Below are 113,692 nucleotides of genomic sequence, written 5' to 3' on the forward strand. Positions count from 1 at the left end.
ATCACTTCATAAACCTGACTTACTTTAGTGTGAGACTCTTGATACTTTCGCTATCTGATCCGAGGATCAGCTCGCTTCCATCAAGCGCCCACACTTATCGGCTGTTAATTTTTAAAGAGCATTCTGCGAGGAACTTCGTGTTTCCCGGCAGCGCTGCGTTTTCAGCAGCAGAGAAGCGAAATTATGAACCATGTTTCGCAGCTCGTCAACAACTTTCTGAACGACTTCGTTGCGACTGCGGGGCTCAACTTCCTGTACCGCCAAGGCTCGCTACGACCGAACCCCAACAGCACCGCTTCCCTTCCTCCCGCGCCGCGTTTCCGTTAGCGCGAAAGAGGCGTGATTCTATGCATCCGCCCCTATCCGCGCAAGCCCTTTGTGAAGAAAGTTTGAAAAAGCCTCCGCGCGCACGGAGGCTTCTGGCTCGACGGACGATGTCGCGCTGCCGGCCCGCAGGCCGTCGGCAACCTTTCCCTCTATATATAGAGGCGCGTCATTTGCCGCCCACCGCAGCCCGCAGTTGCTCGATCGGCACCGCATCGGCCATCGCCGTGTAGCCCGCATCGCTCGGATGGATGCCGTCGCCGCTATCGTATCGGCGCTGCAGCACGCTCGGGCGCGCCGGATCGCGCAGCACAGCGTCGAAGTCCACCACGCCGTCGAACCCGCCTCCGCTCCGGATCCACCGGTTCACCTCGAGCCGGATCGCTTCGCGTCCGGCCGGCAACGCCGCCGGCGTCAGCGTCGCGCCGAATACCCTCACGCCCTGGCGATGCGCCGCGTCGATCAGCCGGCGATAGCCGTCGATCAGCGACGCGGCGGTCACCTGCGTATGCGGGTGATCGCAATCGAGCCCCGCGCGCGGCGGCATCGCCGCAAAGTTGATGTCGTTGATCCCGATCAGCACGATCACCGCCTTCACGCCCGAGCGCGACAGCGCGTCACGCTCGAACCGCGACGCCAGCGACGTGCCGTAACACGCGGAATCGCTGAGCAGCCGGTTCCCGCTGATGCCGAGATTCACGACGCCGATCGAATCGGCACTCGACGCCATCAGCCGGCGTGCGAGCGCGTCGGGCCAGCGACGGTTCCGGTTCACGCTGGAGCGCAACCCGTCGGTGATCGAATCGCCGATCGCGGCGACGCTGCCGCGTGCGGAGCCGGCTTCGACGGCAAGTTCCGTCACCCATGCATATTGAGTAAAGCGGGTGCGGAACACGTCGGCGCCCGGATTGCCCACGTGATCGCCCGGCGCGGACACATAGTTGAACTGGTTCGACACGCGATGCCAGACCGTCATCCGCTGGTTCGGCCCCATCTGGAGACTAATCGCATACGGCTGCGCGGCCGTCACGTCGATCGACACCGGATCGCTTTCGCGCGCCTGGCCCGGGGCGAGCGTCACCGACGCGCTGCCGCCGAACCGGACCGGCACCACCGCGCCGCCGGCGAGCGCGGCCCCTTCGCCGGCACGCGCGAGGCTCGCGGCCTCGACGACCAGCGGCGCGCGACCGTAGGCGTTGCTCACGCGAATCCGCGCGGCCCGCCCCGACACGGTCGGGTAGACGATCTGCCGCACGGTTCTCCCGGCCACGTCGGGTGCGCGATAGAGCGGCGGCGGTGCGGCGAGGTCAGGAATCGGCTGCAGCGCGGTCGCCCACGCGGCGACCCAACCCACCGGCGAGCCCGACGCCGCCGACGCCGCAAGCGGCGACACGAAAACGGCCGCGCCCAGCACGGCCGCGGCGACACTGCTTCGAAATGACATCGGCAAAATCCTCATCGGAAAGCGGGCATTGTGCCGCAGAAGACGCGAGACCCACGTGCGAGGCCACACGTGCGCGACCGGATCGCGCCCCGACGTCCCTCGTTTACCCGTGTCTCGCCGAAAATTCGCAACAAATTTATTAACCGACCGGTCGGTTGGTTTATACTTCGCACACATTCAACCGGACGAGAGCTTTCGCCATGTACACGCAATCCCTCGACATCCCCGGCAACGTCGCGCCGCTCGACGCCGCAGCCGAGTCGCCCGAACAGGCGCGGTTCGATGCGGTGATGGCCGCGGACGGCAAGATCGAACCGCAGGACTGGATGCCCGATGCATATCGCAAGACGCTGGTACGCCAGATCTCGCAGCACGCGCATTCGGAAGTCGTCGGCATGCTGCCGGAAGGCAACTGGATCTCGCGCGCGCCGAGCCTGAAGCGCAAGGCGATCCTGCTCGCGAAGGTGCAGGACGAAGCCGGCCACGGCCTCTACCTGTACAGCGCGGCCGAAACGCTCGGCGTATCGCGCGATTCGCTGATCGACGCGCTGCACGCCGGCAAGGCGAAATACTCGAGCATCTTCAACTACCCGACGCCGACCTGGGCCGACGTCGGCGTGATCGGCTGGCTCGTCGACGGCGCCGCGATCATGAACCAGATCCCGCTGTGCCGCTGCACGTACGGCCCGTATGCGCGCGCGATGATCCGCGTGTGCAAGGAAGAGTCGTTCCACCAGCGCCAGGGTTTCGACGCGCTGCTGTCGATGATGAAGGGCAGCGACGCGCAACGCGCGATGGTCCAGCAGGCCGTCGACCGCTGGTGGTGGCCGGTACTGATGATGTTCGGCCCGAGCGACGCCGATTCGGTCCACAGCAGCCAGTCCGCGAAATGGGGCATCAAGCGGATCTCGAACGACGACCTGCGCCAGAAATTCGTCGACGCGACAGTCGATCAGGCAAAGGTGCTCGGCGTGACGCTGCCCGACCCCGACCTGAAATGGAACGAGGCGCGCGGCCACTATGACTACGGCGCGATCGACTGGGACGAATTCTGGCGCGTCGTCAATGGCGACGGCCCGTGCAACAAGGAACGCCTCGCGACTCGCGTGAAAGCACACGAGGACGGCGCCTGGGTGCGCGAAGCCGCGCTCGCGCACGAAGCGAAGCGCCGCGCCCGCGCCGAACAGCACGCCGCCTGAGCGGCACCCCCGAATTCAGGAATCAGGAGAAAGCGATGAACAAGGAATGGCCGATCTGGGAAGTGTTCGTGCGCAGCAAGCAGGGCCTCGACCACAAGCACTGCGGCAGCCTGCACGCCGCCGACGCGACGATGGCGCTGCGCATGGCGCGCGACGTCTACACGCGGCGCCAGGAAGGCGTGAGCATCTGGGTGGTGCCGTCGTCGGCGATCACCGCATCGGACCCGAGCGAGAAGGCCGAACTGTTCGAACCGGCGGGCGACAAGATCTACCGTCACCCGACGTTCTACACGTTGCCCGACGAAGTCAACCACATGTAACGCCCGCGCCATGACGATCACGCCCGAACACCTCTCCTACGTGCTGCGCCTCGCGGACAACGCGCTGATCCTCGGTCAGCGCAACGCCGAATGGTGCGGCCATGGCCCGATCCTCGAGGAAGACATCGCGCTCACCAACATGAGCCTCGACCTCATCGGCCAGGCGCGCATGCTGTATACGCACGCGGCCGAGCTCGAGCGCCAGCTCACCGGCGCGGCGAAGACGGAAGACGATTACGCGTACTTCCGCACCGAGCGCGAGTTCGCGAACTTCACGCTCGCCGAACTGCCGCACTACGGGCCCGTCTCCGGCACCGCACACGCCGACAAGGACTACGCGGTGACGATCGTGCGCAACTTCCTGTACGCGGCGCTGATGCTGCACGTGTGGAGCGCGCTGGAAACGTCGACCGACACGCAGCTCGCCGCGATCGCCGCGAAATCGGTGAAGGAAACCCGCTATCACGTCCAGCATGCGCGCGAATGGCTCGTGCGCCTCGGCGACGGCACCGACGAATCGCACCGCCGCGCGCAGGCCGCGCTCGACTACCTGATGCCGTACACGCGCGAATGCTTCGCCGCCGATGCGATCGACGACGCGATCGTCGCCGCAGGCATCGGCCCGGCGCCGGCCGCGCTCGAGGCCGCGTGGCGCGCGGACGTGGACGACGCGCTCGCGGAGGCCACGCTCGCGCTGCCGGCACCGGTGAAGCACGTGACGACCGGCAAGCAGGGCGAGCATTCGGAACACATGGGCTACCTGCTCGCCGAAATGCAGAGCCTCGCGCGCCAGCACCCCGGCGCGAGCTGGTAACCGGCCCACGCCACGGAGCCCGCCGATGTCCGCCCAGACCACCGCCCCTACCGCCGCCGCGCACCGCGACGATCCGCTGCTCGCCCACGCGTGGGACGTGCTCGAAGCCGTGCCCGATCCGGAGATTCCGGTCGTGTCGATCCGCGAGCTCGGCATCCTGCGCGACGTCCGCCGCGCGGACGACGGCCAGCTCGAAGTCGTGATCACGCCGACCTACTCGGGCTGCCCGGCGATGTCGCAGATCGCCGAGGACATCGCCGCCGCGCTGCAGGCCGCCGATCTGCCGCCGCACCGGATCGAGACGGTGCTCGCCCCCGCGTGGACGACCGACTGGATCACGCAGGAAGCGCGCGACAAGCTGCGCGCGTACGGCATCGCGCCGCCGGTCGGCCAGTGCGGCAGCGCCGTGCCGCGGGAGAACGTCGTGCGCTTCGTGCCGCGGCCGGTCGCGGCGCCCACCTGCCCGCGCTGCGGCTCCGCGCGCACCGAACGTCTCGCGCAATTCGCGTCCACGGCCTGCAAGGCGCTGTATCGCTGCGTCGACTGCCGCGAACCCTTCGACTACTTCAAACCCTACTGAATATGGCGACCCCGCAATTTCACCCGCTGCGTATCCGCGACGTGCGGCCCGAGACCGCCGACGCCGTGACCGTCTCGTTCGACGTGCCGCCCGAGCTGCGCGACGCGTACCGCTTCACGCAGGGCCAGTTCGTCACGTTGAAGGCCCACATCGACGGCGAGGAGACGCGCCGCTCGTATTCGATCTGCGTCGGCACGACGGACTACGATCGCGACGGCGAACTGCGCATCGGCATCAAGCGCGTGCGCGGCGGCCGCTTCTCGAACTTCGCGTTCGACACGCTGAAGCCCGGCCACACGATCGACGTGATGACGCCGGACGGCCGCTTCTTCACGCACCTGAACGCCGACCATGGCAAGCAGTACGTCGCGTTTTCCGGCGGCTCGGGAATCACGCCGGTGCTCGCGATCGTGAAGACGACGCTCGAACTCGAGCCGCGCAGCACGTTCACGCTGATCTACGGCAACCGCAGCGTCGACGCGATCATGTTCGCGGAGGAGCTCGAGGACCTGAAGAACCGCTACATGAACCGCTTCGTCCTCTATCACGTGCTGTCGGACGACCTGCAGGACGTCGAGCTGTTCAACGGCGTGCTCGACCAGGCGAAATGCGCGGAATTCCTCGCGACGCTGACGCCGGCCGCCGCGATCGACGAGGCGTTCATCTGCGGCCCGGCGCCGATGATGGACGCGGCCGAAGCCGCGCTGAACGCGGCCGGCGTGCCGCAGGCGAAGGTGCACGTCGAGCGCTTCGGCACGCCGCTGCCGCAGGCCGGCGCACCGGTCGTCGAGATCACCGACCAGACGCCGGCCGCCGACCTCGAAATCGTGCTCGACGGCAAGAAGCGCAAGCTGCGTCTGCCGTACGAAGGCGTGAGCCTGCTCGACGTGGGCCTGCGCGCGGGCCTCGCGCTGCCGTACGCATGCAAGGGCGGCGTGTGCTGCACGTGCCGCGCGAAGGTAGTCGAAGGCGAAGTGCGGATGGAGAAGAACTACACGCTCGAGGCGCACGAAGTGAAGGACGGTTTCGTGCTCACGTGCCAGTGCCACCCGATCAGCGACAAGGTCGTCGTGAGCTTCGACGAGCGTTGAGCGGCGTCGCGTCGCGGCGCCTGACGGTTTCTCGCCGTCACACATCTCGCTTACACTAGGGGCCGCCGGCCGGCTGGACATCGCAACGTCCTCCCGGCCGGCGGTTTTCTTTTGTTGACGACAGGCCGATGAGTACCATTCATGTGATTCAGGGCGGCACCGCCGCCGCGTCGCTGCGCGAAGCCCTCGCGCAAGCCGGACGCGACGAGCGCGTCGTCGGTTTGCTCGACGATCTCGGCGTCGGGCCGCTGAAGGGCGCCGACGAGACGCCCGACACGCGCGCCACCTTCTGGCAGCACGTGCTCGGCGACCAGATCCCCGACTGGAACGCGGAAATCGAGGCCGAATTCGCGCGCCTCGACCAGCTCGCGACGGAGACCGGCCAGGTCGTCGTGTGGCACGCGCCGAGCGTCGGCGACAAGCTGCTGCTGCGCCGCGTCGCCTATCACCTGCGCAACGTGCCGCAGCGCCTGAACGAGGTGCGGCTGTCGGCCGCCGATCTCGACGCGGCACAGCGCGCGGCGCTGTCGCGTACCGACCAGGCCTGCGCGACCGGGATGTTCTCGCCCGCGGAACTAGCGCGCAAGCGGCCGGCGGCCGCGCCGGTCTCGGTCCTGCGCATCGGCCGCCTCGCGCTCGAATGGCAGGAAGCGAAACATCTGAACGCCGAACTGCGTTATTGGGTCAGCAACACGATCAAGAGCGGCCACTACGCCGATCTCGACGCGTTGATCGTCGCGCGCGCGGAAACCGACTGGCAGCCCGCGCGACACCTCGTTGGCAGCATCATGGCCGCCGCCGACCGCGGCGGGCTGTTCGTCAGCGACTCGCTCGCGTGGTGGCGCTGTCGCGAACTCGCGGCCGCCGGCCGGCTCGAGCTGCAGGACGACGCGCCCGACGCCCTCTCTTCCACGCAGGTGCGCGCCGCCGCGCACCGCTAATCTTCCGCATTCGACCATGGCCCGAACCCGAGCGCCCGACCACGAATCCCAGCGCGAGCAGATCCTCGACCTGGCCGCCGAGAAATTCGCGCAGACGAGCTACCCGAGTACGTCGATGTCCGATCTCGCGACCGCGAGCGGCACGTCGAAGGCGCGGCTCTATCACTATTACGAGAGCAAGGAAGCGATCCTGTTCGACCTGCTCGACCGCTACACGAAACGGCTGATGCTGATCATCGCCGAGGTCGAGGGCGCGAGCCAGCGGCGCGGCCTCAGCGAGCGCGACGCGTTCGCCGAACTCGTGCGCGCGTTCCTCGCCGAATACGAGACGTCGCACAGCCGCCACGTCGCGCTGCTCAACGACGTGAAGTATCTCGAGGACGCACAGCGTGAAATCGTGCTCGACCGCCAGCGCGACATCGTCGCGGCGTTTACGCGGCAGCTCGCGCGTGCGTACCCGGACCGCATCTCGAAGGAAAACCAGACCTCGGTGACGATGATGGTGTTCGGGATGATCAACTGGACCTTCACGTGGCTGAAGCCGGGCGGCCGCCTCGGCTACCGCGACTTCGCGGAACAGGTGATCGACCTCATCGAGCGCGGGCTGTCGACGGCGGCCTGATTGCCGCGCAGCAGCATGCGTTGCGCGACGGGCACAGCCGACCGCCCGCCGCGCATTTCATATGATGAATTTTAAATTCGCTTAAAATCAATAACTTAAAGAATGAACTAAGCGGTTTTAGAATTCCTCCTCAGCACAAATAACGTCAAATACGGGTTTTCCCCAACCTCGCTCGGGTAAAATGCTGTTGCATTGCACAACCCGCTTGTGCACCCACACTGAGGAACCCACGATGAACACGCAATTCAACGGCCGTGCCGCTGCTGTCGGCAAGGTCGCTACTGCGCCGGTTCTCGTCAGGGAACTGGCTTCCAAAGACCGTGAGCAGATGCTCACCCACTTTCTCTCGCTCGACGAAGAGGACCGCCTGCTGCGCTTCGGCCAGATGGTGCCCGATCACGTGATCGAGAACTATGTCCGCACGCTCGACTTCGGTCGCGATACGGTGTTCGGCGTGTTCGACCACGACCTCGAACTGATCGGCGTCGGCCACCTGGCCTACCTGCCGGCCGAGGGCGACACGCGCACGGCCGAATTCGGCGTGTCGGTGCTCGAAAGCGCGCGCGGCCGCGGCGTCGGCTCGAAACTGTTCGAGCGCGCGGCGATCCGCAGCCGCAACACGCACGTGACGATGCTGTACATGCACTGCCTGTCGCGTAACGCGACGATGATGCACATCGCGAAGAAGTCCGGGATGCGGATCGAGTACGCGTACGGCGAAGCCGATGCGTATCTGTCGCTGCCGCCGGCCGACCACTCGACGATCATCGCCGAGATGCTGCAGGAACAGGCCGCGGTGTTCGACTACGCGATGAAGCGCCAGGCGCGCCGCACGACGAAGTTCATCGAATCGCTGATGCCGGCCACACTGACGGCCTGACGTCGGCCAGCCGGGCCGCGCCTGCGGCGCGCCCGGCGCCCCCCTTCCCCGCCACGCTAGCGCACCGAACGAATCGGCAACGCCGTCGTTTCCTTGAAGCAATCGAGCGAGAAGCTCGTCTTCACGTCGATCACCGACGGGTGATGCAGCAGATGCTCCTGCACGAAGCGGGAGAAATGCGCCATGTCCTCGACCTGTACGCGCAGCAGGTAATCCATGTCGCCCGTCATCGCATGGCACGCGACCACTTCCGGCCAGGTCTGCACGGCCGCGCGGAACAGCTCCGCGTGGGTCGCGCCCGCGCGCGCCGACGTCTCGTCGGCCCGGACCGGCGCGAGGCCGCCGCGCTTTTCGAGCCGCACGCTCACGTAGGCGAGCAGGTCGAGCCCGAGCTTCTGCGGATTCAGCAGCGCGACGTAGCCGGTGATCACGCCGATTTCCTCGAGCCGCCGGATTCGCCGCAAGCACGGGCTCGGCGACAGGTTCACGCGCTCGGCGATCTCCTGGTTCGACAGGCGCCCGTTCTCCTGAAGAATCGCGAGAATGCGCCGGTCGATGGCATCCAATTCGGCTTGCGCCATCTTCTGCCCTCCACTGAGTGTTTTGAGACTGGAAATTGCGCCATCGTAGGCGCGGGCGATTAAGTTCGCAAGTTTCCGCTCGCGGCCGCCCGCTACACTCTGTCGCATGTCTCGGCTTGCCGCGCACGCTCGTGATGGGCGCGGCCGTCGACATCGAACCACGCCGGGCACGCGCACGCCGCCCCCGGCCGATCGCCCCGCACAGGAGACACGACATGCAGATCCCCACCTGGGACAACCCCGTCGGCACCGACGGCTTCGAATTTATCGAATACACGGCACCGGACCCGAAAGCACTCGGACAACTGTTCGAACGGATGGGTTTCACCGCGATCGCGCGCCACCGCCACAAGGACGTGACGGTGTACCGCCAGGGCGACATCAACTTCATCATCAACGCCGAACCCGATTCGTTCGCGCAACGCTTCGCGCGGCTGCACGGCCCGTCGATCTGCGCGATCGCGTTCCGCGTGCAGGACGCCGCGAAGGCGTACCGGCACGCGCTGGAACTCGGCGCATGGGGCTTCGACAACAAGACGGGCCCGATGGAGCTGAACATCCCGGCGATCAAGGGGATCGGCGATTCGCTGATCTACTTCGTCGACCGCTGGCGCGGCAAGAACGGCGCGCAGCCGGGCGCGATCGGCGACATCAGCATCTACGACGTCGACTTCGAGCCGATTCCCGGCGCGAACCCGAACCCGGTCGGCCACGGCCTCACCTACATCGACCACCTGACGCACAACGTGCATCGCGGCCGCATGCAGGAATGGGCCGAGTTCTACGAGCGCCTGTTCAACTTCCGCGAGGTGCGCTATTTCGACATCGAAGGCAAGGTGACGGGCGTGAAGTCGAAGGCGATGACGTCGCCGTGCGGCAAGATCCGCATCCCGATCAACGAGGAAGGCTCGGACACGGCCGGCCAGATCCAGGAATACCTCGACGCATATCACGGCGAAGGCATCCAGCACATCGCGCTCGGCGCGAGCGACATCTATCAGGCGGTCGACGGGCTGCGCAGCAAGGAAGTGAAGCTGCTCGACACGATCGACACGTATTACGAACTGGTCGACCGCCGCGTGCCGAACCACGGCGAATCGCTGGACGAACTGAAGAAGCGCAAGATCCTGATCGACGGCGCACGCGACGACCTGCTGCTGCAGATCTTCACCGAAAACCAGATCGGGCCGATCTTTTTCGAGATCATCCAGCGCAAGGGCAACCAGGGCTTCGGCGAAGGCAACTTCAAGGCGCTGTTCGAATCGATCGAGCTCGACCAGATCCGCCGCGGCGTCGTGCAGGACAAGGCCTGACGCCCCCGCCGCGCGGCGGCTCCGGACAACCGGGGGCGGCCGCGCGATCCGGCCGCACAAAGAAAAAGGGCGGGAATCCGAGGATTCCCGCCCTTTTTGCATGCCGGCGAGGCCCGCGGGCCGCGCGATCGCATCAACGCACGTTCGCCTTCGACGCGGCGGCGCGCTCGACCGACGGCTGCGCTGCGGCGTCCTGAGCGGGCACGATCTGCTGCATCTGTGCGCCGGCTGCCGCCAGCGCGCTCGCGCCTCGCGCGTGCACCGGGCCCGTCATCGAGAAAAACGCGGCGGACACGATCAGGAAACTCTGGATATGACGTGTGTTCATTGCACCTCCTGTAAAACTGCCGGCGCCTCCCCGACTGCGTCGGAACGAACCCACGCGGCCGGGCACCTCCGGCAGGCCGACAAGATTAACGGCATTTGCCCGCAGATCAACGCCGCTTTACATGCTTTTACATGATGTAACGCATGATCTCGCCCTGTTTCATGGTGCGTGGCGGCCCTTTCCCTCGCGTTGCGACCGATGGGCGGCGGGTTTGCCCCAGTGCTACCATCCCTTAAAACCGGCGAACATGCCGGCCACTGCGGACGCGTCCAAAAGATGCCGACGCAACCGAAGTTTTGGTGATCCCAGACCGGGTGGAGGAGACAGTTAATGAATGCCCCGCTAGACGCAGACCAACGCGCGTCGCTAGAAGCCGCGCTGAAGTCCGTCACGCTTGACGACAAATACACGCTGGAACGCGGCCGCGCGTACATGAGCGGCATCCAGGCCCTCGTGCGCCTGCCGATGCTCCAGCAGGAACGCGACCGCGCCGCCGGTCTCAATACGGCCGGTTTCATCTCCGGCTACCGCGGCTCGCCGCTGGGCGGCCTCGATCTGTCGCTGTGGAAAGCCAAGCAGCACCTGGCCGCCCACCAGATCGTGTTCCAGCCCGGCCTCAACGAAGATCTCGCCGCCACTGCGGTGTGGGGCTCCCAGCAAGTGAACCTGTACCCCGGCGCGAAGCACGACGGCGTGTTCGGCATGTGGTACGGCAAGGGCCCGGGCGTCGATCGCACCGGCGACGTGTTCAAGCACGCGAACTCTGCCGGCTCGTCGCAGCACGGCGGCGTGCTGGTGCTGGCCGGCGACGACCACGCGGCCAAATCGTCGACGCTCGCGCATCAGTCCGAGCACATCTTCAAGGCCTGCGGGCTGCCGGTGCTGTTCCCGTCCAACGTGCAGGAATATCTCGACTTCGGCCTGCATGGCTGGGCGATGAGCCGCTACTCGGGCCTGTGGGTCGCGCTCAAGTGCGTGACGGACGTCGTCGAATCGTCGGCGTCGGTCGACATCGACCCGCATCGCACCGAGATCGTGCTGCCGACCGACTTCATCCTGCCGGAAGGCGGGCTGAACATCCGCTGGCCCGACCCGCCGCTCGTGCAGGAAGCGCGGCTGCTCGACTACAAGTGGTACGCGGCGCTCGCCTACGTGCGCGCAAACAAGCTCGACCGGATCGAGATCGACTCCCCGCATGCGCGCTTCGGGATCATGACCGGCGGCAAGGCGTACCTCGACGTGCGCCAGGCGCTGACCGACCTCGGCCTCGACGACGAAACCTGCGCGCGGATCGGCATCCGGCTCTACAAGGTCGGCTGCGTGTGGCCGCTCGAAGCGCAGGGCGCGCAGGCGTTCGCGCGCGGCCTCGACGAAATCCTGGTCGTCGAGGAAAAGCGCCAGATCCTCGAATACGCGATCAAGGAAGAGCTGTACAACTGGCCCGACGCGCAGCGCCCGCGGGTGTTCGGCAAGTTCGACGAGAAGGACGGCGCCGGCGGCGAATGGTCGGTGCCGATGGGCAACTGGCTGCTGCCCGCGCACTACGAGCTGTCGCCCGCGATCATCGCGAAGGCGATCGCGACGCGGCTCGAGAAGTTCGAGTTGCCGTCCGACGTGCGCGCGCGCATCGCCGCGCGGCTCGCGGTGATCAACGCGAAGGAAATGGCGCTCGCGAAGCCGCACGTGCAGACCGAGCGCAAGCCGTGGTTCTGCTCGGGCTGCCCGCACAACACGTCGACCAACGTGCCGGAAGGCTCGCGCGCGATCGCCGGCATCGGCTGCCATTACATGACCGTGTGGATGGACCGCAGCACGAGCACCTTCAGCCAGATGGGCGGCGAAGGCGTGCCGTGGATCGGCCAGGCGCCGTTCACCGACGAGAAGCACGTGTTCGCGAACCTCGGCGACGGCACCTATTTCCATTCGGGCCTGCTCGCGGTGCGTGCGGCGATCTCGTCGAAGGCGAACATCACCTACAAGATCCTCTACAACGACGCGGTCGCGATGACGGGCGGCCAGCCGGTCGACGGCGTGCTGACGGTGCCGCAGATCACGCACCAGCTCGCGTCCGAAGGCGCGAAGAAGATCGTGATCGTCACCGACGAGCCGGAGAAGTACGACAGCCAGAAGGCGCTGCTCGCGCCGGGCGTGACGATCCACCATCGCGACCAGCTCGACGACGTGCAGCGCGCGCTGCGCGAGATCGAAGGCACGACGATCCTGATCTACGACCAGACCTGCGCGACCGAGAAGCGCCGCCGCCGCAAACGCGGTACATACCCGGACCCGGCGAAGCGCGTCGTGATCAACGACGCGGTGTGCGAAGGCTGCGGCGACTGCTCGGTGCAGTCGAACTGCCTGTCGGTCGAGCCGCTGGAAACCGAATTCGGCACGAAGCGCCAGATCAACCAGTCGAGCTGCAACAAGGACTTTTCTTGCGTGAAGGGGTTCTGCCCGAGCTTCGTCACGGTCGAGGGCGGCCAGTTGAAGAAGCCGAAGGCGGTGGCGGTCGACGGCGGTGCGCTGCCGCCGATTCCCGAACCGACGCTGCCGGCGATCGACCGCGCGTACGGCGTGCTCGTCACCGGCGTGGGCGGCACGGGCGTCGTCACGATCGGTGCGCTGCTCGGGATGGCCGCGCACCTCGAGAACAAGGGCGTGACCGTGCTCGACGTCACCGGCCTCGCGCAGAAAGGCGGCGCGGTGATGAGCCACGTGCAGATCTCGCACGCGCCGACCGACATCCATGCGACGCGGATCGCGATGGGCGAAGCCGATCTCGTGATCGGCTGCGATGCGATCGTCACGGCCGGCGACGAGTGCACGTCGCGGATGCGGCACGATACGACGCGCGTGGTCGTCAACAGCGCGCAGACGCCGACCGCCGAGTTCATCAAGAACCCGAACTGGGCGTTCCCCGGCGTGTCCGCAGAGAGCGACATCCGCGCGGCAGCCGGTGAAGCGGTCGACTTCATCGATGCGAACCGCTTCGCGGTCGCGCTGCTCGGCGACGCGATCTACACGAACCCGTTCGTGCTCGGCTACGCGTGGCAGAAGGGCTGGCTGCCGCTGACGCTCGCGTCGCTCGAACGCGCGATCGAGCTGAACGCGGTATCGGTCGACAAGAACCGCGCGGCGTTCGACTGGGGCCGCCGCGCCGCGCACGACCTGGCCAGCGTGAAGCAGGCCGCGGCCGGCGACGCCCGGCCCGCGCAAGGCGCGACGGTGATTTCGCTGCACACGAAGAAGGCGGTCGACGCGCTGATCGCGAAGCGCGTCGAATTCCTCACCGCGTACCAGAACGCCGCGTACGCGTCGCGTTATGCGGCATTCGTCGACAAGGTGCGCGCCGCGGAGCGCGCGCTCGCCGACGGCGACACGGTGCAGGAGCCGCTGACCGAAGCGGTCGCGCGCAACCTGTTCAAGCTGATGGCGTACAAGGACGAATACGAGGTCGCGCGGCTGCAGTCCGATCCCGCGTTCCTCGCGCGGCTGACCGCGCAGTTCGAAGGCGACTGGAAGCTGAAATTCCACCTCGCACCGCCGCTGTTCGCGAAGACGGACGCCCACGGCCATCTTGTGAAGAAGGCGTACGGCCCGTGGATGATGTCCGCGTTCCGGCTGCTCGCGAAGGCGAAGTTCCTGCGCGGCACGGGGCTCGACCCGTTCGGCCGCACCGCGGAGCGCCGCACCGAGCGCGCGCTGATCGGCGAATATGAAGCGCTGATCGGCGAGGTGCTGGGCAGGCTGAACGCGGCCAACCGGCCGCTCGCGCTCGAGCTTGCGGCGCTGCCGGACGGCATTCGCGGCTACGGCCACGTGAAGGAGAACAACCTGCGCGCGGTGCGGCAGAAGTGGGACACGCTGCTCGCGAAGTGGCGCTCGCCGGCAGGCGGCCAGTCGCATCAGCAGGTCGCGTAACGGCGCGCGCGGCGGGCGTTCGCGGTCCGGATGCCCGCCCCGCGCCGCCGTCGCCCTTAGGGTTCACGCGAAAAAAAACGCCACGGAACGCAGGTTCCGTGGCGTTTTTCATTGTGCCGCGCGTGACGCGCGGCACACGCGAGCGTGGACTTACTTCGTGTTCACGTTCGCGGCGGCAACGGCCGTCATGTTGATGATCCGGCGCACGGTCGCGGCCGGCGTCAGGATGTGGACCGGCTTGGCCGCGCCGAGCAGGAACGGGCCGACCGTCACGCCTTCGCCGCCGACCATCTTCAGCAGGTTGTACGCGATGTTCGCCGCTTCGACGTTCGGCATGATCAGCAGGTTCGCCTCGCCCGACAGCGTCGTGCCCGGGAACGCCTGCTTGCGGATCAGTTCCGACAGCGCCGCGTCGCCGTGCATTTCACCGTCGACTTCGAGGTTCGGCGCACGTTCGACGATCAGCTTGCGGGCCTCGGCCATCCGGCGCGACGACGCCGACGGCGCACTGCCGAAGTTCGAGTTCGACAGCAGCGCGGCCTTCGGTGTGATGCCGAAGCGCTCGATCTCGGCCGCGGCCTGGATCGTCATGTCGGCGAGCTGGTCGGCGCTCGGCAACTCGTTCACGTACGTGTCGCACACGAACAGGTTGCGGCCCGGCAGCATCAGCAGGTTCATCGCGGCGAAGTGCTCGGCGCCCTTCGCGCGGCCCAGCACCTGCTCGATGAACTTCAGGTGGCTGTGGAACGTATCGATCATCCCGCAGATCATTCCGTCCGCGTCGCCCAGGTGCACGAGCATCGCGCCGATCAGCGTGTTGAACTTGCGCATCGCGGCCTTCGCGACTTCCGGCGTCACGCCGTCGCGCGCGCCGATCTCCTGATACGCCTGCCAGTAGCGGTGGTAGCGCGCATCGTCTTCCGGATCGACGATTTCGAAATCGGTGCCGGCCTTCAGCTTCGAGCCGATCTTCGCGAGGCGCATGTCGACGACCGACGGACGGCCGATGATGATCGGCTTCGCGATCTTTTCCAGCAGCACGAACTGCGCAGCGCGCAGCACGCGCTCATCCTCGCCTTCGGCGAAAACGATGCGGGCCTCCTTCTGCTTCGCGGTCGCGAACACCGGACGCATCACCATGCCGGTGCGGTAGACGGTCGCGCCGAGCTGTTCGCGGTACGCGTCCATGTCCTGGATCGGGCGCGTGGCGACGCCCGAATCCATCGCGGCTTGCGCCACGGCCGGCGCGATCTTGATGATCAGGCGTGGGTCGAACGGCTTCGGAATCAGGTATTCCGGCCCGAACTCCAGCGAATGGCCTTCATACGCCTTCGCGACCTCCTCGCTCTGGTCGGTTTCCTGCGCCAGCTCGGCGATCGCGCGCACGCACGCGAGCTTCATTTCTTCCGTGATCGTCGTCGCGCCGACGTCGAGCGCGCCGCGGAAGATGAACGGAAAGCACAGCACGTTGTTGACCTGGTTCGGGTAGTCCGAACGGCCGGTCGCGACGATCGCGTCCGGGCGCACGGCCTTCGCGTCTTCCGGGCGGATTTCCGGTTCCGGGTTCGCGAGCGCCAGGATCAGCGGGCGCTCGCCCATCGTCTTGACCATGTCCTGCTTCAGCACGCCCGCGCTCGAGCAGCCGAGGAACACGTCGGCGCCGACGATCGCATCGGCGAGCGAGCGCGCGTCGGTGTTCGCCGCATAGCGCTGCTTCGACGGATCGAGGTTGCCGCGCCCTTCGTAGATCACGCCCTTCGAATCGGCGACGAGGATGTTCGTCTTCGTGAGGCCGAGGTTCACCAGCAGGTCCAGACACGCGATCGCGGCCGCGCCGGCGCCCGAACACACGAGCTTCACTTCCGACAGCTTCTTGCCGACGACCTTCAGGCCGTTCAGGATCGCGGCCGATGCGATGATCGCGGTGCCGTGCTGGTCGTCGTGGAAGACGGGGATCTTCATGCGCTCGCGCAGCTTCTGCTCGATGTAGAAGCACTCCGGCGCCTTGATGTCCTCGAGGTTGATGCCGCCGAGCGTCGGCTCGAGCATCGCGATCGCCTCGACGAGCTTGTCGGGGTCGGACTCCGAGAGTTCGATGTCGAACACGTCGATGCCCGCGAATTTCTTGAAGAGGCAGCCCTTGCCTTCCATCACCGGCTTCGCGGCGAGCGGGCCGATGTTGCCGAGGCCGAGCACGGCCGTGCCGTTCGTGATGACGCCGACGAGGTTGCCGCGCGACGTGTACTTCTGCGCGTCGAGCGGATCGGCGTGGATCGCCTCGCACGCGGCGGCGACGCCCGGCGAATACGCGAGCGACAGATCGAGCTGGTTCGACAGCGGCTTGGTCGGGGTGACCGAAATCTTGCCGGGTTTCGGGTTCAGGTGATAAGCGAGAGCGGCCTGCTTCAGTTGTTCGTCCATGATTGACCTGCGAGAGACATGCGAAATATTGACGACTCAGTACACAGCACCTTCGGCCGCGTCTGCCTGAATCGAGGGGATGGTCGACTGCGAGACGGCCCGCGACGCGCCGGATGGGCACGCCAACGAACCTTGGCGGGTGGCAAGAGGAAAGTACAAAGTACTGAACGATTTCTTAGGGTCGCCTAGTGTACACCCCCTAAATGACCTCCGTTGGTGCACCGCCGCATCCCCGGCGTCCGTGTCGGACTGGTCGTGCCCCGTTTGTTTCGCCGGTGGCGAGCGGCGCGGCGGCGCGCGCGAATTCCGCCGAAAACCGGCCTGAATCGGGTAAAATAGCGGGCTACGCGCGCAGCGATGCGATTGGTCCGCCAATCGCGCCCCGGCCTTTCGGGCAGGTTCCCCTTGCTGCGCCATCGGGCCCGCGCCCGCTCCTCGCTCATCACCCAAGGAATGCCCATGACAGGCTACGATCGTCAGTCGATCTCGGATACGACCGCCAAAATCCTGCTCGAAGTGCAGGCGGTGCACTTCAATGCCGAAAAACCGTTCATCTTCACGTCCGGCTGGGCAAGCCCCGTCTATATCGACTGCCGCAAGCTGATCTCGTATCCGCGCGTGCGCCGTGCGCTGATGGAAATGGCGGAAACGACGATCACGCGCGACATCGGCTTCGAGCAGATCGATGCGGTGGCGGGCGGCGAGACGGCCGGCATCCCGTTCGCGGCATGGATCGCGGACCGGATGATGGTGCCGATGCAGTACGTGCGCAAAAAGCCGAAGGGTTTCGGCCGCAACGCGCAGATCGAAGGCCATCTCGAGGAAGGCTCGCGCGTGCTGCTGGTGGAAGACCTGACGACCGACAGCCGCAGCAAGATCAACTTCGTCAACGCGCTGCGCACCGCGGGCGCGACGGTGAACCACTGCTTCGTGCTGTTCCACTACGACATCTTCAAGGAAAGCGTGTCGGTCCTGAAGGACATCGACGTCGACCTGCACGCGCTCGCCACGTGGTGGGACGTGCTGCGCGTCGCGAAGGCGTCGGGCTACTTCGAGACGAAGACGCTCGACGAAGTCGAGAAATTCCTGCACGCACCGGCCGAATGGTCGGCCGCGCACGGCGGCGCGACGGCCCCGAAGGAATGACGCCACGCCGGCGCACGCGCCGGCACACTGGCTGAAGAGCCGCCTGCTTCATCGCAGGCGGTTTTTTTTCGTCTGCCGACTAGCGCGCTGACCGATCGCGATCGCGGGCGCCGGTGTGCGTCGCTCATCGAACCCTAATGCTAGACTTGACCCATCGCCGCCCTCAGCGGCGCGGGCAACACACAACGCCAACAATGCCGGGCGCCGCGGCCCGGCCCACGTGACGGGAGAAGCGCCATATGCGTGTGGATCGCCGGATCACTCCGCCTGCGCCATCGGGCCGCCCGTCTGCGTTCCTCCTCCCCGCCCTCCTGTGCGCTGCCGTTTTCGCGGCGCTGCCCGCGCATGCGGAAGGCCCGTTCACCGTGACGAGCGACGACCTGACGCCCGGCGCCCGCGTGCGGGCCGCGAACGTGTTCGACCGCGGCGACTGCAAGGGCGCGAACCGCTCGCCGCAACTCGCGTGGCGCAACCCGCCGCCCGGCACGCGCGGCTACGCGGTCACGGTCTTCGATCCCGATGCGCCCGGGCATGGCTGGTGGCACTGGGCCGTCGCGGGCATTCCGGCGACCGTCACGAGCCTGCCGGCCGACGCGAGCGCATCCGGCTTCCTGCGCCGCATCGGCGCGAGCGAGGCACGCAACGACTACGGGATCGACGGCTACGGCGGCCCGTGCCCGCCGCCCGGCAAGCCGCATCGCTACGTGATCACCGTCTACGCGCTCAAAGGCACCGACCTGCGCATTTCGCAGGGTCGCCCCGCGCCGATGTTCGAGCACGAGATCGGCACGCTCGCGATCGGCACCGCGCAACTCACGGTCACTTACGGCCAGTAGCCGCACGGCGTCTCGCCTGGCAGTGGCGCCGCGATTGCAGACCGCCGCGAATTTCGGTGCGCCGCACGCGCACGTTGTCTCGTCATTTCGGCTTGCTAGACTCGTCGTCACCGGTCGCGGCATCCCCTGCCGCGCGACCGTCGCGCCGCCTGCCGGCGACGCGTGACGCGGCGAGCCGGCGGCCCGCCGTTCCCGTCCCTTTCCGGAGAACGCTTCATGTCGAACATCGTCATCGTCTATCACAGCGGCTACGGTCACACGCAGAAACTGGCCGAAGCCGTGCACGCCGGCGCGCAGGACGCCGGCGCGAACGTGCGCCTGATCGCCGTCGGCGACCTCGACGACGCAGGCTGGGCCGCGCTCGACGCGGCGGACGCGATCGTCTTCGGCGCGCCGACCTACATGGGCGGCCCGTCCGCGCAGTTCAAGCAATTCGCCGATGCCACGTCGAAAGCGTGGTTCACGCAGAAATGGAAGGACAAAATCGCCGCGGGCTTCACGAACTCCGCGACGATGAACGGCGACAAGTTCTCGACGATTCAATATTTCGTCACGCTGGCGATGCAGCATGGGATGGTGTGGGTCGGCACGAGCCTGATGCCGGCGAACTCGAAGGCGGCCACGCGCAACGACATCAACTATCTCGGCGGCTCGACGGGCCTGCTCGCGCAGTCGCCGGCCGATGCGACGCCCGACGAAGGGCCGCTGCCGGGCGACCTCGAGACCGGCAAGGCATTCGGCCGGCGCGTCGCCGAAGCGACCGCCCGCTGGGACGCCGGCGCCCGCTGAGCGCGCGCGTTCCCCGGCCCGCACACGTACCGGCGGGCGTCAAAGGGACACGAAGATGGACGCGAAGACGGCCCGCCGGCCGTCTTTTTTCGCCCCGCGCGCTGCAGTGCCGCCGGATGACGTCTTAAAATGGCGGTTTCAGGGCGCCGCGGCTCCCGTTTCATTCAGTGAGAGCGAAATGAGCACCAAAGTTTTTGTCGACGGCCAGGAAGGCACGACCGGCCTCAAGATCTTCGAATACCTGTCGGCACGCAGCGACATCGAGATCCTGCGCATCGAGGAAGCGAAGCGCAAGGACGTCGACGAGCGCCGCCGCCTGATCAACGCGTCGGACGTCACGTTCCTGTGCCTGCCGGACGTCGCGTCGCGCGAATCCGCGTCGCTCGTCGAGAACCCGAACACCACGCTGATCGACGCGAGCACCGCGTTCCGCACCAGCGCCGACTGGGCGTACGGCCTGCCCGAGCTGACCCGCGCGCAGCGCGAGAAGATTCGCACGTCGAAGCGCATCGCGGTGCCCGGCTGCCACGCGTCGGCGTTCGTGCTCGCGATGCGGCCGCTCGTCGATGCGGGCATCGTCGCGCCGACGTTCGCCGCGCACAGCTACTCGATCACCGGCTACAGCGGCGGCGGCAAGTCGATGATCGCCGAGTACGAAAGCGCCACGCCGGGCGGCAAGCTCGCGAGCCCGCGCCCGTACGCGCTCGGCCTCGCGCACAAGCACCTGCCGGAAATGGCCGCGCACACGGGCCTCGCGCACGCACCGATCTTCACGCCGATCGTCGGCCCGTTCCTGAAGGGCCTCGCGGTGACGACCTACTTCACGCCCGAGCAGCTCGCGAAGCGCGCGACGCCGCAGGACGTGCAGCGCGTGTTCGCCGAGTACTACGCGGACGAAGCGTTCGTGCGCGTCGCGCCGTTCGATGCGGACGCGAACCTCGACGGCGGCTTCTTCGACGTGCAGGCGAACAACGACACGAACCGCGTCGACCTGTTCGTGTTCGGCAACGCGGAGCGCTTCGTCACGGTCGCGCGCCTCGACAACCTCGGCAAGGGCGCGTCGGGCGCCGCGATCCAGTGCATGAACCTCAACATCGGCGCGGCCGAGGACGCGGGCCTCAAACGCTGATTCAACATCGCATGCGATGCAAAGCCGGCCGTTGGCCGGCTTTTTATTTACCCGTATCAGGCAATATATAAAAACACCGCGCCGCGCATTTACAAATATTTACAAGCTTTCCATTGCGCGATTACAAGTGGATTAATTCGCCCCTTCCTTATCCAGTCAATCCCGAATAGGGATAAACCGGATACCCGTTGATTTAAACGCAGCCGTTATACGCCAGAAGGTGCTGCGAGAGCGTGCCGGGCGTCGCGCATCCCCCACTCCGGCAGCTTTCGGTAGCCCGTTCCGCGTTTAAATTCTTACCGTTTGCCTTATTGGGCAAGCATTCAATTCGCAGATCCCGTTTCAATCGCCTTTTTTAGACGGGTTCATCAATTGACAGCAAAAACACAGGCAGCGACATTAGCTCGCACAATTAAACGATTGGAGACAGCGGCATGTCGCACACCTTATCGAAGGGGGTGGCAACGGCCTTTGCCATTGCCCCTTTCCTGGTTGCATGTGGTGGGGGGGACTCAGGCGGCGCGCTCGCGCCGATCAACGCGCCCCAATGTTCCGGCTCGAGCTGCGGCACGCAAGGGCAGCCGCCTTCGCAACCGATCAACGGCGCACTGTGCCCGGCCAACGCGGATATCGTGAAGAGCACGTATCTCGGCGGCGCGGGTAGCGGCGAGATCGTCAGCGTCAACATCGACGCGGTCGCGATGACGTACACGCTCAAGTGGCTCGAATCGCCGATTCCGCTGAAGACGGGCACCGTCACGCCGAGCCGCGTCGGCACGACGATCACCGGCAAGGTCATTCATCCGCCGACCGGCACGCTGCCGACCGCCGAGCAGACGCGCTGCGCGTTCGTCCTCACGCCGGGCACCGGCCCCGCGCCGGACGGCTCGACCTATTCGACGGCCGCCGACTTCAACCAGGCGAACCCGCCGATGCTGCTGGTCGGCATGGGCGTCGCGGGCGGCGGCATTCCGGGCGCGACGATCCAGTACGACGGGCTGACGATCATCCCGGGCGTCGTGCAGAACGTCGGCCAGGTGCCGAACCGTCACTTCGACTTCTATCCGTTCCTCGGCTTCGCAAACACGACGACCGATCTGTCAAAACTGCCGGGCACGTACAACGCGCTGCTCTACCACCTCGTGCCGTCGGGCAACTACGCGACGAAGGGCTCGACCTCGAGCGAGACGTTCGACGCGAACGGCGCGTGCACGTCGAGCGGATCGGGTGGCTGCCAGACGACCGGCGATCCGTGGAAAACGAGCGCGAACGGCGGCTACTTCGACAGCGCCAAGGCGCCGCAGACGCTGCCGCAGACGCAACTGCCGATCGTCGGCGCGACCGGCAAGTCGGCCACCGCGCACATGGTGATCGGCCAGCTCAACGGCGCGACGGTGCCGGTGATCGTGCGCACGGGCAACGTGAACCTCGGCACGCCGCCACTGCACCTCGATGCGCAGGTCGACGACGAATCGGGCATCGCGGTGCTCGGCGCGGCGACGGCGATCACGTCGGGCGCGATCGATGGCGGCTACGCGGGCGCGGACTCGAACTTCAAGTACACGGCCGCGCTGATCCGCGGCGGCAACGCGTCGTTCATCAACCCGTCCACGCAGGCCGAGGAAGACGGCTTCACGCTCGACTACGGCCAGACGACACCGGGCCTGCTGAACGCGAAAACCGCCCCGCCGAGCGGCGCGAGCTACCCGTCCGCATCGGGCGTGGTGATCGCGACGGGCGGGCTGTACGCGGCGCTGATCCAGGGCACGGTAAACGGCGGCGTCACGTCGACGTCGGCGAATTCGACGACGTCGTCGACCCCGTACTTCGGCGTGGGCGCGCAGATCAGCAAGTAGCGATCGGGGACGCGGCGGCCGGCCTGCCGCCGCGTGACGCAGGGAAGGCACGAAGGCGCCCGGCACGGCGCCAACAAGACGAGCACGACCAACAGAAGCGGCCGACAGGGAGCTGGCCGCCGCACAAGACAAATCTGGAGGAGCAACATGAAGCGCAACCTCATTCTGGCGGCGGCCTTTGCCGGCCCCCTTCTTTCCGCCTGCGGCGGCGGCAGCGACAACCCGCCGCCGCTCGTCGAAGAGCGGCTTTGCCCTACCACGCTCGACTACAACACCGTGTTTACGGGCGGCGCGGGCAGCGGCGAACTCGCGAAGGTCCAGCTCGACACGACCAAGATGACCTGGCAGGTCACCTATGTCGAATCGGCGGTGCCGCAAAAGACCGGCACCGTCACGCCGACCCGCGCGGGCACCGTCGACAGCGGCACGCTCACGCAGGAAACGCTGCTGCCGACCAACAAGCTGAACCAGTGCGCGTTCCGCCTGAACGGCGCGAGCCTCGATGCGTCGCGTCCGGCGCGCATCTTCGTCGGCTTCGGCGTCGCGGGCGGCACGATTCCCGGCAAGGAGATCCAGTTCGACGGCGTGCTCGGCCAGGCCGCGGTGCCCGACACGAAATTCCCGTACTACCCGTTCATCGGGTTCTCGTCGATCGAAACCGACATCACGAAGGTCGCGGGTACGTACAGCCACATCGGCTTCGGCGAAGTGCCGTCGCAGAAATTCGGGCCGGCGTCGATCGACGCGAAAGTGACGATCAACGCGGACGGCACGTGGACCAAGTGCGACACGACCGGCCAGTTCGCCGGCGGCGCGTGCACGCAGCAGGGCACGAACTTCGTGCAGTCGGCCGACGGCAGCGGCGCGTTCCAGTCGAACAACTACGCGAGCCAGCTGAAGCCGACGCTGTCGGCCACGCCGCAGGGCAAGGGCTTCATGGTCGTCGGCAAGCTGCGCAACCAGCTCGTGCCGATCCTCGTGCGCACGGGGGTCGCGAACCCGAACCCGACGCCGGACAGCAACGGCGTGCCGGGCCTGACCGCCGACGACGAATCGAGCATCTCGATCCTCGCGCCGCAGACGGCCGTCGCGGCCGGTTCGCAGAACGGCGAATACATCGGCGTCGACAGCCAGTTCGATTACCGGACCACCGCGCTGATCGACAAGCAGGCCACGCTGCTCGATCCGTTCCAGCCGTCGCAGGCGTCGCTCACGAGAGTGCTCGACCTGGACTACACGCAGAAGGTGCCGGGCACGGTCACGACGATCCATACGGGTTCGGGCAGCACGTCGCCGACCGGCAAGTTCATCTTCTCGGGCGGCGTGTTCGGTTTCCTCGACAACGCGGGATCGACGCCGTATTTCACGATCGGCGCATTCGTCCAGTAAGCGGAGGGGAAAGCCGTGATGAAGAAAACCCTTCTCTGCGCGGCGGCCGGCGCCGCCGCCGTGGCGCCGCTCGCCGCGCACGCGCAGAGCGCCGGCAGCAACGTCGTCACGCTGGGCTGGTTCCACATCATGCCGCAGCAGAGCAGCACGCCGATGACGACCAACGTCGCGCCGACGCCGATCAACACGCCGCTGCGGCTGCCGCCGTCGTTCACGTCGGCCGGCACCGGGCTGCACACGAGCGGCGCCGACACCGTCGGCCTGACGGTCAGCCACTTCCTGACCGACCATATCGCGGTCACGTCGGTGGCCGGCGTGCCGCCGGTGTTCAAGGTGTCGGGCCAGGGCACGATCAAGCCGCCGGGGCCGGCCGGCGCGCTCGGCACGCAGAACATCGGGCTGGCCTCGGTCAATCCGATCGTGAAGAGCGTGCGGCAGTGGAGCCCGGCGGTGATCCTGCAGTACTACTTCGGGCAGGCGACCGCGAAGTTCCGCCCGTTCCTCGGCCTCGGCGTGTCGTACAACTGGTTCAGCGACCTGCAGCTCAATACGAACTTCATCAAGCAGACGCAGGACAACCTCGGCGCGATCCTCGCGGCGGGCGCGGGCAAGCCGGGTACGACGTCGGTGGAGGCGAAGGCATCGTCGTCGTGGCAGCCGGTGTTCAACGCGGGCCTGCAGTACAACTTGACGGAACACTTCGGGCTGGTCGCGTCGGTGACCTACATCCCGCTGAAGACGACGTCGACGGTGACGATCAAGGCGGCGGACGGCTCGGTGCTCGCCGAGTCGAAATCGGACCTGAAGGCGGACCCGATCATCAGCTACGTCGGGATGACATACAAGTTCTGAGCGCGGCGGCCGTCGGCGAATGGAAATGGAGCGCTGCGACTCAATCGCAGGCAAAAAAAAGCCCGCCTGATCGGCGGGCTGAATCCATATCAGAGGAGACATGGAGGAGACAGGTGCAATCATATCGAATCGGTTTCCGCAATGCAACATTTCCGTAGAGAAAATAAGGATTTTCCCTCGAACGCGGCCTCTACTTCTCCGTCACGGCGCCTGACCCCTTTCCGCTCTCCCGCTCCAGCACCTCGCCCAGTGCGTCGCGCAGCAGCGCGACCGGCCGCATGAGGCGGCCCGGCAGCGTGCCGTGCACGATCCATACGTTGATCCGCGTTTCCAGCCCCGCCGTTTCCACCACCCTCAGCGCATCGCGATGCGCGCTGCGCGCCAGCGCGTTCGGCGGCGCGATGCCGATGCCGGCGCCGCGCGCGACGAGCGACAACTGCAGTTCCGAGCCGAATGCCTCGACCGCGACGTCGAACGGCAGCCCGGCCGCGCCGAGCGCGCGGCTCAGCGCCGAACGCATCCCACAGCCGTCCTGGCTCAGTACCCACGGAAAGCCCGACAGCGTGTCGAGCGACAGCGGGCCGTCCGGCAGCGGGAAATCGCGTGCGGCCACGAGCACCGTCGGCTGCGTGGCGAGCAGCGTCGCCGTCAATGCGTCCGGCAGCGCCGCGCTCGCGGGCACCATCACGGTCGCGACGTCGAGCGCACCGCGCTCGATGCCCTGCACCAGCGCGGGCGACCAGCCGGCCGTCACGCGCAGCGTGAGGCGCGGAAACGCGTCGCGCAGCCGGTCGATCGGCCGCTCCAGCGCGAGTTCGGACAGAAACGGCGGCACGCCGATGCGCAGCTCGCCCGACGGCTCGCTGTCCGGTGTGCCCGCCGCCATCAGTTCGTCGACCGCGCCGAGCACGTTGCGCGCGAGCGCGTAGACGTCGCGCCCGGCGGCGGTCGGCTTCAGCGGCTTGCTCTGCCGTTCGAGCAACGGCACGCCAAGCAGCGTTTCGAGGTTCTGCACGCGCCGCGTCAGGCCCGGCTGCGTCAGGTGGAGCTTCGCGGCCGCGGCGACCATCGACCCGCTGTCGACGACCGCGACGAACGCCTGGAGATCACGCGTATTCAAAACAAACTCGCATAATCATGTTAGACATATTTCAATTGTCGCATAAAGATCGGACACCTACGATGGGCGTTCCTTCGACTCCTCCTGGTTTGCAATGAACTGCCCTGCCAATCGTTGCTCCGCCCCCGTTTCTCCGACCGTCGCCGCGCCCGCGCCGCCCGCACTGAGCACCGGCATGACGCTGTTCTTCGCCGCGACGGTCGGCGTGATCGTGATGGACCTGTTCGCCGCGCAGCCGTTGACCGGCCCGATCAGCGCGGACCTGCACCTGCCGCCCGGCCTCGCGGGCCTCGTCGCGATGCTGCCGCAGCTCGGCTATGCGGCCGGGCTCGCGTTGCTCGTGCCGCTGGTCGACCTGCTCGAGAACCGCCGTTTGATCGTCGCGACGCTCGCCGTCTGCGCGGCCGCGCTCGCGCTGCCCGCCTTCACGCAGTCGGGCGCCGTGTTCCTGCTCGCGACGCTCGCGGCCGGCGCCGCGTCGAGCGTCATCCAGATGCTCGTGCCGATGGCCGCGTCGATGGCGCCCGACGCGCAGCGCGGCCGCGCGGTCGGCAACGTGATGAGCGGGCTGATGCTCGGGATCCTGCTGTCGCGGCCGCTCGCAAGCCTGATCGCGGGGTCGGCAGGCTGGCGTGCGTTCTATCTGCTCGCCGCGCTCGCGAACGCGGCGATCGCGGTCGTGCTCGCGCTGCGCCTGCCGGCGCGCACGCCGTCGATCACGGCCAGTTACCGCGCGTTGCTCGCGTCGATGGGACGGCTGCTTGCCGACGAACCGGTGCTGCGCCGGCATGCGCTGTTGGCCGCGCTCGCGATGGCCGCGTTCAGCGCGTTCTGGACCGCCGTCGGGCTGCGGCTCGCGCAGCCGCCGTTCGCGCTCGATCTGCACGGCATTGCGCTGTTCGCGTTCGCCGGCGCCAGCGGCGCGATCGTCACGCCGCTCGCCGGCCGCGCGGGCGACCGCGGCCACGGCCCGGCCGCGCAACGGCTCGCGCACGGCACGATGCTCGCGGCGCTCGTCGTGCTCGGCATCGCCGGCGCAGGCTGGTTCGGCTTCGATGCGCACGCGCATCGCGGCGTCGCGCTCGCGCTGCTGGCCGGCGGCGCGGCGCTGCTCGATGCGGGCGTGATCGTCGATCAGACGATTGGTCGCCGCGCGATCAACCTGCTGAACCCGGCCGCGCGCGGACGCCTGAACGGGCTGTTCGTCGGGCTGTTCTTCGTCGGCGGCGCGCTCGGCGCGGCGCTCGCGGGCAGCGCGTGGGCATGGGGCGGCTGGAGCGCGGTGTGTGGCGTCGGATTCGCGTTCGCCGGCGCGGCGACCGTGTTCGGGCTGGCGACCGGACGCGGGCCCGGCGCGGCGGCGCTGGATCGGCCGCGTGCGTGAGCACTCACCGGTGAAGCGGCGCCCAAAAGCCGAACGCCCCACCCTCTTGCGAGAGATGGGGCATTCGGTACGCCGGGGTCGGCCGGGAATCAGTGACGGACCAGCGCCATCATCGCGCCGAAGCCGACGAACAGCCCGCCCGTCAGCCGGTTGAACACCTTCGCGACGCTCTGGCTCTTCAGCGTGGCGCCGATGCGCGTGCCGAACGCCGCGTAGACGAGATACCAGCTCACCTCGATCACCGCAAACGTGACGACGAGGATGCCGAACTGCGGCAGCGTCGGCTCGGCCGCGTTGATGAACTGCGGCAGCAGCGCGGCCGCGAACAGGATCGCCTTCGGGTTGCTGCCCGCGACCAGGAAGCCGTTGCGGAACAGCGCGACGCGCGATGTCGAGGCCGCTTGCGACGACACCGCATCGACGTCGGCCGCCGGCGCGTCGTCCACGCGCGCGCGCCACGCCTTCACGCCGAGATAGATCAGATAGGCTGCGCCCGCGAAGCGCAACGCATCGAACGTCGCCGGCCATGCTTCGAGCACCGCGCCGAGCCCGGCCGCGGAGACCGCGAGCATCAGCACCAGCGCGCTCAGGCAGCCGGCCATCGTCGCGGACGAGCGCCGCAGCCCGTGGCGCGCGCCGTGCGTCATCACGAGCAGCATGTTCGGGCCCGGAATCGCCGACACGACGAACACCGTCGCCACGAAAAGCCACCACGTATGCAAGTTCATGACTGCCTCTGCCTGAAATGAATGTAGGGAAAACGGACTGTCGATTATGCCGTGCGCACCGCGCTTCTGTCGCGTGTCAGCGGCCCGCGCGGCGCAGCGCGGCCTCGCCGAGCACCGCGAAATCCTGGTCGCCGCCGCCGTGCGCGAGCGCATCGAGCAGGCTGTCGCGCACGACGCTCGCCACCGGCAGCGGCACCGACGTCGCGTCGCCGGCCTCCAGCGCGAGCCGGACGTCCTTCAGCCCGAGCCGCGCCTTGAAGCGCGCGGGCTCGTAGCGCCGCTCGGCGATCATCGCGCCGTAGCCTTCGTAGACGGGCCCCGGAAACACGCTGCTGGTGATCACGTCGAGGAAATCGCGCATCGCGACGCCGTGCGCGCCGAGCAGCGCGGACGCCTCGCCGAGCGTCTCGATCGCCGACGCGAGCGTGAAGTTCGCGGCGATCTTCGCGACGTTCGCGTGCTGCGGCAGCGAGCCGAAGCGCCAGGTCTTCTGGCCGATCGCGTCGAACAGCGGCTGCATGCGGTCGATCGCCTCGGCCGGGCCGCCGGCCATGATCGTCAGGCGCGCGGCGGCCGCGACGTCGGGCCGGCCCATCACCGGCGCGGCGACATAGTCGATGCCGCGCGACGCATGCGCGTGCGCGAGCGATTCGGCGAGCGCGACCGACACGGTCGCCATGTTCACGTGGATCAGCCCGCGCGGCGCCTGGGCCAGCAGCGCGTCGTCGAACACCGCGCGCGCGGCCGCATCGTCGCCGAGCATCGAGAACACGGCGTCGCCGCGAAACGCGTCGGCCGGCGTGTCGACGATCTGCGCGCCGAATGCCGCGAGCGGCTCGGCCCGCTCGCGCGACCGGTTCCAGACCCGCACCGTGTGGCCCGCCTTCAGCAGGTTCGTCGCGATCGCCTGCCCCATTTCGCCCAGCCCGATAAACCCGAGATCCATGTCTCGCTCCTTCGCTCCGTGAAGCCGCGAGTTAAACACAGATGCCGGCGCGCTGCAGCGCCTGCCGCCGGCCGGGCGCGGTGCGCATTCGGCGCCTGAAAAAACAAAACCCCGCATGCCGGAGCATGCGGGGTTGGCCGACCGATGACCGGCAACGCCGGCCGTGGCGGCGGAACCGCTTAGTTCTGCGTGCCTGCGTCGTTCGTGCCGGCGGCCGATGCGGCTGCAGCCTTCGCCTGGCCCTTCTTCGAGCCGTGGTGCTTCAGTTGGTGCTTCGGCTTGCTGTGATCCTTCTTGGCCGGTGCCGATGCGGCAGCCGACGTGTCGGCTGCCGGCGCGGACGCCTGTGCGAATGCCGAAACCGATGCGAGTGCGAATGCTGCGGCGATGATCGAAGCGAGCGTCTTCTTCATTGTTCTTCCTTTAGCGGAGAAAAAATCAAACGTACCGGTAAGTAAAGATGCGAGGCATTCGCACCGGAGCCCCAGGCCGCGAGGCCGGCTTTCGCCGTTCCGTCGCGACAAAACCTGACGCACTGGTTCCATAACGCACCGCATTCGCGGCAAGTTGACACGTTGCTTGCATCCTCGGGTTTCCCCGGGGGCGGGCGCGTCGGCCGGCGCCAGCGGGCCGGACGGGCCGCCGCCGCACGGCGCCGCAAACCGGCTCGCGCGGCGCCGGAGCGACGCTTATACTGGCGTCCATCCGTCCCTTTCCCCGGAAACCAGATCGCGGCCGGTCGCACGACCGCCGCCGTCTCGAGGCGCTCAAATTGCCCGATCACAATCTGGACAAACTGAAAATCGACCGGCGTCCGATCGCCCCGGTGCCGCGCCGGCGCCGCTGGGGGCGCTATGCGGTCGCCGCCGCGCTCGTCGTCGTCGCGATCGTCGCCGGCCTCGCGCTCACCGGCCGGCCGACCGTCGACACCACGTCCGTCACGTCCGCCTACCCGTACCAGAACGATACGCAGCTCAATGCGACCGGCTACGTCGTGCCGCAGCGCAAGGCCGCGGTCGCGTCGAAGGGCCAGGGGCGCGTCGAGTGGCTCGGCGTGCTCGAAGGCACGCGCGTGAAGCAGGACCAGATCATCGCGCGTCTCGAAAGCAACGACGTGCAAGCGTCGCTCGCCCAGGCGCGTGCGCAGGTGCAGGTGTCCCGTGCGAACCTCGGCGTCGCGCAGGCGGAACTCAAGGATGCGGAGATCGCGCTGCGCCGCACCGCCGCGCTCGCGCCGAAGGGCGCCGTGCCGGCCGCGCAGCTCGACACCGACACGGCGCGCGTGAACAAGGCGCGCGCGACGCTCAACAGCGACCAGGCCGCGATCGTGTCGGCCGAAGCGAACGCGCAGGCCGCGCAGGTGGCGGTCGACCAGACGGTGATCCGCGCGCCGTTCGACGGCATCGTGCTCGCGAAGCATGCGAACGTCGGCGACAACATCACGCCGTTCTCGTCCGCGTCGGACAGCAAGGGCGCGGTCGTGACGATCGCCGACATGGAGACGCTCGAGGTCGAGGCCGACGTCGCCGAATCGAACATCGCGAAGATCCGCGCCGAGCAGCCGTGCGAGATCCAGCTCGACGCGCTGCCCGACATGCGCTTCGCGGGCCGCGTGTCGCGCATCGTGCCGACCGTGGACCGCTCGAAGGCCACCGTGCTCGTGAAGGTGCGCTTCGTCGACCGCGACGAGCGCGTGCTGCCCGACATGAGCGCGAAGATCGCGTTCCTGTCGAAGCCGGCGACGGCGCAGGACCGGCAGCCGGTGACGGCCGTGCAGGCGAGCGCGGTCGTGGAGCGCGACGGCCGGCCGGTCGTGTTCGTCGTGAAGGACGACGCCGTGCATGCGGTGGCCGTGACGAAGGGCGCGCGGATCGGCGAACTCGTCGCGGTGCGCGGCGTGAAACCCGGCGACACGGTCGTGCTCGCGCCGGGCGCGAAACTGAAGGACGGCGCGAAAGTGACCGTCGCGAAGAAGTAGCGCGTGAACGACGCCCGGCCACCCCTCGTCGAGCTCAGCCACGTCGCGAAGTCGTACCGGCGCGGCAACCAGATCGTGCCCGTGCTGACCGACATCACGCTCGACATCGGCGAAGGCGACTTCGTCGCGCTGATGGGGCCGTCGGGCTCCGGCAAGAGCACGCTGCTGAACCTCGTGGCCGGCATCGACCGGCCCGACAGCGGCGAGCTGCGCGTCGGCGGCCTCGACATCTCGCAACTCGCCGAGGCGCAACTGGCCGAATGGCGCGCGGCGAACGTCGGCTTCATCTTCCAGTTCTACAACCTGATGCCCGTGCTCACCGCGTTCGAGAACGTCGAGCTGCCGCTGATGCTCACGCACCTGTCGCGCCGCGAGCGGCGCGAACGCGTCGAGCTCGTGCTCGACATGGTGAATCTCGGCGATCGCACGAGCCATTACCCGTCGGAGCTGTCGGGCGGCCAGCAGCAGCGCGTCGCGATCGCGCGCGCGCTGATCACCGATCCGGTGCTGATCGTCGCCGACGAGCCGACCGGCGACCTCGACCGCGCATCGGCCACCGACGTGCTCGCGATGCTGCAGCGGATGAACGCCGAGCTCGGCAAGACGATCATCATGGTGACGCACGACGCGCACGCGGCCGGCGCCGCGCGCTCGCTCGTCCATCTGGAAAAGGGGGAGCTGATCGATGGGCACGCGGCCTGATCGACGCGAGCGCGCGCGATGTACGTGCTGAAGCTGATCGCGCGCAACGCGCTGCGGCACCGGCTGCGCACGCTGCTGACCGTGCTCGGGCTCACGATCGCCGTGCTCGCGTTCGGGCTGCTGCACACCGTCGTCGATGCGTGGTACGCGGGCGCGGCGGCCGCGTCCAGCGGCCGGCTCGTCACGCGCAACGCGATCTCGCTGGTATTTCCGCTGCCGGTGAGCTACGAGAACCGGATCCGCGGCGTCGACGGCGTGACGGCCGTGGTCCGCTCGAACTGGTTCGGCGGCATCTACCGCGACCCGAAGAACTTCTTCGCGAGCTTCGCGGTGTCGGAGAACTATCTCGACCTGTATCCGGAATTCATCCTGCCGGCGCAGCAGCGCGCCGACTACGATCGCGACCGCCGCGGCTGCCTCGTCGGCCGCCAGCTCGCGACGCAGTTCGGCTTCAAGGTCGGCGACGTGATTCCGCTGAAAGGCACGATCTATCCGGGCACGTGGGACTTCGTCGTGCGCGGGATTCTCGACGGCCGCGACGACTCGACGATCACGCGTCAACTGGTGTTCCACTGGGATTACCTGAACGAGACGGTGCGCAAGCGCACGCCGAAGCAGGCCGACCAGGTCGGCGTGTTCGTGCTCGGCGTCGCGAACCCCGACGACGGCGCGTCGATCGCGCGCAACGTCGACGCGGTGTTCAAGAACTCGCTCGCCGAAACGCTGACCGAGACCGAGCAGGCGTTCCAGCTCGGCTTCGTCGCGATGTCGAACCAGATCATCGCGGCGATCCGCCTCGTGTCGTACGTGGTGATCCTGATCATCATGGCCGTGATGGCCAACGCGATGGCGATGAGCGCGCGCGAGCGCACGGCCGAATACGCGACGCTGAAGGCGCTCGGCTTCGGCCCCGGGTTCCTCGCGCTGATCGTGTTCGGCGAATCGGTCGTGATCGCGGTGGTCGGCGGCGGGCTCGGGATGCTCGCGACGCCGCCCGCCGCGAACCTGTTCAAGCAGGCGGCGGGCGGCATTTTCCCGGTATTCAAGGTGTCGACCGAGACGGTCGTGCTGCAGGCCGCGTGCTCGGTCGCGGTCGGCTTCGCTGCGGCAATCGTGCCGGCGTGGCAGGCGGCGCGCGTGCGCGTGGTCGAAGGCCTGCGGGCGATCGGATAGAGACGCGCATGGCGATCCCGCTCACCTACATCGCACGCAACCTGTGGACCCGGCGGCTCACCACCGCGTTGACCGCCGGTGGCATGGCGCTCGTGATCTTCGTGTTCGCGACGGTGCAGATGCTCGATGCGGGGCTCACGAAGACACTCGTATCGACCGGCGAACCCGACAACGCGGTGGTGATCCGCAAGGGCGCCGAGACCGAGATCCAGAGTTCGATCGACCATCAGCAGGCCAATGCGCTCGAGATGCATCCGGCCGTCGCGCTCGGCCCCGACGGCCGGCCGCTCGTGTCGAAGGAGGCCGTGGTGCTGATCTCGCTCGTGAAGACGTCGACCGGCAAGCCGTCGAACGTCGTGATCCGCGGCGTGTCGCCGGCGGGCCTCGCGCTGCGGCCGCACGTGACGCTCGTGGCCGGCCGCCCGTTCGCGCCGGGCTCGTCGGAGATCGTCGTCGGCAGCGCGATCGCGAAAGGCTTCAGCGGCACGCAGCTCGGCGATCGCCTGCACTTCGCGCAGCGCGACTGGACCATCGTCGGCATCTTGGACGCGGGCGGCAGCGGCTTCGATTCGGAGATCTGGGGCGACGTCGACCAGCTGATGCAGTCGTTCCGGCGCACCAGCTATTCGTCGATGGTGCTGCGCATCCCGAGCGCCGACGGCTTCGCGCGCTTCAAGGCCGACATCGACGTCGATCCGCGCCTGACCGACGAGGCGAAGCGCGAGCAGACCTTCTACGGCGACCAGTCGAAGGCGCTGTCGACGTTCATCAACATCCTCGGCATCACGCTGTCGACGATCTTCTCGATCGCCGCGATGATCGGCGCGATGATCACGATGTATGCGTCGGTCGCGAACCGCGTGGCCGAGATCGGCACGCTGCGCGCGCTCGGCTTCAAGCGCACCAACGTGCTCGCCGCGTTCCTGCTGGAGGCGCTGCTGCTCGGCTTCGTCGGCGGCGTCGCGGGGCTCGCGTGCGCGTCGCTGATGCAGTTCGCGTCGTTCTCGACGACCAATTTCCAGACCTTCTCGGACCTGTCGTTCCGCTTCGTGCTGACGCCCGCGATCGTCGTGAAGACGCTCGTGTTCTCGCTCGTGATGGGGCTCGTCGGCGGGTTCCTGCCGGCGATGCGCGCCGCACGACTGAAGATCGTCGACGCGCTGCGCGCGCAGTGACGCGCGGCGCCGACGCGCACGTTCAACGTTCGCGCGGCACCCACGCGCCGTGGAACCCGGCCGGCACGCGGCGCGGCAGGTGCACGGTCGCGACCGGCCCCGCGTCGATCGCGCGCGCATCGAGGATCACGACGTCGCTCGTGTCCGTCGCCGCGCGGTAGACCATTACCAGCAGCCAGCCGTCGTCCTCGTCCGCGCCGCCCGGGCGCGGCACGAACACCGGCTCGCCGTTCTGGTCGCCGGCCGGCACCGCGTAGTGCGTGGTCGTGCCGCGCGCGTGGTCGAAGCGCATCACGCCGCGCATTTCCGCGTTATTCGGCTGCTCGACCGCATATAGATAGCGGTAGCCGCGCCCGGTCCGGCTTTCGTTGATGCGCGGCAGCTCGATGCCGCCGTCGGCGAGCGGCCCTTCGTCGATCAGCCCGTTCGCGGTGTCGATCACGTACCGCCACAGCTCGCCGACCGGGTTGTCGGCGAAGCGGCCCGTGCGCGCGTCGAGCCGCAGGAACGACGGATAGCGCACCGCGTCGAGCACGATGCACGACGCGTCGCAGTCGTACGCGTTCACGACGTGCTGGATGAAGCACGGCTCGACGCCGAACCAGCGCACGTCGCCGCCGTGGCGCGGCAGCACGCCGATGCGCGCGGGCCGGTCGTCGTGCCAGCGCAGCGGCATCCGGTGGCCCTGCTTCAGCAGCGAGAAGTCGTAGCCGACGTTCAGGTCGAGCAGCAGGCTGCGGGTTTCGGTGATCGCGAGGTCGTGCATCATCGACGGCGCGCCCAGCTCGATCTCGAAATCGACGCGCGGCACGCCGAGCGCATCCGCGACGCCGTAGCGCAGCCACGGTGCGCGCCAGTCCGCGCGAAACAGGATCAGCTCGCCGGTTACCGGATCGACCTTCGGATGCGCGGTCATCGCGCCGTCGAAGCCCGCGTGCCGCGTCGGCACGCCGAACGAATCGAGCGCGGCGGTGATCGCGAGCGGCACGCCGCCCTCGGCCAGCGCGAGCAATTCGCCCGCATGCTGCAGCACGCTCACGTTCGGATTGGTGTCGGGCAGATGCGGCGCCTGCCCCGGTGCATGGACGGCGGCCCAGCGCCGCGTGCGCGCCCAGCGGTTCCGGTAGCCGGCCGCGCGGCCGTCGTCGAACGCGATCGCATGCAGCATCGCGGCCTCCGGCCACCACGACAGCATGTCGTTGCCGTCGAAGCGGCCGCCCGGCGGGTTCGGGCCGTTGCGCAGCAACGTGCCGTCGAGTTCGCGCGGAATGGCGCCCGTCACACGCAGGTCGACGACGTCGACTTCGTCGGCGACCGGCGCGATCGCGCCGCGGTTCAGGTCGAATACGGTCATCGCGTCGGCGCTCCGTCAGCAGTCGTCGGCGGCCGGCGGCAGATCGCCGCGCGCCAGCGCGAGCGCATGGTCGCGCACGTCGTCGGGCCAGCCGGCGATCAGTTCGGCCAGCCGCGCCGGATCGTTCGCATACAGCGCCCGCGCGGCTTCCTCGAAACCGGGCAGGTCGCCCGCCATCGCCGACATGAAGTGGTATGCGCGCGCCTGCGCGTCGCGCTGCCGGTCGGCCGCCGCATGCGTGCGTCGCGCGTCCTCGACGAGCTTGCGCAGCGCGACCGACGCACCGCCCGGCTGCGCGCCGAGCCATTCCCAGTGGCGCGGCAGCAGCGTAACCTCGCGCGACACCACGCCAAGCTTCGGCCGGCCGCGGCCGCGCTGTTCGCCCGCGACCGCGCCACCCGGCTCGCCGGCGCTGCCGGCTGCGTCGCCCGACGGCGCCGCATAGCGCGCCCGGATGTCGTCCGCCGTGCCGCGCAGGTCGAGGTCGATCGAGCGGCCGGTCGCGTCGTCGAAGATCAGGATCGTGCCGGGCGCCGCGTCGCCGGCCGCCTGCCGGACCGCGAGCGCGACCGTCGCAAGCGGGCCCGATGCGAGCCGCCGATGGCCGTCGAAGGCCGTGTACGAAGGAAGAAGCATGGAAGAGGTCATCGTGGTCGCCCGGGGGCTGGAATCGGAATGACGCTATTTTTATCCGGGTATTAATTGGATGTCAATATTATCCGGGTAAAAACATCGTCGACGGGTTCCATCCTGCCGGGAGAACCGGCGTGACCGATCAGGCCGCCCGCCCCGGCGTCGCGGCGCCGCGATGTCGAGCGTGCGCTGGGAGTACGTCGTCGAGCGACACGCGCCCGTCGAACGCCGACGACGGCAGCGGCATGGACGGGCGCGTACGCGAGACCGCTCGCGTCAGCTGATCGATTCAAATGCTGAATCGATCAAGTCAGCAATTGGCATGAAAGCGCAAATATCGACATGACAGAATGGCCCGGACGCTCTGCCTGCCTCGGCGTCCGGTGCCCGGCCTCCGCCGGCGGCATCACTACATTACGCGCGCACCCGACGCGCGTGCCGCTCGACGGCGCCTTCCGCCCTTCGGAGGAGACAAGTCATGAATCCGCTTCACGCATTGCCGGCGTCCGCGTCGGCAACGGCCCGGCGCACCCGCGTGCGCTGGCTGGTGCTGGCCGTGCTGTTCGCGGTCACGACGATCAACTACGCGGATCGCGCGGCGATCGCGATCGCGGGCCCCGCGCTGGCCCGCTCGCTGCACCTGAGCCACGTGCAGATGGGCTTCATCTTCTCGGCGTTCGGCTGGTCGTACGTGATCGCGCAATTGCCGGGCGGCTGGCTGCTCGACCGCTTCGGGTCGCGCATCGTCTACGCATTCAGCATCTTCTTCTGGTCGCTGTTCACGCTGCTGCAGGGCGGCATCGGCTTCTTCGGCGGCGCGGCCGCGTTCGCGCTGCTGTTCGGGCTGCGCTTCCTGGTCGGCGCAGCCGAGGCGCCGTCGTTCCCGGCCAACAGCCGGATCGTGTCCGCGTGGTTCCCGGCCGCCGAACGCGGCACCGCATCGGCGATCTTCAACGCCGCGCAGTACGCGGCGACCGTCGTGTTCGCGCCGCTGATGGGCTGGCTCGTGCACGCGTTCGGCTGGCAGTCGGTGTTCGCGGTGATGGGCGTGCTCGGCTTCGCGTTCGTGCTGGTGTGGAACCGCACGATGTACGACCCGAAGGCGCACCCGACCATCAACCGCGCGGAACTCGACTACCTCGCCGAAGGCGGCGCGCTCGTCAACATCGACCAGGCGACGGGCGCACGCGAAGGCGGCCCGTCGATGCGTCACGTGAAGGCGCTGCTGAGGAACCGGATGCTGGTCGGCGTGTACGTCGCACAGTACTGCATCAACGCGCTCACCTACTTCTTCATCACGTGGTTTCCCGTCTATCTGGTGCAGGCGCGCGGGATGTCGATCCTCAACGCGGGGCTCGTCGCGTCGATCCCGGCCGTGTGCGGGTTCCTCGGCGGGATTCTCGGCGGCGTCGTGTCCGATGCGCTGCTCAAGCAGGGCCGGTCGCTGTCGGTCGCGCGCAAGGTGCCGATCGTGTTCGGCATGCTGCTGTCGATGTCGATGATCGTCTGCAACTACACCGATTCGCATGTGCTCGTCGTGCTGTTCATGGCGCTGTCGTTCTTCGGCAAGGGGCTCGGCGCGCTCGGCTGGGCCGTCAACGCCGACACCGCGCCGCGCCAGATCGCCGGCCTGAGCGGCGCGCTGCTCAACACGTGCGGCAACCTTTCCAGCATCACGACGCCGATCGCGATCGGCTATATCGTCGACCGCAGCGGCTCGTTCAACGGCGCGCTCGTCTATGTCGTCGCGCATGCGCTCGTCGCCGTGATCTGCTACCTGTTCGTCGTCGGCGAGATCCGCCGCGTCGAGCTTCAATGAACGGCGCAGGCCGCGCCGGCGCGTCCGGCGGCCCGCACGCCAACGGAACCAGGAGCGAACCGATGTCCGAACCCAGCCGTGCCGGCACCCCGCGCGTCACGCGCATGCAGGTGATTCCCGTCGCCGGGCGCGACAGCATGCTGCTCAACCTGTGCGGCGCGCACGCACCGTACTTCACGCGCAACCTCGTGATCCTCGACGACAGCAGCGGACACACGGGCGTCGGCGAAGTACCGGGCGGCGAAGGCATCCGCCACGCGCTCGAGCGCATGACGGATCGCGTGGTCGGCCAGTCGATCGGGCGCTACCAGGCGACGCTCAATGCGGTGCGCGCGGCGCTGTCCGGTGGGGGTGCGGGTGCCGGCCGCACGATCCGCCATGAAGTGACGTCGGCCGGCGAGGCGGCGGTGCTGCAGCAGCCGCACGAGATCAACCTGCGGCTCGACAACGTGATCACCGCGATCGAAGCCGCGCTGCTCGACCTGCTCGGCCAGCACCTCGACGTGCCGGTCGCGGCGCTGCTCGGCGAAGGCCAGCAGCGCGATGCGGTGCCGATGCTCGCGTATTTGTTCTACATCGGCGACCGGCGCCGCACCGATCTGCCGTATCGCGACGAGGCCCATGCATCGGACGCCTGGTTCCGGTTGCGCAACGAAGCGGCGCTGACGCCGGCCGCGATCGCGCGGCAGGCCGAAGCCGCGGTCGAGCGCTACGGTTTCGCCGATTTCAAGCTGAAGGGCGGCGTGATGGCCGGCGTCGACGAGATGGAAGCGATCGCGGCAATTAAGGCGCGCTTTCCCGACGCGCGCACGACGCTCGACCCGAACGGCGCGTGGTCGCTCGACGAGGCCGTCGCGCTGTGCCGCGGGCAAGGCCACCTGCTCGCGTACGCGGAAGATCCGTGCGGGCCGGAAGGCGGCTATTCGGGCCGCGAGGTGATGGCCGAATTCCGCCGCGCGACGGGGATCCCGACCGCGACCAACATGATCGCGACCGACTGGCGGCAGATGGATCACGCGGTGCGGCTGCAGGCGGTCGACATCCCGCTCGCCGATCCGCATTTCTGGACGATGCAGGGCTCGGTGCGGCTCGCGCAGCTGTGCCGCGACTGGGGGCTCACGTGGGGCTCGCACTCGAACAACCATTTCGACGTGTCGCTCGCGATGTTCACGCATGCGGCGGCGGCCGCGCCCGGCACGATCACCGCGATCGACACGCACTGGATCTGGCAGGAAGGCGACGCGCGGCTCACGCGCGAACCGCTCGCGATCGTCGGCGGCCAGGTGGCCGTGCCAGAGCGGCCGGGGCTGGGGATCGAGCTGGATATGGCGCAGGTCGAGGCCGCGCATGCGTTGTACAACGCGGTGGGCGGTACGGCGCGCGACGATGCGGTGGCGATGCGTTATCTGGTGCCGGGGTGGACGTACGATCCGAAGCGGCCGAGTTTGGGGCGGGTTTAGGGGTAGTTTAGGGCGGGGTGACGGGGTGGCAGGCGGTGGCGGTTGCCAAACATGGAAAACGGTCGCATCCTGCCGACTGCCTTGATCGGCCCGTGCGGCGGACGGTCCGGGGCCCCCCGTCCATCCGCAACAGAACGCGCTCCATGACGTCATCCGATCCGACACCGCGACAGATCATCGTTTTCGTGCTGTATTCAGTGCTGTGCCTGCCCGCGAGCATCACCGTCGCCGGGTATGCCGCGACCCGGATCACGCAGAACGTATCGAATTTCGAAGGCGGTGCGGGCTATGCGGCGCTGTGGTGGATCGTCATTCTGACCTGCGCGTTCTGCGGGCTGTCGATCGTCGTCTGCGCGCTGCTGCGGAAGAGGACCGCCGTGCTCGCGGTCATGACGGTGGGATTCGCGGTGTTGTCGGTGCCGACGTTCAGATTGATCCACGAGTTGGCGACTTAGCGCGCCGACCACGGCCCTGCGGGAAAACAAAAAGGCCCGATCTCGCGATCGGGCCTTTCAAATTCCGTTGGTGGAGCGGAGGAGGATCGAACTCCCGACCTTCGCATTGCGAACGCGACGCTCTCCCAGCTGAGCTACCGCCCCAACAGTCGACCATCATACACACGCATTTCCGCGCTTGGCAATAGGGGTTACGTCACCCGCAGCGCATTACTTTGACGGCGCGCCGGCCAGCACCCATTCGACCACCGACCGGACGTCGGCGTCGCTCATGCGCGGATGCGCGGGCATCGGAATCGCGCCCCAGACGCCCGAACCGCCGTCCTTCACCTTCTTCGACAGCTTCGCGACGGCCTGCGGATCGGACTTGTAGCGTGCGGCGATATCCTTGAACGACGGGCCGACGAGCTTGCGGTCGAGCGCGTGGCAGCCCATGCACGCGTTGCTGCGCGCAACCTTCAGGCCGTCGCCGACGTCCGCGTGCGCGGCGCCCAGCGTGCCGGCCACGAGCGCCGCGGCCGCGACGCCCTGCACCATCCATCGTTTGATCTGCGTCATCTGCCTGCCCGTCATTGCGCCTTCGCCTTCGGATTGCCCGGATGCACGCTCGACGAATTCGAGATCGGCGCGGGCGGCTGCAGCGGCGCGGACTGCACCGACGCGTCGGGCACGGCGCCCACCGTCGCGCTGTCCGCCGGGGCGGCAGCCGCCTGCGCGCCGGATGCGCCGCTCGCGGGCGACGCGTCCTGCAGCGCCTGCGCGTCCTGCGGCTTCACGTACTGGAATACCTTCACGACCTTCTCGACGCCCGGCACCTGGCTCGCGGCTTCGGCGCCGCGATTGCCTTCATCGACCGTGACGAGCCCCATCAGATAAAGATTGCCGCGCTCGCTGACGACCTTGTAATAGTTCGCCGAGATGCCCTTCGTCGCGATCAGCTCCGATTTCACGCGCCCTTCGAGGTACGAGTCGTTCGCGCGCGACGACAGCGACGACGCCGGCCCGACCGACAGCTCGTTGACGATGCCGTTCACGTTGTTGATGCCGCGCACGATTTCCTCGGCGCGCTGCTTCGACGCATCGTTCGGCACTTCGCCCGTCAGCAGCACGCGGCGGTTGAACACCGTCACGTTCACGTGCGACTGGTCGGGCAGCCCGTTGTTGATCTGCGTGAGCGACTTGACCTGGATCTCGCGATCCTCCGTCTGCGCGCCGAGCGTGCGGCGATCGGTCGCGATCAGCGCGCCGCCGCCGGCCGCTGCGCCCACGACCCCGAGCACACAACCCTGCAGCGACACGGCGAGGCCCGCCGTCAGCGCGGCGAGCAGCGTGGTTCTGACGAGCGTCTGTTTGACGCGGCTTTGATTCATCGACGGCTCTCCTTCGTTCAATCCTCACCCAGCAGCATCGCGTCGATGCCGTCGCACAGGCAGTGGATGGTCAGCAGATGGACTTCGTGGATGCGCGCCGCGCGAACGGCGGGCACGCTGATCGGAATATCGGTATCGGACAGCGCGGCCGCGACCGTCTGGTCGTTGCCGCCCGTCAACGCGACGACGGTCATCTCGCGCTCGTGCGCCTCGTCGATCGCCGCGAGCACGCGCGGCGAAGCGCCGAGCGCGTCGAGCACCAGCAGGATGTCGCCCGTCTGGCCCAGCACGCGCACCTGCTGCGCGAACAACTGCTCGGCCGCCGCCGCGCCCGCGAGGCCGGCCTGCGATGCGTCGGTGGCCAGCGCGATCGCGGGCAGGCCCGGACGCTCGCGCTCGAAACCGCCGACGAGCGACGCGGCGAGGTACTGCGCGGCGGCGGCCGACGGGCCGTCACCGCACGCGACGATCTTGTTGCCGTTCGCCAGTGCGGCGAACATCGCATCGACCGCGGCTGCGATCGGCAGCGACAGCGCGTCGGCCGCTTCGGCGTGAAGCGCGGCGCTGTCGCGGAATTGTTGCTGAATACGTTCGACTGACATCGATTCCTGGTGAACTGGGCGCGCGGCACAACTCGCGCGACATCGTGGGTGCGGCGAGTTTACCGTACTCCGGCGCCCTCTCCGGCGGTCCGGCAAGAACTCTTTACATCTCGTCACAGCTCGCGGCTATGCATCGTCGGTACGAAATGCGTCGCGCAGCCACGCAAGCCGTCCGGCCTCGAACGCGACGACGTCGAAACGGCACGCGGCGCCGGCGCCGTGCCGCGACCAGAACTGCAACGCCGCCGCGACCAGACGCCGCCGCTTGCGCCAGCCGACGCTCGCGGCCGCGCCGCCGTGCCGGGTGCTGCGCCGCGCGCGCACTTCGACGAATACGAGCATGCCGTCTGGCTCGCGCATCACGAGATCGAGCTCGCCGCCGCGCATCGTCACGTTCGCGGCGACGAACCCGAGGCCACGACGCTCGAGAAACTGCCGCGCGCGCTGCTCGAACGCCGCGCCGACCGGTTTGGATCGCGCCGCGCCGGAAAAGTTGTCGCCCGAACGCGGCCGATCGCTGGCGCCCTCCGGCCGCGCCGGCGCCGCGTGGCACAATGCCGTCCTTGTTCCGCTCGTGCCGCGATTGCGTGCATTGCCTGCCATGACTGCCCTCCTCGAACTCGCGCATACGCAGCACTACCCGGACGCCGCGCTCTACGTGGTCGCCACGCCGATCGGCAATACGGCCGACATCACGCTGCGCGCGCTGCACGTGCTCGGCCTCGCCGACCGCATCGCGGCCGAAGACACCCGCAATACGGGCCAGCTGCTCGCCCGCTACGGGATCTCGAAACCGCTCGTCGCCGTGCACGAGCACAACGAACGCGAAGCCGCGCAGCGCGTGATCGAACTGCTGCGTGGCGGCGAACGCGTGGCCTACGTGTCGGACGCCGGCACGCCGGGCATCTCGGACCCCGGCGCGCGGCTCGTCGACGCCGTGCGCGCGGCCGGCTTCCCGGTGATTCCGCTGCCGGGCCCAAGCGCAGCCGTGACCGCGCTGAGCGTGGCCGGCGACTGGGCCGGCGCGTTCACGTTCGCGGGCTTCCTGCCGCCGAAGGCGAAACAGCGCGCGACCGCGCTGCAGGCGCTGGCGTCGCACCCGTACGCGCTGGTGTTCTACGAAGCGCCGCACCGGATCGCCGAAACCGTCGACGCGCTCGCCGACGCGTTCGGCCCCGCGCGCCGGCTGCTGATCGCGCGCGAGCTCACCAAGCTACACGAGCAACTGTTTCAGGGCACCCTGGCCGAAGGACAGAGCTGGCTCGCCGGCGATGCGAACCGGCAGCGCGGCGAGTTCGTGCTGGTCGTCGAAGGCGCGCCGGCGGCAAGCGGCGAAGCCGACGACACCGCGCACGACGCGCTGCTCAGGCTGCTGCTGGAAGAGGTGCCGGTGAAGAGCGCGGCCAAGCTCGCGGCCGCGCTGACGGGCGCATCGCGCAACACGCTGTATGCGCGTGCGCTCGTGCTGAAGGAAGGCGACGAAGGCTGACGCGCGACGCCGCCGCGCGGAAACACAAAGGGCTGCCGGAAGGCAGCCCTTTGCGCAGGAGCGGACGATCCGCCGGGTTGTTGCGTCGGGTTGTTGCGCCGCGTTACTTCGCCGAGATCGATGCGAACATTTCGTTGCGTGCATCGCGCGCTTCCTGCGGCGACAGCCCTTCGATCTTCACGCGGCCCGTGCCGGCGTGCACGAGGCCGATCACCTTGGCCGCCGCATACGACAGGTCGAGCACACGGCCGCGCTTGAACGGCCCGCGATCGTTGACCTTCACGACGACCCACTTGCCGGTCGATGCGTTCGTCACCTTGATGTACGACGACAGCGGCAGCGTGCGGTGCGCGGCGGTGAACGCGTTCATGTTGAAGCGTTCGCCGTTCGCGGTGCGGCGGCCGTGGAAATCCCGCCCGTACCACGATGCGCGGCCGCTCTGGCGGAAATCGGACACATCCTTGCCGTCGATCGGCTCGGCATCCGCCAGCGACGACTTCTTCGCGTCCTTGCTGTCGGCAGCCGGCATCGATGCCAGCGCGGAATCGAAATTGAGCGGCTGCTTGTCGTCGTCCGCCTTCGCGGCGGCGGCGGTCTTGTCGACCGCCTTCTTCTGGCTCACGCTGCCGGTGGTCTGGCTGGATGGCACCGCACAGCCCGTCAGCGCAAAAAACAATGCAATGGTTCCGAATCGGCTCGGAAAACGTAAATTCATCGACGTGTCGCCTTCTGGTTCGGGCCGCATCGATACAACGCTGCTTCACAACGCAGACATATGCGGCCCGGACGGCAAATGCGTGCACGCCCCGCTCGAATGCGAGCAGGCGGCTAGCATGGGCGCGGCGTTCGTCTTGGCCGCAACCGTCCTGATTAGCTTTCACGTCTGGCGCAACCTGTCCCCAACAGCCTGACCAGACCCCACATGCCGCCATCGAACATGGCTCCACGTTCGCGCGCGTCGCTACGACCAACGCACAGGAACGGCGGCACAGGCCTCATCCGGCGGCGCGGCAGCAGGGCCGCAGGCGGGCGCGCAGCACCCGGCCGGACAAGACGTGAGCACCGACTGCTCGGTGCTGGATACACCGCCGGACTCCCCGGCGGCTGATGCTTGACGGTGGATCGGACGCCTCGTTTAACGGGGCCGATACACCAGCGAATGGCGTGAAATTCACGCGCAATGGGGCGCATTATACATAAATCAAAACCTTGTCTCGAAAAGGCCCCCCGGCGGACCATTGATTCTCGCTATGGCTGTAACAATCGGCATGCTCCGGGAATGCCCTGATCCGCGTGCTGCGGCATGCATCGTACGCACGGCAGGCCACACGCGCGACCGGTACAATCGCTCCTTTTAGCCGCCGGTGCCCTCATGAAAGTCACGCTCATTCCGGTCACGCCGTTCCAGCAGAACTGCTCGCTGCTCGTCTGCGAGAAGACGGGCCGCGCCGCCGTCGTCGATCCGGGCGGCGATCTCGACCGGATCGAACAGGAAGTCGCGCGGCAGAACGTGCAGGTCGAGAAAGTGCTGCTCACGCACGGGCACATCGATCACTGCGCGGGCGCGAAGACGCTCGCGACGCGCTACGGCGTGCCGATCGAGGGGCCGCAGGAAGAAGAACGCTTCTGGATCGAGAAGCTGCCGACGCAGAGCGAGCGCTTCGGCTTTCCGGCCGCCGACGTGTTCGAGCCCGACCACTGGCTGAACGACGGCGACACCGTGCGGTTCGGCGACGAGACGCTCGAGGTCTATCACTGCCCGGGCCACACGCCCGGCCACGTCGTGTTCTTCAGCCGCGCGCATCGCGTCGCGATCGTCGGCGACGTGCTGTTCGCGGGCTCGATCGGCCGCACCGATTTCCCGCGCGGCAATCACGAGGATCTCGTGCGTTCGATCAAGGAAAAGCTGTGGCCGCTCGGCGACGACGTCACGTTCGTGCCCGGCCACGGCCCGGTGTCGACGTTCGGCGACGAGCGCCGCACGAACCCGTTCGTATCCGACAAGGTATTCGGATGAACCAGACCGCCATCCCGGAAATTTACGTCAGCACCGACGTCGAAGCCGACGGCCCGATTCCCGGCCCGCATTCGATGCTGAGCTTCGCGTCGGCCGCCTATACCGAGGACAAGCAACTGATCGCGACGTTCTCGGCGAACCTCGAGACGCTGCCCGGCGCCAGCGCTCACCCGGTGCAGGAAGCGTGGTGGAAGACCGAGCCCGAAGCCTGGGCCGCGTGCCGGCGCGATCTGCAGACGCCCGACGCGGCGCTGGTCGCGTACGTCGAATGGGTCGAGGCGCTGCCCGGCAAGCCGGTGTTCGTCGCGATGCCGGCCGGCTTCGATTTCACGTTCATGTTCTGGTACATGATGCGGTTCGCGGGGCGCTGCCCGTTCTCGTGGTCGGCGCTCGACATCAAGACGCTCGCGTTCGCGATGACGGGCCTGCCGTACCGCAAGGCGATCAAGCCGCGCTTTCCGAAGCACTGGTTCGACGACCATCCGCACACGCACGTCGCGCTCGACGACGCGATCGAGCAAGGCGCGCTGTTCTGCAACATGCTCGCCGACCTGCGCCGGCAGCAGGCCGCGCTCGCGGGCCTGGCCGTGTCGGATACCGATCGGTCGGAAAGCGCGGGGACGGGACAAAATCCCACGGATCCGCGAGCAAATTAGCGAATCTCGCTCAACGGCGCGTCGCCAGATTGCCTTTCGTTCCCCGGCGCTCTAACATTCAGCGTGTTGTAGCTGCCGCATGGAGGCGCAGGTGACGCTCGATTCCTTTTCGCAAAAAATCCTTCGCCTGTTGCAGCTCGACGCGCGCCGTTCCGTTCAGGAAATCTCCGACCAGGTCGGGCTGTCGAGCACGCCGTGCTGGCGCCGCATCAAGGACATGGAACAGTCGGGCGTGATCCAGCGCTACACGGCGCTGCTCGATCGCGAGAAGCTCGGCCTGCACGTCTGCGCGCTCGCGCACGTGCACCTGACGCGCCACAACGAAGGCGGCGTCGAGCAGTTCGAGCGCGAGATCGCGACCTGCCCGGAAGTCACCGAGTGCTACAGCACGACCGGCGAAGCCGATTACATCCTCAAGATCGTCGCGCCGGACATCAAGGCCTACGACGTGTTCCTGCACGAACGCATCTTCAAGATCCCGGCCGTGTCGCAGGTGCGCACGAGCGTCGTGCTGCGCGAAATCAAGTTCGACACGCAACTGCCGCTGTAACGCGCGGGCCTGCCCTGCGGCGGGCCGCGTTCGCCGTTGCCGGTGCCAGTGCCGGCCGCCGGTTGCCGGTCACGTCTGCCCGGTCAACGTGCGCGTGAAGCCGATCCGGCGTGCGCCGAACTCGCGCTTCAGCGTGTCGATGTCGAGCCGGGCGGCCAGCGCCGCATCGGTGTCGCGCGGATCGCCGTCGAGCGTCACGTCGACCTCGAGCCCCGTACTCAGGTAATGCAGGTTGATCGCCGCCGCATGCAGCCCGCGCTGCGCGAGCGCGGCCTCGAGCCGCGCCGCCAGTTCGCCGCGCGGCGGCAGCGCGAGCGCCGGACGGCGCGCCGCATCGTTCTCCGGGTCGACATGGATCAGCGCATCGAGCACGCGCGGGTCGGACAGCACGCGCGCCCGCGCGGTCTCGGCGATGTAATGCCCTTCCGAGACGGAGATCTTCGGATCGACGAGGATGTGCGCGTCCACGAGCGCGGCATCGCCCATCTTGCGCGTGCGCAGGTCGTGCACGTCGCGCACGCCGGGCGTCGCGACGAGCAGCGCGCGGATCTCGGCCGTGTCGGCCGTATCGAGCGCGCGGTCGGAGAGGTCCTGCAACGCGTCATAGCCGAACGTCCAGCCCATGCGCGCGACCATGAAGCCGACGATCGCCGCCGCGATCGGGTCGAGCAGCCGCACACCGGCCAGGCTGCCGACGATGCCGATCGCGACGACGAGCGACGACGCCGCATCCGAACGCGCATGCCATGCGTTGGCGACGAGCATCGCCGAGCGCACGCGCCGCGCTTCGCGCAGCATGTAGCGAAACAGCGCTTCCTTCGACACGAGTACCGTCAGCGCCACGATCAGCGCGGAAAAATGCACGGCCGGAATGTTTTCGAGATTAACGAGGCGGTCGCCGGCGCGCCAGAGCATGCCGATACCGACCGCGATCAGGATCGCGCCGAGAAACAGCGACGCGACCGTCTCGTAGCGGCTATGGCCGTAATTGTGGTCGGCATCCGGCGATGCGCCGCTATGCCGATTCGCAACCAGCACGACAAAATCCGAGATCAAATCGGAAATCGAATGCACACCGTCCGCAATCAATGCTTGCGAATGCGCAATCACGCCGATCGCGATCTGAAATGTCGCAAGTACGACATTGAGGACAATACTGACGAGCGTGCTCTTGCGCGCAACGGCGTGCTTATCTGCGCTCTGCGCGTCGCCGGAAAACGTGGACATGAAATATGAGATATCGGTGTGCGGTACGCAATTCTATCAAAGGCGCCCCGCAAGCCCGGCCAATATCCACAAATTTCTCATTTAAATCAATCGCTTATGCGAACGTGTCGCATTTTCATTCACCGGACATGCTTACAGCTTCATGACGACCCGGCTGGGCCGCCGGTGTCCGGAAAACAAAAAAGCCGCGCTCCTCGACGGACACGCGGCTCTTTCGAAGAGCGGGCAACCTAAACGAACGCTTAAATCGCAAACTGTTCGCGGTTCTTGCCGGCGATCCAGCGCGGCGGCTTGCCACGACCCGACCACGTCGCGCCCGTTTCCGGATCGCGATACTTGGCCGCCACGCCTGCGCGCGGACGACCGACCTTGCCGGCCTTCGCGCGGCTGAGGCCGAGTTCGGCGAGCGAAAAGCCGTAGTCGGCAATTTTCTGCTTCACGTCATTCAGCACTTCAGCGTATTCACGCGACTTCGCTTCTTCGATTTGCTTCTCCAGCTTCTCCCGCTGGGCCAGCAGGTCCTTGTAAGAAGACATAGTTTCCCTTTCTATCTATCTGACCAATGGCGCCGGTCTGAGCCAGCTCACCATTCATGAAATATATGTGCCTCGGATTTTTGAAGGCAGAGATTAGCACAAAAAAGATTTGATAGAAGCGAGATTCATGAAAATCCCGAGATCAATTGAAATTCGCACATGTCATTTTGACCGGCCGCGGCCTTTTCTCAAATTTTTACGCTCCTCCATAGAGATTAGGACATTAGCGATTGGCTATTAGGTCTTTCAACATACGCAATTACCCTGCATTGAAGAAAATCAAAGCTTTCATCGGACGAGAGTTTCGCGAAAACCAGATGACGCCGTTTGCTAAACGAACAAATCACTGACCCGTGACGTCACGTCACATCCTTTGCGCGGGCGATCAGCTGTTCGCGCAGCGCACCGATGTCGGCCGACGGCGCGTCGAACGGCGTGCGCACGCGGCGGCCATCGCATCGCCAGTCCGCGCCATGGCGATCGACGCCGAGCAGGTCAAGCCCGTCGCGGCGGGCGTCGCCCGCGTCGTATGCCGCCCACAGTGCCCGTTCGTCGTCGAACGCGAGCGGCGGCAGCGCATCGAGCTGCACGCCGTCGATCCAGCCCATCCGCCCGAACCCGACGATATGGCGCAACCGCTCGATCTCGAGCGCCCAGAACCCGAAATCGCCGAGCGCGAGATAGCGCGCGGCGCTCGGTTCGTAGCGCAGGTAACGCGCGGCGACGTGTGGATCGTCGCCGAGCGGCACGAACCGGCCCAGCAGCGTCGCACGCTCGGCACTCAACACATCGCCGGCGCTGGCGTCGACGACGAGGAAACCCGCGCGCGGATCGGCGGCGAGATTGCGCGTGTGCTCGGCCAGACCGCTCACCAGGATCACCGGCCGATGGCTTGCATCGGGTGCAAACGGCACGACCGTCGGATACGGGAAGCCCTCCGGTTCGCGCGCATGGGTGGCGAGCGTGCCGAACGTGCAGCGGTGCAGCAGATGCAGCGCGAAGGCGGGATCGATGTTCAAGGTGACTCCTGCGGTCGAAAGGCGGCGCGTCGGCCAGGGTTTCGATGTTACCCGCGGGCGCCGCACGCCGCGCATCGGCCGAACGGCCATCGCCCGGCAGGATCGTAAGCGGTTCGATAGAATCGGACAAATCCGATCGGCGCCGCGTGCGCCCGCGCATTTTCCTGACGAGCCTTCCCGTGTCCGAATCCCCTTCCTCCGAATCGCCGTCCCCGTTCGCCGCGCCGCCCGACGCGCATCGCGTGCTGCCGCTGCCGGCGCGCCAGCGCGCGCGCACGGCGTCGATGGCGCTGTTCTTCGTCGCCGGCATGATGTACGCGTCGTGGGGCGTGCACGTGCCGACCGTGCGCGACAAGTTCGCGCTGAGCCCCGGGCTGCTGTCGATCGCGCTGTTCGCGGTCGCCGGCGGGTCGATCGCCGCGATGCTGACCATCGCGCGCTGGATCGCGCGCGTCGGCTCGCGCACCGCGTGCGTCGCCGGCGGGCTCGTGATGTCCGCGTGCGCGGCGCTGATCCTCGTCGTGCCCGACTACTGGATGCTGCTCGTGGTGCTCGCGCTGTTCGGCTTCTCGATGGCGACACTCGACGTCGCGATGAACGCCGAGGCCAGCGCGGTCGAAATCGCGCTCGGCAAGCCGATCATGTCGTCGCTGCACGGGATGTTCAGCATCGGCGGGATGGCCGGCGCGGCGGCCGGCGGCGCGCTGCTGTCGGCCGGCATGGCGCCGGTCGCGCATCTCGCGCTCGCGGCGGCGGCGAGCGCCGCGGTGCTCGTGGCCGCGAGCCCGGCCGTGCTGCCGCACGTACCGCACCACGAACAGGTGCACGGCGGCGGCAACCGCTGGCGCTCGCCCGCGTTGTGGATGCTCGGCGGCATCGCGCTGGTTGCGCTGATCGCCGAAGGCGCGATGTACGACTGGGCGACCGTCTACATGCGCGACGTCGTCGCGGCGAGCCCCGCGCTCGCGAGCGCCGCGTACGCGGCGTTCTCCGGCGGGATGGCCATCGCGCGCTTCGCGGGCGACGCGGTGCGCGCCCGCTTCGGCGCGCCGCAGCTCGTGTTCGCGAGCGCGTCGCTCGCCTGTGCGGGGATGATCGGCGCGCTGCTGCTGCCGAATCCGGTCGCGGTGCTGACCGGTTTCACGCTGATGGGCCTCGGGCTGGCCAACATGATGCCGGTGTTGTTCGCGGCCGCCGCGCGCGTGAAGGGCATCCACGCGGCCGAAGGGCTCGCGCACGTGGCCGGGCTCGCGTATTTCGGACTGCTGTTCGGTCCGGTCGTGATCGGCGCGGTCGCGCAGGCCGCGAACCTGACGATCGGCCTGTCGGTCGTCGCACTGTGCGCGGCGCTCGTCGCGCTCGTCGCACCCAGGGTGCTCGCGCACCTGAAGATCTGACGGCGCGGCGGCGTAAGCCGGCCCAAAAAGAAAGCGCGCATGCGTTGCCGCATGCGCGCTTTCCCCCCTTCTGTCGGCCGCTGAAGCGTTACATCTTCACTTCGTCGAGCAGCGACTTCTTGCCGCTCTTGTAGTTGTACAGCGAAATCACGCCGTGCTGCAGGTCGCCCTTCGCGTCGAAGGTCGTCGTGCCGATCACGCCCGTGTACTTCGTCGCCGGCATCGCCGCGAGGATCTTCGCCGTGTCGGTCGAGTTCGCGCGCTTCATCGCGTCGGCGATGATGTACACGGCGTCATACGTGAACGGTGCGTAGATCTGGATCGGCTGGCCGAAGCGCTTCTCGTACTTCGCCTTGAACGCCGCGCCGCCCGGCATCTTCTCGAGCGAGGCACCGGCTTCCGAGCACACGATGTTGTCGGTCGCGTCGCCGGCCAGGTCGGCCAGCTTTTCCGTGCACACGCCGTCGCCCGCGAAGATCTTCGCGCGCAGGCCGAGCTGCTTCGCCTGTTTCGCGAACGGGCCGCCGGTGGCGTCCATGCCGCCGTACATGATCGCGTCCGGGTTTTCGCCCTTGATCTTCGTCAGAATCGCGCGGAAGTCGACCGCCTTGTCGTTCGTCGCGTCATGCGACATCACCTTCAGGCCGAGCGCCTTCGCCTTCTTCTCGAACTCGTTCGCGAGACCCTGGCCGTACGCGGTCGAATCGTCGACCACCGCCACGCTCTTGATGCCCTTCGAGTGCGCGTAGTTCGCCAGTGCCGGGCCCTGCTGCGCATCGGTCGCCACCACGCGGTACGTGGTCTTGAAGCCTTGCTGCGTGTAGGCCGGGTTGGTCGCCGACGGCGAGATCTGCACGATGCCCGCATCGCTGTAGATCTTCGAGGCCGGGATCGACGTGCCCGAGTTCAGGTGGCCGACCACCGCGACGACCTTGTCGTCGACGAGCTTCTGCGCAACCTGCGTCGCCTGCCGCGGGTCGGCGGCGTCATCCTGCGGGTCGAGTTGCAGCGTGATCTTCTGGCCGCCGATCGTGAGACCCTTCGCGTTGATCTCCTCGACTGCGAGACGCGCGCCGTTTTCGTTGTCCTTGCCCAGGTGTGCAATGCCGCCCGTCAACGGCGCGACGTGGCCGATCTTGACGACTTGATCGGCGGACGCGTTGCTTGCAGCTGCAGCGCACAGCATTGCCGCTGCGGTGATCGGCAACAGCTTTTGCATCTTGATATTCATGTAAGTCTCCAGTTCGGTCCCAAAAAACGCCATCGCCCGGTGCCCCGCTGCCATCCCCGTGTTTGCAATCACTGGACGATTCGCCGGTTGCATCCTTCATGCACTTGGCCTCAAGCACGTGAAAACCGCCGCTTTTAGCAGCCGCCCGCTCGTACTTGCGCGCAAGTGTAGGTGATCAAATTAATTTGTGGGACTTTTTTAGGATAGTGGTAACACTACCGATATGCGCGCTTTGGAAGGATGATTCGAATCGCGCTGCAAGCCCCGGCGGATAAGGGTTTCCGCTAATTTCGACGCACTGTCGAAAGGTCGTTTCAAGCGAGTCGCGCGGGCATTTCGATTCGGTATTTTGTGACCTGGATCATTGAATGAAACGCGCGTGACACCACGCGCGTTTCGTCGCCCCACATGAACGGCTCAAGCGGCCGAAACGGTGTTCAGGCAGCCGATGCGCGCCATTCCGCATCGAGCGCGGCGACCAGCTGCGACGTCGTCAGCGCATCGCCGCGCCGCCGCGCGAGCGGCGCGCCCTGGCCGGCCCACAGCGACAGGTAGTCGCCGTCGTTCGCGCGCGCGGCCGCCTGCCGCAGCGGCTGGGTCAGCGCGTTCTGCACCGGATACGGTGGGACGTCGGCCACGTGCTCGCCGAGCCGCGCCATCAGCGTGTTGCGCAGCCCGCGTGCGTGACGGCCGGTGATCGCACGGGTGACCTGCGTCGACGTATCGGCGCTCGCGAGCAGACGCGCCTTCCAGTCCGCGGCGATCGCGCTTTCCGCGCACGTGAGGAACGCGGTGCCGAGTTGCGCGGCCTGCGCGCCAAGCGCGAGCGCGGCCGCGATGCCGCGGCCGTCCATGATGCCGCCCGCGGCCAGCACCGGCAGGCCCGTCGCGTCGACGAGCTGCGGGACGAGCGCGAGCGTGCCGATCAGCGCGTCGTCGGCGGCACCGATGAAGGTGCCGCGGTGGCCGCCCGCCTCGGCGCCCTGCGCGGAGATCGCGTCGGCGCCGGCCGCCTGCCACGCGAGCCCTTCGGCCACGTGCGTCGCGGTGCCGATCACATAGGTGCCGGCGGCTTTCAGGCGTGCGACGTCGGCTGCGTCGAGCACGCCGAACGTGAAGCTCGCGACCGGCACGCGCAGCGCGACGAGCGCATCGAGCTGCGCGCGGAAATCGGGCGCGTAGCGCGCGGGCGCCGTGCCCGGCGGCAGGCCGAGCGTGGCGTTCAGCGGGTCGATCGCCGCCAGCGCGCGCGCGACGGTCGCCGCGTCGGGCGCAGCTTCATCGGGCAACACGAACAGGTTGATCGCGAACGGGCGATCGGTCGCCGCGCGGATCGCGGCGACTTCGGCGTCGATCCGTTCGGGCGCGAGCGCGCCGGCGCCGAGGCTGCCGAGCGCACCGGCATTCGATGCGGCGGCGACCATCGCGGTCGTGGTCGCGCCGACCATCGGCGCCTGCACGAGCGGCAGACGCAGGCCGAAGCGTGCGGAAAAGGGCGTGGAAAACGAGCGGGCAGACATGGCGAATCCTTCGATGACGGTGCGCGAAAGCGCTTTGTAAAGGCCGGTACATCGACTCTATCGAAGCGGCGCGGCGCCGAAAAATGAATAATCGAGATCGAAACGATCGCTGCGCGAGAAGCGGCCGCGTGCGCTGCAGCAGCGGGCGATTGGTGGCACACTAGGCCGCCTCTTTTCATCCCCGGGGGCGCCTCCCGCACCCCGCACGCCAGGAGTTCAGAACGTGACTGCCCAATGGATCGACATCCCGACCGGTAACGACAGCTTCGGCGGCTATCTCGCCCTGCCCAAGCGCGGCAAGGGCCCTGCCGTCATCATCATCCAGGAGATCTTCGGCGTGAACGCGCACATCCGCGCGGTCGCCGATCAGTACGCGGCCGACGGCTTCGTCGCGCTCGCGCCGGACGTATTCTGGCGCACGCAGCCGCGCGTCGAGCTGACCTACGAAGGCGCGGATCGCGACAAGGGCATCGAGCTGCTGAAGAAGACCGACGTGGGTCTCGCGGTCGCGGACATCGTCGCGGCGGCCGACGCATTGCGCGCGCGCCCCGAAGTGGCCGGCAAGCTCGCCGCGATCGGCTACTGCTTCGGCGGCCAGCTCGCGTATCGCGCGGCCGCGACCGGCAAGCTGGACGCGGCGGTGGCCTATTACGGCGGCGGCATCCAGAATGCGCTCGACCTCGCCGGCCAGGTCACGCAGCCGATCCTGTTCCACTACGCGGAAAACGACCACGGGATTCCGCTCACGGCCGTCGATCAGGTGAAGGCCGCATTCGCCGGCCGCGGCAACGCTTCGTTCCACGTGTACCCGGGCGCCGAGCACGGCTTCAACTGCACGGACCGCGCGTCGTACAACCAGCGCGCCGCGGCGCTCGCGCACGGCCGCACGCTGACCTTCCTCGCCGAGCATCTGTAAAAAAGCCCGGCCGCGGGCCCGGCGCGCCGGGCCCGCGTTATGCTCGCACCATCGCCACGAGTCACAACGGGGGTGACCGCGATGCACTCGGACTATCTCGCGCATGACGCAATCGGCCTCGCCGCGCTCGTGCGCGACCGCCACGCCAGCCCGCGCGAACTGCTCGACGCCGCGATCGGCCAGGCCGAAGCGGTGAACGGCGCGATCAACGCGATCGTGCTGCAGGACTACGAAGCCGCGCGCGCGCGTGCGGCGGCCGCGCCCCAACCCGGCGCCGACGCGCCGTTCGCGGGCGTGCCGTATCTCGTCAAGGATCTCGGCGCGGCGGTCGCCGGGCTGCCGCTGTCGATGGGCAGCCGGCACTACCGGTACTTCGTGCCGGCCGACGATTCGCCGGTGATCGCGCGCAGCCGCGCGGCGGGCCTGAACGTATTCGGCAAGACCAACACGCCCGAGATCGGCCAGATGCCGTACACGGAACCGGAACTGTTCGGCGCGTGCCGCAACCCGTGGAATCTCGACCACACACCCGGCGGGTCGAGCGGCGGCGCGGCGGCGGCCGTCGCGGCCGGCATCGTACCGCTCGCGCATGCGTCCGACGGCGGCGGCTCGATCCGCATTCCGGCGTCGTGCTGCGGGCTGTTCGGGCTGAAGCCGAGCCGCAACCCGGTGCTCGTCGACCTGCCGTCGAACGGCGAACTCGTCGTCCAGCACGCGGTGTCGCGCAGCGTGCGCGACAGTGCGCTGCTGCTCGACGTGACGACCGGCCAGACGCTGCCGCCCGGCGCGCCCGGCACCTTCCTCGGCGCGCTCGATACGCCGCCCGGCCCGCTGCGGATCGGCCTCGTCGTCGATCCGATGCTCGCGCCGGCACTCGCCGACGACACGCGCGCGGCGCTCGACGACGCGGCCGCGCTGCTCGAATCGCTCGGCCACCGCGTCGAGCCGGCGACGCTGCCGATCGACTACGCGCGCGCGGCCGAAACCTTCCTGACGCTGTGGGCAACGATCGCCGAGGACATGGTGCTCGGCGCGCGCGCGCTGACCGGCCGCACGCCGCGCCGCGGCGAATTCGAGGCCGCGACGTGGGCGATGGCGGTGGTCGGCCGGCGGCTCGCGCGCACGCGCCTGCCGGACGTGCTCGAATGGCAGCGCCAGCTCACCGTGCAGGTCGCCGGTCTCGTGTCGCGTTACGACGCGATCCTGTGCGCATCGCTCGCGGGGCCGCCGGTGAAGATCGGTGAATTGCAGCCGACGCCGTTCGAATCCGCGCAGATGAAGCTGCTCGCCGCGCTGCCGGTGAAGCCGCTGCTGAAGGAAATGCTCGCGAAATCGTCGGAGAAGGCGTTCGCGTGGGCCGGCTGCACCGAGCTGTTCAACCTGACCGGGCAGCCGGCGATGTCGGTGCCGCTGTACTGGAATGCGCGTGGGTTGCCGATCGGCGTGCAGTTCGCCGCGCGCCACGCCGACGACGCGCTGCTGCTCCGGCTCGCGCGGCAGCTCGAACACGCGCGGCCGTGGTTCGACCGCCGTCCGCCGCTGATGCAGGCGCAGCGCTGATTCGGCGGCTTGCGCCACGCGGCATGCGCGGCGCGTCACGATAAAAAAGCCCCGCCGGCGCAAACCGGCGGGGCTTTCACGCAGGCAACCGCGTGACGGCGCTCGTTACACCGCGAGCCGTTCGCAGATCGTCCGCGTCGCGACCGCTGCGTTCAGCGTATAGAAGTGCAGCCCCGGCACGCCCGCGTCGATCAGGCGCTGGCACAGGCTCGTGACGACGTCCGCGCCGAACGCGCGGATCGACTCGCGATCGTCGCCGAAGCTCTCGAGCCGGCGCGCGACCCAGCGCGGCACTTCGGCGCCGCACATCTCGGAGAAGCGCATCAGCTGCGAGAAGTTCGTGATCGGCATGATGCCCGGCACGATCGGCACGTCCACGCCGAGCTTGCGCGTGTCGTCGACGAAGCGGAAATACGCATCCGCGTTGAAGAAGTACTGCGTGATCGCGGAATTCGCGCCGGCTTTCACCTTGCGCGCGAAATTCTCGAGATCGGCCTTCGGCGAACGCGATTGCGGGTGGTACTCCGGATAGCCGGCGACCTCGATGTGGAACCAGTCGCCATGCTCGGCGCGGATGAAGCTGACGAGCTCGGACGCATAGCGCAGCTCGCCGACCTCGCCCATCCCCGACGGCAGGTCGCCGCGCAGCGCGACGATGTGCCGGATGCCGTGCGAGCGGTACTGGTCGAGGATCGCGCGCAGGCTGTCGCGCGACGAGCCGATGCACGACAGGTGCGGCGCGGCCTCGAGGCCGTCCTTCTGCATGTCGAGCACGGTATCGAGCGTGCCCTGCTGCGTCGAGCCGCCGGCGCCGAACGTCACGGAGACGAATTTCGGCTTCAGCGGCAGCAGCTGCGCGCGCGTGGCGCGCAGCTTCTCGACGCCGTCCGCCGTCTTCGGCGGGAAGAATTCAAACGAGAGTTCGATCGGTTTCATGATTCGATGGGGTTGAGCCTGCGCCCGCTCGCCGTCAGCCGATGTCGCGCTGGCCGAAGATCAGGGCGGACAGCAGCCACGACACGATGCTGTACAGGATCGAACCGAAGAACGCGGACCAGAACCCCGACACCTCGAAGCCCTTCAGCAGCGACGACGCGAACCAGAAGCACAGCGCGTTCACGACGAGGATGAACACCCCGAGCGTGACGATCGTGACGGGCAGCGTCAGCAGGATCAGCACCGGCCGGATCACCGTGTTGATCAGCCCGAGCACGACCGCGACGATCAGCGCGGTGCCGAAGCTCTTGATGTGGATCGACGGCACGAGGTACGTGATGATCAGCAGCGCGAGCGCGTTGATGACCCAGGTGAGAATGACGCTCATGGAGGGCTCCGGTTCGGTTGTCGATCGGTACGATCGGTGAGCGCCGCCGCGCCGTGCGCCCGCCACGGGCGCGCACGGTGCGGCGGCCGCCGCGCATCAATAGCGGTAGTGGTTCGGCTTGAACGGGCCGTCCTTCTGCACGCCGATGTACGCAGCCTGCTCGTCCGACAGCACCGACAGGTTCGCGCCGATGCGCGCGAGGTGCAGGCGCGCGACCTTTTCATCGAGATGCTTCGGCAGCACGTACACCTTGTTCTCGTACTCGTTGCCGCGCACGAACAGCTCGATCTGCGCGAGCGTCTGGTTCGCGAACGAGTTCGACATCACGAACGACGGGTGGCCGGTCGCGCAGCCGAGGTTCACGAGGCGGCCTTCGGCCAGCAGGATCACGCGCTTGCCGTCCGGGAAGATGATGTGGTCGACCTGCGGCTTGATGTTTTCCCACTGGTACTGGCGCGTCGACGCGACGTCGATTTCCGAGTCGAAGTGACCGATGTTGCAGACGATCGCGTTGTGACGCATCGCCTTCATGTGATCGTGGTTGATCACGTGGTAGTTGCCGGTCGCCGTCACGAAGATGTCGGCCTTGTCCGCCGCGTATTCCATCGTCACGACGCGGTAGCCTTCCATCGCCGCCTGCAGCGCGCAGATCGGATCGATTTCGGTGACCCACACGGTCGCGCCCAGGCCGCGCAGCGACTGCGCGCAGCCCTTGCCCACGTCGCCGTAGCCCGCGACGACCGCGACCTTGCCCGCGATCATCACGTCGGTCGCGCGCTTGATGCCGTCGACGAGCGATTCACGGCAGCCGTACAGGTTGTCGAACTTCGACTTCGTGACCGAATCGTTCACGTTGAACGCCGGGAACGGCAGGCGGCCGTCCTTTTCCATCTGGTAGAGACGGTGCACGCCGGTCGTGGTTTCTTCGGTCACGCCCTTGATGTGCGCGAGGCGCTTCGAGTACCAGTTCGCGTCGACGTCGAGGTGCGCCGCGATCGACTTGTACAGCGCGACTTCTTCCTCGTTGGTCGGCTTCGCGATCACCGAACGGTCCTTCTCGGCCTTCGCGCCGAGGATCAGCAGCAGCGTGGCGTCGCCGCCGTCGTCCAGGATCATGTTCGCGAATTCGCCGTTCGGCCATTCGAAGATGCGGTGCGAGAACTCCCAGTATTCGTCGAGCGACTCGCCCTTGAACGCGAACACCGGCGTGCCGGCTTCGACGATCGCGGCCGCCGCGTGATCCTGCGTCGAGAAGATGTTGCACGACGCCCAGCGGACGTCCGCGCCGAGCGCCTTCAGCGTCTCGATCAGCACGCCCGTCTGGATCGTCATGTGCAGCGAACCGGCAATGCGCGCACCCTTCAGCGGCTGCTGCGCCTTGTATTCGTCGCGGATCTGCACGAGGCCCGGCATTTCGGTCTCGGCGATGTTCAGTTCCTTGCGGCCCCAGCCGGCCAGCGCCATGTCGGCGACGACGTAATCGTGGGAAGCCTTGGAATCGATAATGGCGTTCATCACGCCCTCCTTTCTAAAAAGTTTCTAGATTGGTGACGTGAGCGCCGTTCAGGAAGCGGGGCCGGCGCGACGGTCGCTCGAAACGATCGCCGCACGGCTGCTTGGTGAAGCCTTCCGAGCCTGGCGGACGCTGATGGTCCGTCGCAACGCTCCTCGGAAAACGGAGGGGATTGTAGCAAATCGGCGCGCGAAATGCGCAACGACGACGCGTCGGCACGAGACGCGCGCGGCGCGGGCACGCGCGGCCGTGGCCGAAAGGGCAGGACTTCGGGGTCAGGACTCCGCGCCGACCCACGCCTGTTCGCGCAGCCGTGCGCGCAGGCGCGCGACGGCCTGGCTGTGGAGCTGGCATACGCGCGATTCGCTCACCTCGAGCACCGCGCCGATTTCGCGCAGATTCAGACCCCGTTCGTAGTACAGCGACATCAGCAGCTTCTCGCGCTCGGGAAGCCGCTCGATCGCCTCGACGAGCGCCTCGCGCAGGTGCTCGTCGAGCAGCGCCGACAACGGATCGGCATGATCGACGCGATAGCGGTCGAGGAACGGCTCGTCGTCGGCCGCGCGATCGAAATCCTCGTAGTAGATGAGCTGGCTGCCGTGCAGGTCCTGCAGCATCCCCTGGTATTCGTCGAGCGGCATGTTGAGGTGCTGCGCGATCTCGGTCTCGCTCGCCGAGCGGCCGAGGTGCTGCTCGACCTGGTGCACCGCATGCTCGACCTCGCGCGACGTCTTGCGCAGGCTGCGCGGCAGCCAGTCGTTGCTGCGCAGCTCGTCGAGCATCGCGCCGCGGATGCGCTGCGTCGCGTAGGTCTCGAACTGCGCGCCCTGGTCTTCCTTGTAGCGGCCGGCCGCGTCCATCAGGCCGATCATGCCGGCCTGGATCAGATCGTCGAGATCGACGCTCGCCGGCATCTTCGCGACGAGTTGCAGTCCGAGGCGGCGCACGAGCGGCGCATATTGCGCGAGCACGTCGGCCTGGGACATCTTTCCTTGAGCGTTGTACATCATGGCTCCCTCCTTCGGGTGGCGCTCACGCGGCGTGTGCCGCGCCCGCCTCATACGACGGCTTGCCGCCGGCGTGGACCGCGCGGCCCGCGCCCGAACCGGGGCGCATCGGCCAGTACAACAGGTCGGCGGCAATCTGCCGGTAATCGCGCGCGGCAGCCGACGACGGGAACGCGTCGACTACCGCATGCATCAGTTCGCGGGCGTGCTCGACGAGCGGATCGGCGCTCACGCAGCCCGCGTCGGCGATCGACACGGTCAGGTAGCGGCTCGCAACGCCCGCGAGGTTGTCGAAGGCCGTCTTCGCGTCCGCGTGGCCGGCGACCTGATTGGTCAGCACGCGGAACTGCGCGAACGCGTGCGCGAAATGCAGCCGCTTCATGCACGCATACGCCTCGGTGATCGCCTGCACGGCAACCCGCGTGACGATCAGCACGTCGTGCGCTTCGCGCGCGAGCGCCGACAGCGATCCGTCGGTGCCGAGCTGCGCGTCGACGAGGACGATGTCGGCCGGGCCGTCGATGAAGTCGCTCAGCTGCGCGTCGCTGTAGCCGGCGCGCGCGAGCTGGGCGGCGCCGCACAGGCCGAAGCCGGCCGCCACCCGCGTGCGTTCGCCGTCGCGCAGCCACGCGCCGGCGAGCGTCGCGCTGGCCGAATGCACGTCGGCGCGCTCGTCGACGACCAGCACGTCCTTGCCGAGCGACGCGAGCGCCGCCGCGAGGTTCACCACGGTGGACGTGCAGCCGACGCCCGCCGGCCCGCCCGTCACCGCGACGATGCGCGACGCGCGCCCGGCCAGCAGGCGCCGCAGCCCTTCGGCCTGGTCGATGATCCGTTTATCCAAATCGCACCTCGTGCAGCTCGGCGGTGGAACGTGCGGTCAGTGCGGAAAGCAGCGTCGGCATGTCCTCGTCTTGCGGCACGAAGGGCGAGCCGTCGCGCGGCACACAGAACGCGCTCTTCAGCAGGAATTTGGTCGACGCGACGTACAGGTTCTCCGGCACCTTCTGGCCGGTCGACACGTAGTGGACCGGCAGCTTGTAGCGGATTACCGTGTCGAGCACGCTGCCGAGGTGGGTCGCCTCGTCGAGCTTCGTGAGGATGCAGCCGGCCAGGTCAGGGTGCTCGCCCGCGCTGCGGTACGCCTGCACGACTTCGTTCAGCGTATCGCCATGGCTCGTCGCGTTCAGCAGCAGCAGGCGCTGCACCGGCGCGTTCGCGCCGTGCAGCATCGCGATCTGGTCGGACACCGCGCGGTCGCGCTGGCTCATGCCGATCGTGTCGATCAGCACGATGTGCTTGTTGCGCAGCTCGGACAGCGCGAGCGCGAGGTCGCCCGCATCCTTCACCGCGTGAACCGGCACGCCGAGGATCTTGCCGAAGATCCGCAGTTGCTCGTGGCCGCCGATCCGGTAGCTGTCGGTGGTCAGCAGCGCGACCTTGCTCGCGCCGAAGCGCATCACGCAGCGCGCGGCCAGCTTCGCGGTGGTGGTCGTCTTGCCGACGCCGGTCGGCCCCATCAGCGCGAACACGCCGCCGCGCTCCATCAGCGCGTCCTCGCTGTCGAGCACCGGCAGGTTCGATGCGAGCACCGACTGCGCCCATTCGGCGGCCTGCTCGAAGGTCTGCGCGCCGTCGCCGGACGGCAGGTTGTCGACCAGCATCCGCACGAGCTGCGCGGAAAAGCCGGCCGCGAACAGGTGCTTCGTCAGCGCGCCGTGCACGGCGCTGCGACGCTGGCGGTCGTGCCACATCAGGCTGTCGAACTGCTCTTCCATCATCCCGCGCAACTCGCCCAGCTCCTGCATCACCGTGTCGTTGACGATCCGCTCGATGCGCGACTTCACCGCATCGGCCACCACGGCGGCCGCGTCGGCGGACAGGCGCGTGCGGTCGGTCTGCTTGGCGCCGTACGCGGCGCCCGTGTCGGCTGCGCGCTTGGCCGCGGCCGGCGCTCCGGCGGCCGGCATCCGGCGCTCGGCGTCGCGCACGATGTCGCGCGCCCAGTCGGGCGGCGTCGCGCGGGCGGCGGCTTGCGGCGCGGGCGCGCTCGCCTGCGGCTCGGCGGGCGCCTGCGCACGGGCGATCAGCGCGTCGCGCTGCTGCGTCAGGCGCTTCGCGTGCTCGACCAGCCACGGTGCGGGTTCGGAAGTGGCGGCCGGCGATCCGACCGCGGCCGATGCAGCGCTCGACGGCGCTGCCGCCGCGGGCGCGTCTGCATCGATCGACGCAGGGTGCGCATCCGCGTCTTGCGCGTCGGCGCTCGCGCCGAACACGGACGAGAACACGTCCGGCAGCCCGCCTTCGCCGGCCGCATACGGATTGGCGGCCGGGCGCGGGGCGATCCCCGGGCGCGACACGATGCCCGGCACGGCGGCGGCCGGCACGGAGTCCGGCACGCGCGACGTGGCGAGGCGCCCACGCGCGGCCGGCGGCGCCACCGCGGCGAGATCCGAATCGGCGAGTGCAACGATTTCGACGCTGCCGTCATCGAGCGTGCGGTTCGACAGCACGACCGCGTCGGCGCCGAGCGCCTCGCGCACGAGACGAAGTGCGTCGCGGCTCGTTGCGCCGGTGAATTTGCGAATGTTCAAGCGGAACCCCCGATGACGTTAACGACTTTGATCGTGCGTGTGTCCGGCACTTCGGCGTACGACAGCACTTTCAGTTGCGGCAGGCTGCGGCGCAGGAAACGCGCGAGCATCGCGCGCAGCGCGTGCTGCACGAGCAGCACGGGCGGCAGCCCGAGATTCTGTTGACGCAGCATCGCTTGCTGCGTGCCGGTCAGAAGGTTGTGCGCGAGGCCGGGTTCGAGGCCCGGGTTCGCGCCGGTGGCGAGCGCCTGCGACAGCACGCGCTCCAGGTTCGCGTCGAGGCCCATCACCTGCATTTCGCCGTTGCCCGGATACCACTGCTGCGTGATCGCGCGGCCGAGCGAGAGCCGCACCGCGGCCGTGATCTCGAACGCGTCGCCGCGGCCCGCATGCTCGGACACCGCCTCGAGGATCGTGCGCATGTCGCGAATCGGCACGCCTTCCTCGAGCAGGTTCTGCAGCACCTTCTGCAGCGTGGTGAGCGAGATCGTCTTCGGCACCAGGTCCTCGACGAGCGACGGCGCGTCCTTGCCGGTGCGCTCGACGAGCGCCTGCACTTCTTGGCGGCCGAGCAGCTCGGCCGCGTGCTGGACGACGAGATGGTTCAGGTGCGTCGCGACGACCGTGCTCGCGTCGACCACCGTGTAGCCGTACACCTGCGCCTGCTCGCGCAGCGCGACGTCGATCCACACGGCCGGCAGCCCGAACGCAGGGTCCTGCGTGACGGCGCCCGGCAGCGCGGCCGTCACCTGGCCCGGGTTGATCGCGAGCCACTGGCCCGGGAACACTTCGCCGAAGCCGATCTCGACGCCCTTCAGCGCGATCCGGTACGCGTTCGGCCGCAGTTCGAGGTTGTCGCGGATATGGATCACCGGCGGCAGGAAGCCGATTTCCTGCGCGAATTTCTTGCGGATGCTCTTGATGCGCTTGAGCAGCTCGCCGTCGCTGTTCTTGTCGACGAGCGGGATCAGCCGGTAGCCGACTTCGAGGCCGAGCGGGTCGATCAGCTGCACGTCGTCCCAGGTCGCTTCGTGGCTGTCGGCCGGCAGCACCGCGGGCGGCGCGATGTCGGTCACGTCGCCGGCCGCCTTGCGGGCCGCCGCGCGCTTGGTCTGCGTGCGCGCCAGCCAGATCGCGCCGCCGCCGAGCGCGAGGAACGCGAAGTGCGGCATGCCCGGGATCAGCCCCATCAACACGATGATCGCGCCGGTGATGTTCAGCACGCGCGGGTTCGTGAACAGCTGGCCGGTGATCTGCGTGCCGATGTCCTCGTCGGTGGCGACGCGCGACACGATCACGCCGGCCGCGGTCGAGATCACGAGCGACGGGATCTGCGCGACGAGGCCGTCGCCGATCGTCAGCAGCGTGTAGTTGGTGCCGGCCGCGGCGAAGCTCATGTCGTGCTGGACCATCCCGACGATCAGCCCGCCGATCACGTTGATCGCCATGATGATCAGGCCGGCGATCGCATCGCCGCGCACGAACTTCGACGCGCCGTCCATCGACCCGTAGAACTCGGCTTCCTGCGAGACGGCCAGGCGCCGCTTGCGCGCCTGTTCCTCGTTGATGAGGCCCGCGTTCAGATCGGCGTCGATCGCCATCTGCTTGCCGGGCATCGCATCGAGCGTGAAGCGCGCGGACACTTCGGCGATCCGCCCCGCGCCCTTCGTGATCACCATGAAGTTGATGATCATCAGGATCACGAACACGACGATGCCGACCGCGAAGTTGCCGCCGACGAGGAAGTGGCCGAATGCTTCGATCACCTGGCCGGCCGCGTCGGGCCCGGTATGGCCTTCGAGCAGCACGACGCGGGTCGACGCGACGTTCAGCGACAGGCGCAGCAGCGTCGAGAACAGCAGCACGCTCGGGAACGCCGCGAAGTCGAGCGGCTTCATCGTGTACATGCTGACGAGCAGCACCATCACGGACAGCGCGATGTTGAACGTGAACAGCAGATCCAGCAGCATCGGCGGCAGCGGCAGGATCATCATCCCCAGGATCATGCAGATGAGGATCGGACCCGCGAGCGCGCGCAGGTTCGTGCCGGCGAACGGGTTCGCGCGCTTGCCGAACAGGCCGGTGGTCGGGGTGCTCATGCCGCGTTCCCTTGCTGGCCGAGGGCGTCCTCGGCTTCTTCACGTTCGTCGTCGGCGGCGACCGACGTACCCTTGTCGAGTTCGGCCGGCACGTCGAGATCGACCGGCATCGCCGGGAACGCGCCGCCTTCCGAGCGGAAGCGCTTGAGCTGGTAAACCCATGCGAGCACTTCGGCCACGGCCGAGTACAGCGAACCGGGGATCTCGCGCTCGAGTTCGACGTTGTGATACAGCGCACGCGCGAGCGGCGGCGCTTCGAGCAGCGGCACGTTGTGTTCGGCCGCGAGTTCGCGGATGCGCGCGGCGACGAGGTTCACGCCCTTCGCGACGACCTTCGGCGCGCGCATCTCGCCGTCCGTGTATTGCAGCGCGACCGCGAAGTGCGTCGGGTTCGTGACGACCACGTCGGCCTTCGGCACGGCCGCCATCATCCGGCGCCGCGCAATCGCGCGCTGCTGCTGGCGGATCCGCCCCTTCACGTGCGGATCGCCTTCGTTCTCGCGATGCTCGCGCTTCACTTCTTCCTTCGTCATGCGCAACTTCTTGTTGTACTGCCAGAGTTGGTAAGGCACGTCGAGCCCGGCGACCACCAGCATCCCGGCGACCGTCGTGCCGCAGCACACGGCGACCAGATGCAGCGCATCGGGCAGCGCGGCGCCGAGCGGCTGCGTCGCGAGGCTGAGCAGCTCGTCCTTGCTGCGCCAGATCGCGATGCCGCCGATCCCGCCGACGACCAGCGTCTTCGCGATCGACATCCCGAGCTGGATCGGCCCCTGGATCGAGAAGATCCGGCCGAGGCCCGAGATCGGGTTCAGGCGGTCGAACTTCAGCTCGAACGTCTTCTGCGAAATCAGCCAGCCGCCGAGCGCCATCGGCGCGAGCAGCGCGGCGACGCCGGTGAGCGCGAGCAGCGGCAGCAGCGCGGCGAAGCCTTCGCGGCTCGCGCTGCCGGCCGCCGACAACATCCGGTGGGTGTCGAACGCGGTCGCGCGATCGAACGTGAACGCGCCGCGCAGCATCGCCTGCAGATGCCCGCCCGACGGGCCCGCGAGCAGCCATGCGCCGTAGAACCCCGCCGCGAGCAGTGCGAACGAAGCCAGCTCGCGCGAACGCGCGACCTGCCCCTCCTCGCGCGCCTTCTCGCGGCGCCTGGGAGTGGCGGCTTCGGTCTTGTCGAGATCGCTCTCGTCTGCCACGGGGCCTCCAGTCGGGTACGGCGGAATGCCGCTTTCCAGTGACACCGATTATTCATGGACGCGTCAAACGCCGATCGGTCGAGCAAAGCCGGGAAAGGGGGGTATTTCGGGGAATCGGGCGAGCGGCCGCGAACGCGGCCGGAACGGGGGCGGAGCGACGCGCGGCGTGGCGGAAAAACGGGACCGGCCGGCGCATTGGCGAGGCGGCGGCCGCAAGCGGAACGGCAGCGGCTTCACGCGCGGGGAACGGTGAAACGACGGACGGGAAAGAAGACGGGAGAGAAGCGGGAGAAGCGCGAGAAGCGGGGCAAGCAGGCCCCGACGCAACGGCGTCGCGCGTCGGTCGGGGCAGGCGTCGGTCAGACGGCCGGGATCGGGTCCGCGCCGAAACGGTTCGGGCCTTCGGTGCCGCGCGAGCACATCCACACGAGCAGCAGGATGCCGCCGACGATCGGAATCAGCGCGAGCAGCAAGAACCAGCCCGAGCGGCCCGTATCGTGCAGGCGGCGCACGCTGACCGCGATGCCCGGAATGATCAGCGCGAGCGACACCAGGAAGATCACGCCGAGCAGCAGCAGCGTGATCAGGCCCGCATCGCGGCCGGCCGCGCCGATGATCTGACCGGCGACCGACAGCACGGAGGTCAGCAGCGCGAAATACCAGTATTCGGCACGACGCGCACGGCCTTCGAATGTTGCGTATTTATTCAGTACGGTACGAATGGCTTCGGAAAAATTCATTTTATTACCCTCCTGTTTTATATTGGCACCTCGGAAACAACGCCGGAATTATAAGATCGAAGTTCGGCGGACTCCATCTCTTTTCGCATATGGGGCACGCGCCCATATGGCGCAGGAAAGGCTGCAAGAGCGGATTTCGGCGTGCCCGGCTTGCATGCCGCGTCATTTTAATAATCGTGAAGATCTGACAGAAACGGCAGCCGCGAATAATCCGGCTTTGATTACACCCGAATGAAATCGCACGAATCGATAATCGACCCGAGTGTCCGGCATTCGATTAACCGACCGGCCGGCGATACGCAGGCGCGCCGGTCGCGGCGCCTTTCGGCATCGCCGGTTCCGCCTGAATCGCAGCCTGCGGCGTCGGGACGGGACGTCCGACCATCGCCGGCCCGAACGGCGTGATCGACCGAAGCGACCTAGGGCGTGTTCACGCCCTAGCCGGCCGCCGCCCGCTGCAACGCGCCGAGATCGAGCTTCTTCATCGTCATCACCTGCGCCATCACGCGCTCGGCGCGGGCCGGGTCGCCCGTCATCAGTTCGGCCATCTGCACGGGCACGACCTGCCACGATACGCCGAAGCGGTCGCGCAGCCAGCCGCATTGCTGCGCGCGCGCGTCGCCACCTTCGGACAAGCGCGCCCAGTAATGGTCGATCTCGTCCTGGTCGCGACAGTTGACGACGAACGACACGGCCGGCGTCATCTGGAACACGGGGCCGCCGTTCAGCGCGACGAACGCCTGCCCGTCGAGCTCGAACGCCACGGTCATCACCGCGCCCTCGGCGTTGCCGGACGCATGCGCGCCGGTCTTGCCGTAGCGCGCGACGTGCACGATGCGCGCGTTGTCGAACACCGATACGTAGAAACCGGCCGCCGCCTCGGCGTCGCGGTCGAACCACAGGAACGGCGTGATGCGCTGGATACGCGGGTTCATGCGCTGTCTCCTTCGATGTCGTGCCGGCACCGGTGCCGGTCTTACATCGTAGGCGCTATGCCGGCGCGTGGCAGCGATCCGGTCCGTATTGCACGCACGGCGCGCCGGAATAAAAAAAGGGGGCGATCGCTCGCCCCCCTTGTTCCTGCGTCCGGCGACGCCGCGTCAGAATGCGACGAACGGCTGCGCGCCGCCGCTCGCGGTCTTGTCCATCCCGAAGTAGATCGTCTTGCCGTAGAAGTGCGGCATGCCGATGTCGAGCCAGTTGGACGAGCCGAACGGCCCCGCGATGTCGTTGAACGCGAACGTCGACGCGTTCGAGAACAGCGAATCCGCGTTCGCGACCGGCATCGACACGGTGCCCGACGCGCCGTTCTGGCCGCTCAGCGTGGCCGAATAGGTCGTCGTCGCCGACGGGCAGTAGAACTCCGTATTCCTCGAACAGACCGTCTGCGCCGAATCGTTGAAGAAATACGCGTTCGAGCCCGTATCGAAGAACGCGGTCACGTTGCGCCCCTGGAACGTCGCGCTGACGTCGCCGGTCGTGGTCGACGTCAGCACCGTCTTGCCGCTCAGGTTCGGCAGGCCGAACGTCAGCGTGCCGGTCGCGCTCGCCTGCCCGTTGTTCGAGATGGCCGGCATCTGCACGCTCACGCCGTCGTTGTTCGCGAACCGATGCACCGGGTTGGCCACCTGCTGCGCGAGCGGCACGAGCGTGACGGCGCAGCTCGCGTTGTCGCCGTTCGGGCACGCGTAGTAGTTGTTGCTCGTCGACGTCGACGTCGCGCAGGTCGTGCCGCAGTCGTACGGCGCCGGCCCGATGCCGAGGATCCCGTTCGCGCCGAGCGCGCTCGTCGAGTTGGCCGACGCGCCGCCGTTCGTGCACGAGCTCGGCACGTTCGTCGTGCCGAGGTCGCCGATGATCTGCACGGGCAGCGACGCGGCCTGCTCGGTGCCGATCGACAGGTCGACGGTGCGCACCGAGCCCCACGTGTAGCTCGACACGAACTTGCCGCATTCGGCGACCGGCGCGCCGCCGCTCTTCACCTGCGGCAGGCTGTCGTGCACGCCGGCCACCGCGCTGCCGACGAGCCGCAGCCCGTAGGACGCGGTATCGACGAGCACGTTGTTGACGATCTGGCAGTTCGACGTGCCCGGCACGCAAACCTTCACGCTGATGGTCGGGATGTTGATCACGTTCGCGGCGCCGGCGGCGACCGTGACGACGGCCGTGTTGCCGCTGTTGCCGTCGGAGCCGCTGTTGCCGGTATTGCCGTTGTTGCCCGAACTGCCGCCGCCGTCATCGCCGCCGCCGCAGGCCGTCACGAGCACGGCCGTCGCGGCCAGGAGGCCCAGCACGCCGAACCAGCGCTTGAATGTACGAGTCATGCTCAAGATCGCTCTCCCGCTGTCACTGGATATCGGTGCCGGCCACGCCGGTCGGCAGCGCCGACGGCAGCCATGCCTGGCCGGAGAAGGCGCCCATGTGGCCGCCCGTCCGGATCACGAGGCCGCTCGTCTCGACGGCCACCGGCGCACGCCAGCCGCGCGCCCGGTGCGCCGCCTGGACGCCGGCGGTGTACTGCGGGAAATAGCTGCCGAGCAGCGACGCGAGATCCGGCATCGTCGGCCCGCGCCACGCGAGGCCGAACACGCTGCCGGCGGCCGACGTGTATTCGTGGATGACGGTGCCCGATCCGAGCGTGATCTCGCGGACGGTATAGGCGGCCGTGCTCGTCTGCACGCCGTCCGCCGAGCGCATCGCGCGCTGCAGCGCGCGCACGGTGGCGGCCTGATCGTCCGCCGGCGGCGACATCGGCGCGCCGCCCAGTTCCGCGTGTGCGTGGACGGCCCACAGCACACCCATTGCAGCCGTCGCGTGCGCGACGGTCCAGCCCAAGCGTTTCAGCTTCACGTTCCCCCCCAAGGGACTGGCTTCGGTGCCGACGGCGCCGCCATCGGCCCGCGCCGTCTGCCCACTGATGAATCGTACGAATGACGCTACGTTGCTGCTGACGCGTAGTATGCCTGCGGAGTGTGTCGAAGTGTCAATTCGACGCAGGATCACGCTGCGCCGCGCAGCGGCGCCGGGCGAGGGGAAACGAGGCGGGAACGGGGCATGCGCGCGTCGGCCGGCCCCGCGGAACGGGGCGCCCGGCAATGGGACGCGCGATGCGCACCGGCAGGATCAGAAGCCGAGGCTCGCGAGCAGGTCGTCGACCTGCCCCTGGTCCTGAACGACGTCGGATTTGCCTTCCGGCGCGATCTGCGGGCCGTTCAGCAGCGATTCGGGGCTGCCGGTCGCGCTCATCGCTTCGGCCGCGAATGCCGCCGCGGTGGCCGCGAACTGCTCGCGCCGCTCCGGCGCGATGTTCTCGACGAGCACGGTGAGGAGCTGCTGCTCGATCAGGTAGACCATGTCCATGATCTTCTTGATCACCTGCCCCGTCAGATCCTGGAAATCCTGCGCAAGCATGATCTCGAGCAGTTGTGCGCGGGTCGCCGCCGTCGATTCGGGCAGCGTGCGCAGGAACGCCCGCGTGTCGTCCATCAGCTCGCGCACTTCCGCGTGCTCGATCGGCGCGGCGTACCACTGCGCCCAGCGTGCGTCAAGCGCCTCGGCCTCGTTCTGCACGCGCTCCTGCATCGGCTTCGCGATCTCGATCGCATTCAGCACGCGCACCGCGGCCTGTTCGGTCATCGTCGCGACGTAGCGCAGCCGGTCGCGCGCATCGGGCACGGCTTCCGCCGCGCGCTCGACATGCTTGTCGAGCCCGAGCTCGCGCATCGAATCGCGCAGCGTGCGCGTGACGTGGCCGATGCGCGCGAGGATCCGGTCGCTCGCGTAATCGGCGCCTTCGGCATGGCCGTCGGCATTGACCGCCGCGCCGGCAAGCGCCGCATGGATCGGCTCGTTCACGTTCAGCTCCCGGCCTTGGCCATCTTGTCGATGATCTTGTTCAGCTTCTCGTCGAGCGTCGCGGCCGTGAACGGTTTCACGACGTAGCCGCTCGCGCCGGCCTGCGCGGCCGCGATGATGTTCTCCTTCTTCGACTCGGCCGTGACCATCAGCACCGGCAGATGCGTGAGCGTCGCGTCCGCGCGGATCTCCTTGAGCATCGCGAGACCGTCGAGGTTCGGCATGTTCCAGTCCGAGATCACGAAGTCGAAGCCGCCGCCGCGCAGCCGCGCGAGGCCGGCCGCGCCGTCCTCGGCCTCATCCACGTTCGTGTAGCCCAGTTCCTTGAGCAGGTTGCGGACGATCCGGCGCATCGTCGGGAAATCGTCCACCACCAGGATTTTCATGCTCTTGTCCATCGTCGTTCCTTTCCAGATTCGTTTCCGTCGGGACGCGTATCGTGGCACGCGCCCCGTGACAGTCCATTCACACGCGCTGCACGCGGTCGCCCATCGTCGCCAGGCGCGCCATCACGCGGCGGCTCATGTCGGCGAGCGGCGCGACCTCGTCCGCCCCGCCGAGCGCGATTGCCTCGCGCGGCATCCCGAACACGATGCAGCTCGCCTCGTCCTGCGCGAACGTGTAAGCGCCCGCGCGTTTCATTTCCAGCAGGCCGGCCGCGCCGTCGCGGCCCATCCCGGTGAGGATCACGCCGATCGCGTTCTTGCCCGCATGCGTCGCCGCCGAGCGGAACAGCACGTCGACCGACGGGCGGTGCCGGTTCACCGGCGGCTCGTCCGACAGTTGCGCAATATAGTTCGCGCCGCTTCTCGCGAGCAACAGGTGCGCATGGCCCGGCGCGATGTACGCATGGCCCGGCAGCACGCGTTCGCCGTGCTCGGCTTCCTTCACCGCGATCCGGCACAGGCCGTTCAGCCGCTGCGCGAACGATTTCGTGAAGCCCGGCGGCATGTGCTGCGCGATCAGCACGGCCGGCGCGTCCGGCGGCAGCGGCGTCAGCACTTCGCGGATCGCCTCGGTGCCGCCCGTCGACGCGCCGATGATGATCAGCTTCTCGGTACTGACGAGCGGGTTGTTGATCATCGGCGCGGCCGCGGCGCTGTCCGCCGTGCGCGCGACGGCCTGCGGCTGCGGCGCCTGGCGCACGCGCGCGCGCGACGCCGCGCGGATCTTGTCCGCGAGCTTCTCCGCGTAGTCGAGCATCCCGTCGCGAATCCCGACGCGCGGCTTCGTGACGAAATCCACCGCGCCGAGTTCGAGCGCGCGCAGCGTGATTTCGGAGCCGCGCTCGGTCAGCGACGACACCATCACGACCGGCATCGGCCGCAGGCGCATCAGCTTCTCGAGGAAGTCAAGCCCGTCCATGCGCGGCATTTCGACGTCGAGCGTGAGCACGTCGGGGTTGTGCTGCTTGATGAGCTCGCGCGCGACGAGCGGATCGGGCGCGGTCGCGACCACCGTCATGTCGGGCTGGCTGTTGATGATCTCGGTCATCAGGCTGCGGATCAGCGCCGAATCGTCGACGCACAACACTTTGATCTTCTGCACTGCGGTCATGCCTCCTGCTTTCTTGATAGGGTCGCCGTCCGCGCGGCGGCGGCCGCGGCCGCGCTACCGCCGCCGGCCGGCGCGGCGCCGCGCCCGCCGAACAGCTCGATGCGCGGACGCGCCGGCTGCGGCGCGGCAGGCCGCTTCGCGGCAAACAGCTCGACGTGCGCGCGACGGGCGCGCTCGGCCTCGCGCGCGAGCGCGGCTTCGCGCTCGGTCACGCCCGGCACCTGCAGCCGCAGTTTCTTCACCATCGCGCGCCCGCTGTGCGGCATGAACGCGACCTTGCGCGGATGCACGCCCTGCAGGTCTTCCGCGGTGATGCGGATGCGCTCGAGCGCCAGATAGCGGCGCACGAAATCCGCGTTGCGATCGCCGATGTTGATCGTCGTCATCCCGGCCAGCACGGCCGCGCCGCCGAACACCTTCGCCTCGAAGCGCTCGCGGCGCCCGCCGGCCTTGATCAGCTCGTTGATCAGCACTTCCATCGCATACGCGCCGTAGCGCATCGATTCCGACGCGGCCGCGCCCGGATCGGCGCCGTCGTCCGGCAGCATGAAATGGTTCATCCCGCCGATGCCCGCGTACGGGTCGTGCAGGCACGCGGCGACGCACGAGCCGAGCACGGTCATCAGCACCATGTCCTCGGCGGTCGTGTAGAACTCGTTCGGCAACAGCTTCACGCCGGGGCGCTCGAAGTGGTTGTCGAAGTAGCGATTGGTCGCGATCGGCAGTGCGCTCATCCGCGCTCTCCAAGAGCCGGCGCGCCGCCTGCGGCCCGCGCGCGCGCGGGCGACGGCATCGCGGCCGCCGCGCTCGCCTGCGCGCCGCGCGAGCGCGCACCCTGCTCGGCGTCGCGCGTCAGTTCGTACACCGTCTGCCCGCGCAGCCGGAACGCCTGCGTCACGTACGTGAAGTTCTCCGAATGGCCGGCGAACAGCAGCCCGCCCGGCTTCACGAGCGGCTCGAAGCGCGACAGCACCTGCCCCTGCGTCGGCTTGTCGAAATAGATCATCACGTTGCGGCAGAAGATCGCGTCGAACGGCTTCGCGATCCCGTAGTCCGCATCGGTCAGGTTCAGCTGCTCGAAGCGGATCATCGCGCGCAGCTCGGGGCGCACCTTCACGCGGCCGGCCTGCGCGCCCGTGCCCTTCAGGAAGAAGCGCTTGAGCCGCTCCGGCGACAGGTGCTTGACCTGGTCGTACGTGTAGATGCCGGCTTCGGCCTTCGCGAGCACTTGCGTGTCGAGATCGGTCGCGAGGATCGTCGCGCTGCGCGCGGCCGCGTCGCCGAGCGCCTCGATCAGCGTGATCGCGATCGAGTACGGCTCCTCGCCGGTCGACGCCGCCGAGCACCAGACCGAGACCGGCGCCGGCCGCGATTTCACGAATTCCGCCAGGATCGGGAAATGGTGCGACTCGCGGAAAAACGCGGTCAGGTTGGTGGTCAGCGCGTTGGTGAACGCTTCCCATTCGAGCGGATCGTCTTCCTGCTCGAGCAGGTCGAGGTAGTCGCGGAACGTGTCGAGGCCGCGCGCCCGCAGCCGTCGCGCGAGCCGGCTATAGGCCATGTCGCGCTTGTGCTCGGACAGCGAGATGCCCGCGCGTTGATGGATCAGCGCGCGGATGCGTGCGAAATCCGCACCGGTGAACGCGAAGTCGCGCCCCGGCTCGCCCGCGCGAGGCGAGGCATCCGGTGCATCGGGTCGAAACGGCGCGCGCGCGTGCTGCATGGCTTAGAAGGTCTCCCAGTCGTCGTCGGACGCGCCGGCTGACGCCAGCGCCGGCTTCTCGCCGTTCAGCGCCGGGCGCACGAGCGCGGGCTTCGCGGCCGGCTTGTCCGCCGGCGCGGCCGTCTTCGCGAGACGCGGGCCGTAGCCGCCCGCGGCGGCGGCGCCACGGGCGGCCGGTGCATCCTTTTGCGTCCGCGCGGCGGCCTCGGCCGCACGCGTCGGTTCGGACGCGGCGGCCGCGGCGCCCGACGCAGCCGCACGCGACGCCGGCGCGGCGCGCCGTGCCGCCGGTTGGGCCGCAGCCTGCGGCGCCGGCAGCGCGGCGACCGGCGCATCGTGGCGCGACGCCGACGGCAGCGCCGCCGGTTCGTGCGCGACCGGCCGCGCGACGCTGCGCGCCGGCGCGAGCGCGATGCCGCCCGCGACGCGCCAGCCCGACACGATCGCCTTCATCTGGCGCGTCTGCTCCTCGAGCGACGCGGCCGCGGCCGCCGCCTGCTCGACGAGCGCCGCGTTCTGCTGCGTGACCGCATCCATCTGGCCGACCGCGCGATTGACCTGCTCGATGCCGGTCGACTGCTCGTCGGACGCGGCGCTGATCTCGCCCATGATGTCGGTCACGCGGCGCACGGCCTGCACGATCTCTTCCATCGTCGAGCCGGCGCGCGCGACGAGCGCCGACCCGCTGTCGACCTTCTCGGCCGAATCGCCGATCAGCTGCTTGATTTCCTTCGCGGCGCTCGCGCTGCGCTGCGCGAGCGAGCGCACCTCGCCCGCGACCACCGCGAAGCCGCGGCCCTGCTCGCCGGCCCGCGCCGCTTCGACGGCCGCGTTCAATGCGAGGATGTTGGTCTGGAACGCGATCCCTTCGATCGTGCCGATGATGTCGACGACCTTGCCCGAGCTCGCCGCGATGTCCTGCATCGTCGACACGACCTGGCCGACCACGTCGCCGCCCTGGGTCGCGATGTCCGACGCGTTCACCGCGAGCTGGCTCGCCTGCCGCGCGTTCTCCGCGTTCTGCCGCACGGTGCCCGTCAGTTGCTCCATGCTCGACGCGGTTTCCTGCAGCGACGCGGCCTGCTCCTCGGTGCGCTGCGACAGGTCGATGTTGCCGGTCGCGATCTCGCGCGCGCCGACGTCGATCGATTCGGTGCCGCGATGCACGGCCTGCACCATCGTCGTGACGGCGTCCTGCATCCGCTTGATGCCGCCGAACAGGCGGCCGATCTCGTTCGTGCTGGAGGCGTTCACCGGCTGCGTGAGGTCGCCGCCGGCAATGCGCTCGAAATGCGCGATCGCGTCCTCGATCGGCTGGACGATCAGCCCGCGCAGCACGAAGCGGATCGCGATCACGACGACGAACGCGATCGCGATGCCGGCCGCGATCAGCGCGATCATCATCGAGATCTGCGACTGCGTCTCGGTCTGACGGTCTTGCGCGCGCTTCTGCAGCGCGGCGATCACGGCCGCCGCCGTCTGGTCGAACGCGACGAACATCGGGCTGATCTTCGTGTCCGCGACCGCGTGGTACGCGGCCATGTCGCCCGCGCGCGCCGCGGCGAACTCGGGCTCGACGCCTTCCTTCACGATCGTCGTGTAGCGTGCGGCGAGCTCGTCGAGCAGCGCCTGATCGACCCCGAGCTTCGGCGTCGACTGGAACGCCTGCCAGTTCTGGTTCGACTTCGCATACAGCTCCTGCGCGCGGTCGAGCACCTTCGCCGCGTCGGCCGCATTGCCGCCTTCGGTCAGCGTACGAAAGCGATCGAGCGCGACGCGCGAGCGCAGCAGCTGCGCGGCCGTGTCGTCGAGCGTGTGGATCGCCGGCAGGTCGACGTGCGCGATCTCGTCGAGCGAGCGGCTCGCGTGATCGAGCGCGTAGAGGCCGAGCCCGCCGACCGCGGCGGTCAGGCACACGAGGATGAGTCCGACCGCCGTGAGCGTCGTGCGGATCGACCAGTTATGCAACATTGCAGATTCTCCCGAAATTGCTGCGCGCGCGGCGCGCTTACCCGCCGAGCGTCTCGATCAGCGCCATTTCCCGGCTCGACATCAGCTTCTCGATGTCCATCAGGATCAGCATCCGGCCGTCGACCGTGCCGAGGCCCGTCAGGTACTCGGTCGTCAGCGTCGCGCCGAATTCCGGCGCCGGCATGATCTGGTCGGTCTGCAGCGTCAGCACGTCCGACACGCCGTCGACCACCATCCCGACCACGCGGTTCGACACGTTCAGGATGATCACGACGGTCTGGTGGTCGTACTCGACGCGGCCGAGGTGGAACTTGATCCGCATGTCGACGATCGGCACGATGATCCCGCGCAGGTTGATCACGCCCTTGATGAACTCGGGCGCGTTCGCGATCCGCGTGACGCTGTCGTAGCCGCGGATTTCCTGCACTTTCAGGATGTCGATCCCGTATTCCTCGTCGCCGAGCGTGAAGACGAGAAATTCCTGGCCCGTCGCATCGCCGTGTTCGGCGTCGCGGCGGCTGGTCGCCGCCGCATTCGCCGCGGCCGTATTGATCATTTGGACTTCAGCAGACACGTTTGCCCCCAATCGGTTGAATGGCGAGAGTCAGAAGACGGCGAGCTCGGCGCCGGCTCGGGCGCCGTGCATCGCACGGGTTTCGCGGTTCAGCGCCGCGACGTCGACGATCAGCGCGACGCTGCCGTCGCCGAGGATGGTCGCCGCCGAGATGCCGTGCACCTTGCGGTAGTTGGTTTCGAGGTTCTTCACGACCACCTGCTGCTGGCCGACCAGTTCGTCGATCAGCATCGCGAAACGACGCCCCTCGGTTTCCATGATCGTGACGATCCCCTGCGTCGGGTCGGTGCGCGCGTCGTCGACCGAGAACACCTCGTGCAGCGCGACGAGCGGCAGGTATTCGCCGCGCACGCGCACCACGCGTTCGCCGTTGCCGACCGTGTAGATGTCGTCGTTCGACGGCTGCAGCGACTCCATCACGAAGTTCAGCGGCAGGATGAAGATCTCGCTGCCCACCTTGACCGACATCCCGTCGAGGATCGCGAGCGTGAGCGGCAGCACGATCCGCGTGGTCGTGCCGCGGCCCGCCTGCGACGAGATCTCGACGTGGCCGCCCATCGACTGGATGTTGCGCTTCACGACGTCCATCCCGACGCCGCGGCCCGACACGTCGGTCACCGTCTCGGCGGTCGAAAAGCCCGGCGCGAAGATCAGCTGCCACACTTCGTCGTCGCTGATGTTCTCGGAGATCTGCATGCCCTGCTTCGCGGCCTTCGCGAGAATCCGCTCGCGGTTCAGGCCCGCGCCGTCGTCGCTCACCTCGATCACGATGTTGCCGCCGTGATGCGCGGCCGACAGCACGAGCTGGCCGACCGCATCCTTGCCGGCGGCGACGCGCTTGTCGACGGTTTCGATCCCGTGGTCGAGGCTGTTGCGCACCAGGTGCGTGAGCGGATCGATGATCCGTTCGATCAGGCTCTTGTCGAGTTCGGTCGCCTGGCCGAACGTGACCAGTTCGACCTGCTTGCCGAGCTTGCCGGCGAGGTCGCGCACGAGCCGCGGGAAGCGGCTGAACACGTAGTCCATCGGCATCATGCGGATCGACATCACCGCTTCCTGCAGGTCGCGCGCGTTGCGCTCGAGCTGCGCCATCCCGTTGAACAGGCGGTCGTGCAGCGCCGGATCGAACGCGCTGGCCGTCTCGGCCAGCATCGCCTGCGTGATCACCAGTTCGCCGACGAGGTTGATCAGCTGATCGACCTTCTCGACGCCGACGCGGATCGAGCTGCCTTCGGCGCCGCCTGCCGCCGCGGCGGCCGGGCGCGCGCGCTTGTCGTCGTGATGCGCGGCGGCGGCCGGCGCCGCGTGATCGGCCGGCTGCGGTTGAGCGGGGGGTTGCGACTGCGGCTGCACTGCGGCGGCCGGAGCCGTAGCGGGCGCCGCGGCAGCCGGTTGCGGCGCGGCGGCCTGCGGCGCGAACACCTCGACGCGCGCGGGCTGCGCGGCGGCGGCCGGTTCGGCAGCCACGGTCGCGGCGGCCGGCGCGACGGCCGGCGCCGCCTGGGCAGCCGGCGCCGTGCCGCGCCCGACGCGGATCTGGCTTTCGTCGATCACGAAGCAGCACACCGCGACGATGTCGTCGGACGGCACGTCCGATTCGACCCACAGCGTCAGGTCCGCGCCCACTTCCTCGCGGCCGACGATCCGGCCGAGGTTGCCGAGTTCTTCGGTGAGCAGCGCCTGGTCCTTCGCGTCGACGCCGACCAGCGTGATCTTCAGGTGCGGGCCGTCGGCGCCGGCATCGGCGTCGGCCGCCGGATGCGCGGCCGCGACGGCCTGCTCGACCACATGGTCGGGCGCCCGGTCGTCGCCGACGGCGGGCGCGGCAGCCGGCGCGACGGCGGCGGCAACCGGCGCGGCCGGCGTAGGCGCGGCCGGCGTAGGCGCGGCCGGCGCAGGCGCGCCCGCACCGCTTTCGGCCTTCAGCCGTTCGAGCTTCGCGCAGATCGCCGCGGCGGCGGCCGCGTCCGGCTCGGCGCTCGCGCGGTAGTCGACGAGCTGGTCGGACAGCACGTCCTTGGTTTCCAGGAACGCGTCGACCATCTCCTTGGTCAGCGTCAGCTCATGGTTGCGCGCACGGTCGAGCAGCGATTCGAGGATGTGCGTCGTATCGGTCAGCGCGGAAAAGCCGAACGTCGCCGCGCCGCCCTTGATCGAATGCGCGGCGCGGAAGATCGCCGCCAGATCCTCGGGATCGGGCGCATCGACGTCGAGGTTCAGCAGCAGCTGCTCCATCTGCGCGAGCAGCTCGTCCGCTTCGTCGAAAAAGGTCTGGTAGAACTGAGTGATGTCGAGAGTCATGCCCGGTCACCGGTTGAAATCGTCGCGTTCATGTCAGGAGGCAGCCGGCTCGGACAGCGTGGCGACCAGGTCGACCAGCACGCCCGGGTCGATCGGCTTTTCGATCCAGCCGGTCGCACCCGCGTCGCGTGCGGCGTCCTTGAACGCGTCGCTGCCTTCGGTCGTCAGGATGAGGATCGGCGTGTCCGCGTACGCGGTCAGCTTGCGCAGCGCGGCGATCACCTCGAGCCCGCTCTTGCGCGGCATGTTCTGGTCGGTCAGGACCAGGTCGTACGGCGTCGTCGCCGCCATGTCGAAGCCGGCTTCGCCGTCCGGCGCCACCGTCACGTCGTAGCCGGCCTGCGCCAGCGTGGCCTGCAGCAGCGCACGCATGGTCGCGGAGTCGTCGATGGCGAGAATGGTTCGGATCATGTCTGTCTCGGAAACGTCAGGGTTTCGGCGCCACGGCGACGGCGCTCGCCACGACCGGGCGCGCCGCCGGCGTCGGGCCGCCGAGCTGCTGCGCGAGCAGCTTCGAGCCGGCCGCGTCGGCGGACAGCGTCGTCGTCGTCGCGTCGTCGCGCATCAGCGCTTCTTCGGATTTGCGATTCAGCACGATCACGCTGATCCGGCGGTTTTCCGGATCGAGCGGATCGGCCTTGTTCAGGTTCTGCGTCGACGCGAGGCCCAGCACGCGCAGCACTTTCGCCTCGTCCATGCCGCCGGAGATCAGCTCGCGGCGCGATGCGTTCGCGCGATCGGCCGACAGCTCCCAGTTGCTGTAGCCGCCCTCGCCGCCCGCGTACGGCACGGCGTCGGTGTGGCCCTGGACGATGATCCGGTTCGGCACGTCGTTCAGCGTCTTGCCGATCTCGCGCAGGATGTCGCGCATGTACGGCTCGACGTGGTCGCTCGACATCGCGAACATCGGCCGCTTCTGCGAATCGACGATCTCGATGCGCAGCCCCATCAGCGTCGAATCGATGCGGATCTGCTGCTTGAACTGGCGCAGCGTCGGATTGGCCTCGATCGCGGCCATCAGCTTGATCTGCAGGTCGTGCAGGCGCGTCTGCTCGAGCCGGTCCTGTGCGCCCTCCGCCTGCGACCGCGAATGCTCGTCGCCCGCCTTCGCGAGGCGCTCGGCGAGCGACGTCGTGCCGTCGGTGCGGCGCAGCGTGCCGGCATCCGTGCTCGACAGGTCGCGGCCGCCGCCGTTGATGATGCTGGAATCCTGCGAGCTGCGGTCGCCGCTGCCGAGAATCGCGGCCTTCAGCGGCATGTTGAAATATTCGGCGATCCCCTTCAGCTGCACCGGCGTGACCGAGCTCAGCAGCCACATCAGCAGGAAGAACGCCATCATCGCGGTCATGAAGTCCGCGTACGCGAGCTTCCATGCGCCGCCGTGGTGGCCCTTCTTCGCCGGGGCCACCCGCTTGACGACGATCGCGCGATCCTTGCTCTTGCTCATCGTTCGCTCCGCCTCACTTGGCCTTCACGCGGCGCACGTGCTCTTCGAGCTCGGAGAACGACGGACGCTCGGTCGAGAACAGCACCTTGCGGCCGAACTCGACCGCGATCGCCGGCGCATAGCCGTTCAGCGTCGCGAGGATCGTCACCTTGATGCACTGGAACATCTTGGTCGACTCGGCCACCCGCTGCTCCGCGAGGCTCGCGAGCGGCCCGATCAGCCCGTACGACAGCAGGATCCCGAGGAACGTGCCGACCAGCGCCTGCGCGATCATCGCGCCGAGCACCGCGGGCGGCTTGTCGGCCGACGCCATCGTGTGCACGACGCCCATCACGGCCGCGACGATCCCGAACGCCGGCATCGCGTCGCCGACGCGCATCAGCGCGTGCGCGGGGCCTTCGCCTTCCGTGTGGTGCGTCTCGATCTCCTCGTCCATCAGGCTTTCGATCTCGAACGCGTTCATGTTGCCGCCCACCATCAGGCGCAGGTAGTCGGTCAGGAATTCGACGATGTGGTGATCGGCGAGGATCTTCGGGTATTGCGTGAAGATCGGGCTCTTTTCCGGATCGTCGATGTCGGCCTCGAGCGTCAGCGTGCCCTCCTTGCGTGCCTTCGCGAGCAGCACGTAAAGAAGCGCCATCAGCTCCATATACACGTCCTTCGTGTATTTCGAGCCCTTGAAGAGCGTCGGCAGCACGCGCAGCGTGGCCTTGATGGTCTTGCCGCCGTTGCCGAGGATGAACGCGCCGACGCCGGCGCCCACGATCATCAGGATCTCGATGGGCTGGATCAGCGCGCCCAGATGCCCGCCTGCCAGCGCATAACCGCCGAAGACGGACAACAGCGTCACGAGTGTTCCCACGATAATCAGCACTGCCTGTCCCTCACGAAAGACCGGCGGGAAGACCGCCGTTAAACAGGTTTACGGCAGTCGGCAGGAAAACTTTCGCGGCCGCCCGGCGGCAGCCCGACGGTGTTTACCAGCAATGCGCGGACGATTCGCGCGGCGCGCGGACGTCGCTCGCGGCCCGCCCGGCCGAGCTCAGGCCACGGCGGCGGCCAGTTCGGCGCGCGCGGCGGCGGCCTTGCGGGTCTTGCCGGCACGCGACGGCGGCTGGCACAGGCCGCACACGAAACCTTGATGCGGATCATGCGCATGGGCGACGAAGTGGCCGCCGCAGCGCGTGCACGGCGTCATCTGCAGCATCCCCGAATCGAAGAAGCGCACCAGCGTCCACGCCCGCGTGAGGCTCAGCGCGGCCTCGTCGCCGGACAGGTTCACGTGCTCCAGATACAGCCGGTACGCCTTCACGATCGACTGGATCGGGTCGCAGCGGCCGTGGTCCTGCATGAACCGATACATGTTGTAGAACAGCGACGAGTGGATGTTCGGCTGCCACGTCATGAACCAGTCGGTCGAGAACGGCAGCATCCCCTTCGGCGGCGATACGCCCTTCAGTTCCTTGTACAGCTTGATCAGACGGTCCCGCGACAGGCTCGTCTCCGCCTCCAGCAGCTGCAGCCGGGCGCCCAGTTCGATGAGTTCGATGGCGAGGGTGATTTCCTTCACCTCGATCACGACGCTTTTGCTTGCCATGGTGATAACCGTCCGCTTGACGTTATGCGAATGAATGGCCAATACGCTGCCGGCCGGCGCGGCACGCCGGGACACACGCAAGGCGGGATGGATCAGCGGACGCCTTCGACCTGCTGCCCGGCCATCAGGATGGCCGAGTGGGCGTGCGCGACGACATCGCTGCGGCCCTTGTCGGCGAGCGACGACAGCAGCGCGTGATCATCGAAGCGGAAGCGGCACAGCATCTGGTTCGACGCGGCCAGCTTCACGGTCTGGGCGAGCGTGAGGTTGGCGAGCACGTCGGCGAGTTCCTGGGAAATGCCCATGCGAAACATGCCCATCGCCTTGTCTTCCCGCAGCAGTCGCTGCGCGAGGAGGAGGTACGACAGGTTGACCTCTTTGATCTCACTGAGCATTTCACTGGTAGCGCTCATGATTCCCCCGTTAAAAAGCTGTGCTTTGGCCATTCATGTTATGAAAACGTTTGCTCGATCAGCGCGCACTGGGCGCTCAGTCGGCTCGTTTATAGTCTTACAGGGCGAATTTTGGCCAAACGGGATTTATGTCGGTATCAGCGAAGTGGCGTATGCCATGCAGGATTTGTCTGTAAACCGTGTAGGAATTTTTCCGACAAGGCGAATTGAAAGGAGCCATCGGGAAAACGGGTTGCAACGCGGATTCGGTTGCGAAAGGGTCCGATCGCCGTCGCGCCGGTGGCGTAAGGCTTGCCGGCAGGGCGCCGGCAATCGGATCGGTAAAAATTATAGTGGTTTTTCACGATAGCGCAACAATAGTTACGGCTGTCGCGATTCGCGATTCCGTGCCCTTTTTGTCGGGGTTTTCGCGTATTTCATCGTGTAACAAGCCTTAAGTGTTTGAAAAAACACTCGAACCCCTCAGGGCGATATCGATAATGGACTCCAATGGGCGGCGGCGCGAGCCGTGCCGGCCCGCCCCGCAGCTTGCCGTCCGGCGCTCCGCGCACCCCGCCCAGGGCCCGGCCACGTATCGCGAACCGCGTGCGTCGGCAAGTTCCGCAACCTTGTAAGGGATCCGCATCGGCGCCGTCGCGCGCTCGGATCGACACAGGAGAAACCCCCATGCGAATTGCCCAGATCGCGCCGCTTTACGAAGCCGTTCCGCCGAAACTCTACGGCGGCACCGAGCGAGTCGTGTCCTACCTCACCGAGGCGCTCGTCGAACTCGGCCACGACGTGACGCTGTTCGCCAGCGGCGACTCCGTCACGTCGGCCCGTCTCGAGGCGGCGTGGCCGCGCGCGCTGCGGCTCGACCCGTCGGTCCGCGATTCGATGGCGCCCCACATGCGGCTCCTCGAGCAGGTCGCGCGGGTCGCGCACGAATTCGACGTGCTGCACTTTCACCTCGACTACCTGCCGTTCCCGCTGATGTCGCGCCTCGACACGCCCTACGTGACGACGCTGCACGGCCGTCTCGACCTGCCGGAGTTGCAGCCGGTGTTCGACGCGTTCCCGGATTCGCCGGTCGTGTCGATCTCGAACAACCAGCGCAAGCCGCTGCCGCAGGCCGCGTGGGCCGGCACCGTGTACCACGGGCTGCCCGACACGCTGCTCACGCCGCAGCCGGACGTGAAGCCCGAATACCTCGCGTTCCTCGGCCGGATCTGTCCCGAAAAGCGTGTCGACACCGCGATCCGGATCGCCGCGCAAAGCGGGCTGCCGCTGAAGATCGCCGCGAAGGTCGACAAGGCCGACGCCGACTACTTCAAGGAAGTGATCGAGCCGCTGCTCGGCCAGGCGCATGTCGAATTCATCGGCGAGATCAACGAAGCGCAAAAGCCCGCGTTCCTGTCCGGCGCGAAGGCGCTGCTGTTCCCGATCGACTGGCCGGAGCCGTTCGGCCTGGTGATGATCGAGGCGATGGCCTGCGGCACGCCGGTCGTCGCGTTCAACCGCGGCTCGGTGCCGGAAGTGATCGAGGACGGCGTGACCGGCTTCATCGTCGAGGACGTGCAGGGCGCGGTCGGCGCGCTGCACCGGATCGACAGCCTGTCGCGCACCGCGATCCGCGCGCGTTTCGACACGCGCTTCAGCTCGAAGGCGATGGCGCAGCGCTACGTCGAGAGCTACGAATCGCTTTGCGCGGCCACCAAGCAACCGGCATTGCGCCGGGTCGCGGGCGCCTGACACGGAAATCCGCGCGGAAATCGGCGGTAAATCCGCGCGGAAATCGGCGCGCAAAAACAAAGAGCCGCATCGTCGATGCGGCTCTTTCCATTTGGCTTTCCGTCACTCGATCAGGAAACGATCGCGGTTTTTGCCGACGATCCAATTCGGCGGCTTGCCGCGCCCGCTCCAGGTTGCACCCGACTTCGGATCGCGGTATTTCGGCGGCAGCGGCGCCTTCTTCGGCGGACGCCCGCGCCGCGCTCGCTCCGCGAAGCCCAGATCCTGGGCTGTCAGGCCATATTCGGCAATCATGCGCTGGACATCGGCGATCACCGCCGCCACTTCCTGGCGCCGCACGTCGTCCGCCTGGGCTTGCAGATCGGCGATCTGCGCCTTGAGTTTCGCGTATTGAGACATTTTTCGACTCCCCTTTTCGATGATGCGGCCCCGGCGAATCCAGCCGGGACACCAACATCCGTTACGTCATCCGCACTGCCGCCCTGCCCTTCGAAATTAATGCTGCCATCTTTAACCGAATCGCCTATATCGAGAATGCGGACTTATTCTAATAAAAGGCATTCGCCAGCCATTCAAATTTAACAATCGTTTACCCTCCGGGGCCCGATTCATTTCCTATAATCCAGACCAATTCCCGGTAGCGCAATAAATCCGTTGCGTCGCCCCGGGTCTTCAACCCACCTGGACGAGGTCCTTACATGAATCTTTCTCAGCGTCTCGCTGCAGAGGTATTCGGCACGTTCTGGCTGGTGCTCGGCGGGTGCGGAAGCGCCGTGCTGGCCGCCGCCTTTCCGGGCCTCGGCATCGGCTTCGCCGGCGTCGCACTCGCCTTCGGCCTGACCGTGCTGACGATGGCATTCGCAATCGGCCACATCTCGGGTTGCCACCTGAATCCGGCGGTCAGCGTCGGCCTGACGGTCGCCGGCCGCTTCCCGGCACGCGATCTCGCGCCGTACATCGTCGCGCAGGTCGTCGGCGCGACGCTCGGCGCGTTCGTCCTGTACCTGATCGCAATCGGCAAGCCGGGTTTCGACGTGGTCGGCAGCGGCTTTGCGACGAACGGCTTCGGCGATCGCTCGCCCGGCCACTACTCGCTCGCCGCGGCGTTCATCTGCGAGGTCGTGATGACGGGCTTCTTCCTGTTCGTGATCCTCGGCGCGACCGACAAGCGCGCGCCGGCCGGCTTCGCGCCGATCGCGATCGGGCTGTGCCTGACGCTGATTCACCTGATCTCGATTCCGGTCACCAACACGTCGGTGAACCCGGCGCGCTCGACCGGCCCGGCGCTGTTCGTCGGCGGCGACGCGATCGGCCAGCTCTGGCTGTTCTGGATCGCGCCGCTGATCGGCGCGGCACTCGCCGGGATCATCTATCCGCTGGTCGCCGGGCGTGACGACGCCGTCGGCCTGCTGCCCGCATCCGCTCGCACAAGCGAATAAAACACTACGGGGTCAAGCGAGCAGAGCAGCGAGCCTCACGCTGTCGAAGAACACGAGGCAGGCAATTTCGACGGGCGCCCCTGGCGCCCGTTTTTCATTTCCGCGCACGGAAACGGCGCCGGGGCGGATGCTCAGGACGCGACGACGTCGTCTTCGAGCGAGAACAGCGTGCGCAGGTGGCGGGCGACGCCCGCGTCGAAGTTGTTGCCGATCCGCGGGATGTGCGGCAGCCGCGCCACCAGGTCGGGGTTCGCGTTGTTCATCATGAACGCGTGACCGGCGGTTTCGAGCAGGTCGATGTCGTTCATGTTGTCGCCGAACGCGATGCAGTGGCCGGTATCGATGCCGAGCCGCGCGAGCACCGTGCGCAGCGCGCGCCCCTTCGACACGTTCGCGGTCATCACTTCGAGGCAGTCGGGCAGCGAGTACGTGACGTACAGCGTATCGCCGAACTGCACGCGCATCTGCTCGGCGACGACCGCCAGATCGGCCGGTTCGCCGATATACAGCACCTTCGCGATATCCGCGCCGTCGTGCGCGGCCATGTCGGTCACGTCGTACCGGAAGCCCGAATCCTGGTGGAATTCGAGCAGGTGCGGCGCGTCGCGGTCGATCAGCCAGCCGTCGTTGGTGAACAGGTTGACGATCACGCGGCCGTGCGCGCCGACAACTTCCGGCTGCACGAGGCGGCGCACGATCGCTGCGTCGACGTCCTGCGCGTGGATCCTCGTGTCGTCCGGCGCATGCACCCGCGCGCCGTTCGACGTGATCAGGTACGGCCGGATGCCGAGCACGTCGCGAATGCCGGCGACGTCCGCATAGTGGCGCCCCGTGGCGATCACGAACTGCACGCCGTCGCGGTCGAGCCGGCGCACGGTGTCGATCGTGTACGGGTCCAGCTGGTGGTCGCTGTTCAGCAGCGTACCGTCGAGATCGGTGGCGATGACTTTGTACATGGGACGGGAGAGCGGCGCGCGCGGCACGGAGGAAGCGTCATTCTAACGTCGTGCCCGGCGGCGCGCCGGGCGGTTGCCGGCCACGCGCCGCCCGGGGTGCCGCTGCGGCGCGGCATCCACCCCGCTCGCGCTCCGCTCAGCCGCCCTCCGTCGCCCGTAACGCCTGCAGCGCGAGCCGCAGCGCGCCATGCGCCGAATCGTCGAGCGGCGCGCGCAGCCGGGCGGCGTGCCGCGCCGGCACGGCCGGCGCGAGCGCGTCAGCCAGCCCGCCGCACAGCGCGACCGGCAGCGCCTGCCGAGGATCGAGCGCGTCGATCATCTTGCCGATCTCGTCGCCGGCCTGCGCGATCAGCGCGCTCGCGACCGGATGCGTGCGGTGCGCGAACACGATCGGCGCGAGACGCGCGTAGATTGTCTGGTTCGCGTCGCATGACCACTGGACGAGCGCGTCGCGATCCTGCGCGCCGGTTTCCGCGAGCAGGGCCGTGGCGAACGCGTCGCGCGGCACGCGGCCGTCGAGCGCCTGTTGCGCATAGGCGAGCGCGCGCACGCCGAGCCACGCGCCGCTCGCCTCGTCGCCGGACGGAAAGCCGAAACCGCCCGCGATCCGGCACGCGCCGCCCGCATCGAGCGCCGCCGCGATGCTGCCGGTGCCGAGCGCGACGATGAGCCCCGGCGCGCCGCCATGCGCGCCGACGACGGTCGTATACGCGTCGCTCTCGATCGCGAGCGCGCCGAGCGGCGCCTGCGCGCGGAATGCGGCGAGCCACGCCGCGTTGTTGACGCCCGCGAGCCCGCAGCCAAGCGCGCACTGCGACCAGTCGAACGCGAGACCGGCGTGCGTAAACGCGTCCGCGCACGCCGCGCCGATCGACGCCCATGCGCGCTCGATGCCGAGACCGAGCCCCGACGGGCCGCCGCGCCCCTGCGCGAGCTCGCGCCCGTGCCGGTCGGCCAGCACCGCGCGCGTGCCCGTGCCGCCGCCGTCGATGCCGATCGCAAAAAGTAATGCCGCCATGCCTTCATCCCGCTGATTCGAACAGGCGCCAAGCTTAACCGGATCGGCGCCGCGCGCCCATCTGCCGTTCGGCCGGCTATCCCGCCAAAAGGGCTTCCGCTATGCTGGCGCGATCGAATCGATACTGAAAACGAGGCAGACGATGTCGCAGCGGTGCAACTGGGTGAAGACGGAAGCGGACGCTCACTACCACGATACCGAGTGGGGCGTGCCGTCGCACGACGATCGCCACCTGTTCGAAATGCTGATCCTGGAAGGCGCGCAGGCCGGGCTGTCGTGGTCGACGATCCTGAACAAGCGCGCGGGCTATCGCGAAGCGTTCGCCGATTTCGACGTCGATGCCGTCGCGCGCTTCACGCCCAAGCGCATCGAGAAATTGCTGGAGAACCCGGGCATCGTGCGCAACCGCGCGAAGGTCGAATCGGCGGTGACCAACGCGCGCGCGGTGCAGCGCATTCGCGAAGAGCATGGGTCGCTCGCCGCGTTCCTGTGGTCGTTCGTCGGCGACACGCCGATCCAGAATGCGTGGCAGTCGTACCGCGACGCGCCCGCATCGACCGGGCAGTCCGACGCGCTCAGCAAGGCGTTGAAGGCGTACGGTTGCAAGTTCGTCGGCTCGACGATCTGCTATGCGCTGATGCAGGCAACCGGCATGGTCAACGATCACGAAGCCGGCTGCCGGTGCCACGCGCAGTGCGCGGCGCTCGGCGGCAAGCAGCCGGCACGTCGGCGCAAGGCGAGCTGACGGCGCAGGCGCAAACGTGGCGCCGGCGCTGCCCCGCGGCGGGTGCGCCGTCCGCGTGCTGCTTGCTGGTTGCCGCTTGCCGCCTAACCCTTACCGCGCGGCGCGCGACGACGACGTCGCCGGCACGACCGGCCGCGCGCTCCGCGCGGCCCGCGCGCGTGCGCTGCGCTTCTTCACCCAGATGCAGACGCCCGTCACGCTCAGCATCGCGATCACGATGCCGAGCACGCTCACGACCGCCCGTCCGGCGACCCCGGCGATCCGCCCCGAGTGCAGCGGAAACTGCGCCTGCATGAACAGGTCGCCGGCCGAACCGCGGCCCGGCACCTGCGCCGCGATGGGCTTGCCGGTCACCGCATTCCAGTACAGCCACGCATTGCCGAGCCCGACGTCGCCATGGTCGTTGCCCGGCGTGAAGAACCCGACCGCATAGGCATTCATCGCCGGCGCGAACAGCAGCGCGCCCGGCGGCGCGGCGAAACCCGCGTCGCGGCCGGCCGAGCGTGCGATCTCGACGATCCGTTCGCGCGGCAGCGCCTGGCTGCCCGGCCGGGCCGGCGGGAAATGTTCGGGATTCGTATACGGCGTTTCGGCGAGCGGCGAAACCAGCGACACCAGCGGGCGTACGACCGGAACGGCGAGGTTCATCGAGATCGACGTGACCGCGACGACGAGCAGCAGCCCCCACACCCACACGCCGCCCGAGCGGTGCAGGTCGAACACGAGCGGGTAGCCGCCGCGCCGCACGCGGAACGCGAACGACTTGCGCCAGCTTTTCAGGTTCGGAAACGCGAGCACGAGCGCGATCAGGCTGTCGATCGCCCACACGATGCCGACGACGCCCATCACCCAGAACCCGAAATTGATCCCGCCGTACACGGGCAGGAACAGCGAGTAGTGCAGCCGGTAGATGAACGGCATCAGGTCGAGCCGTGCGAGCGACAGTGCGCCCCATTCGCGGCGGCCCTGCACCGCGCCGGTCGCGGGATCGACGGCGATCTGGCTGAAACCGAGTGGGTACGGCCGGCCGGTCGCCGGATCGGTACGCGGCATCACGCCCGCCTGCAGCGTGTGTCCCGGTTCGACCGCGAGCGGCAGATAGGTCACCTGCACGCGCGGATCGGCGGCCTCGATGCGCGCCGCGAGTTCGAGCGGCGCAAGCGGCGCCGCGCCGCTGCGCGCGGTATAGAAATCCGGGTTCAGCGCCGCGTCGAGCTCATGGTCCCACGCAATCAGCGCGCCGGTGAGCCCCGCGACGAACAGGAACAGCGCGATGGCGAGCCCGAACCAGCGGTGCAGGCGCACGAGAAACGGTCGCAGGAACGCATTCATCGCGTGCGCAGCGAAAGTAAAGCGGGCCGGCACGCGCGGCGGCCCCGATTCGACGGGATGCAGTCCATTGGATGTCGGGCGCCGCGCGGCGATCGTCCGGCCCGATCATGCGAGGCCGGATGCCGTTGTACGCGGCATGGAATTGTTGCGCGGTCGGCGGGTGTTGATACGATCCGCGACATTCTATACCAATGAGAATGATTCTTACTTGCGTTTTTACGCAAGCCCGGGCGCGCGTGCGGGAGCGCGACAGCCGGCTGCCGGACAGTCGGCGGAAACCGACCCACGGCAACGATCCCGGGGTTTCCCGGCCCGCAAAAGCAAAACGGCGGAGCGGCCTCTTTCGAGGCACACTCCGCCGTTTCGCGACGAACCGTCAGATGCTCTTAGTGGAGCTTCTTCGGCAGCATCTGGCTGCGCAGGCGCTTGTGCAGGCGCTTGACGGCTGCTGCCTTCTTGCGCTTGCGGACTGCGGTCGGCTTTTCGTAAGACTGGCGCTCACGCAGTTCAGCGATCAGGCCATTTTTTTCGATAGCGCGACGAAAGCGGCGAATCGCCACTTCGAACGGCTCGTTTTCTTTCAGAAGAATCGTCGTCATGTCGTTCCTAAATTGCTTAAACGGTCAAAAACGTAGCGGCCAAGCGCCACGCACCGGCCATCCGAGCGTCCCCACAACAGGCGAAACGAGCGGAAATACGGCCTCGGAGGCCGGAAAAGAGAGGCGGAAAGCACCGCGAGTACGCTTCACAACCGCGTGCAGCGCCGCGTTTGACTGCCAGCAGACATGCCGAAACCGGCAAAGGCGTGACAGAAAATCTCAATTCAGCCCGCCATGATAGCAGGGAATCACAGACAAAACCACCCTTTTGTCGGTCGCGGGCAAACGTTCCGCCCAACCGCGCGATTCTCGCGCCACGGCCGCCACGCCGCCCGCCATGCTCCATGCGCCTTCCCGGCGAAACCGATCCTTCGGTCCCGAATTTCCTCAAACATCCCGCTAAAGTTTTCGCCGGGTGCCGCCGTCAACCAGGAAAGGCGGGCAGCGCCAGACGCAAAAAAGCGCCACGCCGAAATCAGAACCTGTCTGTATCTCAGGCATTTTCCAAAACGAGGAAGCAAATGCTGAACATCAACACCAACATCCTTTCGCTGACGACGCAGACGAATCTGTCGGGCTCGCAAAGCGCACTGTCGCAAGCAATCAACCGCCTGTCGTCGGGCAAGCGCATCAACACCGCTGCTGACGATGCAGCAGGCCTGGCGATCTCGACGTCGCAAACGGCGGCAATCAATGCGCTGACGCAAGGTGTTGCAAACGCGAACAACGGCATCTCGATGATCCAGACCGCCAACGGCGCGCTGCAATCGACGGTCGACAACCTGCAGCGTATCCGTACGCTGGCGCAACAAGCGGGCGACGGCTCGCTGGATTCGAGCGCCCGCGCGAACCTGCAAGCTGAAGTGACGACGCGTCTCAGCGAAATCGACCGTGTCGCATCGCAAACGACGTTCAACAGCCAGACCATCCTGGGCGGCGCCGGCAGCGTCACGTTCCAGATCGGCGCAGCAGCGAACCAGGTCGTTACCGTCGACTTCGGCACGGCGAACTGGAACAGCACGGGCATGAGCGTGAACAGCCTGAGCGTCGCCACCCAGTCGGGCGCGCAATCGGCGATCACGGCGATCGACGCGGCACTGAAGCAAGTCAACACGTTCCAGGCAACGCTGGGCGCAGCACAGAACACGTTCCAGGCTGCGATCTCGACGACGCAAACCCAGGCAACCAACATGACCGCCGCTCGCTCGCAGATCACCGACGCGGACTTCGCGACGGAAACGGCGAACCTGAGCAAGGCGCAAGTGCTGCAGCAAGCTGGTATCTCGGTTCTGGCGCAAGCGAACTCGCTGCCGCAGCAAGTCCTGAAGCTCCTCGGCTAATCGAGCAGCACCCGCGGCGGGCCACGTGCCCGCCCGCCTCCGGGCACGGCGGCGTCGCCATGCGACGCATCGCGACGCCGCCGAAACCGCCCGGATCGGAATTCTCCAGGGAGGCACGCCTCCCTCTTTGCATTGAACCGCGGCGCCCCGCCGCATCGCGCACGTTGATTGCGCGGACGACCGGAGCAACGGCATGGCCACCACCCCCGTCAGCAGCACGGACATCAGCACCATCCTGGCGAATGCAGGTCAATCGATCATCAGCGGCGCGACCAATTCGACGCTCGACGTCAATACGCTCGTCACGACGCTGGTGAACGCGAAGACGGCCGGGCAATTGCAGGCCCTGCAGACCCGACAGACGAACGACAATACGCAGCTGTCCGCGATCGGCCAGCTGAAGGGCGCGCTGTCCGCGCTGCAGACCGCGCTCACCGGCCTCTCGGACGGCACCGCGCTCGGCAGCCTGGCCGCGACGGCGAGCGGCACGGGCATCGCGACGACGATCAAGAGCGGCAGCGGCGCGGTGGCCGGTTCGTATTCGGTCAATGTCACGCAGCTCGCGACCGCCAACAAACTGTCGTCGGCCGGCGTGACGTCGGCGGACACGATCTCGGCCGGCTCGCTGAGCATCACGTTCGGCAGCAATCCCGCGTTCAACGTCAACGTGGCGGCCGGCGCGTCGCTGTCCGACATCGCGTCGTCGATCAACTCCGCGTCCGGCAATGCCGGCGTCACCGCGTCGGTCATCACCGGTTCGGACGGCCAGCATCTCGTGATGCAGTCGAATGCCACCGGCGCGGCCAACACGATCTCGATCACGGGCACCGGCGTCAATTCGAAACTGACGTCGGGGTACACGACGGTCACGCCGGCCGCCGACGCGAAGCTGACGATCGACGGCACGCCGGTGTCGAGCGCGTCGAACAACGTGTCGGGCGCGCTGACGGGCGTCACGCTGGCGCTGTCGCAAGCCGCGGTCGGCACGACGCAAACCGTCACGCTGTCGCAGGACACGGCCGCGGCGACGACCGCGATCAACAATTTCGCGACCGCGTATACCAACTTCGTGAATACCGCGAAATCGCTGTCGAGCTACGACGCGACGGCGAAGACCGCCGGCCCGCTGCTCGGCGACGCGATGCTGAACACGATCAGGAACACGCTCGCGACGACGCTCAGCAGCGGCGTCACGACGGGCGGCACGACCTATGCGCTCGGCAGCATCGGCATCAACGTGGACTCGACCGGCGCGATGTCGGTCGACACCGCCGCGCTGACCACCGCGCTCAAGTCGAACGGTTCCGCAGTGACGGCGATCTTCAACCAGACGAACGGCATCGCCCAGGCGCTCAATGCGAACATCAACTCGTACACGCAGACGTCCGGCCTGATCGACCAGCGCACCAACGCGATCAACGCCGATCTGAAGAGTGTGCAGGGTCAGGCGACGCAGCTGCAGAGCTACTCGGACCAGTTGACCAAGCAATACAATGCGCAGTTCACCGCGCTGAACACGCTGATGGCGACGATGGCGAACAACACCCGCTACCTGACCCAGCTGTTCGGCGGCCAGAACAGCGCCGGCGCGATGGCCAACAACAAGTAAGCCTCGGCCGCCCCCCTTCGGAGCAGAACCATGACGAACGACACCCTGTCCCGCGCCTTCGACCTGACCCGTGCCATGCAGTCGGCGGCGGACGCACGCGACTGGGTGCGCGTCGCGGCACTCGTCGACGAACGCTCGCCGCTGCTGATGAACCTGTCCGGCGAGCAGACCCCGGACGTGCTGGACCAGGTGCGGCAGATCATGGCGATCGACGCGTCGATCACCGAGCATGCGCAGACGGACCGAGACCGCCTGGCTGCGGAATTTGCACAGTCCCGGGAGCGGATCAAGGCCGCGAGCCAGTACCAGAAGGCCGGCATGCTGTGACCGGCCGGGCGTCTCGCCCGCCGCGCACGTCGAATTAAAAGACGCCGCCAGTCGAGCGGTCCGTTGTCGCCGTACCGTCGAGCCGCTTCAATGCGGCTTTTTTTTCGCCTGCAGGCGGGAACGCGAGCCTGATCGCACCGGCTACGCCCGCGTCGCCCGCTCGACGACCGCGTCGATCATCTCGGGCGGCCGGCCCGACGATGCGCGAGCGCGGCTTCCTGCCGTGGCGCGATCCCGCTCGTCACGCGTCCCGGGGCGCCGTCTCGCCGGACGCGTAGCAGGCCCACATGCCGTGCAGCGCATCCTCGAGGTTGCGTGCGAAGCGCGACGCATCGCACAGCGGCGACGCCAGCGCCCGCTCGCGCAGCGTTGCACGCAGCGTCGCCAGCCCGTCGCGGTCGCGCGCGAACGCGACGGCCTTCGCGAGGTACGCATCCTCGTCTTCCGCGATCCAGTCGCCCATGCCCGCCGCGTGCAGCAGGCTTTCGCAAATGTGCGTGACGAACCGGCTGCCCTTCATCCCGAGCACCGGCACGCCCATCCACAGCGCTTCGGCCGTGGTCGTGCCGCCCGGGTACGGGAACGGGCTCAGCGCGACGTCGATGCGGTTATAGGCGCCGAAGTATTCCGCGCGCGGCGAACCGCCTTCGAGAATCAGCCGATCCGCGCCGATGCCGTGCCGCGCGAAGCGGTCGAGCGTCGCCCGGTTCACGTCGCCGGCGCCGAGCTCATGGGCCTTCAGCAGCAGGCGTGCGTCCGGCAGGGCGTGCAGGATGCGCGACCACAGCGCGACGACCTCGTCGCTGATCTTGATCAGCTTGCCGAAGCAGCCGAACGTGACGCCGCCATGAGCCGCCATCGGCAGCGGGCCGACCGCGACATCGTACGGCGGCGGCGTGAAGCACAGGTAGCTGTCCGGCAGCCGCCACGGCCGCTCGGTGAAGTGATGCGCCTCGTCGGCCGGTAGCGTATGCGCATCGCCGATGAAATAGTCGATCGCGCGGCAACCGGTCGTCGCGAAGAAACCGAGCCAGCTCGCCTGCACCGGCGCGGGCTTGTGCCCGAAGATCGGCAGGCCGCTCCAGTTGGTGTGGCCTGCCATATCGATCAGGATGTCGATGCCGTCGTCGCGAATCAGTTGCGCGGCCTCCTCGCGGCCCAGGCTGACCAGCTTCTTCCAGCTCGCGAAGTTCGGCCTGAGCCGCGCGGTCACGTCGTCCTCGCCGACGAAGGTCACATAGGCATGCGGCTCGATGCGCGACCGGTCGATCCGCGCGAGCACGCTTTCAAGGAAGATGCCGACCGGGTGCTGCCGCAGGTCGCCCGACACGAAGCCGACGCGCAGCGGCCGCCCCTGCGCCTGCGCGACGCGCTGCGCGCGGTCGTGCTCGAACGGGTGCGCGTCGCGCTCGAGATGCTCGCCGTAGCGGCGCGCTTCGGCGACCCACTCCTGCGGCTCGAACGCGGGTGAGCTCGACATGTTGAACAGCATCCGCGAGTACGCGCGATGCAGGTCGTGCCGGATCGCCGAGCGGAACGCATCCAGCGCGCCGGCGAGATCCCCTTTCGCCCACAGGATGTCGCCGAGCGTCATCTGGACCTTCAGCGGATCGATGCCGAGCGCCCTCGCGATCTCGGTGTGCTTCATCGCCTCGTCGAGCTTCTCGAGCCGAAACAGCGCGGCGGCGAGGTTGTGATGCGCGTCGGCATCGTCCGGGTTCAGGTCGATCGCATGCCGGTGGCTCAACTCCGCGGCGGCCAGCAAGTTGAGGTTGTGATACGCGAAGCCCAGGAAGTTGTATGCGTCGGCCAGTTCGGGATCGAGCTCGATCGCACGCCGGCACACCTGCACCGCCTGCCCGTATTCGCCCTGCTGGTTGCGCAAATCGCCGAGCCACGCCCATGCCTGTGCATGCGCGGGGTCGATCGCGACCGCCTGCTCGAGCAGTTCGAGCGCCTTGTCGAAATCGCCGATGCGCTGCAGCAACCTTGCCAGCACGCAGTGCGCGTCTGCGTCGCCCGGATCGAGCCCCTCGCGCGCATGGTCGATCGCGCCGTGCAGATCGCCGGCCGCGCGCAGCGTCGCGCTCAGCCCCCGGTGCGCGACACGGAAGCCCGGTTGCAGCGCGATGGCGCGACGATAGGCATCCGCGGCAGCGTCGAATTTCTCCTGCGCATGCAGCGCGTTGCCGAGATTGCAGTACGCATCCGCGTACTGCGGCTGGTGCGCGACGGCCTTGGCGTAGCTCGCGGCCGCCGCTTCGTGCTCGCCCAGGTCCTGCAGCGCGTTGCCGAGATTGTTGTACGCCTCCGCATAACCGGGGCGCAGCTCGATCGCGCGCGCGCAGCTCTGCATCGCGGCCGCCGGCTCGCGTGCGTCGCGCAACGCGTTGCCGAGGTTGTTGTGCGCCTCCGGATAGTCCGGTCGCAGCCCCACCGCGCGCCGGTAGTGCACGATCGCGTCGTCGAGCCGGCCGCTTTCGCGCAGCATGTTGCCCAGGTTGTTGAAGTAAGACGCGTCCGGCCGCGCGACGAGCGATTGCTTCATCAGCGCGAGCCCCGCGTCGTACTGCTTCAGCTGGCACGCGAGCAGCCCGAGGAAATGCAGTGCATCCGGCTGGCCCGGCTGCGCGGTGAGGATCGCGTCGTACAGTGTCTTCGCTTCCGCGAGACGCCCCGCCTGATGATGCGCCAGCGCGGACTGCAGCGTGTCGTGGATATCGTTCATGCTTCCTGCTCCGAGTTCGTATAGCGTTGCCACATGGCGAGGAACGCCGCTTCGAGATGCGCCGCGAACCGGCGCGCGTCGCACAACGGCGACGCGAGCAGCTGCGCACGCAGGCTCGCGCGCAGCGCCGCGAGGCGCTCGCGATCGTGCACCGCCGCGATCGCCTTCGCGACATAGCTGTCCTCGCCGTCAGCGACCCATTCGCCCATGCCCGTCGCGTGCAGCACGCTTTCGCAGATGTGCGTGACAAAGCGCCCGCCCTTCATGCCGAGCACCGGCACACCCATCCACAGCGCTTCGGCCGTGGTCGTGCCGCCCGGGTACGGGAACGGGCTCAGCGCGACGTCGATGCGGTTATAGGCGCCGAAGTATTCCGCGCGCGGCGAACCGCCCTCGAGGATCAGCCGGTCCGCGTCGATGCCATGCCGCGCGAAGCGCGCGGCGGTCGCGTCGCGCACGCCCTCGCGACCGAGTTCGTGCGCCTTGAGCAGCAGCCGCGCGTTCGGCAGCGCATGCAGGATGCGCGACCACGCGCGCACGACGTCGTCGCCGATCTTCACGAGCTGGCCGAAGCAACCGAACGTCGGATGGCCGCTCGCCGCCATCGGCAGCGGGCCGACGTCGACGTCGCAGGCCGGCGGCGTGAAGCACAGGAAGCTGTCCGGCAGCCGCCACGGCTGCTCGACGAAGTGATGCGCTTCGGCGTCCGGCAGCGTGTGGCGGTCGCCGATGAAGTAGTCGATCGCGTCGCAGCCGGTCGACGCGAAGAAGCCGAGCCAGCTCGCCTGTACCGGCGCGGGTTTCCAGCCGAACACGGGAAGCCCGCTCGACTGCGTATGGCCCGCGAGGTCGACGAGGACGTCGATTTCGTCGTCGTGAATCATCCGCGCAGCCGCGTCCGGACCCAGCGCGGCGATCGAGCGCCAGGCGCTCGCGTGCGGCTTCAGTTTCGCGGTGATCGCGTCCTCCTCGTCCGTGGTCACGTACACGCGCAGGTCGATGCGCGTGCGCTCGAGGTGCGCAAGCACGCTTTCCAGGAAGATGCCGACCGGATGCAGGCGCAGGTCGCCGGACACGAAGCCGACACGCAGCGGCCGCCCCTGCGCACGCGCCGCCCGCTCGCGCGGATCGTGCGCATGGCGCGTCGAACGCGCGGCCAGGTGCCGGCCGTAGCGCCGCGCGTCGGCCAGGTAGTCGGCGGGGTTCACGCAAGCGGACGCCGCCGCGCTGAACAGCAGCCGGTTCAGCACGGTCGCCGCGACGTCGTCGGCGTCGTCGCGCACCAGCGCCAGCGCATCGCGATACGCGTGGACCGCGGCATCGACGTTGCCCTGCGCGCGCAGGATGTCGCCGAGATTGACGTGCATCAACACGGCCGGCGGACCGGCCTGCAACGCCTGCCGGCAATACACGAGCGCCTCGTCGAGCCGCTGCAGCTTCAACAGCACGACGGACAGGTTGTGGCACGCGCCGGCGTCCGCCGGATTGAGCGTGACGGCCGTGCGATGGCACGCTTGCGCATCCTCGAGCCGGTTCAGTCCGTGATACGCGTTGCCCGCGTGGTTATGTGCTTCAGCGAGGTTCGGCGCGAGCCGGATCGCGTCCTGCGCATGCGCGAGCGCTTCCGCGCAGCGCAGTTGCTTGTGACGCACGGCGCTCAGGTTCGCGTGGGCCATCGCCATCGACGCATCCAGCTCGATCGCGCGGCCGTAATGCGTGGCGGCGCCATCGAGGTCGCCCAGATCCTGCAGCGCATTGCCGAGGTTGTTGTACGCCTGCGCATAACCGGGGCGCAGCTCGATCGCGCGCGCGCAGCTCTGCATCGCGGCCGCCGGCTCGCGTGCGTCGCGCAACGCGTTGCCGAGGTTGTTGTGCGCCTCCGGATAGTCCGGTCGCAGCCCCACCGCGCGCCGGTAGTGCACGATCGCGTCGTCGAGCCGGCCGCTTTCGCGCAGCATGTTGCCCAGGTTGTTGAAGTACGACGCATCCGGCCGCGCGACGAGCGATTGCTCCATCAGCGCGAGCCCCGCGTCGTACTGCTTCAGCTGGCACGCGAGCAGCCCGAGGAAATGCAGCGCATCCGGCTGGCCCGGCTGCGCGGTGAGGATCGCGTCGTACAGCGTCTTCGCTTCCGCGAGACGCCCCGCCTGATGATGCGCGAGCGCCGCCTGCAATGCCTGTCCTGTTCCGTCCATCTCGTCTGTCCTGCTCAATAGGGATGCGGTTCGCGTCGGAAGTCGATCGGCCTGCCGCCGTGCCCGATCATCGCGGCCGACGCCGCCATCCCATCGCGCGCCATCCCGACGACGGTGTCGCGCACGCGCCACCGGTCGGAATGACGATCACGTCGGCCGGCGCGGTGTTCGGCGCGAGAGCCGCCATGTTCCGCTTGCCGCCACCGTGGAAATGCCCACGCACGTCAAGTCGTAGGCCGCCTCACACGGATGCGACCGGCGCGGCTTCGACGTGCTGCGCCCACATGCCGTGCAGTGCGTCCTCGAAGTGGCGCGCGAAGCGGGGCGCGTCGCACAGCGGCGACGCGAGCACCTGCGCGCGCAGCGTCGTGCGCAGCGCCGCCAGCTCGGCCGGCTGGCCAACCTGCGCGACGGCCTTCGCGACATACGCGGCGTCGTCGTCCGCGATCCACTCGGGCAGCCGCGCCGAATGCAGCAGGCTCTCGGCGATGTGCGACAGGAAGCGCTCGCCGCGCCGGCACAGCACGGGCACGCCCATCCACAGCGCTTCGGCGGTCGTCGTGCCGCCCGGATACGGGAACGGGCTCAGCATCAGGTCGACACGCCGGTACGCGGCCAGGTATTCGGCGCGCGGCGAGCGGCCTTCGAGGATCAGGCGCTGCGCGCCGATGCCGTGCGCCGCGAAGCGCGCGGCAAGCGCCTGCTGCTCGCGCGGATCGTCGAGATGCTCGGCCTTCACGAACAGCTTTGCGCCCGTGACCGATTGCAGCACGCGCGACCAGACCGCGACGACGCGATCGGTGATCTTCGCGAGCTTGCCGAAATAGCCGAAGGTCGGATGGCCATTCGCGAGCATCGGCAGCGCGCCGACGTCGACAGGCTCGGCCGGCGGCGTGAAGCACAGATAGCTGTCCGGCAGGTGCCACGGCCGCTCGGTGAAATGCGCGGCCTCGGCGGGCGGCAGCACGTGACGGTCGCCGATCACGTAGTCGATCGCGCCCACGCCGGTGCTCGCGAAATAACCGGGCCAGCTCGCCTGCAGCGGCGCCGGCTTCCACGCGAACAGCGGCAGGCGGTTGTAGACCGTGTGGCCCGCCGCGTCGAGCAGCACGTCGATGCGGTCCGCGCGGACACGCGCAGCCGCCGCTTCGTCGCTCAGGCCGGCGATGCTGGTCCATGTCGAGAAGGCCGGCTTGATGCGGGCGGTCACGTCGTCCTCGACGTCGCGCGTCGGGTACGCATGCATCTCGATCCGGTTCGCGTCGAGATGCTTCAGCATGCTCTCGATGAAATAGCCGACCGGATGCGCCTTCAGGTCGCCCGACACGATGCCGACCTTCAGCGGCCGCCCGACCCGGGGAGCCAGGTCGACGAGCCAGTCCGTCCACGGCTTCGCGCACCGCGTGACGAGTTCGTCGTAGCGCGCGACCTCGGCGAGATAGGCGTCGTGGTCGAACGCTTCGCTGAAGTGGCTCGCGAACAGCAGGTTGCTGCGCGGCTCCGGCAGTTCGGGGCGCAGCGCGACCGCGTGCCGGTAAGCCTCGAGCGCGGCCGGAATCTCGTTCAGGTCGAACAGCGCATTCGCAACGTTGTTGTAGGCCTGGCCGTTGTCCGGCTTCAGCGCAATGGCCTGGCAGAACGCATCGACGGCCGCGCGCGCGTCGCCGGCGAGCCGCAGCGCGTTGCCGAGGTTGTTGTACGCATCGACGTAGTCGGGTCGCAGCTCGATTGCGAGACGGAAGCACTCGGCGGCGGCGGCGTGACGGTTGTCCGCCTGCATCACGTTGCCGAGGTTGTAGTAGTACATCGCGTCCGGCCGGATCTCGATCGCCGCCATGATCAGGTCGGATGCCTCCTGATAGCGCCCGTACTGATGGCCGATCAGGCCGAGGAGGTGAAGCGCGTCCGCGTGCCGGGGATCGGTGTCGAGGATCTGCCGGTACAGCGTCTCGGCCTCTTCCAGCCGGTCGGCCTGATGGTGCGCCAGCGCCTGTTCGATCGTGGCGGCGGCGGGGGAGGTGGGCATCATGAGCTTTGTCGTCCTGGTAGCCAATACGGGATTCGAATCGCGGCCGGCGCCGCTGCGTCGGCACACGCCTTCGCCCGCGGACGCACGCACCGACGGTCTCCGACGTGTCCGAATTCTCCACGCGCTCGCCGCGTTCCAATTTGGCGAGCAGGTGCTGGAATTGGTCGCTATTCCCGCGACTGCAAGCCGCCCCCGCGGGCGCCCCGAATTCGCGCCGGACACGCGCGCATCCATCGAAATGCGGGGTGAAACCACCCGCTAATCCGACATTCGATCCTGGCGGCGCTCGCTAGACTTGATCGTAGAAAGATGTCCGACCTGCGACGCTCGGACGGTTGCGCATTCCGATGCCACCGTGCCGACACGCGCTCGTCCGGTCACACCCTTTGCGCCTGGAGCCCTGTGTATGCACGAATCAGCGATCATCACCAACGCAGATGGCGATCAGCTCGCGGCGCGCCGCGAACTGTTCGACCTGATGCAGACCTACCCCGCGACGCGCGAGGAACTGGAACGGTCGCTCGGCCTGTTCGTGCGCGGCTCGCTCCTCGCACGCATTCTCGCGACCTTCGAGATTTATCAAAAAATCGTGCCGCTGCCGGGCGCGATCCTCGATCTCGGCACGTGGCGCGGGCAGACCGCCGTGCTGTGCGAGAACTTCCGCGCGATTCTCGAGCCGCTGAACTTCCAGCGCCGGATCCACGCATTCGATACGTTCACGGGCTACACGGGCTTCGCCGAGCACGACACCCGCGACCGCAAGCTGTTCTCCGACGGCACGTACTCGCTGTCCGGCGAGTACGCCGACCTGCTGCGCAAGCTGCTGAACCTGCACGAGCGCAGCAACGCGATGGGACACGTGCATGACAAGCACCACGTGTGGGAAGGCGACTGCCGCGACACGCTGGCGGCGTTCGACGAAGCGCATCCCGGCGAGATGGTCGCGCTCGCGTGGTTCGACCTGAACGTGATCGAGCCGACCCGGCACGCGTTCGACGCGGTGATGGAGCGGCTGGTGCCCGGCGGCGTCGTCGCGTTCTGGCAGCTCACCCGCGGCGGCCAGCTGCCCGCGGAAGGCGTCCATTACCTGCGCGACCTGCTCGGCAACCGTCCGCACCAGATCCACAAGGCGGCGGCCTATCCGTCGCTCTGCTACCTGTCATTCCCCGAAGGCGGAGGCGCACGCAAATGAAAATCGCCATCCTCGGCAACGGCATTCTCGGCCTGATGACGGCCCGAGCATGGCAGCAGGCCGACGCGGGCGTCGAGCTCGTGATCGTCGGCCACGCGCATCGGCCCGGCTCGGCCACGCGCGCTGCGGCGGCGATGCTCAATTCGTTCACCGAGCTGGAAGGCGATTCGCTCGGCACGCCGATCGACCGCTTCAAGTTCGAGCTGAGCCGCGGCGCGACGGCGGCCTGGCCCGCCGTATTCGCTGAAATCTGCACGCCGGCGCGCGCGGTCGCGCACGGCTTCGGCACCTTCGTGCTGAACAACGCGGCGACCGACGCGCTCGACGACGAGAACTTCGCGGCCATGCAGCGGTTCTGCCGCGAATTCGAGGAGCCCTGCGAGGCGGTCGATCCGTCAGGCATCCCGAACTATCATCCGGACCCGCGCTATCGCGCGCTGAAGGCGGTCTTCCTGAAGCGCGAAGGCTGGGTCAATCCCAAACAGTTTCTCGACGCGCTGACCGCGTCGGTCGCGCAAGCCGGCAACGTGCGCTTCATCGACGCCGAGGTCGAGCGGCTCGACACCGCGGCCGGACGCGTCACCGGGGCGCGCCTGTCCGATGGCAGCGTGCTCGGCGCGGACCGCTTCATCCTCTGCAACGGCGCCAACGTGACGCGCGTGCTGCAGGCGAGCCTGCCCGAGCTGCCGGTGCAGCGGATGTTCTACGGCATCGGCATGTCGATCGAACTGCAGAGCACGGAGAACGTGCACACGCACTGCGTGCGCACGACCAACCGCGGCCTCGCGTGCGGTGTGTATTCGGCGCCGTACGGGCCCGACCGGACCCTCGTCGGCGCCAGCAACTACATCAGCCCGGTGCCGCACGAGCACGGCCACGCCGGCAGCGCGTACACGCTGCTCAAGTCCGCGATGGACCAGATCAACACCCGCTTCTCGCGCGCGAACCTGGTCAACGTCAACGTCGGCTGGCGGCCGACGACGTCCGACCTGTATCCGCTGTTCGGCGAAACGAGCGTGCGCGACCTGTGGATTCTCGGCGGCACCAAGCGCGACGGCTTCCACCTGTCGCCGGTGCTGTGCCGCGATCTCGTCGCGGCGATGCGCGGCGAACCGATCGATCCGCGCTACGCGGAACTCGCGCCAGAACGCCCGCTGATCCGCAACATGACGCGCGAGGCGGCGATCGCGAAGACGGTACGCCATCAGATCAATGCCGCGTACCAGCACGACTTCGTGCCGGCGCGCAACCGCATGGTCGAACAGCTTCGGAACGCGATGCGCGCGGACCTGGAGGCGCTGCACGACAAGCTGGGCGCAACGGACTGGGGCATTCCGCCCGAGCTCGTCGACATGTACCGGTACGGCCACATTCCGGCATGAGCGGTGCGACCATGAACCGCGACGCGAAGCGGGTGGCGATCGTCCAGTCCAACTACATTCCGTGGAAGGGCTACTTCGACCTGATCGCCGCCAGCGACGAGTTCATCCTCTACGATGACGCGCAGTACACGCGCCGCGACTGGCGCAACCGCAACCAGATCAAGACGCCGCAGGGCGTGCAATGGCTGAGCGTGCCGGTGAAGGTGAAGGGCAAGTATCACCAGTCGATCCGCGAAACCGAGATCGACGGCGCCGACTGGGCGCCGCTGCACTGGAAGGCCCTGCAGCAGAACTATGCGCGCGCGCCGCACTTCGCGCGCTATGCGGACGAGCTCGAAGCGCTCTACACCGGTCGCACCTACGGGATGCTGAGCGAGCTGAATGTCGCGATGCTGACGTGGGTCCTGCGGCAACTGGAAATCGGCACGCGCGTGTCGTCGACGTCGGACTATGCGCTCCACGGCGACCGCACCGAGAAACTGCTGAACCTGTGCGTGCAGGCGGGCGCGTCCGAGTACCTGTCCGGCCCGGCCGCGCGCAGCTACCTCGACGAGAACCTGTTCGCCGATGCCGGCGTCGCGGTGCGCTGGTTCGACTATCCGAGCTATCCCGAGTATCCGCAGCAGTGGGGCGACTTCGTCCACGGCGTGACCGTGCTCGACGTGCTGTTCAACTGCGGTCCCGACGCGCGTCGGTACGCGCTGACCTCGAAAGACTGAGGCGATGTTCATGAGCGAATCCCGGCATGCGAGCCTGCTGGAAGAAGTGGCCGCGTACTACAGCGCGCGGCTGGCCGAGCACGGCGCGACCGCGCGCGGCGTCGACTGGAACGGCGAAACCGGCCAGTTCCTGCGCTTCGAACAACTGACGAAGATCCTGCCCGAGTCCGGCGGCCACTCGGTGAACGACATCGGCTGCGGCTACGGCGCGCTGGTCGATTTCCTGAAGGCGCGTGCGCTGCCGGACGGCTTCGCGTATGCGGGCTACGACATCTCGTCCGATATGGTCGACGCCGCGCGGCAGCGCTATCGCGACGACGCGAACGTCGCGTTTCATGTCGGCGCGGTGCCGCAGGCCGCGTCGGACTACGGGATCGCATCCGGCATCTTCAACGTCAGGCGCGGTCACTGCGACGACGCATGGCTCGACTACATCCACGCAACGCTCGACACGCTGCACGCGACGAGCCGGCTGGGCTTCGCGTTCAACTGCCTGACGTCGTATTCCGATCCGCCGTTCATGCGCCCGGACCTCCTGTACTACGCGGACCCGTGCGCGCTGTTCGATCGCTGCAAGCGCCGCTATTCGCGCCACGTCGCGCTGCTGCACGACTACGGCCTGTACGAATTCACGATTCTCGTCCGCAAGGACATCTGAGCGGTGCCGCGCGCAAGCCGCGCGGCCGAACGTCCCCCCTTACTGCGGAGCCTGACCATGTTCGGCCCACCCAATCTCGACGTCATTCCGTTCGGCCGCCCGTTCGTGGTCGGCAAGGAGCTCTACTACATCGCGAAAGCGGTCGAGCAGGGCGGCCTCGCCGGCGACCAGGCGTTCACGAAGCTCTGCCACCGCTGGCTGGAAGCGCGCATCGGCTGCCAGCGCGCGCTGCTCACGCACTCGTGCACGGCCGCGCTCGAGATGGCCGCGATCCTCGCCGACGTGCAGCCCGGCGACGAAGTGATCATGCCGTCCTACACGTTCGTGTCGACCGCCAACGCGTTCGTGCTGCGCGGCGCGACGCCGGTGTTCGTCGACATCCGCCGCGACACGCTGAACCTTGACGAGACGCAGATCGCCGCCGCGATCACCCAGCGCACGCGCGCGATCGTGCCGGTGCACTACGCGGGCGTCGCATGCGACATGGACGTGATCGGGCAGCTCGCGGCGGACCACGACCTGTGGGTGATCGAGGACGCCGCTCAGGCGCTGCAGTCGTCGTGGAACGGCAAGCCGCTCGGCAGCCTCGGCCACCTCGCGTGCCTCAGCTTCCACGAGACCAAGAACGTGATCTCGGGCGAAGGCGGCGCGCTGCTGGTCAACGACCCGCGCCTCGTCGAGCGCGCGGAAATCATCCGCGAGAAGGGCACCAACCGCAGTCAGTTCTTCCGCGGGCAGGTGGACAAGTACACATGGGTCGACGTCGGCTCGTCGTTCCTGCCGGGCGAGCTGATCGCGGCGTTCCTGTACGCGCAGTTCGAGCACGCCGACGTGATCACCGCGCAGCGGCGCGCGACCGTGCAGCGCTACCAGGACGCGCTGCGGCCGCTGCACGCGGACGGGCTGATCGAGCTGCCCGCGATTTCGCTCGCCGAGCGCGGCAACGGCCACATGTTCTATTTCCTCGCACGCACCCTCGCCGAACGCACCGAGTTGCTGCAGCAGATCCGCGCGGTGGGCGTGAACGCGGTGTTCCACTACGTGCCGCTGCACAGTTCGCCGGCTGGCCAGCGCTACGGGCGCTGCGGATCCGGCATGGCGGTGACGGACCTCGTCGCCGACCGGCTCGTCCGGCTGCCGCTTTACCACGACATGACCGAAGCCGAACAGGATCGCATCCTCGACGTGGTCTTCGATTTCTACCGCACCCGATAACGATGACGACTCCCAAACCCGGTCTGACGCACGGCGGTTCGCGCATTTTTACGCGACTCGGCCACCCGTACTACATCCTCGCGCCGAATTTCCGGCAAACCTCCGGCGGGATCCGCGCGATGCACTACCTGTGCCACGTGCTGAACCTGCTCGGCCACGAAGCGTACGTCTGCACGCCGGTCGTGCATCCTGACCTGCGCACGCCGCCGCTGACCGACGACATCGTGCAGGCGCACGCCCGCGCGAATCGCAGCCCGATCGTCGTCTACCCGGACGTCGTCACCGGCAATCCGTTCAACGCGCGCTGCGTCGTGCGCTACCTGCTGGCCGAGCCCGGTCGCATCAACGGCGAACCGATCGCCCTGCACCCGAACGATCTCATCTTCACGTTCGGGCCGTCGCTGGTGCCCGAAGAATGGAAGGCGGACCTGCTGCGCATACCGCTCGTCGACACGCGCATCTTCAACAGCGACGGTGTCGACGACGCCCGCCGCAACGGCACGGCCGTCTTCATCAATCGCCACCTGCGGCGCGGCGGCACGCTGCATCCGGTCACCGCCGAGTCGATCGAAATCTCGACCCGCGTGCCGGAACGTTCGGCGCACGAACTCGCGGCGCTGTTCCGACAGGTCGAGTGCGTGTACATGTACGAATGGTCCACCGCCGTGTTCGAAGCGCTGCTGTGCGGCTGCCCGGTCGTGTGCATCATGAATGACGCGTCGCTGTCGGAGCCGACCCGGTGGGTGATGGACGGCAAGGGCATCGCGTGGGGGCTCGACGAACACGAGATCGCCCACGCGAAGGCCACCGTTCACGAAGCGCGCAGCGTCTACCTGAAGGAAGAGGAGGCGTTCTGGCGGCAGTTGCAGAACTTCGTCGAGCGGACCCAGGCCCACGCGGACACGCTGGATGCGCAGGCCGTCGCGACGGGCGCCGCCGCCCAGGGACAGCCCGCGTCCGCGCCGCTCTCGTGCATCGCGATCGTCACCGCCGAGCCGGCCGACCACGCGCGCACCAGCATGCGCTTCGCGCAGCCGTTCGCGCGGCTGGACCGCGAATGGGCGCTGACGTTCCCTGTCACGCCAGCCGGCATCGATCCCGACGCGCTGCAGCGCGCTGACCTGATCGTGCTGCAGGGCGACACGCCGGGCCTGCTGTCTCCCGCCACGCTGGAACACCTGTTTTCGCTCGGCAAGCCGGTCGTCCTCGAGATCGACACGCCGCTCGACACGCTGCTCGCCGACATCCCCGGCGCGGCCGACAACGCGCGCCGCAAGGCGGGCATCCGCAGCGCCGTGCAGCGCGCGCATGCGCTCGTCGTGCCGTCGGAAGCGCTGGCGCGGCAGTACCGTCATGTCAACGCATCGGTCCACGTGCTGCCGACCGGCGTCGATCTCGAGCGTCTGCACCGCGCGGCGCCCGGCGTGCGCGACCACGTGAACCTCGCGGTTTCCGGCACCGGTCTCGACGACGTGCGTCTCGAGCAGGTCCGCCAGGCGCTGGTCGAGCTCCGCCGCCGGTTTCCGGGGAAGCTCCGGGTATCGTTCGTCGGTGCGGCGCTGCCGGCCGGCTGGGACCGCGAACCGGACGTCACGCTGATCGCGGAGCCTGCCCCTTACGACAGCTACGCCGACGCGCTGAAGCGCGCGGACCTCGACATCGCGCTGGTCGCGGCGCCGGTCAAATTGCACGACGACGCGCCGCCGCGCGCATGGCTCGAATGCTCGGCGGCCGGCGCGGCCACGGTGCTCGTCGCCACGCCGGCGGAAGGCTGCCCGGTTGTCCACGGCCGCACGGGCTGGCTCGTCGCCGACACCGCCGACGCGTGGGTCGACGCGATCGCGCACCTGATCGAGCATCCGCAAACCCGCGCGCAACTCGCCGCGGCCGCGCAGGATGCGATCCGTGCGCAGCACGACATCGGCCGCAACGCCGCGCGCCACGGCGTGCTGTACGCGCGGCTGCTCGCGGAGAACCGGACGCTGGCGCCCGTCGCCGCGACGGCGGACGCCGCACCGCGCCGCAAGCGCCTGATCGTGTATTCGATCGATCCGGACGCGTGCGCGTCATCGCGCATTCGCCTCACGCTGCCGTTCGGTCTGCTGAACGACGAATGGGAACTCGTCCCGGGCATCCGGGACGGCCAGATCGACAGCAGCGTGCTGGCCACGGCCGACGCCATCCTGCTGCACCGGCTGACGCCCGGCATGCTGACGGGCAACGACCTGTACACGATCTTCAAGCATGAAAAGCCGGTGATCTACGAGACCGACGACCTGCTGACCGACCTGCCGGCCGCGCATCCGCTCGCCACGCAAGGCGGGATGGCCCGCGCGGGGATCGAGCTCGTGCTGCGCAACGCGGACGCCGTGATCGTATCCACGCCGTTCATCGCCAGCCGCTACCGGCTGTCGCACCCGCGCGTTCACGTGCTGCCCGACAGCGTGGACTTCGACCGGTTCTACCGCCCCGTGACGGCGCGCGGCGACGACTGCGTGACGATCGGCATCGCCGGCGCGTCGCTGCGCGCCGACAACTTCGCGCTGGTCGACGCGGCGCTGCACGCGATCTGCGCACGCCATCCCGGCAAGGTCAGGGTGAGTTTCGTCGGCGCGGACGTCCCGCCGGGCTGGGCCGGCCACCCGGCCGCCGCGTGCGAGCCCGAGCTCCACGACTACGACGCGCACGCACAACGCCTGCCGGAACGGCGCTGGGACATCGCGCTGCTGCCGCTCGCCGACCATGACTACAACGCCGCCACGAGCACGATCCGGTGGCAGGAATACGCGGCGGCCGGCATCGCCTCGATCGTCAGCGACCGGCCAGCCTATCGCTTCGCGCTGCACGACGGCTGCGACGGCTTGCTGGTCCCGGATGCGCCGCAGGCCTGGGTCGACGCGCTCGACCGGCTGATCGCGAACCCGGCGCTGCGCCGCGGGCTCGCGCGCACGGCGCAGGCGAAGGTCCGCAAGCATCACGCGCTGCAGCAGGCGCTGCCGCGCTATCGCCATGTGTATCAGCAGTGCATCGACAAAGGCGCTGTCGGCAACCCGCCCGGCCGGCCGGACGCGCCGATCCCCGGCGCACTGGTCCTGGACGCCGAGGGCGACCTCGACCAGGTCCGGCTGAGCCTGCAGGAAATCGCGAGGCGGCCGGAACGGGATCTGCTGGCGGTCGTCGTGACCACGTCGCAGGCGCCGCTGCCCGAATGGACCGACAAGGTGCGCTACCTGCACGCGCCCGCGCACGAGTACGCGGCCACCGTCGAGCAGCTCTGCGCGCTGCCGGCGTTCGACTGGACGCTGATCGTCGAGGCGGGGGACGGGCGCGCTGCGCAGGCACGAACGCCTGCGGATGCCGCGATCGCGTAGTTCGACGCGCGCCGTGCCGCTTGCCTGACGCTGGCGACCCGGCGCGCTGTTCCGGCAGCGCGCCCTGTGCTCAGCTGCTTGAACAGCCGCCGCAACTGCTTGAGCTGCATGAGCTCGACGAACTGCAGCTCGACGAACTGCAGCTCGACGACGAGTCACTCGAACTGTAGGACGAACCGGTCGATCCGCCCGCCCGCGCGGCGGTCGGCGTCAACGGCGGCGGCTCCATCAGCACCATCGAATACGCGGCCCATGCGGTGCCGGTCAGCGCGCCCGCGCCGAACAGCGCGGCGGTCCACAGCAACGCGTCCGGCCGGTCGTGTTCGTCGCTGCGCACAATCCGTCGGGCGACGAGCGACGCCTGCCCGCCGACCGTCAGGCCGGGCCGCCCGAACCCGGTCAGCCGCCCCACGACGATGCGGTATGCAATCGCGAACGCCGCCATGCAGATCACGAGTAACAAGACCGGCCGTCCGCGACTCAGCCCGACCACCAGTTTCGCCGCGCCCGTGCCGAGCACCCCCAGCGCGATCGCGCGGGCCATGCGCGCCGTCCGCATGTCGCCCGGCGCCCAGAAACAGCCACGCGCGCGCAACGATTTCGCCTGCTCGGCAGCGCGACGCGCCAGCAACTGACGGAACGCGCCGAAGCTGGCCTCCCTCTCAGGCTGCCCGGCCAGCCATTCACATTCGTCCCCGTATTCGCCCGCCCGTGTCGCATCGACGAGCCGCACGCGCCCGCCCAGTCGCCCGGCCATCGCCAGCTCGATCGCGCCGGCGTGAACGAGCGACAGCGTCGCGACCTGCACGACCCGCGACTCGTCGCCGGCGAGGTATGCGGCCTGCTCGACCGTCAGGTCCGACGAGAATGCGCGCCTGCGCCGGCACCGGTATTCGATCTGTTGCGCAAGCCCGATCAACAGCAGCGCGGCCACGCAGGCCGGGATGTAGAACGCGAGAAACTGCGGCCCCGTGTAGTTCAGCACGTCGAAGTCTTGCGCCGATGCGCAGGTTGCGGCGACGCTCGCGGCGGCCGCCGGCCACGCGAGTTTCGGCAGCCGGTTGCGCCACGTGCCCCGCGTCGGCGCGAGGGCCGGCTCGTCTGCCTGCGGCGGCACCGCTTCGGCCGGCCGGTCAACGGGGCGCGGCCAGATCGATTCCGGCGGCGCATAGCCGAACAGCCGGCGGTAGCTGTCGAGCGTGTCGCGATAGCGCTGCGCGTACGCCGCGCCCTCGTCCGGCGCGCCCGTGGCGGGCATGTGATGCAGTCGCGCACGCAGCACGCCGGCGCAGAAGACGTCCCAGTATTCGAGCGTGTACTGCAGGTGGAAATGCCACGCGGCATCGACCGCGACCGACGGCGTGACCGGGTGCCCGGCCGCCTGCGCGAGAAACGCGAAACGCTTGTACTCCTCGATCACGGCCAGCGCGTGCGCATGCGACCAGCCTTCGGCTTCGGCAAGGCGGCGGCTGTATGGCAGCGGCGCGTGCGGATCGTCGGGAGAATAGGTGTTCAGACGCGCGAGCAGCGCCTGCTGCGCATCGGTCAGCGCGCAGGCAGCGACTGCGGTCGGGGTGGGCGGAATGGCAGCCATCGGAGTCGGCGCGATGCGCGGACGGCCGCCGCGATCGACGCTTGGAGTTGTCGTTGCGGGCGATTCTCGCACAATGGAAAGGCGGGGGAATAGCGGGGGAAATGACGGCGCGATACCGTGCGGTGACGCTATGCCTGGACAACTTCAGGAAAACGGATCGGGGAATTCGACGCCTGGATTCACTCACATCGAAGGGGCCCAAGCGCCCCTTCGATGTGATGCGATGGCAATGTCGGTCGGAACGGCGACGACCGCGGCCCGAAAAATCAATTACGCGTATTGGGGCGCTTTGGCGGCTAACGCATCCAGCACCTTGGTGACTCTCCAGTGCTGCGCCTGAGTCCCGTTATAGGCAAACGCCCAAATGACGTTGTTGCCTTGCAAACTGTCGAAGTGGTCGTCGATCACGAGATTCGGATTTGCCACCGACGTGATATATCCCGGGCGCATAGTCAGGCTCCACCGCTGAGATACCGCACCGGTAAATTTACGCACGACGAGCGGTGTCTCGGCAGCGACCTTTCCGTCCTTAAAATCGATCGCCAATTGCTCCGCTGGAGAGTCAGGACTGGTGAAATCGAGAATGAAGAACCCTGGGCTGGCACGAAAATGCCACACGTTTAGTACATCCTGTTCGGTCAGATAGCGTAGTGCCAACGGCGAGTTGGGACCTACAAAGCCGCCCTGGCCAGAATCGGGCACAACGCCGATGCAGCGGCTCCGATCCGCGGCGAATTCAATGATCACGTCACTCATGATATTTTCCTTAAGATAATTGAGAAAATAATCGGCCTCGTCCTTCTTAAAATCCCCTTGAATTGCAAGGCCAGAGCGCCCCGCGATCCAAAGGTATCGGCAAGCTACCCTTATCGGTTCTCACCTGGATATAAAATAGACAAATGGCCTCTCGAGCTCAATTACACTTGATTACACATGGACCAAAATCGAGTTCGATTGAATATTCGATGCCGACGAGTTTGGACTACATGTTGCGACCGGTGACTTGCCTGTTGTTCTTCAGCAAATGCCCGTCTGCTGCCCGCCGCAGGACGCACGCTCGCCGCAGTCGGTCGGCCGGCGAGAACCGTCCGTTCCTCATCACCGACGTGCAGGCCGCAATCGGCCGCGCCGGCACGAAGGGCACGCTCGCGCGTTCGCTCGACGCGATCGCGGCGCAGACGCGACCGAAACCTGGCGAAAGACGTCGAAGCGTGCACGTATCAGTGACTTCCGCCGGCACAACCTGCGCGGCACCGGGGCAAGCTGGCACGTGCGACGCGGCACGCCGCTGCAAGTGCTGAAGGGACCGGGCGGATGGGAAACGATGGAAATGGTGCAGCGGTACGCCCACCTGTCAGCCGATCATCTGGCGCACAGCGTCGCGCCGCTCACGGCCGAGCCCGCGCCGATTCCGGCTGCAATCTAGCTGCAACGGTACTGCACGACGAAGGAAGGAAACCGCTGAGAGCCTGACTAGACTTGGCGCGCCCGGCTGGGATCGAACCAGCAACCCCTGCCTTCGGAGGGCAGTACTCTATCCATTGAGCTACGGGCGCGTGAGACAGTGAAGCGACCCCATATACAGGCCGCCCACGATTGGCAAGACGGCAAGGATACCCGGTTTCCCAAGACGCGTCCACCTCGCCCGCCGAATCGCCGCCGGACGGCCCTGCGTGCGGGTAAACACGCGCCATCGCGCCGCTCGCCGTGATGTAAACGTTCCGTCTATAATCGTCCGTGCTTCATTGGACTGCCATTTTGCCGTTGCACCGCGCTCACAATTCCTATTCATGGAGACGAGGCAAGCATGAGCGAAGCACCCCACGAATCTCCCGTCAAAACCCCCGGGCAGCTGATTGCCGTCATCATCGCGTCGTTCGCGATTCCGATCGTCCTGATCGTCCTGTTCGCCAATTACGCGAACCATGCATTCCGTTCCGGCGCCGGCACCGACGCGCTATCCGACCAGCAGGTCGCCGCCCGTATCGCGCCGATCGCGAAGGTCGACGTGAAGGACGCCAACGCGCCCCGCACGTACAAGACCGGCGAGGAAGTCTACAAGGCCGTCTGCGTGACCTGTCACGGCACCGGCGCCGCCGGCGCGCCGAAGTTCGGCAACAAGGACGACTGGGCGCCGCGCATCTCGCAAGGCTTCGACACGCTGCTGAAGACGGCCCTCGCGGGCAAGGGCGCGATGCCGGCGCGCGGCGGCACGAGCCCCGACGACGTCAGCGACTATGAAATCGCCCGCGCGATCGTCTACATGGCCAACAACGACGGCGCAAACTTCCCCGAACCGGCCGCGCCGGCCGCCAACGCCGCGCAGCCCGCCAGCGGCGCCCCCGCGTCGGGCGCCGACGCATCGAACGCGCAGGCCGCCGCGGCCATGGCCGCGATCGCCGCGATCCCGAAGGCCGGCGAAAAGCCCGCGGCCGCCCCGGCGGGCGCCGATGCAGCAATGGCCGGCAAGGCGCTGTACGCGTCGACCTGCCAGGCCTGCCATGCAGCCGGCGTGCTCGGCGCACCGAAGTTCGGCAACAAGGCAGACTGGGCGCCGCGCCTGAAGGAATCGATGGATACGGTCTACAACTACGCGCTGCACGGCAAGGGCGCGATGCCGCCGAAGGGCGGGTCGAACGCGTCGGATGCCGACGTAAAGGCGGCCGTCGACTACATGGTCAACGCGGCGAAGTAACGCGCCCGTACGGCCATCCGTAAAAAACCCCCGCGACGCCTTTGCATCGCGGGGGTTTCGTTTTGGTGTCGCCGGTTCATCGCGCCGTGACTAAGGCAGCGCCGCCCCATCACTTCTGCAGCAACGCCTTCAGGCTCGCCAGCCGGTCCTTCGGCGACATCGGCGCTTCTTCCGGCGTCGGCGGCGGCGCTTCGTCGAGCCCCATCTCCGGGATGAAGCGCGACGGTTCGCACACGACCGTCTCGCGCGCCCGCTTGCGCTTCTTGCACCAGTTCAGGTGCAGGCTGCGCTGCGCGCGGGTGATCGCGACGTACATCAGCCGGCGCTCCTCCTCGATCCGTTCGTTGTCGATCGGGCCGTCGTCGTCGCTGCCGCCTCGGTGCGGCATGATGCCTTCCTCGACGCCGACCAGGAACACGTGCGGATACTCGAGCCCCTTCGACGCATGGACGGTCGACAGCCGCACGGCGTCCGGGTCCTCGTCCTTGCCTTCGAGCATCGACATCAGCGCGACGGTCTGGATCAGGCCGAGCAGGTTCTTGCCCGTATCGGCGAGGCCGTCCGCGTTGTGGAAACCTTCGGCCTCGCCGTCGACGGCCTCCGTCTCGGGCTTGGTGCCCTTGCGCTTCAGCCATTCGAGGAATTCGAGCACGTTCTGCCACTTCGACTGCGCCTGCCGCTCGTCGAACGCGTCGTACAGGTACGCCTCGTAGTGGATCGCCTCCATCATGTCGTCGAGCACGACGGTCGCGGGCTCCTTGTCCGCGCGCTCGGTCAGGCGCTGGATGAAATCGCAGAACATCCGCAGCGGCTCGACCTGGCGCGCCGACAGCCGCGCCTCGATCCCGCCCATGTACACGGCCTCGAACAGCGACACCTTCGCCTGCCCCGCGAACGAGCCGAGCGCCTCGAGCGTCGTGTTGCCGATGCCGCGGCGCGGCGTGGTGACGGCGCGGATGAACGCGGGATCGTCGTCGGCGTTCGCGATCAGCCGCAGGTACGCGCACAGATCCTTGATCTCGGCCTTGTCGAAGAACGACTGGCCGCCCGACAGCACGTACGGGATCCGCTCGCGCCGCAGCACCTGTTCGAAGATGCGTGCCTGGAAGTTGCC

At 67.9% G+C, this 113,692-nt stretch carries 103 protein-coding genes, 2 tRNA genes, 1 pseudogene and 1 riboswitch (1 of these 107 cut by a window edge); of the genes and pseudogenes, 48 read left to right on the top strand and 58 right to left on the bottom strand.

Annotation, left to right across the window (positions count from 1 at the left end; all coding sequences use genetic code 11):
- Positions 1-493: 493 nt before the first annotated feature.
- Positions 494-1,768 (bottom strand): SGNH/GDSL hydrolase family protein, encoded by a 1,275-nt coding sequence (locus J8I35_RS15655; RefSeq protein WP_209926118.1) that lies wholly within the window; start codon positions 1,766-1,768, stop codon positions 494-496.
- Positions 1,769-1,968: 200 nt separating this feature from the next.
- Between J8I35_RS15655 and paaA the strand changes: the two genes are divergently transcribed.
- The 8 genes from paaA to J8I35_RS15695 all read left to right on the top strand — a co-directional run bounded on the left by paaA (position 1,969) and on the right by J8I35_RS15695 (position 8,215).
- Positions 1,969-2,967: a 1,2-phenylacetyl-CoA epoxidase subunit PaaA gene (paaA, locus tag J8I35_RS15660; RefSeq protein WP_050018275.1), complete on the top strand. Its 999-nt coding sequence runs from the start codon at positions 1,969-1,971 to the stop codon at positions 2,965-2,967.
- A 35-nt stretch (positions 2,968-3,002) separates the two neighbouring features.
- Positions 3,003-3,287, top strand: a complete 285-nt coding sequence (paaB, locus tag J8I35_RS15665; protein WP_006482881.1) for a 1,2-phenylacetyl-CoA epoxidase subunit PaaB — start codon at positions 3,003-3,005, stop codon at positions 3,285-3,287.
- Between the two features lie 10 nt (positions 3,288-3,297).
- Positions 3,298-4,101 (top strand): 1,2-phenylacetyl-CoA epoxidase subunit PaaC, encoded by an 804-nt coding sequence (gene paaC, locus J8I35_RS15670; protein WP_050018276.1) that lies wholly within the window; start codon positions 3,298-3,300, stop codon positions 4,099-4,101.
- Between the two features lie 25 nt (positions 4,102-4,126).
- Positions 4,127-4,681, top strand: coding sequence for a 1,2-phenylacetyl-CoA epoxidase subunit PaaD (gene paaD, locus J8I35_RS15675; RefSeq protein ID WP_209926119.1), 555 nt, complete (start codon positions 4,127-4,129; stop codon positions 4,679-4,681).
- Positions 4,682-4,683: 2 nt separating this feature from the next.
- Positions 4,684-5,772, top strand: a complete 1,089-nt coding sequence (gene paaE / locus J8I35_RS15680; protein ID WP_209926121.1) for a 1,2-phenylacetyl-CoA epoxidase subunit PaaE — start codon at positions 4,684-4,686, stop codon at positions 5,770-5,772.
- Between the two features lie 128 nt (positions 5,773-5,900).
- Complete coding sequence (locus J8I35_RS15685; protein ID WP_124595289.1) at positions 5,901-6,713, top strand: DUF1835 domain-containing protein; 813 nt, start codon at positions 5,901-5,903, stop codon at positions 6,711-6,713.
- A gap of 16 nt (positions 6,714-6,729) precedes the next feature.
- Positions 6,730-7,335, top strand: a complete 606-nt coding sequence (locus J8I35_RS15690; protein WP_006482923.1) for a TetR/AcrR family transcriptional regulator — start codon at positions 6,730-6,732, stop codon at positions 7,333-7,335.
- Between the two features lie 232 nt (positions 7,336-7,567).
- Complete coding sequence (locus J8I35_RS15695) at positions 7,568-8,215, top strand: GNAT family protein (protein ID WP_124556854.1); 648 nt, start codon at positions 7,568-7,570, stop codon at positions 8,213-8,215.
- A gap of 56 nt (positions 8,216-8,271) precedes the next feature.
- On the opposite strand, the gene J8I35_RS15700 is transcribed toward J8I35_RS15695, so the two are convergent.
- Entirely contained in the window at positions 8,272-8,796 is a 525-nt protein-coding gene (locus J8I35_RS15700; protein ID WP_040143005.1) for an Lrp/AsnC family transcriptional regulator, read from the bottom strand.
- 215 nt (positions 8,797-9,011) lie between these two features.
- Between J8I35_RS15700 and hppD the strand changes: the two genes are divergently transcribed.
- Positions 9,012-10,109, top strand: coding sequence for a 4-hydroxyphenylpyruvate dioxygenase (gene hppD, locus J8I35_RS15705; RefSeq protein ID WP_050011865.1), 1,098 nt, complete (start codon positions 9,012-9,014; stop codon positions 10,107-10,109).
- Between the two features lie 133 nt (positions 10,110-10,242).
- Here the strand turns inward: hppD and J8I35_RS15710 are convergent, their stop codons facing one another.
- The gene (locus tag J8I35_RS15710) at positions 10,243-10,437 is read right to left on the bottom strand and encodes a hypothetical protein (protein WP_050011864.1); all 195 of its coding nucleotides are present in this window, start codon (positions 10,435-10,437) and stop codon (positions 10,243-10,245) included.
- Positions 10,438-10,767: 330 nt separating this feature from the next.
- On the opposite strand from J8I35_RS15710, the gene J8I35_RS15715 reads away from it, so the two are divergent.
- A complete protein-coding gene (locus tag J8I35_RS15715; RefSeq protein ID WP_209926122.1) occupies positions 10,768-14,358 on the top strand; it encodes an indolepyruvate ferredoxin oxidoreductase family protein in 3,591 nt (1,196 codons plus the stop codon).
- A gap of 150 nt (positions 14,359-14,508) precedes the next feature.
- Here J8I35_RS15715 and J8I35_RS15720 read toward each other — a convergent pair whose 3' ends face one another.
- Positions 14,509-16,779: an NADP-dependent malic enzyme gene (locus tag J8I35_RS15720; RefSeq protein WP_124556851.1), complete on the bottom strand. Its 2,271-nt coding sequence runs from the start codon at positions 16,777-16,779 to the stop codon at positions 14,509-14,511.
- Positions 16,780-17,238: 459 nt separating this feature from the next.
- Here J8I35_RS15720 and J8I35_RS15725 point away from each other — a divergent pair, with 459 nt between their 5' ends.
- From J8I35_RS15725 to J8I35_RS15755, 7 genes are all read left to right on the top strand, one after another.
- Positions 17,239-17,925 (top strand): orotate phosphoribosyltransferase, encoded by a 687-nt coding sequence (locus J8I35_RS15725; RefSeq protein WP_011546659.1) that lies wholly within the window; start codon positions 17,239-17,241, stop codon positions 17,923-17,925.
- A 239-nt stretch (positions 17,926-18,164) separates the two neighbouring features.
- On the top strand, positions 18,165-18,761 hold the full coding sequence (locus J8I35_RS15730) for a YbhB/YbcL family Raf kinase inhibitor-like protein (RefSeq protein WP_124556850.1): 597 nt from the start codon (positions 18,165-18,167) through the stop codon (positions 18,759-18,761).
- Between the two features lie 216 nt (positions 18,762-18,977).
- A complete protein-coding gene (locus J8I35_RS15735) occupies positions 18,978-19,550 on the top strand; it encodes a flavodoxin family protein (RefSeq protein WP_011546661.1) in 573 nt (190 codons plus the stop codon).
- 178 nt (positions 19,551-19,728) lie between these two features.
- A complete protein-coding gene (argC, locus tag J8I35_RS15740) occupies positions 19,729-20,679 on the top strand; it encodes an N-acetyl-gamma-glutamyl-phosphate reductase (RefSeq protein WP_209926124.1) in 951 nt (316 codons plus the stop codon).
- A gap of 434 nt (positions 20,680-21,113) precedes the next feature.
- The gene (locus J8I35_RS15745) at positions 21,114-22,535 is read left to right on the top strand and encodes a DUF2957 domain-containing protein (RefSeq protein WP_089488060.1); all 1,422 of its coding nucleotides are present in this window, start codon (positions 21,114-21,116) and stop codon (positions 22,533-22,535) included.
- Between the two features lie 147 nt (positions 22,536-22,682).
- Positions 22,683-23,924, top strand: coding sequence for a DUF2957 domain-containing protein (locus tag J8I35_RS15750; protein WP_209926125.1), 1,242 nt, complete (start codon positions 22,683-22,685; stop codon positions 23,922-23,924).
- 18 nt (positions 23,925-23,942) lie between these two features.
- Complete coding sequence (locus J8I35_RS15755) at positions 23,943-24,776, top strand: OmpW family outer membrane protein (protein ID WP_089488059.1); 834 nt, start codon at positions 23,943-23,945, stop codon at positions 24,774-24,776.
- A gap of 190 nt (positions 24,777-24,966) precedes the next feature.
- Here J8I35_RS15755 and J8I35_RS15760 read toward each other — a convergent pair whose 3' ends face one another.
- Positions 24,967-25,896, bottom strand: a complete 930-nt coding sequence (locus tag J8I35_RS15760) for a LysR family transcriptional regulator (RefSeq protein ID WP_050011854.1) — start codon at positions 25,894-25,896, stop codon at positions 24,967-24,969.
- Between the two features lie 94 nt (positions 25,897-25,990).
- On the opposite strand from J8I35_RS15760, the gene J8I35_RS15765 reads away from it, so the two are divergent.
- Positions 25,991-27,280, top strand: coding sequence for an MFS transporter (locus tag J8I35_RS15765; protein WP_209926126.1), 1,290 nt, complete (start codon positions 25,991-25,993; stop codon positions 27,278-27,280).
- 89 nt (positions 27,281-27,369) lie between these two features.
- Here J8I35_RS15765 and J8I35_RS15770 read toward each other — a convergent pair whose 3' ends face one another.
- The 3 genes from J8I35_RS15770 to J8I35_RS15780 form a co-directional block, all read right to left on the bottom strand.
- A complete protein-coding gene (locus J8I35_RS15770) occupies positions 27,370-28,008 on the bottom strand; it encodes a LysE family translocator (RefSeq protein WP_050011852.1) in 639 nt (212 codons plus the stop codon).
- 76 nt (positions 28,009-28,084) lie between these two features.
- Entirely contained in the window at positions 28,085-29,071 is a 987-nt protein-coding gene (locus J8I35_RS15775) for an NAD(P)-dependent oxidoreductase (RefSeq protein WP_280884377.1), read from the bottom strand.
- Between the two features lie 62 nt (positions 29,072-29,133).
- Positions 29,134-29,367, bottom strand: a complete 234-nt coding sequence (locus J8I35_RS15780) for a hypothetical protein (RefSeq protein ID WP_012327737.1) — start codon at positions 29,365-29,367, stop codon at positions 29,134-29,136.
- Between the two features lie 359 nt (positions 29,368-29,726).
- Between J8I35_RS15780 and J8I35_RS15785 the strand changes: the two genes are divergently transcribed.
- Genes J8I35_RS15785 through J8I35_RS15800 form a run of 4 tightly spaced genes read left to right on the top strand, consistent with a single transcriptional unit; the run spans position 29,727 to position 33,982 of the window.
- Positions 29,727-30,932, top strand: coding sequence for an efflux RND transporter periplasmic adaptor subunit (locus tag J8I35_RS15785; protein WP_204383556.1), 1,206 nt, complete (start codon positions 29,727-29,729; stop codon positions 30,930-30,932).
- Positions 30,933-30,935: 3 nt separating this feature from the next.
- A complete protein-coding gene (locus J8I35_RS15790) occupies positions 30,936-31,634 on the top strand; it encodes an ABC transporter ATP-binding protein (protein WP_050011849.1) in 699 nt (232 codons plus the stop codon).
- Between the two features lie 18 nt (positions 31,635-31,652).
- Positions 31,653-32,807, top strand: coding sequence for an ABC transporter permease (locus tag J8I35_RS15795; protein WP_050011848.1), 1,155 nt, complete (start codon positions 31,653-31,655; stop codon positions 32,805-32,807).
- An 8-nt stretch (positions 32,808-32,815) separates the two neighbouring features.
- Positions 32,816-33,982: an ABC transporter permease gene (locus J8I35_RS15800; protein ID WP_050011847.1), complete on the top strand. Its 1,167-nt coding sequence runs from the start codon at positions 32,816-32,818 to the stop codon at positions 33,980-33,982.
- Positions 33,983-34,004: 22 nt separating this feature from the next.
- On the opposite strand, the gene J8I35_RS15805 is transcribed toward J8I35_RS15800, so the two are convergent.
- The gene (locus J8I35_RS15805; protein WP_209926127.1) at positions 34,005-35,336 is read right to left on the bottom strand and encodes a carotenoid oxygenase family protein; all 1,332 of its coding nucleotides are present in this window, start codon (positions 35,334-35,336) and stop codon (positions 34,005-34,007) included.
- Between the two features lie 15 nt (positions 35,337-35,351).
- Positions 35,352-35,984, bottom strand: coding sequence for a DUF2239 family protein (locus tag J8I35_RS15810; RefSeq protein WP_209926128.1), 633 nt, complete (start codon positions 35,982-35,984; stop codon positions 35,352-35,354).
- Positions 35,985-36,447: 463 nt separating this feature from the next.
- Between J8I35_RS15810 and J8I35_RS15815 the strand changes: the two genes are divergently transcribed.
- From J8I35_RS15815 to J8I35_RS15825, 3 genes are all read left to right on the top strand, one after another.
- Entirely contained in the window at positions 36,448-37,788 is a 1,341-nt protein-coding gene (locus J8I35_RS15815; RefSeq protein WP_124556840.1) for an MFS transporter, read from the top strand.
- 62 nt (positions 37,789-37,850) lie between these two features.
- The gene (locus J8I35_RS15820) at positions 37,851-39,248 is read left to right on the top strand and encodes an enolase C-terminal domain-like protein (protein ID WP_209926129.1); all 1,398 of its coding nucleotides are present in this window, start codon (positions 37,851-37,853) and stop codon (positions 39,246-39,248) included.
- A 143-nt stretch (positions 39,249-39,391) separates the two neighbouring features.
- On the top strand, positions 39,392-39,703 hold the full coding sequence (locus J8I35_RS15825; RefSeq protein ID WP_089488054.1) for a hypothetical protein: 312 nt from the start codon (positions 39,392-39,394) through the stop codon (positions 39,701-39,703).
- Positions 39,704-39,771: 68 nt separating this feature from the next.
- On the opposite strand, the gene J8I35_RS15830 is transcribed toward J8I35_RS15825, so the two are convergent.
- The 5 genes from J8I35_RS15830 to J8I35_RS15850 all read right to left on the bottom strand — a co-directional run bounded on the left by J8I35_RS15830 (position 39,772) and on the right by J8I35_RS15850 (position 42,230).
- Positions 39,772-39,847, bottom strand: a tRNA-Ala gene (locus tag J8I35_RS15830).
- 66 nt (positions 39,848-39,913) lie between these two features.
- Positions 39,914-40,276: a c-type cytochrome gene (locus J8I35_RS15835; protein WP_209926130.1), complete on the bottom strand. Its 363-nt coding sequence runs from the start codon at positions 40,274-40,276 to the stop codon at positions 39,914-39,916.
- On the bottom strand, positions 40,273-41,073 hold the full coding sequence (locus tag J8I35_RS15840) for a BON domain-containing protein (RefSeq protein WP_050011839.1): 801 nt from the start codon (positions 41,071-41,073) through the stop codon (positions 40,273-40,275). The genes J8I35_RS15835 and J8I35_RS15840 overlap by 4 nt, the downstream gene beginning before the upstream one ends.
- A gap of 17 nt (positions 41,074-41,090) precedes the next feature.
- A complete protein-coding gene (locus J8I35_RS15845) occupies positions 41,091-41,675 on the bottom strand; it encodes an SIS domain-containing protein (protein WP_209926131.1) in 585 nt (194 codons plus the stop codon).
- A 126-nt stretch (positions 41,676-41,801) separates the two neighbouring features.
- Positions 41,802-42,230, bottom strand: coding sequence for a YraN family protein (locus J8I35_RS15850; protein WP_176016556.1), 429 nt, complete (start codon positions 42,228-42,230; stop codon positions 41,802-41,804).
- 46 nt (positions 42,231-42,276) lie between these two features.
- Here J8I35_RS15850 and rsmI point away from each other — a divergent pair, with 46 nt between their 5' ends.
- A complete protein-coding gene (gene rsmI / locus J8I35_RS15855) occupies positions 42,277-43,164 on the top strand; it encodes a 16S rRNA (cytidine(1402)-2'-O)-methyltransferase (RefSeq protein WP_124681056.1) in 888 nt (295 codons plus the stop codon).
- Positions 43,165-43,267: 103 nt separating this feature from the next.
- Here rsmI and J8I35_RS15860 read toward each other — a convergent pair whose 3' ends face one another.
- A complete protein-coding gene (locus tag J8I35_RS15860; RefSeq protein ID WP_050011835.1) occupies positions 43,268-43,879 on the bottom strand; it encodes a septal ring lytic transglycosylase RlpA family protein in 612 nt (203 codons plus the stop codon).
- Between J8I35_RS15860 and J8I35_RS15865 the strand changes: the two genes are divergently transcribed.
- The 4 genes from J8I35_RS15865 (at position 43,761) to J8I35_RS15880 (ending at position 46,387) form a co-directional block, all read left to right on the top strand.
- Positions 43,761-44,075 carry a hypothetical protein gene (locus J8I35_RS15865; RefSeq protein WP_162484451.1) on the top strand — a complete coding sequence of 105 codons (315 nt, stop codon included), beginning with the start codon at positions 43,761-43,763 and terminating at the stop codon, positions 44,073-44,075. The two genes, J8I35_RS15860 and J8I35_RS15865, sit on opposite strands and share 119 nt — an antisense overlap.
- A gap of 461 nt (positions 44,076-44,536) precedes the next feature.
- Positions 44,537-45,181: an MBL fold metallo-hydrolase gene (locus J8I35_RS15870; protein ID WP_050011834.1), complete on the top strand. Its 645-nt coding sequence runs from the start codon at positions 44,537-44,539 to the stop codon at positions 45,179-45,181.
- Positions 45,178-45,837: an exonuclease gene (locus J8I35_RS15875; RefSeq protein WP_209926132.1), complete on the top strand. Its 660-nt coding sequence runs from the start codon at positions 45,178-45,180 to the stop codon at positions 45,835-45,837. The genes J8I35_RS15870 and J8I35_RS15875 overlap by 4 nt, the downstream gene beginning before the upstream one ends.
- A 79-nt stretch (positions 45,838-45,916) precedes the next feature.
- A complete protein-coding gene (locus J8I35_RS15880) occupies positions 45,917-46,387 on the top strand; it encodes an Lrp/AsnC family transcriptional regulator (RefSeq protein ID WP_006477376.1) in 471 nt (156 codons plus the stop codon).
- Positions 46,388-46,456: 69 nt separating this feature from the next.
- On the opposite strand, the gene J8I35_RS15885 is transcribed toward J8I35_RS15880, so the two are convergent.
- The 3 genes from J8I35_RS15885 to J8I35_RS15895 all read right to left on the bottom strand — a co-directional run bounded on the left by J8I35_RS15885 (position 46,457) and on the right by J8I35_RS15895 (position 49,169).
- Positions 46,457-47,614: a cation diffusion facilitator family transporter gene (locus tag J8I35_RS15885; RefSeq protein ID WP_209926133.1), complete on the bottom strand. Its 1,158-nt coding sequence runs from the start codon at positions 47,612-47,614 to the stop codon at positions 46,457-46,459.
- 242 nt (positions 47,615-47,856) lie between these two features.
- Complete coding sequence (locus tag J8I35_RS15890) at positions 47,857-48,150, bottom strand: H-NS histone family protein (protein WP_006491875.1); 294 nt, start codon at positions 48,148-48,150, stop codon at positions 47,857-47,859.
- A gap of 359 nt (positions 48,151-48,509) precedes the next feature.
- The gene (locus J8I35_RS15895) at positions 48,510-49,169 is read right to left on the bottom strand and encodes a pyridoxamine 5'-phosphate oxidase family protein (protein WP_209926137.1); all 660 of its coding nucleotides are present in this window, start codon (positions 49,167-49,169) and stop codon (positions 48,510-48,512) included.
- 179 nt (positions 49,170-49,348) lie between these two features.
- Here J8I35_RS15895 and J8I35_RS15900 point away from each other — a divergent pair, with 179 nt between their 5' ends.
- Positions 49,349-50,566, top strand: a complete 1,218-nt coding sequence (locus J8I35_RS15900) for an MFS transporter (RefSeq protein WP_050012092.1) — start codon at positions 49,349-49,351, stop codon at positions 50,564-50,566.
- A gap of 88 nt (positions 50,567-50,654) precedes the next feature.
- Here J8I35_RS15900 and J8I35_RS15905 read toward each other — a convergent pair whose 3' ends face one another.
- Positions 50,655-51,797: a branched-chain amino acid ABC transporter substrate-binding protein gene (locus J8I35_RS15905; RefSeq protein WP_050011830.1), complete on the bottom strand. Its 1,143-nt coding sequence runs from the start codon at positions 51,795-51,797 to the stop codon at positions 50,655-50,657.
- Between the two features lie 437 nt (positions 51,798-52,234).
- The gene (locus J8I35_RS15910) at positions 52,235-53,317 is read right to left on the bottom strand and encodes a nitronate monooxygenase (protein ID WP_209926138.1); all 1,083 of its coding nucleotides are present in this window, start codon (positions 53,315-53,317) and stop codon (positions 52,235-52,237) included.
- A 223-nt stretch (positions 53,318-53,540) separates the two neighbouring features.
- Between J8I35_RS15910 and J8I35_RS15915 the strand changes: the two genes are divergently transcribed.
- Together J8I35_RS15915 and J8I35_RS15920 are read left to right on the top strand one after the other, a co-directional pair.
- The gene (locus J8I35_RS15915) at positions 53,541-54,233 is read left to right on the top strand and encodes a dienelactone hydrolase family protein (protein ID WP_050011828.1); all 693 of its coding nucleotides are present in this window, start codon (positions 53,541-53,543) and stop codon (positions 54,231-54,233) included.
- A gap of 81 nt (positions 54,234-54,314) precedes the next feature.
- Positions 54,315-55,793, top strand: coding sequence for an amidase family protein (locus J8I35_RS15920; protein ID WP_050012091.1), 1,479 nt, complete (start codon positions 54,315-54,317; stop codon positions 55,791-55,793).
- A gap of 105 nt (positions 55,794-55,898) precedes the next feature.
- Here the strand turns inward: J8I35_RS15920 and metF are convergent, their stop codons facing one another.
- The 25 genes from metF to flhD all read right to left on the bottom strand — a co-directional run bounded on the left by metF (position 55,899) and on the right by flhD (position 81,704).
- The gene (metF, locus tag J8I35_RS15925) at positions 55,899-56,729 is read right to left on the bottom strand and encodes a methylenetetrahydrofolate reductase [NAD(P)H] (RefSeq protein WP_050011827.1); all 831 of its coding nucleotides are present in this window, start codon (positions 56,727-56,729) and stop codon (positions 55,899-55,901) included.
- Between the two features lie 34 nt (positions 56,730-56,763).
- On the bottom strand, positions 56,764-57,117 hold the full coding sequence (locus J8I35_RS15930; RefSeq protein ID WP_011882923.1) for a phage holin family protein: 354 nt from the start codon (positions 57,115-57,117) through the stop codon (positions 56,764-56,766).
- A 96-nt stretch (positions 57,118-57,213) separates the two neighbouring features.
- Complete coding sequence (ahcY, locus tag J8I35_RS15935; RefSeq protein WP_050011826.1) at positions 57,214-58,632, bottom strand: adenosylhomocysteinase; 1,419 nt, start codon at positions 58,630-58,632, stop codon at positions 57,214-57,216.
- A gap of 32 nt (positions 58,633-58,664) precedes the next feature.
- A riboswitch (S-adenosyl-L-homocysteine riboswitch) is annotated at positions 58,665-58,793 on the bottom strand.
- A 112-nt stretch (positions 58,794-58,905) separates the two neighbouring features.
- Positions 58,906-59,640 (bottom strand): RNA polymerase sigma factor FliA, encoded by a 735-nt coding sequence (locus tag J8I35_RS15940; protein WP_006484033.1) that lies wholly within the window; start codon positions 59,638-59,640, stop codon positions 58,906-58,908.
- A gap of 22 nt (positions 59,641-59,662) precedes the next feature.
- Positions 59,663-60,481 carry a MinD/ParA family protein gene (locus tag J8I35_RS15945; protein WP_209926139.1) on the bottom strand — a complete coding sequence of 273 codons (819 nt, stop codon included), beginning with the start codon at positions 60,479-60,481 and terminating at the stop codon, positions 59,663-59,665.
- On the bottom strand, positions 60,474-62,231 hold the full coding sequence (gene flhF, locus J8I35_RS15950; protein ID WP_209926146.1) for a flagellar biosynthesis protein FlhF: 1,758 nt from the start codon (positions 62,229-62,231) through the stop codon (positions 60,474-60,476). Before flhF ends, J8I35_RS15945 begins: the two co-directional genes overlap by 8 nt.
- Positions 62,228-64,330, bottom strand: coding sequence for a flagellar biosynthesis protein FlhA (flhA, locus tag J8I35_RS15955; protein ID WP_050011823.1), 2,103 nt, complete (start codon positions 64,328-64,330; stop codon positions 62,228-62,230). The genes flhF and flhA overlap by 4 nt, the downstream gene beginning before the upstream one ends.
- Entirely contained in the window at positions 64,327-65,526 is a 1,200-nt protein-coding gene (gene flhB / locus J8I35_RS15960) for a flagellar biosynthesis protein FlhB (protein WP_050011822.1), read from the bottom strand. The genes flhA and flhB overlap by 4 nt, the downstream gene beginning before the upstream one ends.
- Positions 65,527-65,885: 359 nt before the next feature.
- The gene (locus J8I35_RS15965; protein WP_209926147.1) at positions 65,886-66,266 is read right to left on the bottom strand and encodes a DUF805 domain-containing protein; all 381 of its coding nucleotides are present in this window, start codon (positions 66,264-66,266) and stop codon (positions 65,886-65,888) included.
- A gap of 437 nt (positions 66,267-66,703) precedes the next feature.
- Positions 66,704-67,201 carry a VOC family protein gene (locus J8I35_RS15970; protein WP_050011820.1) on the bottom strand — a complete coding sequence of 166 codons (498 nt, stop codon included), beginning with the start codon at positions 67,199-67,201 and terminating at the stop codon, positions 66,704-66,706.
- A gap of 165 nt (positions 67,202-67,366) precedes the next feature.
- Complete coding sequence (locus J8I35_RS15975; RefSeq protein WP_124595275.1) at positions 67,367-68,596, bottom strand: DUF3443 family protein; 1,230 nt, start codon at positions 68,594-68,596, stop codon at positions 67,367-67,369.
- A 16-nt stretch (positions 68,597-68,612) separates the two neighbouring features.
- Positions 68,613-69,116 carry a DUF2844 domain-containing protein gene (locus tag J8I35_RS15980; RefSeq protein ID WP_050012090.1) on the bottom strand — a complete coding sequence of 168 codons (504 nt, stop codon included), beginning with the start codon at positions 69,114-69,116 and terminating at the stop codon, positions 68,613-68,615.
- A 273-nt stretch (positions 69,117-69,389) separates the two neighbouring features.
- Positions 69,390-70,121, bottom strand: a complete 732-nt coding sequence (gene cheZ / locus J8I35_RS15985; protein ID WP_069618698.1) for a protein phosphatase CheZ — start codon at positions 70,119-70,121, stop codon at positions 69,390-69,392.
- 2 nt (positions 70,122-70,123) lie between these two features.
- The gene (gene cheY, locus J8I35_RS15990) at positions 70,124-70,519 is read right to left on the bottom strand and encodes a chemotaxis response regulator CheY (RefSeq protein WP_006754880.1); all 396 of its coding nucleotides are present in this window, start codon (positions 70,517-70,519) and stop codon (positions 70,124-70,126) included.
- 67 nt (positions 70,520-70,586) lie between these two features.
- Positions 70,587-71,678: a chemotaxis response regulator protein-glutamate methylesterase gene (locus J8I35_RS15995; protein WP_050011817.1), complete on the bottom strand. Its 1,092-nt coding sequence runs from the start codon at positions 71,676-71,678 to the stop codon at positions 70,587-70,589.
- Positions 71,675-72,412: a chemoreceptor glutamine deamidase CheD gene (gene cheD, locus J8I35_RS16000; RefSeq protein WP_050011816.1), complete on the bottom strand. Its 738-nt coding sequence runs from the start codon at positions 72,410-72,412 to the stop codon at positions 71,675-71,677. The genes J8I35_RS15995 and cheD overlap by 4 nt, the downstream gene beginning before the upstream one ends.
- Entirely contained in the window at positions 72,409-73,401 is a 993-nt protein-coding gene (locus tag J8I35_RS16005) for a CheR family methyltransferase (protein WP_050011815.1), read from the bottom strand. The genes cheD and J8I35_RS16005 overlap by 4 nt, the downstream gene beginning before the upstream one ends.
- A 3-nt stretch (positions 73,402-73,404) precedes the next feature.
- A complete protein-coding gene (locus J8I35_RS16010; RefSeq protein ID WP_124556827.1) occupies positions 73,405-75,372 on the bottom strand; it encodes a methyl-accepting chemotaxis protein in 1,968 nt (655 codons plus the stop codon).
- Positions 75,373-75,409: 37 nt separating this feature from the next.
- The gene (gene cheW / locus J8I35_RS16015; protein WP_050016005.1) at positions 75,410-75,928 is read right to left on the bottom strand and encodes a chemotaxis protein CheW; all 519 of its coding nucleotides are present in this window, start codon (positions 75,926-75,928) and stop codon (positions 75,410-75,412) included.
- A gap of 48 nt (positions 75,929-75,976) precedes the next feature.
- Positions 75,977-78,247: a chemotaxis protein CheA gene (cheA, locus tag J8I35_RS16020; RefSeq protein ID WP_209926149.1), complete on the bottom strand. Its 2,271-nt coding sequence runs from the start codon at positions 78,245-78,247 to the stop codon at positions 75,977-75,979.
- Between the two features lie 33 nt (positions 78,248-78,280).
- Positions 78,281-78,658: a response regulator gene (locus tag J8I35_RS16025; RefSeq protein WP_050016002.1), complete on the bottom strand. Its 378-nt coding sequence runs from the start codon at positions 78,656-78,658 to the stop codon at positions 78,281-78,283.
- 16 nt (positions 78,659-78,674) lie between these two features.
- Positions 78,675-79,694 carry a flagellar motor protein MotB gene (gene motB / locus J8I35_RS16030; protein ID WP_050015998.1) on the bottom strand — a complete coding sequence of 340 codons (1,020 nt, stop codon included), beginning with the start codon at positions 79,692-79,694 and terminating at the stop codon, positions 78,675-78,677.
- Between the two features lie 13 nt (positions 79,695-79,707).
- Positions 79,708-80,568 (bottom strand): flagellar motor stator protein MotA, encoded by an 861-nt coding sequence (motA, locus tag J8I35_RS16035; RefSeq protein ID WP_050015994.1) that lies wholly within the window; start codon positions 80,566-80,568, stop codon positions 79,708-79,710.
- A gap of 168 nt (positions 80,569-80,736) precedes the next feature.
- On the bottom strand, positions 80,737-81,291 hold the full coding sequence (gene flhC / locus J8I35_RS16040) for a flagellar transcriptional regulator FlhC (RefSeq protein ID WP_050015993.1): 555 nt from the start codon (positions 81,289-81,291) through the stop codon (positions 80,737-80,739).
- A 92-nt stretch (positions 81,292-81,383) separates the two neighbouring features.
- Positions 81,384-81,704 carry a flagellar transcriptional regulator FlhD gene (flhD, locus tag J8I35_RS16045; protein WP_011350590.1) on the bottom strand — a complete coding sequence of 107 codons (321 nt, stop codon included), beginning with the start codon at positions 81,702-81,704 and terminating at the stop codon, positions 81,384-81,386.
- A gap of 666 nt (positions 81,705-82,370) precedes the next feature.
- Between flhD and J8I35_RS16050 the strand changes: the two genes are divergently transcribed.
- Entirely contained in the window at positions 82,371-83,435 is a 1,065-nt protein-coding gene (locus tag J8I35_RS16050) for a glycosyltransferase family 4 protein (protein ID WP_209926151.1), read from the top strand.
- Positions 83,436-83,537: 102 nt separating this feature from the next.
- Here J8I35_RS16050 and J8I35_RS16055 read toward each other — a convergent pair whose 3' ends face one another.
- Positions 83,538-83,834 (bottom strand): H-NS histone family protein, encoded by a 297-nt coding sequence (locus J8I35_RS16055; RefSeq protein ID WP_006489320.1) that lies wholly within the window; start codon positions 83,832-83,834, stop codon positions 83,538-83,540.
- A 299-nt stretch (positions 83,835-84,133) separates the two neighbouring features.
- Here J8I35_RS16055 and aqpZ point away from each other — a divergent pair, with 299 nt between their 5' ends.
- A complete protein-coding gene (gene aqpZ, locus J8I35_RS16060) occupies positions 84,134-84,874 on the top strand; it encodes an aquaporin Z (protein WP_209926152.1) in 741 nt (246 codons plus the stop codon).
- Positions 84,875-85,005: 131 nt separating this feature from the next.
- Here aqpZ and J8I35_RS16065 read toward each other — a convergent pair whose 3' ends face one another.
- A complete protein-coding gene (locus J8I35_RS16065; RefSeq protein ID WP_209926154.1) occupies positions 85,006-85,830 on the bottom strand; it encodes a Cof-type HAD-IIB family hydrolase in 825 nt (274 codons plus the stop codon).
- Between the two features lie 136 nt (positions 85,831-85,966).
- Positions 85,967-86,848, bottom strand: coding sequence for a BadF/BadG/BcrA/BcrD ATPase family protein (locus J8I35_RS16070; RefSeq protein ID WP_209926156.1), 882 nt, complete (start codon positions 86,846-86,848; stop codon positions 85,967-85,969).
- Positions 86,849-86,990: 142 nt separating this feature from the next.
- On the opposite strand from J8I35_RS16070, the gene J8I35_RS16075 reads away from it, so the two are divergent.
- Positions 86,991-87,593, top strand: a complete 603-nt coding sequence (locus J8I35_RS16075; protein WP_209926158.1) for a DNA-3-methyladenine glycosylase I — start codon at positions 86,991-86,993, stop codon at positions 87,591-87,593.
- A 90-nt stretch (positions 87,594-87,683) separates the two neighbouring features.
- Here J8I35_RS16075 and J8I35_RS16080 read toward each other — a convergent pair whose 3' ends face one another.
- Positions 87,684-88,925 carry a PepSY-associated TM helix domain-containing protein gene (locus tag J8I35_RS16080; RefSeq protein WP_209926159.1) on the bottom strand — a complete coding sequence of 414 codons (1,242 nt, stop codon included), beginning with the start codon at positions 88,923-88,925 and terminating at the stop codon, positions 87,684-87,686.
- Positions 88,926-89,311: 386 nt separating this feature from the next.
- The gene (gene rpsU / locus J8I35_RS16085; RefSeq protein WP_006401410.1) at positions 89,312-89,524 is read right to left on the bottom strand and encodes a 30S ribosomal protein S21; all 213 of its coding nucleotides are present in this window, start codon (positions 89,522-89,524) and stop codon (positions 89,312-89,314) included.
- 521 nt (positions 89,525-90,045) lie between these two features.
- Here rpsU and J8I35_RS16090 point away from each other — a divergent pair.
- The 3 genes from J8I35_RS16090 (at position 90,046) to J8I35_RS16100 (ending at position 92,800) form a co-directional block, all read left to right on the top strand.
- The gene (locus tag J8I35_RS16090) at positions 90,046-90,864 is read left to right on the top strand and encodes a flagellin domain-containing protein (protein ID WP_027783219.1); all 819 of its coding nucleotides are present in this window, start codon (positions 90,046-90,048) and stop codon (positions 90,862-90,864) included.
- A 193-nt stretch (positions 90,865-91,057) separates the two neighbouring features.
- A complete protein-coding gene (gene fliD, locus J8I35_RS16095; RefSeq protein ID WP_204383553.1) occupies positions 91,058-92,473 on the top strand; it encodes a flagellar filament capping protein FliD in 1,416 nt (471 codons plus the stop codon).
- 30 nt (positions 92,474-92,503) lie between these two features.
- Positions 92,504-92,800 carry a flagellar protein FliT gene (locus tag J8I35_RS16100; protein ID WP_050015963.1) on the top strand — a complete coding sequence of 99 codons (297 nt, stop codon included), beginning with the start codon at positions 92,504-92,506 and terminating at the stop codon, positions 92,798-92,800.
- A 241-nt stretch (positions 92,801-93,041) separates the two neighbouring features.
- Here the strand turns inward: J8I35_RS16100 and J8I35_RS16105 are convergent, their stop codons facing one another.
- The 3 genes from J8I35_RS16105 to J8I35_RS16115 form a co-directional block, all read right to left on the bottom strand.
- Positions 93,042-95,528, bottom strand: coding sequence for a tetratricopeptide repeat protein (locus tag J8I35_RS16105; protein WP_209926160.1), 2,487 nt, complete (start codon positions 95,526-95,528; stop codon positions 93,042-93,044).
- On the bottom strand, positions 95,525-97,723 hold the full coding sequence (locus J8I35_RS16110; RefSeq protein WP_209926161.1) for a tetratricopeptide repeat protein: 2,199 nt from the start codon (positions 97,721-97,723) through the stop codon (positions 95,525-95,527). Before J8I35_RS16110 ends, J8I35_RS16105 begins: the two co-directional genes overlap by 4 nt.
- Before the next feature lie 241 nt (positions 97,724-97,964).
- Positions 97,965-99,752 carry a tetratricopeptide repeat protein gene (locus J8I35_RS16115; protein ID WP_209926162.1) on the bottom strand — a complete coding sequence of 596 codons (1,788 nt, stop codon included), beginning with the start codon at positions 99,750-99,752 and terminating at the stop codon, positions 97,965-97,967.
- Between J8I35_RS16115 and J8I35_RS16120 the strand changes: the two genes are divergently transcribed.
- From J8I35_RS16120 to J8I35_RS16150, 7 genes are all read left to right on the top strand, one after another.
- The gene (locus J8I35_RS16120) at positions 99,751-100,014 is read left to right on the top strand and encodes a hypothetical protein (RefSeq protein ID WP_209926163.1); all 264 of its coding nucleotides are present in this window, start codon (positions 99,751-99,753) and stop codon (positions 100,012-100,014) included. The two genes, J8I35_RS16115 and J8I35_RS16120, sit on opposite strands and share 2 nt — an antisense overlap.
- A gap of 144 nt (positions 100,015-100,158) precedes the next feature.
- The gene (locus tag J8I35_RS16125; protein ID WP_069246845.1) at positions 100,159-100,944 is read left to right on the top strand and encodes a class I SAM-dependent methyltransferase; all 786 of its coding nucleotides are present in this window, start codon (positions 100,159-100,161) and stop codon (positions 100,942-100,944) included.
- Positions 100,941-102,326 (top strand): FAD-binding oxidoreductase, encoded by a 1,386-nt coding sequence (locus tag J8I35_RS16130; protein ID WP_050015947.1) that lies wholly within the window; start codon positions 100,941-100,943, stop codon positions 102,324-102,326. The genes J8I35_RS16125 and J8I35_RS16130 overlap by 4 nt, the downstream gene beginning before the upstream one ends.
- Positions 102,323-103,045 carry a WbqC family protein gene (locus J8I35_RS16135; RefSeq protein WP_124594424.1) on the top strand — a complete coding sequence of 241 codons (723 nt, stop codon included), beginning with the start codon at positions 102,323-102,325 and terminating at the stop codon, positions 103,043-103,045. The genes J8I35_RS16130 and J8I35_RS16135 overlap by 4 nt, the downstream gene beginning before the upstream one ends.
- A 10-nt stretch (positions 103,046-103,055) precedes the next feature.
- Positions 103,056-103,703 carry a class I SAM-dependent methyltransferase gene (locus J8I35_RS16140; RefSeq protein ID WP_209926164.1) on the top strand — a complete coding sequence of 216 codons (648 nt, stop codon included), beginning with the start codon at positions 103,056-103,058 and terminating at the stop codon, positions 103,701-103,703.
- Positions 103,704-103,760: 57 nt separating this feature from the next.
- The gene (rffA, locus tag J8I35_RS16145; RefSeq protein WP_050015942.1) at positions 103,761-104,918 is read left to right on the top strand and encodes a dTDP-4-amino-4,6-dideoxygalactose transaminase; all 1,158 of its coding nucleotides are present in this window, start codon (positions 103,761-103,763) and stop codon (positions 104,916-104,918) included.
- A gap of 2 nt (positions 104,919-104,920) precedes the next feature.
- Positions 104,921-108,289: a glycosyltransferase gene (locus tag J8I35_RS16150; RefSeq protein WP_209926165.1), complete on the top strand. Its 3,369-nt coding sequence runs from the start codon at positions 104,921-104,923 to the stop codon at positions 108,287-108,289.
- A gap of 70 nt (positions 108,290-108,359) precedes the next feature.
- Here the strand turns inward: J8I35_RS16150 and J8I35_RS16155 are convergent, their stop codons facing one another.
- Both J8I35_RS16155 and J8I35_RS16160 read right to left on the bottom strand, forming a co-directional pair.
- Positions 108,360-109,883: a TIGR04222 domain-containing membrane protein gene (locus tag J8I35_RS16155; RefSeq protein WP_209926166.1), complete on the bottom strand. Its 1,524-nt coding sequence runs from the start codon at positions 109,881-109,883 to the stop codon at positions 108,360-108,362.
- A gap of 270 nt (positions 109,884-110,153) precedes the next feature.
- Entirely contained in the window at positions 110,154-110,639 is a 486-nt protein-coding gene (locus J8I35_RS16160; RefSeq protein WP_050015937.1) for a hypothetical protein, read from the bottom strand.
- Between the two features lie 436 nt (positions 110,640-111,075).
- Here J8I35_RS16160 and J8I35_RS16165 point away from each other — a divergent pair.
- Positions 111,076-111,309 (top strand): annotated as a pseudogene (locus tag J8I35_RS16165) (tyrosine-type recombinase/integrase); the annotation flags it as partial.
- A gap of 54 nt (positions 111,310-111,363) precedes the next feature.
- Here J8I35_RS16165 and J8I35_RS16170 read toward each other — a convergent pair.
- Positions 111,364-111,439: transfer RNA gene (locus J8I35_RS16170), tRNA-Arg, on the bottom strand.
- Positions 111,440-111,690: 251 nt separating this feature from the next.
- On the opposite strand from J8I35_RS16170, the gene J8I35_RS16175 reads away from it, so the two are divergent.
- Positions 111,691-112,578 carry a c-type cytochrome gene (locus J8I35_RS16175; RefSeq protein ID WP_089488035.1) on the top strand — a complete coding sequence of 296 codons (888 nt, stop codon included), beginning with the start codon at positions 111,691-111,693 and terminating at the stop codon, positions 112,576-112,578.
- Positions 112,579-112,687: 109 nt separating this feature from the next.
- On the opposite strand, the gene J8I35_RS16180 is transcribed toward J8I35_RS16175, so the two are convergent.
- Positions 112,688-113,692 carry the final stretch of a UvrD-helicase domain-containing protein gene (locus J8I35_RS16180; RefSeq protein ID WP_050015912.1) on the bottom strand. Its footprint extends 1,083 nt past the window's final position, so the window shows 1,005 of its 2,088 coding nt (coding positions 1,084-2,088); its start codon lies off the right edge, out of view; its stop codon occupies positions 112,688-112,690.

The organism is Burkholderia sp. CpTa8-5 (genome assembly GCF_017815045.1).
Lineage (GTDB): Bacteria > Pseudomonadota > Gammaproteobacteria > Burkholderiales > Burkholderiaceae > Burkholderia > Burkholderia sola.

Excerpts from the sequence above, each read along its gene's own strand:
- J8I35_RS15780 (WP_012327737.1), bottom strand. The coding sequence starts at position 29,367 with ATGAAGAAGACGCTCGCTTCGATCATCGCCGCAGCATTCGCACTCGCA.
- J8I35_RS15815 (WP_124556840.1), top strand. The coding sequence starts at position 36,448 with ATGAATCCGCTTCACGCATTGCCGGCGTCCGCGTCGGCAACGGCCCGG.
- J8I35_RS15860 (WP_050011835.1), bottom strand. The coding sequence starts at position 43,879 with ATGAATTTACGTTTTCCGAGCCGATTCGGAACCATTGCATTGTTTTTT.
- J8I35_RS16125 (WP_069246845.1), top strand. The coding sequence starts at position 100,159 with ATGCACGAATCAGCGATCATCACCAACGCAGATGGCGATCAGCTCGCG.
- J8I35_RS15920 (WP_050012091.1), top strand. The coding sequence starts at position 54,315 with ATGCACTCGGACTATCTCGCGCATGACGCAATCGGCCTCGCCGCGCTC.
- J8I35_RS16140 (WP_209926164.1), top strand. The coding sequence starts at position 103,056 with ATGAGCGAATCCCGGCATGCGAGCCTGCTGGAAGAAGTGGCCGCGTAC.
- J8I35_RS15910 (WP_209926138.1), bottom strand. The coding sequence starts at position 53,317 with ATGTCTGCCCGCTCGTTTTCCACGCCCTTTTCCGCACGCTTCGGCCTG.
- J8I35_RS16135 (WP_124594424.1), top strand. The coding sequence starts at position 102,323 with ATGAGCGGTGCGACCATGAACCGCGACGCGAAGCGGGTGGCGATCGTC.
- J8I35_RS15805 (WP_209926127.1), bottom strand. The coding sequence starts at position 35,336 with ATGACCGTATTCGACCTGAACCGCGGCGCGATCGCGCCGGTCGCCGAC.
- J8I35_RS15840 (WP_050011839.1), bottom strand. The coding sequence starts at position 41,073 with ATGAATCAAAGCCGCGTCAAACAGACGCTCGTCAGAACCACGCTGCTC.
- J8I35_RS15730 (WP_124556850.1), top strand. The coding sequence starts at position 18,165 with ATGCGTGTGGATCGCCGGATCACTCCGCCTGCGCCATCGGGCCGCCCG.
- J8I35_RS16175 (WP_089488035.1), top strand. The coding sequence starts at position 111,691 with ATGAGCGAAGCACCCCACGAATCTCCCGTCAAAACCCCCGGGCAGCTG.
- J8I35_RS15885 (WP_209926133.1), bottom strand. The coding sequence starts at position 47,614 with ATGTCCACGTTTTCCGGCGACGCGCAGAGCGCAGATAAGCACGCCGTT.
- paaB (WP_006482881.1), top strand. The coding sequence starts at position 3,003 with ATGAACAAGGAATGGCCGATCTGGGAAGTGTTCGTGCGCAGCAAGCAG.
- J8I35_RS16130 (WP_050015947.1), top strand. The coding sequence starts at position 100,941 with ATGAAAATCGCCATCCTCGGCAACGGCATTCTCGGCCTGATGACGGCC.
- J8I35_RS15965 (WP_209926147.1), bottom strand. The coding sequence starts at position 66,266 with ATGAATTTTTCCGAAGCCATTCGTACCGTACTGAATAAATACGCAACA.
- J8I35_RS16005 (WP_050011815.1), bottom strand. The coding sequence starts at position 73,401 with ATGCAGCACGCGCGCGCGCCGTTTCGACCCGATGCACCGGATGCCTCG.
- J8I35_RS15710 (WP_050011864.1), bottom strand. The coding sequence starts at position 10,437 with ATGAACACACGTCATATCCAGAGTTTCCTGATCGTGTCCGCCGCGTTT.
- J8I35_RS16075 (WP_209926158.1), top strand. The coding sequence starts at position 86,991 with ATGTCGCAGCGGTGCAACTGGGTGAAGACGGAAGCGGACGCTCACTAC.
- J8I35_RS16025 (WP_050016002.1), bottom strand. The coding sequence starts at position 78,658 with ATGATCCGAACCATTCTCGCCATCGACGACTCCGCGACCATGCGTGCG.
- argC (WP_209926124.1), top strand. The coding sequence starts at position 19,729 with ATGAGCACCAAAGTTTTTGTCGACGGCCAGGAAGGCACGACCGGCCTC.
- J8I35_RS16100 (WP_050015963.1), top strand. The coding sequence starts at position 92,504 with ATGACGAACGACACCCTGTCCCGCGCCTTCGACCTGACCCGTGCCATG.
- aqpZ (WP_209926152.1), top strand. The coding sequence starts at position 84,134 with ATGAATCTTTCTCAGCGTCTCGCTGCAGAGGTATTCGGCACGTTCTGG.
- J8I35_RS15870 (WP_050011834.1), top strand. The coding sequence starts at position 44,537 with ATGAAAGTCACGCTCATTCCGGTCACGCCGTTCCAGCAGAACTGCTCG.
- J8I35_RS15770 (WP_050011852.1), bottom strand. The coding sequence starts at position 28,008 with ATGAACTTGCATACGTGGTGGCTTTTCGTGGCGACGGTGTTCGTCGTG.
- cheA (WP_209926149.1), bottom strand. The coding sequence starts at position 78,247 with ATGACTCTCGACATCACTCAGTTCTACCAGACCTTTTTCGACGAAGCG.
- J8I35_RS15810 (WP_209926128.1), bottom strand. The coding sequence starts at position 35,984 with ATGACCTCTTCCATGCTTCTTCCTTCGTACACGGCCTTCGACGGCCAT.
- J8I35_RS15875 (WP_209926132.1), top strand. The coding sequence starts at position 45,178 with ATGAACCAGACCGCCATCCCGGAAATTTACGTCAGCACCGACGTCGAA.
- J8I35_RS15655 (WP_209926118.1), bottom strand. The coding sequence starts at position 1,768 with ATGTCATTTCGAAGCAGTGTCGCCGCGGCCGTGCTGGGCGCGGCCGTT.
- J8I35_RS16070 (WP_209926156.1), bottom strand. The coding sequence starts at position 86,848 with ATGGCGGCATTACTTTTTGCGATCGGCATCGACGGCGGCGGCACGGGC.
- flhA (WP_050011823.1), bottom strand. The coding sequence starts at position 64,330 with ATGAGCACCCCGACCACCGGCCTGTTCGGCAAGCGCGCGAACCCGTTC.
- paaE (WP_209926121.1), top strand. The coding sequence starts at position 4,684 with ATGGCGACCCCGCAATTTCACCCGCTGCGTATCCGCGACGTGCGGCCC.
- flhC (WP_050015993.1), bottom strand. The coding sequence starts at position 81,291 with ATGGCAAGCAAAAGCGTCGTGATCGAGGTGAAGGAAATCACCCTCGCC.
- J8I35_RS15800 (WP_050011847.1), top strand. The coding sequence starts at position 32,816 with ATGGCGATCCCGCTCACCTACATCGCACGCAACCTGTGGACCCGGCGG.
- J8I35_RS15755 (WP_089488059.1), top strand. The coding sequence starts at position 23,943 with ATGAAGAAAACCCTTCTCTGCGCGGCGGCCGGCGCCGCCGCCGTGGCG.
- J8I35_RS15690 (WP_006482923.1), top strand. The coding sequence starts at position 6,730 with ATGGCCCGAACCCGAGCGCCCGACCACGAATCCCAGCGCGAGCAGATC.
- J8I35_RS15735 (WP_011546661.1), top strand. The coding sequence starts at position 18,978 with ATGTCGAACATCGTCATCGTCTATCACAGCGGCTACGGTCACACGCAG.
- J8I35_RS16110 (WP_209926161.1), bottom strand. The coding sequence starts at position 97,723 with ATGGACGGAACAGGACAGGCATTGCAGGCGGCGCTCGCGCATCATCAG.
- cheD (WP_050011816.1), bottom strand. The coding sequence starts at position 72,412 with ATGAGCGCACTGCCGATCGCGACCAATCGCTACTTCGACAACCACTTC.
- flhD (WP_011350590.1), bottom strand. The coding sequence starts at position 81,704 with ATGAGCGCTACCAGTGAAATGCTCAGTGAGATCAAAGAGGTCAACCTG.
- J8I35_RS15695 (WP_124556854.1), top strand. The coding sequence starts at position 7,568 with ATGAACACGCAATTCAACGGCCGTGCCGCTGCTGTCGGCAAGGTCGCT.
- J8I35_RS15700 (WP_040143005.1), bottom strand. The coding sequence starts at position 8,796 with ATGGCGCAAGCCGAATTGGATGCCATCGACCGGCGCATTCTCGCGATT.
- cheY (WP_006754880.1), bottom strand. The coding sequence starts at position 70,519 with ATGGACAAGAGCATGAAAATCCTGGTGGTGGACGATTTCCCGACGATG.
- J8I35_RS15835 (WP_209926130.1), bottom strand. The coding sequence starts at position 40,276 with ATGACGGGCAGGCAGATGACGCAGATCAAACGATGGATGGTGCAGGGC.
- J8I35_RS15905 (WP_050011830.1), bottom strand. The coding sequence starts at position 51,797 with ATGAATATCAAGATGCAAAAGCTGTTGCCGATCACCGCAGCGGCAATG.
- J8I35_RS15995 (WP_050011817.1), bottom strand. The coding sequence starts at position 71,678 with ATGACCGCAGTGCAGAAGATCAAAGTGTTGTGCGTCGACGATTCGGCG.
- J8I35_RS15725 (WP_011546659.1), top strand. The coding sequence starts at position 17,239 with ATGACAGGCTACGATCGTCAGTCGATCTCGGATACGACCGCCAAAATC.
- J8I35_RS15970 (WP_050011820.1), bottom strand. The coding sequence starts at position 67,201 with ATGAACCCGCGTATCCAGCGCATCACGCCGTTCCTGTGGTTCGACCGC.
- J8I35_RS15745 (WP_089488060.1), top strand. The coding sequence starts at position 21,114 with ATGTCGCACACCTTATCGAAGGGGGTGGCAACGGCCTTTGCCATTGCC.
- J8I35_RS16050 (WP_209926151.1), top strand. The coding sequence starts at position 82,371 with ATGCGAATTGCCCAGATCGCGCCGCTTTACGAAGCCGTTCCGCCGAAA.
- rsmI (WP_124681056.1), top strand. The coding sequence starts at position 42,277 with ATGACTGCCCTCCTCGAACTCGCGCATACGCAGCACTACCCGGACGCC.
- J8I35_RS15750 (WP_209926125.1), top strand. The coding sequence starts at position 22,683 with ATGAAGCGCAACCTCATTCTGGCGGCGGCCTTTGCCGGCCCCCTTCTT.
- motB (WP_050015998.1), bottom strand. The coding sequence starts at position 79,694 with ATGAGCAAGAGCAAGGATCGCGCGATCGTCGTCAAGCGGGTGGCCCCG.
- J8I35_RS16055 (WP_006489320.1), bottom strand. The coding sequence starts at position 83,834 with ATGTCTCAATACGCGAAACTCAAGGCGCAGATCGCCGATCTGCAAGCC.
- J8I35_RS15685 (WP_124595289.1), top strand. The coding sequence starts at position 5,901 with ATGAGTACCATTCATGTGATTCAGGGCGGCACCGCCGCCGCGTCGCTG.
- J8I35_RS16080 (WP_209926159.1), bottom strand. The coding sequence starts at position 88,925 with ATGAATGCGTTCCTGCGACCGTTTCTCGTGCGCCTGCACCGCTGGTTC.
- metF (WP_050011827.1), bottom strand. The coding sequence starts at position 56,729 with ATGAAACCGATCGAACTCTCGTTTGAATTCTTCCCGCCGAAGACGGCG.
- J8I35_RS15720 (WP_124556851.1), bottom strand. The coding sequence starts at position 16,779 with ATGGACGAACAACTGAAGCAGGCCGCTCTCGCTTATCACCTGAACCCG.
- fliD (WP_204383553.1), top strand. The coding sequence starts at position 91,058 with ATGGCCACCACCCCCGTCAGCAGCACGGACATCAGCACCATCCTGGCG.
- J8I35_RS16155 (WP_209926166.1), bottom strand. The coding sequence starts at position 109,883 with ATGGCTGCCATTCCGCCCACCCCGACCGCAGTCGCTGCCTGCGCGCTG.
- J8I35_RS15775 (WP_280884377.1), bottom strand. The coding sequence starts at position 29,071 with ATGCGGGGTTTTGTTTTTTCAGGCGCCGAATGCGCACCGCGCCCGGCC.
- paaA (WP_050018275.1), top strand. The coding sequence starts at position 1,969 with ATGTACACGCAATCCCTCGACATCCCCGGCAACGTCGCGCCGCTCGAC.
- J8I35_RS16160 (WP_050015937.1), bottom strand. The coding sequence starts at position 110,639 with ATGAGTGACGTGATCATTGAATTCGCCGCGGATCGGAGCCGCTGCATC.
- J8I35_RS15845 (WP_209926131.1), bottom strand. The coding sequence starts at position 41,675 with ATGTCAGTCGAACGTATTCAGCAACAATTCCGCGACAGCGCCGCGCTT.
- J8I35_RS16105 (WP_209926160.1), bottom strand. The coding sequence starts at position 95,528 with ATGAACGATATCCACGACACGCTGCAGTCCGCGCTGGCGCATCATCAG.
- J8I35_RS15880 (WP_006477376.1), top strand. The coding sequence starts at position 45,917 with ATGGAGGCGCAGGTGACGCTCGATTCCTTTTCGCAAAAAATCCTTCGC.
- J8I35_RS16090 (WP_027783219.1), top strand. The coding sequence starts at position 90,046 with ATGCTGAACATCAACACCAACATCCTTTCGCTGACGACGCAGACGAAT.
- J8I35_RS15715 (WP_209926122.1), top strand. The coding sequence starts at position 10,768 with ATGAATGCCCCGCTAGACGCAGACCAACGCGCGTCGCTAGAAGCCGCG.
- J8I35_RS16115 (WP_209926162.1), bottom strand. The coding sequence starts at position 99,752 with ATGATGCCCACCTCCCCCGCCGCCGCCACGATCGAACAGGCGCTGGCG.
- J8I35_RS16010 (WP_124556827.1), bottom strand. The coding sequence starts at position 75,372 with ATGTTGCATAACTGGTCGATCCGCACGACGCTCACGGCGGTCGGACTC.
- ahcY (WP_050011826.1), bottom strand. The coding sequence starts at position 58,632 with ATGAACGCCATTATCGATTCCAAGGCTTCCCACGATTACGTCGTCGCC.
- J8I35_RS16065 (WP_209926154.1), bottom strand. The coding sequence starts at position 85,830 with ATGTACAAAGTCATCGCCACCGATCTCGACGGTACGCTGCTGAACAGC.
- J8I35_RS15795 (WP_050011848.1), top strand. The coding sequence starts at position 31,653 with ATGTACGTGCTGAAGCTGATCGCGCGCAACGCGCTGCGGCACCGGCTG.
- J8I35_RS16150 (WP_209926165.1), top strand. The coding sequence starts at position 104,921 with ATGACGACTCCCAAACCCGGTCTGACGCACGGCGGTTCGCGCATTTTT.
- hppD (WP_050011865.1), top strand. The coding sequence starts at position 9,012 with ATGCAGATCCCCACCTGGGACAACCCCGTCGGCACCGACGGCTTCGAA.
- J8I35_RS15825 (WP_089488054.1), top strand. The coding sequence starts at position 39,392 with ATGACGTCATCCGATCCGACACCGCGACAGATCATCGTTTTCGTGCTG.
- J8I35_RS15890 (WP_006491875.1), bottom strand. The coding sequence starts at position 48,150 with ATGTCTTCTTACAAGGACCTGCTGGCCCAGCGGGAGAAGCTGGAGAAG.
- paaC (WP_050018276.1), top strand. The coding sequence starts at position 3,298 with ATGACGATCACGCCCGAACACCTCTCCTACGTGCTGCGCCTCGCGGAC.
- J8I35_RS15820 (WP_209926129.1), top strand. The coding sequence starts at position 37,851 with ATGTCCGAACCCAGCCGTGCCGGCACCCCGCGCGTCACGCGCATGCAG.
- rpsU (WP_006401410.1), bottom strand. The coding sequence starts at position 89,524 with ATGACGACGATTCTTCTGAAAGAAAACGAGCCGTTCGAAGTGGCGATT.
- J8I35_RS15765 (WP_209926126.1), top strand. The coding sequence starts at position 25,991 with ATGAACTGCCCTGCCAATCGTTGCTCCGCCCCCGTTTCTCCGACCGTC.
- J8I35_RS15930 (WP_011882923.1), bottom strand. The coding sequence starts at position 57,117 with ATGAGCGTCATTCTCACCTGGGTCATCAACGCGCTCGCGCTGCTGATC.
- paaD (WP_209926119.1), top strand. The coding sequence starts at position 4,127 with ATGTCCGCCCAGACCACCGCCCCTACCGCCGCCGCGCACCGCGACGAT.
- J8I35_RS16120 (WP_209926163.1), top strand. The coding sequence starts at position 99,751 with ATGAGCTTTGTCGTCCTGGTAGCCAATACGGGATTCGAATCGCGGCCG.
- J8I35_RS15940 (WP_006484033.1), bottom strand. The coding sequence starts at position 59,640 with ATGATGTACAACGCTCAAGGAAAGATGTCCCAGGCCGACGTGCTCGCG.
- rffA (WP_050015942.1), top strand. The coding sequence starts at position 103,761 with ATGTTCGGCCCACCCAATCTCGACGTCATTCCGTTCGGCCGCCCGTTC.
- cheW (WP_050016005.1), bottom strand. The coding sequence starts at position 75,928 with ATGATCAATACGGCCGCGGCGAATGCGGCGGCGACCAGCCGCCGCGAC.